General features: G+C 72.8%; 90 protein-coding genes and 5 pseudogenes. 63 read left to right on the plus strand and 32 right to left on the minus strand.

Annotated elements, in window-relative coordinates; genetic code table 11:
- Positions 1-340 (minus strand): helix-turn-helix domain-containing protein (locus tag ACZ6IM_RS14830; RefSeq protein WP_469556815.1); only part of this gene is annotated, 340 nt, incomplete at its 3' end.
- A gap of 282 nt (positions 341-622) precedes the next feature.
- On the opposite strand from ACZ6IM_RS14830, the gene ACZ6IM_RS14835 reads away from it, so the two are divergent.
- From ACZ6IM_RS14835 to ACZ6IM_RS14885, 11 genes are all read left to right on the plus strand, one after another.
- Complete coding sequence (locus tag ACZ6IM_RS14835) at positions 623-1033, plus strand: hypothetical protein (RefSeq protein ID WP_469556817.1); 411 nt, start codon at positions 623-625, stop codon at positions 1031-1033.
- Between the two features lie 248 nt (positions 1034-1281).
- A complete protein-coding gene (locus tag ACZ6IM_RS14840; protein WP_469556819.1) occupies positions 1282-2532 on the plus strand; it encodes a mandelate racemase/muconate lactonizing enzyme family protein in 1251 nt (416 codons plus the stop codon).
- Entirely contained in the window at positions 2529-3548 is a 1020-nt protein-coding gene (locus ACZ6IM_RS14845; RefSeq protein ID WP_469556821.1) for a hydroxyacid dehydrogenase, read from the plus strand. Before ACZ6IM_RS14840 ends, ACZ6IM_RS14845 begins: the two co-directional genes overlap by 4 nt.
- Before the next feature lie 5 nt (positions 3549-3553).
- Positions 3554-4558 (plus strand): aldo/keto reductase, encoded by a 1005-nt coding sequence (locus tag ACZ6IM_RS14850; RefSeq protein ID WP_469556823.1) that lies wholly within the window; start codon positions 3554-3556, stop codon positions 4556-4558.
- Positions 4555-5439: an amidohydrolase family protein gene (locus ACZ6IM_RS14855; protein WP_469556825.1), complete on the plus strand. Its 885-nt coding sequence runs from the start codon at positions 4555-4557 to the stop codon at positions 5437-5439. The genes ACZ6IM_RS14850 and ACZ6IM_RS14855 overlap by 4 nt, the downstream gene beginning before the upstream one ends.
- 26 nt (positions 5440-5465) lie before the next feature.
- Positions 5466-6911, plus strand: a complete 1446-nt coding sequence (locus tag ACZ6IM_RS14860; RefSeq protein ID WP_469556827.1) for a hypothetical protein — start codon at positions 5466-5468, stop codon at positions 6909-6911.
- A gap of 44 nt (positions 6912-6955) precedes the next feature.
- Positions 6956-8230, plus strand: coding sequence for an ABC transporter substrate-binding protein (locus tag ACZ6IM_RS14865; protein ID WP_469556829.1), 1275 nt, complete (start codon positions 6956-6958; stop codon positions 8228-8230).
- A 3-nt stretch (positions 8231-8233) separates the two neighbouring features.
- The gene (locus ACZ6IM_RS14870; RefSeq protein ID WP_052841032.1) at positions 8234-9145 is read left to right on the plus strand and encodes a carbohydrate ABC transporter permease; all 912 of its coding nucleotides are present in this window, start codon (positions 8234-8236) and stop codon (positions 9143-9145) included.
- Entirely contained in the window at positions 9142-9984 is an 843-nt protein-coding gene (locus tag ACZ6IM_RS14875; RefSeq protein ID WP_052841033.1) for a carbohydrate ABC transporter permease, read from the plus strand. The genes ACZ6IM_RS14870 and ACZ6IM_RS14875 overlap by 4 nt, the downstream gene beginning before the upstream one ends.
- A gap of 65 nt (positions 9985-10049) precedes the next feature.
- Complete coding sequence (locus ACZ6IM_RS14880; RefSeq protein ID WP_052841034.1) at positions 10050-10391, plus strand: L-rhamnose mutarotase; 342 nt, start codon at positions 10050-10052, stop codon at positions 10389-10391.
- A 27-nt stretch (positions 10392-10418) separates the two neighbouring features.
- Complete coding sequence (locus ACZ6IM_RS14885) at positions 10419-11210, plus strand: SDR family NAD(P)-dependent oxidoreductase (protein ID WP_469556831.1); 792 nt, start codon at positions 10419-10421, stop codon at positions 11208-11210.
- 177 nt (positions 11211-11387) lie between these two features.
- On the opposite strand, the gene ACZ6IM_RS14890 is transcribed toward ACZ6IM_RS14885, so the two are convergent.
- Positions 11388-12137 carry a FadR/GntR family transcriptional regulator gene (locus tag ACZ6IM_RS14890; protein ID WP_052841036.1) on the minus strand — a complete coding sequence of 250 codons (750 nt, stop codon included), beginning with the start codon at positions 12135-12137 and terminating at the stop codon, positions 11388-11390.
- Positions 12138-12293: 156 nt separating this feature from the next.
- On the opposite strand from ACZ6IM_RS14890, the gene ACZ6IM_RS14895 reads away from it, so the two are divergent.
- A complete protein-coding gene (locus ACZ6IM_RS14895; RefSeq protein ID WP_469556834.1) occupies positions 12294-12956 on the plus strand; it encodes a ThuA domain-containing protein in 663 nt (220 codons plus the stop codon).
- Between the two features lie 62 nt (positions 12957-13018).
- Here the strand turns inward: ACZ6IM_RS14895 and ACZ6IM_RS14900 are convergent, their stop codons facing one another.
- Both ACZ6IM_RS14900 and ACZ6IM_RS14905 read right to left on the minus strand, forming a co-directional pair.
- Positions 13019-14062, minus strand: coding sequence for a LacI family DNA-binding transcriptional regulator (locus ACZ6IM_RS14900; protein ID WP_469556836.1), 1044 nt, complete (start codon positions 14060-14062; stop codon positions 13019-13021).
- Positions 14063-14082: 20 nt separating this feature from the next.
- Positions 14083-15255, minus strand: a complete 1173-nt coding sequence (locus ACZ6IM_RS14905; protein WP_052841039.1) for a fumarylacetoacetate hydrolase family protein — start codon at positions 15253-15255, stop codon at positions 14083-14085.
- Between the two features lie 284 nt (positions 15256-15539).
- On the opposite strand from ACZ6IM_RS14905, the gene ACZ6IM_RS14910 reads away from it, so the two are divergent.
- Genes ACZ6IM_RS14910 through ACZ6IM_RS14930 form a run of 5 tightly spaced genes read left to right on the plus strand, consistent with a single transcriptional unit; the run spans position 15540 to position 20520 of the window.
- Complete coding sequence (locus ACZ6IM_RS14910; protein WP_469556838.1) at positions 15540-16751, plus strand: CaiB/BaiF CoA transferase family protein; 1212 nt, start codon at positions 15540-15542, stop codon at positions 16749-16751.
- Positions 16748-17872 carry an extracellular solute-binding protein gene (locus ACZ6IM_RS14915; RefSeq protein ID WP_469556840.1) on the plus strand — a complete coding sequence of 375 codons (1125 nt, stop codon included), beginning with the start codon at positions 16748-16750 and terminating at the stop codon, positions 17870-17872. Before ACZ6IM_RS14910 ends, ACZ6IM_RS14915 begins: the two co-directional genes overlap by 4 nt.
- Positions 17869-18699, plus strand: coding sequence for an enoyl-CoA hydratase/isomerase family protein (locus tag ACZ6IM_RS14920; RefSeq protein WP_052841042.1), 831 nt, complete (start codon positions 17869-17871; stop codon positions 18697-18699). Before ACZ6IM_RS14915 ends, ACZ6IM_RS14920 begins: the two co-directional genes overlap by 4 nt.
- A gap of 10 nt (positions 18700-18709) precedes the next feature.
- On the plus strand, positions 18710-19456 hold the full coding sequence (locus ACZ6IM_RS14925; protein WP_052841043.1) for an SDR family NAD(P)-dependent oxidoreductase: 747 nt from the start codon (positions 18710-18712) through the stop codon (positions 19454-19456).
- Positions 19453-20520 (plus strand): aldose 1-epimerase family protein, encoded by a 1068-nt coding sequence (locus ACZ6IM_RS14930; RefSeq protein WP_052841044.1) that lies wholly within the window; start codon positions 19453-19455, stop codon positions 20518-20520. The genes ACZ6IM_RS14925 and ACZ6IM_RS14930 overlap by 4 nt, the downstream gene beginning before the upstream one ends.
- Before the next feature lie 45 nt (positions 20521-20565).
- Here ACZ6IM_RS14930 and ACZ6IM_RS14935 read toward each other — a convergent pair whose 3' ends face one another.
- The 5 genes from ACZ6IM_RS14935 to ACZ6IM_RS14955 form a co-directional block, all read right to left on the minus strand.
- Complete coding sequence (locus ACZ6IM_RS14935; RefSeq protein WP_469557213.1) at positions 20566-21192, minus strand: DUF1275 family protein; 627 nt, start codon at positions 21190-21192, stop codon at positions 20566-20568.
- A 205-nt stretch (positions 21193-21397) separates the two neighbouring features.
- Complete coding sequence (locus ACZ6IM_RS14940) at positions 21398-24655, minus strand: family 78 glycoside hydrolase catalytic domain (protein ID WP_469556843.1); 3258 nt, start codon at positions 24653-24655, stop codon at positions 21398-21400.
- Between the two features lie 44 nt (positions 24656-24699).
- Positions 24700-28104, minus strand: a complete 3405-nt coding sequence (locus tag ACZ6IM_RS14945) for a glycosylhydrolase-like jelly roll fold domain-containing protein (protein WP_469556845.1) — start codon at positions 28102-28104, stop codon at positions 24700-24702.
- 52 nt (positions 28105-28156) lie between these two features.
- On the minus strand, positions 28157-30763 hold the full coding sequence (locus tag ACZ6IM_RS14950; protein WP_469556847.1) for a glycoside hydrolase family 127 protein: 2607 nt from the start codon (positions 30761-30763) through the stop codon (positions 28157-28159).
- 218 nt (positions 30764-30981) lie between these two features.
- Positions 30982-33999 (minus strand): glycosyl hydrolase, encoded by a 3018-nt coding sequence (locus tag ACZ6IM_RS14955; RefSeq protein ID WP_469556849.1) that lies wholly within the window; start codon positions 33997-33999, stop codon positions 30982-30984.
- Between the two features lie 268 nt (positions 34000-34267).
- Here ACZ6IM_RS14955 and ACZ6IM_RS14960 point away from each other — a divergent pair, with 268 nt between their 5' ends.
- Both ACZ6IM_RS14960 and ACZ6IM_RS14965 read left to right on the plus strand, forming a co-directional pair.
- Positions 34268-34696 (plus strand): cold-shock protein, encoded by a 429-nt coding sequence (locus ACZ6IM_RS14960; RefSeq protein WP_052841050.1) that lies wholly within the window; start codon positions 34268-34270, stop codon positions 34694-34696.
- Between the two features lie 72 nt (positions 34697-34768).
- Positions 34769-34933: pseudogene (locus tag ACZ6IM_RS14965) on the plus strand (transposase); the annotation flags it as partial.
- Between the two features lie 417 nt (positions 34934-35350).
- Here ACZ6IM_RS14965 and ACZ6IM_RS14970 read toward each other — a convergent pair.
- Positions 35351-36118, minus strand: coding sequence for an IclR family transcriptional regulator (locus ACZ6IM_RS14970; RefSeq protein WP_469556851.1), 768 nt, complete (start codon positions 36116-36118; stop codon positions 35351-35353).
- Between the two features lie 154 nt (positions 36119-36272).
- Between ACZ6IM_RS14970 and ACZ6IM_RS14975 the strand changes: the two genes are divergently transcribed.
- The 3 genes and pseudogenes from ACZ6IM_RS14975 to ACZ6IM_RS14985 form a co-directional block, all read left to right on the plus strand.
- Positions 36273-37202, plus strand: a complete 930-nt coding sequence (locus ACZ6IM_RS14975; RefSeq protein ID WP_469556853.1) for an alpha/beta fold hydrolase — start codon at positions 36273-36275, stop codon at positions 37200-37202.
- A 426-nt stretch (positions 37203-37628) separates the two neighbouring features.
- On the plus strand, positions 37629-39518 hold the full coding sequence (locus ACZ6IM_RS14980; RefSeq protein ID WP_469556855.1) for an ABC transporter ATP-binding protein: 1890 nt from the start codon (positions 37629-37631) through the stop codon (positions 39516-39518).
- An 11-nt stretch (positions 39519-39529) separates the two neighbouring features.
- Positions 39530-39625 (plus strand): annotated as a pseudogene (locus tag ACZ6IM_RS14985) (XRE family transcriptional regulator); the annotation flags it as partial.
- A 27-nt stretch (positions 39626-39652) separates the two neighbouring features.
- Here the strand turns inward: ACZ6IM_RS14985 and ACZ6IM_RS14990 are convergent.
- Complete coding sequence (locus ACZ6IM_RS14990; RefSeq protein ID WP_469556857.1) at positions 39653-40243, minus strand: TetR/AcrR family transcriptional regulator; 591 nt, start codon at positions 40241-40243, stop codon at positions 39653-39655.
- 101 nt (positions 40244-40344) lie between these two features.
- On the opposite strand from ACZ6IM_RS14990, the gene ACZ6IM_RS14995 reads away from it, so the two are divergent.
- A complete protein-coding gene (locus ACZ6IM_RS14995) occupies positions 40345-41034 on the plus strand; it encodes a nitroreductase (protein ID WP_469556858.1) in 690 nt (229 codons plus the stop codon).
- 43 nt (positions 41035-41077) lie between these two features.
- Here the strand turns inward: ACZ6IM_RS14995 and ACZ6IM_RS15000 are convergent, their stop codons facing one another.
- The 3 genes from ACZ6IM_RS15000 to ACZ6IM_RS15010 all read right to left on the minus strand — a co-directional run bounded on the left by ACZ6IM_RS15000 (position 41078) and on the right by ACZ6IM_RS15010 (position 42887).
- Entirely contained in the window at positions 41078-41611 is a 534-nt protein-coding gene (locus tag ACZ6IM_RS15000; protein WP_469556860.1) for a hypothetical protein, read from the minus strand.
- A complete protein-coding gene (locus ACZ6IM_RS15005) occupies positions 41612-42340 on the minus strand; it encodes an SDR family oxidoreductase (protein WP_052841058.1) in 729 nt (242 codons plus the stop codon).
- Between the two features lie 133 nt (positions 42341-42473).
- Positions 42474-42887, minus strand: coding sequence for a Fur family transcriptional regulator (locus ACZ6IM_RS15010; RefSeq protein ID WP_052841059.1), 414 nt, complete (start codon positions 42885-42887; stop codon positions 42474-42476).
- A 123-nt stretch (positions 42888-43010) separates the two neighbouring features.
- On the opposite strand from ACZ6IM_RS15010, the gene ACZ6IM_RS15015 reads away from it, so the two are divergent.
- The 24 genes from ACZ6IM_RS15015 to ACZ6IM_RS15130 all read left to right on the plus strand — a co-directional run bounded on the left by ACZ6IM_RS15015 (position 43011) and on the right by ACZ6IM_RS15130 (position 74364).
- Positions 43011-44474, plus strand: coding sequence for a catalase (locus ACZ6IM_RS15015; protein ID WP_052841060.1), 1464 nt, complete (start codon positions 43011-43013; stop codon positions 44472-44474).
- Between the two features lie 100 nt (positions 44475-44574).
- Complete coding sequence (locus ACZ6IM_RS15020; protein WP_052841061.1) at positions 44575-44970, plus strand: ankyrin repeat domain-containing protein; 396 nt, start codon at positions 44575-44577, stop codon at positions 44968-44970.
- Positions 44971-45112: 142 nt separating this feature from the next.
- Positions 45113-46228: a MerR family transcriptional regulator gene (locus ACZ6IM_RS15025; protein WP_469556863.1), complete on the plus strand. Its 1116-nt coding sequence runs from the start codon at positions 45113-45115 to the stop codon at positions 46226-46228.
- 472 nt (positions 46229-46700) lie between these two features.
- Complete coding sequence (locus ACZ6IM_RS15030) at positions 46701-48179, plus strand: sugar transferase (RefSeq protein ID WP_052841063.1); 1479 nt, start codon at positions 46701-46703, stop codon at positions 48177-48179.
- 70 nt (positions 48180-48249) lie between these two features.
- Positions 48250-49575: a nucleotide sugar dehydrogenase gene (locus ACZ6IM_RS15035; protein ID WP_469556865.1), complete on the plus strand. Its 1326-nt coding sequence runs from the start codon at positions 48250-48252 to the stop codon at positions 49573-49575.
- Positions 49565-50905 carry a glycosyltransferase family 4 protein gene (locus ACZ6IM_RS15040; RefSeq protein ID WP_469556867.1) on the plus strand — a complete coding sequence of 447 codons (1341 nt, stop codon included), beginning with the start codon at positions 49565-49567 and terminating at the stop codon, positions 50903-50905. Before ACZ6IM_RS15035 ends, ACZ6IM_RS15040 begins: the two co-directional genes overlap by 11 nt.
- The gene (locus ACZ6IM_RS15045) at positions 50902-52269 is read left to right on the plus strand and encodes a Wzz/FepE/Etk N-terminal domain-containing protein (protein ID WP_052841066.1); all 1368 of its coding nucleotides are present in this window, start codon (positions 50902-50904) and stop codon (positions 52267-52269) included. The genes ACZ6IM_RS15040 and ACZ6IM_RS15045 overlap by 4 nt, the downstream gene beginning before the upstream one ends.
- Positions 52266-53828 carry a Wzz/FepE/Etk N-terminal domain-containing protein gene (locus ACZ6IM_RS15050; RefSeq protein ID WP_052841067.1) on the plus strand — a complete coding sequence of 521 codons (1563 nt, stop codon included), beginning with the start codon at positions 52266-52268 and terminating at the stop codon, positions 53826-53828. The genes ACZ6IM_RS15045 and ACZ6IM_RS15050 overlap by 4 nt, the downstream gene beginning before the upstream one ends.
- A 3-nt stretch (positions 53829-53831) precedes the next feature.
- Complete coding sequence (asnB, locus tag ACZ6IM_RS15055) at positions 53832-55766, plus strand: asparagine synthase (glutamine-hydrolyzing) (protein WP_469556870.1); 1935 nt, start codon at positions 53832-53834, stop codon at positions 55764-55766.
- 53 nt (positions 55767-55819) lie between these two features.
- Positions 55820-58015, plus strand: coding sequence for a bi-domain-containing oxidoreductase (locus tag ACZ6IM_RS15060; protein WP_469556871.1), 2196 nt, complete (start codon positions 55820-55822; stop codon positions 58013-58015).
- Positions 58012-59979, plus strand: a complete 1968-nt coding sequence (locus tag ACZ6IM_RS15065; protein ID WP_469556873.1) for a heparinase II/III family protein — start codon at positions 58012-58014, stop codon at positions 59977-59979. The genes ACZ6IM_RS15060 and ACZ6IM_RS15065 overlap by 4 nt, the downstream gene beginning before the upstream one ends.
- 22 nt (positions 59980-60001) lie before the next feature.
- The gene (locus ACZ6IM_RS15070; protein WP_469556875.1) at positions 60002-61543 is read left to right on the plus strand and encodes a right-handed parallel beta-helix repeat-containing protein; all 1542 of its coding nucleotides are present in this window, start codon (positions 60002-60004) and stop codon (positions 61541-61543) included.
- Between the two features lies 1 nt (position 61544).
- The gene (locus ACZ6IM_RS15075) at positions 61545-62777 is read left to right on the plus strand and encodes an O-antigen ligase domain-containing protein (RefSeq protein WP_469556877.1); all 1233 of its coding nucleotides are present in this window, start codon (positions 61545-61547) and stop codon (positions 62775-62777) included.
- A 2-nt stretch (positions 62778-62779) separates the two neighbouring features.
- Entirely contained in the window at positions 62780-64021 is a 1242-nt protein-coding gene (locus tag ACZ6IM_RS15080; RefSeq protein WP_469556878.1) for a glycosyltransferase, read from the plus strand.
- Positions 64018-65268 (plus strand): class I SAM-dependent methyltransferase, encoded by a 1251-nt coding sequence (locus ACZ6IM_RS15085; protein WP_052841074.1) that lies wholly within the window; start codon positions 64018-64020, stop codon positions 65266-65268. Before ACZ6IM_RS15080 ends, ACZ6IM_RS15085 begins: the two co-directional genes overlap by 4 nt.
- Positions 65265-66071, plus strand: a complete 807-nt coding sequence (locus tag ACZ6IM_RS15090; protein WP_052841075.1) for a glycosyltransferase family protein — start codon at positions 65265-65267, stop codon at positions 66069-66071. Before ACZ6IM_RS15085 ends, ACZ6IM_RS15090 begins: the two co-directional genes overlap by 4 nt.
- Positions 66068-66715 (plus strand): PIG-L deacetylase family protein, encoded by a 648-nt coding sequence (locus tag ACZ6IM_RS15095; protein ID WP_052841076.1) that lies wholly within the window; start codon positions 66068-66070, stop codon positions 66713-66715. Before ACZ6IM_RS15090 ends, ACZ6IM_RS15095 begins: the two co-directional genes overlap by 4 nt.
- 3 nt (positions 66716-66718) lie before the next feature.
- Complete coding sequence (locus ACZ6IM_RS15100; protein WP_052841077.1) at positions 66719-67744, plus strand: NAD-dependent epimerase/dehydratase family protein; 1026 nt, start codon at positions 66719-66721, stop codon at positions 67742-67744.
- Positions 67732-69015, plus strand: coding sequence for a DUF4910 domain-containing protein (locus ACZ6IM_RS15105; protein ID WP_469556881.1), 1284 nt, complete (start codon positions 67732-67734; stop codon positions 69013-69015). Before ACZ6IM_RS15100 ends, ACZ6IM_RS15105 begins: the two co-directional genes overlap by 13 nt.
- Positions 69016-69020: 5 nt before the next feature.
- A complete protein-coding gene (locus tag ACZ6IM_RS15110) occupies positions 69021-70310 on the plus strand; it encodes an MATE family efflux transporter (protein ID WP_052841110.1) in 1290 nt (429 codons plus the stop codon).
- Complete coding sequence (locus tag ACZ6IM_RS15115; RefSeq protein ID WP_052841079.1) at positions 70307-71254, plus strand: glycosyltransferase family 2 protein; 948 nt, start codon at positions 70307-70309, stop codon at positions 71252-71254. Before ACZ6IM_RS15110 ends, ACZ6IM_RS15115 begins: the two co-directional genes overlap by 4 nt.
- Complete coding sequence (locus tag ACZ6IM_RS15120) at positions 71251-72483, plus strand: polysaccharide pyruvyl transferase family protein (RefSeq protein ID WP_052841080.1); 1233 nt, start codon at positions 71251-71253, stop codon at positions 72481-72483. Before ACZ6IM_RS15115 ends, ACZ6IM_RS15120 begins: the two co-directional genes overlap by 4 nt.
- On the plus strand, positions 72480-73031 hold the full coding sequence (locus ACZ6IM_RS15125) for a dTDP-4-dehydrorhamnose 3,5-epimerase family protein (protein WP_052841081.1): 552 nt from the start codon (positions 72480-72482) through the stop codon (positions 73029-73031). Before ACZ6IM_RS15120 ends, ACZ6IM_RS15125 begins: the two co-directional genes overlap by 4 nt.
- A gap of 7 nt (positions 73032-73038) precedes the next feature.
- Positions 73039-74364 (plus strand): glutamate-1-semialdehyde 2,1-aminomutase, encoded by a 1326-nt coding sequence (locus tag ACZ6IM_RS15130; RefSeq protein ID WP_052841082.1) that lies wholly within the window; start codon positions 73039-73041, stop codon positions 74362-74364.
- 54 nt (positions 74365-74418) lie between these two features.
- Here ACZ6IM_RS15130 and ACZ6IM_RS15135 read toward each other — a convergent pair whose 3' ends face one another.
- Both ACZ6IM_RS15135 and ACZ6IM_RS15140 read right to left on the minus strand, forming a co-directional pair.
- Complete coding sequence (locus tag ACZ6IM_RS15135; RefSeq protein WP_469556884.1) at positions 74419-75216, minus strand: phosphatase PAP2 family protein; 798 nt, start codon at positions 75214-75216, stop codon at positions 74419-74421.
- Positions 75217-75338: 122 nt separating this feature from the next.
- Positions 75339-76157 (minus strand): SAM-dependent methyltransferase, encoded by an 819-nt coding sequence (locus ACZ6IM_RS15140; protein WP_469556886.1) that lies wholly within the window; start codon positions 76155-76157, stop codon positions 75339-75341.
- A 97-nt stretch (positions 76158-76254) separates the two neighbouring features.
- Between ACZ6IM_RS15140 and ACZ6IM_RS15145 the strand changes: the two genes are divergently transcribed.
- The 3 genes from ACZ6IM_RS15145 to ACZ6IM_RS15155 are packed head-to-tail and all read left to right on the plus strand — an operon-like array spanning position 76255 to position 78738.
- A complete protein-coding gene (locus ACZ6IM_RS15145; protein WP_469556889.1) occupies positions 76255-76926 on the plus strand; it encodes a HEAT repeat domain-containing protein in 672 nt (223 codons plus the stop codon).
- Between the two features lie 3 nt (positions 76927-76929).
- Positions 76930-77934 (plus strand): MerR family transcriptional regulator, encoded by a 1005-nt coding sequence (locus ACZ6IM_RS15150; protein WP_052841085.1) that lies wholly within the window; start codon positions 76930-76932, stop codon positions 77932-77934.
- Between the two features lie 57 nt (positions 77935-77991).
- On the plus strand, positions 77992-78738 hold the full coding sequence (locus ACZ6IM_RS15155; protein WP_052841086.1) for a class I SAM-dependent DNA methyltransferase: 747 nt from the start codon (positions 77992-77994) through the stop codon (positions 78736-78738).
- Between the two features lie 82 nt (positions 78739-78820).
- Here the strand turns inward: ACZ6IM_RS15155 and ACZ6IM_RS15160 are convergent.
- Positions 78821-78926: pseudogene (locus tag ACZ6IM_RS15160) on the minus strand (spore-associated protein A); the annotation flags it as partial.
- Between the two features lie 3 nt (positions 78927-78929).
- On the minus strand, positions 78930-79991 hold the full coding sequence (locus tag ACZ6IM_RS15165; protein ID WP_469556891.1) for an NAD(+)/NADH kinase: 1062 nt from the start codon (positions 79989-79991) through the stop codon (positions 78930-78932).
- 149 nt (positions 79992-80140) lie between these two features.
- On the opposite strand from ACZ6IM_RS15165, the gene ACZ6IM_RS15170 reads away from it, so the two are divergent.
- On the plus strand, positions 80141-80380 hold the full coding sequence (locus ACZ6IM_RS15170; RefSeq protein ID WP_030183180.1) for a hypothetical protein: 240 nt from the start codon (positions 80141-80143) through the stop codon (positions 80378-80380).
- Positions 80380-80763, plus strand: a complete 384-nt coding sequence (locus ACZ6IM_RS15175; protein ID WP_003978453.1) for a hypothetical protein — start codon at positions 80380-80382, stop codon at positions 80761-80763. The genes ACZ6IM_RS15170 and ACZ6IM_RS15175 overlap by 1 nt, the downstream gene beginning before the upstream one ends.
- 27 nt (positions 80764-80790) lie before the next feature.
- Here ACZ6IM_RS15175 and ACZ6IM_RS15180 read toward each other — a convergent pair whose 3' ends face one another.
- Together ACZ6IM_RS15180 and sigJ are read right to left on the minus strand one after the other, a co-directional pair.
- Positions 80791-81393 (minus strand): GPP34 family phosphoprotein, encoded by a 603-nt coding sequence (locus ACZ6IM_RS15180; RefSeq protein WP_052841088.1) that lies wholly within the window; start codon positions 81391-81393, stop codon positions 80791-80793.
- A 53-nt stretch (positions 81394-81446) separates the two neighbouring features.
- Entirely contained in the window at positions 81447-82352 is a 906-nt protein-coding gene (gene sigJ, locus ACZ6IM_RS15185; protein WP_052841089.1) for an RNA polymerase sigma factor SigJ, read from the minus strand.
- Positions 82353-82452: 100 nt separating this feature from the next.
- Between sigJ and ACZ6IM_RS15190 the strand changes: the two genes are divergently transcribed.
- Positions 82453-82815: a hypothetical protein gene (locus ACZ6IM_RS15190; RefSeq protein ID WP_052841090.1), complete on the plus strand. Its 363-nt coding sequence runs from the start codon at positions 82453-82455 to the stop codon at positions 82813-82815.
- A gap of 20 nt (positions 82816-82835) precedes the next feature.
- Here ACZ6IM_RS15190 and ACZ6IM_RS15195 read toward each other — a convergent pair whose 3' ends face one another.
- Both ACZ6IM_RS15195 and ACZ6IM_RS15200 read right to left on the minus strand, forming a co-directional pair.
- Complete coding sequence (locus tag ACZ6IM_RS15195) at positions 82836-83426, minus strand: DUF998 domain-containing protein (RefSeq protein WP_052841091.1); 591 nt, start codon at positions 83424-83426, stop codon at positions 82836-82838.
- A 47-nt stretch (positions 83427-83473) separates the two neighbouring features.
- Positions 83474-84220 (minus strand): DUF1838 family protein, encoded by a 747-nt coding sequence (locus tag ACZ6IM_RS15200; RefSeq protein ID WP_052841092.1) that lies wholly within the window; start codon positions 84218-84220, stop codon positions 83474-83476.
- Between the two features lie 355 nt (positions 84221-84575).
- Between ACZ6IM_RS15200 and ACZ6IM_RS15205 the strand changes: the two genes are divergently transcribed.
- The gene (locus tag ACZ6IM_RS15205) at positions 84576-85457 is read left to right on the plus strand and encodes a GNAT family N-acetyltransferase (protein WP_469556894.1); all 882 of its coding nucleotides are present in this window, start codon (positions 84576-84578) and stop codon (positions 85455-85457) included.
- A 121-nt stretch (positions 85458-85578) separates the two neighbouring features.
- On the plus strand, positions 85579-86568 hold the full coding sequence (locus ACZ6IM_RS15210) for an NAD(P)-dependent alcohol dehydrogenase (RefSeq protein ID WP_469556896.1): 990 nt from the start codon (positions 85579-85581) through the stop codon (positions 86566-86568).
- Positions 86569-86601: 33 nt separating this feature from the next.
- Here ACZ6IM_RS15210 and ACZ6IM_RS15215 read toward each other — a convergent pair whose 3' ends face one another.
- The 8 genes from ACZ6IM_RS15215 to ACZ6IM_RS15250 form a co-directional block, all read right to left on the minus strand.
- Positions 86602-87627, minus strand: coding sequence for a homoserine dehydrogenase (locus tag ACZ6IM_RS15215; RefSeq protein WP_469556898.1), 1026 nt, complete (start codon positions 87625-87627; stop codon positions 86602-86604).
- A 202-nt stretch (positions 87628-87829) separates the two neighbouring features.
- A complete protein-coding gene (locus tag ACZ6IM_RS15220; protein ID WP_469556900.1) occupies positions 87830-88759 on the minus strand; it encodes a hypothetical protein in 930 nt (309 codons plus the stop codon).
- 5 nt (positions 88760-88764) lie between these two features.
- The gene (locus ACZ6IM_RS15225; RefSeq protein ID WP_052841096.1) at positions 88765-89601 is read right to left on the minus strand and encodes a carbohydrate ABC transporter permease; all 837 of its coding nucleotides are present in this window, start codon (positions 89599-89601) and stop codon (positions 88765-88767) included.
- Positions 89598-90566 (minus strand): carbohydrate ABC transporter permease, encoded by a 969-nt coding sequence (locus ACZ6IM_RS15230; RefSeq protein WP_052841097.1) that lies wholly within the window; start codon positions 90564-90566, stop codon positions 89598-89600. The genes ACZ6IM_RS15225 and ACZ6IM_RS15230 overlap by 4 nt, the downstream gene beginning before the upstream one ends.
- Positions 90563-91900, minus strand: coding sequence for an ABC transporter substrate-binding protein (locus tag ACZ6IM_RS15235; protein ID WP_469556902.1), 1338 nt, complete (start codon positions 91898-91900; stop codon positions 90563-90565). The genes ACZ6IM_RS15230 and ACZ6IM_RS15235 overlap by 4 nt, the downstream gene beginning before the upstream one ends.
- A gap of 109 nt (positions 91901-92009) precedes the next feature.
- Positions 92010-92738, minus strand: coding sequence for a cupin domain-containing protein (locus tag ACZ6IM_RS15240; protein ID WP_469556904.1), 729 nt, complete (start codon positions 92736-92738; stop codon positions 92010-92012).
- The gene (locus ACZ6IM_RS15245) at positions 92732-93700 is read right to left on the minus strand and encodes a DUF6807 domain-containing protein (protein WP_052841100.1); all 969 of its coding nucleotides are present in this window, start codon (positions 93698-93700) and stop codon (positions 92732-92734) included. Before ACZ6IM_RS15245 ends, ACZ6IM_RS15240 begins: the two co-directional genes overlap by 7 nt.
- Complete coding sequence (locus ACZ6IM_RS15250; protein ID WP_469556906.1) at positions 93697-94845, minus strand: Gfo/Idh/MocA family protein; 1149 nt, start codon at positions 94843-94845, stop codon at positions 93697-93699. The genes ACZ6IM_RS15245 and ACZ6IM_RS15250 overlap by 4 nt, the downstream gene beginning before the upstream one ends.
- Before the next feature lie 253 nt (positions 94846-95098).
- Here ACZ6IM_RS15250 and ACZ6IM_RS15255 point away from each other — a divergent pair, with 253 nt between their 5' ends.
- Complete coding sequence (locus ACZ6IM_RS15255; protein WP_469556908.1) at positions 95099-96142, plus strand: LacI family DNA-binding transcriptional regulator; 1044 nt, start codon at positions 95099-95101, stop codon at positions 96140-96142.
- Between the two features lie 104 nt (positions 96143-96246).
- A complete protein-coding gene (locus tag ACZ6IM_RS15260) occupies positions 96247-96477 on the plus strand; it encodes a hypothetical protein (protein ID WP_052841103.1) in 231 nt (76 codons plus the stop codon).
- A gap of 126 nt (positions 96478-96603) precedes the next feature.
- On the opposite strand, the pseudogene ACZ6IM_RS15265 reads toward ACZ6IM_RS15260, so the two are convergent.
- Positions 96604-96768: pseudogene (locus tag ACZ6IM_RS15265) on the minus strand (MarR family transcriptional regulator); the annotation flags it as partial.
- Positions 96769-96935: 167 nt separating this feature from the next.
- Here ACZ6IM_RS15265 and ACZ6IM_RS15270 point away from each other — a divergent pair.
- The gene (locus ACZ6IM_RS15270) at positions 96936-97772 is read left to right on the plus strand and encodes an alpha/beta fold hydrolase (protein ID WP_052841104.1); all 837 of its coding nucleotides are present in this window, start codon (positions 96936-96938) and stop codon (positions 97770-97772) included.
- A gap of 22 nt (positions 97773-97794) precedes the next feature.
- On the plus strand, positions 97795-98328 hold the full coding sequence (locus tag ACZ6IM_RS15275) for a TetR/AcrR family transcriptional regulator (protein WP_469557215.1): 534 nt from the start codon (positions 97795-97797) through the stop codon (positions 98326-98328).
- Between the two features lie 9 nt (positions 98329-98337).
- On the opposite strand, the gene ACZ6IM_RS15280 is transcribed toward ACZ6IM_RS15275, so the two are convergent.
- Positions 98338-99282 (minus strand): aldo/keto reductase, encoded by a 945-nt coding sequence (locus ACZ6IM_RS15280; protein WP_052841105.1) that lies wholly within the window; start codon positions 99280-99282, stop codon positions 98338-98340.
- 84 nt (positions 99283-99366) lie between these two features.
- Here ACZ6IM_RS15280 and ACZ6IM_RS15285 point away from each other — a divergent pair, with 84 nt between their 5' ends.
- The 4 genes and pseudogenes from ACZ6IM_RS15285 to ACZ6IM_RS15300 all read left to right on the plus strand — a co-directional run.
- Positions 99367-99990 (plus strand): TetR/AcrR family transcriptional regulator, encoded by a 624-nt coding sequence (locus tag ACZ6IM_RS15285; protein WP_469556911.1) that lies wholly within the window; start codon positions 99367-99369, stop codon positions 99988-99990.
- Between the two features lie 410 nt (positions 99991-100400).
- Entirely contained in the window at positions 100401-102038 is a 1638-nt protein-coding gene (gene malX / locus ACZ6IM_RS15290; RefSeq protein WP_469556913.1) for a maltose/glucose-specific PTS transporter subunit IIBC, read from the plus strand.
- A 2-nt stretch (positions 102039-102040) separates the two neighbouring features.
- Positions 102041-103252, plus strand: a complete 1212-nt coding sequence (locus ACZ6IM_RS15295; protein ID WP_469556915.1) for a MalY/PatB family protein — start codon at positions 102041-102043, stop codon at positions 103250-103252.
- 21 nt (positions 103253-103273) lie between these two features.
- Positions 103274-103364, plus strand: a pseudogene (locus ACZ6IM_RS15300) (hypothetical protein); the annotation flags it as partial.

A 103364-nucleotide genomic window follows, 5' to 3' on the forward strand; every position in this document is an offset into this window, starting at 1 on the left:
GCCAGTTGCAGCGTCTCCTCCCGGTCGCCCAGACGGCGCACCTGCTCCCGGAAGGCGTGTACCGGATCGAGGGCGTCCAGGTAGGACTGGGCGAGAGCCGCAGCAGGCCCGGGCCCTGGGCGAAGCCGCCGTCCACGGCCCGGACCAGTTCCCTTTCGTGCAGGGCCGCGCAGATGTTGACGACGGAAGCGCGCGGTATGCCGCCCGCGGCGGCGGCCAGTTGGGCGGGCGACAGCGCACGGCCGCGGGCGTCCGCCAGCGCGTCGAGGATCGCGCCCGCCCGCAGCACGGCCGGTGCCGGTGCGGCACTGGGCCATACGGATCCGTCCCGAGTACTCATGCCGACACACCCTAGTTGTCAGCCTGTTGACAGTAAACCAGTCCATTGACAACAAGTGGTGTCGCACACCGATACTGGGCCCGCAAGCCCCGGAGCGGCGGCGCCACGACGGCGCCGGTCATCGCGGACACCCGCGCACGCCCGGGAACCGGCACCCGTCCCGCCCTGGTGACGACCACCTCCGCCATCCCCGCACCCGGCCGCCGGGACAGACCTGTTCGGCGCGGCGGACGCCACGGCCGGACCGGACCGGACCCGGCCCTCGACCAAGGAAAGCGGCACATGAAACTCGTACGGCTCGGAGACCCCGGGCGGGAACGCCCCGCCGTCATCGACGACCGGGGCGTCACCCGGGACCTCTCCCCCCTCACCCCCGACATCGACGGCGCCTTCCTCGCCGCGGACGGCATCACCCGCACCCGCCGGGCGCTGACCGAGGGCACGCTGCCCGTGCTGGAGGCCGAGGGGCTGCGCTTCGGGCCGCCCGTCGCCCGGCCCGGCGCCGTGGTCTGCATCGGGCAGAACTACGCGGCCCACGCGGCGGAGTCCGGCAGCGAGCCGCTCAACACCGGCACTCCGGAGGGCGTCGCCCTGTCCGGCCGCTTCCCCTATCTGCGGCCCGGTGAGGTGATGGAGATCGAGATCGAGGGCCTGGGGCGCCAGCGCCAGCGCCAGACACTCGGCGCCGCCTGACCGCCGTCCGGGCCCTCGAGGAACTCCCTTGAAACGATGGCGCAGACCTCTTCTCAGTCATCACTTGTATGATACGTTACGACTCAATGAGGGCACGGTTACGGGACTGATCCCGACGGCCGCACGACGCCCGTTCCCCTGGCCCGACGGCACGCTCCCCCACCTCCCGCGCCCCTCGGTCCTTCCCTGGCGCGGGACTGGCCGGACGGCGGGCGGGACGGCGAGGAGAGCTCGAAGAGGGGGAGCAGTTGAAGATCACCGGATTCCGGAGCCTGACTACGGCGCACCACTGGGGGCGTCCCGTCGGGGACGCGAACGGCTTCGTCGCCCAAGGCGTCACCGAGGTCCCGGTCCTGCTGGTCGAGACCGACGGCGGCCTCACCGGAGTGGGCCTCGGCGCACACGGCGAGGCCCGGCGGGTCTTCCCCGCCCTCGACGGGCAGGACCCACGCGCCGTCACCACGCTCTACGACCGGATGCTGGCCCACACCTTCAAGAGCGGTCACGCCGGCACCGCCTTCGGCACCATCGGCGCCTTCGACATGGCGCTGTGGGACCTCAAGGCGAAGATGGCCGGCGAGCCGCTGTGGCGCACCCTCGGCGCCGCCGACCGATTCGTGCCCGGTTACGCGTCCGGCCTCGACATCGCGCTGGACGAGGAGGAGTTGGTCGAGCTGTACGCCGGCTGGGCCGCACGCGGCTTCACCGGCGCCAAGCTCAAGGGCGGCCTCGACACCGAACACGACATCGGCAGGCTGCTCGCGGTCGCCGAGGTGCTGCGCGCCAACACCGCCTCCCCCGCCCTGATGCTCGACGTCAACGAGTCCTGGGGCAGGCACCAGGCCGTACGGCTGCTCGCCCGGATCGAGGACCGCGTCGAACTCGCCTGGATCGAGGAGCCGGTGCGTCGCTGGGACGCGCGGGGACACCGGGCCGTGGGCCGGGCGGCCCGCACGGCCGTCGCCAGCGGCGAGAACCTGACGGGCCTGGAGCAGTTCCGTCCCCTGCTGGCGGCCGACGCGCTCCAGGTCGTGCAGGCCGCCTGTGTCTGGGGCATCACCCACTTCCTGCGGGTCGCGACCCTCGCCCACGGCCACGACCTCCCGGTCAGCCCGGTCGGCTACCACGCCAACCCGCTGGCGCACGCGGCCGCCGCCACGCCCAACCACCTGGTCACCGAGGTGCAGGACACCGGCACGCCGGCCGGACTGACCGTGGACCAGACGATCGAGGACGGCGGCATCGTCCTCGGCGACACGCCTGGGCTCGGCATCACGGTCGACGAGGCCGCGCTCACCGGCCCGCAGGAGAACACCGGCTGGGCCCGCCCCGACGGCCCGCACGTACGCCCCCGCGACGCCGGACTGCGGCTGGTGCCCGAGTCCGGTCCCCCGGGCCGGGCCGGCCGCGCCTCCGCGGGAACCGCCTCCCCCGCCGTGCCCGGCCCCGTCCACCATCCCGCGCGCAGAGAGCACACCGAGAGGGAGAACACGCCGTGACGCGACCCCGTGCCGTCCTCGCCATGAACCCCCGGCTGGTCCGCGCCGTCTTCGACGAGGACGCCCTGGCCCGGCTGCGCCGCGCGGCCGACATCGACACCGAACTGGTCCTCGGCGAACTGGACTCCGCCCGCTCCCGCGACGCGCTGGCCGGTGCCGAGATCCTCGTCGCGGGCTGGGACGCGCCCGTCGTCCGGGCCGAGCACCTGCCCCGTACCAAGCGCCTGCGGGCCGTGGTCTACGCGGGCGGGGTCGCCGCGACCTGTCTGGAGGACCCGGCCGCCTTCGCCGCGCGCGGCGTGGTCGCCGCCAACGCCCGCGCCGCCAACTCGGGACCCGTGGCCGAGTACACCCTCGCCATGATCCTGCTCGCCAACAAGCGCGTCCTCGCCGAGGAGCGCCGCTACCGCGCCACGCGGACCCCGCCCGACCACTTCGGCGCGTACGCCGGGCGCGGCAACTACCGGCAGACGGTCGGCATCGTCGGCGCCTCCACCGTGGGCCGCGCGGTACTCGGCCTGTTGCGCCCATTCGACCTGGACGTCCTGCTTTACGACCCGACGCTCACGGCGGAACAGGCGCTGGCGCTCGGTGCGCGCCTGGTGCCGCTCGACGAACTGATGGCGGGCAGCCGGGTGGTGTCGCTGCACCAGCCCCTGACTCCCGCGACCCGCGGTCAGATCGACGCGGGGCTGCTGGCCCTGATGCCGGACGGCGCGACGCTCGTCAACACCGCCCGGGGCGCCGTGGTCGACCAGGACGCCCTGCTCGCCGAGGTGCGCACCGGCCGCATCGACACCGTGCTCGACGTCACCGACCCCGAACCTCCGGACCCCGACAGCGAGCTGTGGACGCTGGACAACGTCGTGCTCACCCCGCATCTGGCGGGTTCGCTCGGCGGGGAGCTGCACCGCATCGGTGACGCGGTCGCCGACGAGGTGGAGCGGTTCGCCGCGGGTCGCCCCTTCGCCCATCCGGAGGACCTCGCGGCCTGCGCGCGTACGAGGGTGTGGTGAGGCGAATGCGTTCCCGTACCCTCGCACGCGGGCCGCGACTGACCGAACTCGGTCTGGGTGCCGCTCAGTTGGGCAATCTGGCCAGGGAGACCAGCGACACCGACGCCCGGGGTGCCGTCGACGCGGCCTGGGACAGTGGCGTGCGCTACTTCGACACCGCTCCGCACTACGGGCTCGGGCTGTCGGAACGGCGCCTCGGTGCCGCCCTCGCCCGCCGCCCGCGGGCCGAGTACACCGTGTCCACCAAGGTGGGCCGGCTTCTGGTGCCCAGCCCGAAGACCGCGCACCGGCGGGACGACGGCGGCTTCGCGGTGCCCGCCGCCTTCCGGCGCGACTGGGACTTCTCCCGGGACGGCATCCTGCGCTCCCTGGAGGGCAGCCTGACCCGGCTCGGGCTCGACCACGTCGACATCGTCTACCTGCACGACCCCGACGACCACTGGCAGCAGGCCTCCACCACCGGCGTCGACACCCTCGTCGACCTGCGCGACCAGGGGGTGGTGAAGGCGGTGGGCGTGGGCATGAACCAGGCCGCGATGCTGACCGAGTTCGTCCGCCGCTCGGACGTCGACCTGGTCATGGTGGCCGGCCGCCACACCCTGCTCGACCAGTCGGCGCGGGACGAACTGCTGCCGCTCGCCCGGGAGCGCGGGGTCGGCGTCGTCGCGGCCGCCGTCTACAACTCCGGCCTGCTCGCGGCCGACCGCCCTCCGTCCGACGCGACCTACGACTACCGGCCCGCGCCCCGCGAGCTGATCACCCGGGCCGGCGCACTCGCGGACGTCTGCGAGCGCCACGGCGTCACGCTGCCCGAGGCCGCGATCGCCTACCCGCTGCGGCACCCGGCGGTGGTGTCGGTGGTGCTGGGCGCCCGCGACGCGCGGCAGTCCCGCACGAACGCGCAGCGGCTCGCGACCCGGGTGCCCGACGCGCTCTGGGCCGAGCTGGCCGGCCTCGGACTGCTTCCGGACGTCCCTGGCACGTCGTCCGACAGGAGGGAGCGGTCGTGACCGTCGTCGACGCCCATCTGCACGTCTGGGACCCCGGCCGGGCCGCCTACGACTGGCTGGGCCCCGCGATGTCGCCCGTCGACCGCGCCATGCGGTTCCGCGAGGCCCGTCCGGCGCTGCGCCGGGCCGGGGTCACCGCGGCCGTCCTGGTCCAGGCCGCCGACCACGACGCGGACACCGACCACATGCTGGCGACCGCCGCCGCGCACCCCGAGGTCGCCGGTGTGGTCGCCTGGCTTCCGCTGGACGACCCCGGCCGGGCCCGGGCCCGTCTGACCGCGCTGCGCCGAGACCCGCACGTGGTGGGTGTACGCACCCTGCTCCACGAACGGCCCGACCGGGACTGGATCCTCGGTCCCGCGGTGGGCGCGGGCCTCGCGCTGCTCGCCGAGAGCGGCCTCTGCTTCGACTACGCGACCTCCTCCCCCGCCGAGCTGCGCCACCTGCCCGAGCTGGCGGTCCGGCACCCCACCCTGCGCCTGGTCGTCGACCACCTCGGCAAGCCGCCGGTCGGCGGCGGCCGCGAGGACCGGGCCGAGTGGCGCCGCCTGATCGCCGCCGCCGCGAAGCACCCGGGCGTCCACGCCAAGGTCTCCGGGCTCTACTCGCCCTCGGGCCCACTCGACGCGTGGACCACCGACGAGGTCCGGCCGTTCGTCGAGGACGCGCTGGAGCTGTTCGGACCCGAGCGGCTGATGTACGGCGGGGACTGGCCGATCTCCCTGCTGGCCGGGGGCTACGCCCGCACCTGGGAGTCCGTGTGCGAACTCCTGGCGCCGCTGGCCCCCGGCGACCGCGCCGCCGTGCTCGGCGGCACCGCCGCCCGCTGCTACCGCCTCGACCCCGCCCTGCTGGACGCCGCGCGCGACGCGGCCGTGTGATCCGCTCCGGAAGGAACGCCAACGCCATGGAACACAAGACCACGACGCCGGACACGGCCGCGCTGGCCGGCTGGCTGCACAGCTGGGTGACGGACGAAGGGGCGGTCAACGGCTTCCACAACCACAGCGTGTGGGGCACCAACCCGGCCACCTTCCTGGACTTCACCAGCGGGCACACCACGTTCGCGGGACCGGCCGTCGGCGCCTTTGCCCAGGCCCTGGCCGCACGGCCCGACGAGCGGGGTACCGCCCTCCTGCGCCGGCTGCTGCGCTACCAGTGCGCCGAGGTGCAGCCCGACGGGCAGTACGCGCACATCGGCTTCCAGGTCGGCGAGTCGGCGACCAGCGGCCTCATCCACAACGCCGTCGGCAGCCTCGGCATGCTGCTTGCCGTGCGCCACGCCGGCCACCTGCTGCCGGCCGACGAGGTGGCCGCCGTACTGTCCGCCGTACGGCGCAACCTGGACGCCTGCGAGATCTACGGCGGCGGGCGCCCCGGCGCGGACGGCACCTGCAACCAGGAGTACGCCCGGGTCTGGGTCAAGCAGCTCTACACGGAGCTGAGCGACGACAAGACCTACGCCGACGAGATCCCGGCGGACCTGGCCGAGCTGGTCCGGCTCTTCCACCACCGGGGAGTGCCCGACTCGGACAGCGCCGGGACGTTCCGCACCGTGCGCGACCGCACCGAGGGCGGCATCCTGGAGCCCGCCGAGTACTACGGGCTCATGATCGTGCCGCTGGTGCTGGGGTACCGCGCCCAGGGCGATCCGGAACTGCTCGCCGAGGCACGGCGGTTGTGCCGGCACGTGGCCCGTTCCGCCTGGACGGACGAGACCGGCGCCACCCGCTACCACCGCTACTGGTACGTGCGGGGCGACCGGGCCCTGAAGACGGACACGCCGATGCTGATCGCGGGCATGGGACTGACCCTGTACGGCATCCACGAGGTGCTGGCGGAAGGCCCGGACGCGGAGCTGGAGGCGTTCACCGGCGCCTGCCTGGCCACCTACGCCCGCTACCAGACTCCGGCCGGGTACTTCGCGTCCGCGAGCGGCTGGCACAACGAGGCCGACATCGCGCCCAGCACCGCCTGGCACGCGCACGACCTGCTGTTCCTGATGGCCCGTTACGGTCCGGACGAGGACTTCTGGGACCGGGTGACCGCGCCCCGCGAACGGCAGTCGGTGCTGGTCAGCGATCGCGCCCACTGGGCCGAGTCGGGTGTCCACTGGTCGGTGCGCAGCCCGCTGACCGCGGGCGACCTGCATCTGTACGGCCGCAAGGACCGGGCCGTCTTCGCCCGGGAGTTCTTCGCCTGGACGGACCGTGAGCCGCTGCCCGAGGAACTGCGCTACCCGGACGTCCCCGAGTTCTTCGTCGCCGACGACGGCATCTACCGCGTCGACCGCGGCGTGGCCCCCACCGACATCACGGCCGTCGGGCCCCTGCCCTACCGGGGGCGGCTGTGACCAGCGAACGACACCGCCGGCTTTCCCCACCGAGGAAAAGAGAGATGACAATGACGTCAGCCAGAAGAGGGAGCAAGGCGCGCGGCGCCGCGCTCGCCGCCGTGGTTCCCCTGCTCCTCGTCGCGGCCTGCTCGTCGGGCTCCGGCTCGGCGGGGGGCGAGGACGGCGAGATACGGATGATGGTGAACCTGACGGACAACCTCGACCAGGCCTACTGGGAGAAGCTGGTCGGGCCGTTCGAGGACGAGACCGGTCTGAAGGTGAAGATAGAGGGCCCGACCGGCAAGTCCGTCGCCGAGTCCTTCCCGCAGCAACTGGCGGCCGGCACCGCGCCCGACGTCATCCAGTCGATCTTCCCGGACGACGACACGGCGCCGGAACTGATCGACCTCGGCGGCGAGGCCTGGGCCAAGGACACGCCGATGTTCGACGAGTACGCCATGGGCGACGCGCACTACGCGGTCGGTGTCGGCACCCAGACCCAGTCGCTGGTCTACTACAACAAGAGTGCCTTCGAGAAGGCCGGGATCAGCGAGCCGCCCACCACGTGGGAGGAGCTGACCAAGGATCTCGGCGACCTGAAGAAGGCCGGGTACACGCCGATGCAGACGGCCGGGGACTTCCAGACCGGTCTCCAGCTCCAGCAGATCTACCACCCCACGCTGAACCAGCTCCACCCCGAGTGGCAGACCGCGGTCTCCGACGAGAAGCTCTCCGTCGGTGACGCGTACAAGCCCGCGTTCCAGTTGTACGCGGACTGGATCAAGGCCGGTTACCTCGCCAAGAGCGATGTCGGGCTCAGCCCCTCCCAGGCGGACGGCAACTTCACCGCGGGGAAGGTGGGCCTGTACACCAACGGCAGCTGGTTCGCCGCCACGCTGAACAAGGCAGGGGACCTGCCCTTCGAGGTGGGGGTGTTCTCCCCGCCGGCCGCGGACGGCAAGCAGTACCCGGGTCCGCAGGGCGCCACCATGGCCAACCCGTACATGATCCGCAAGGGCATCGGCGACGAGGACGGGGCCAAGCAACTGGTGGAGTACCTGGTCACCGACGCCAAGGCCATCGAGGCGCAGCTGGGCTCCGACGGGGTGTTCCGCAAGGGCTCGCAGGTGAAGCAGTCGGCGGTCGACGCGCAGATCCAGGGCATCCTCGACGACGCCCCCGCACTGGTCGCCGTGGGCGAGGGCCAGGGCAACGTCCGGCTGCCCGTCACCGGGTTCAACCCCAAGTTCACCGAGGTCGCGCAGAGCCTGTACACCGGGGCGAGCCCGGCAGACGCGGCCAAGAGCATCGACCAGTGGGTCGACGAGAACCGCTGACCCATGGAACGGACATCGGGCTCGAAGCCGCGGGGATGGCGCGACCTGGGCGCCCGCGTCAGCATGGTCGTCCCCGCGGTGCTCATCTACGCCGCGCTGCTGGTCGTACCGGTGATCTACGCGTTCTACTACAGCTTCACCGAGTACAACGGATTCCCCCACCGCGTCCCCGAGTTCGTCGGGCTGGACAACTACAGGTCCATCTTCGAGTCCGACGACATGACCGGCACCATGGTGGTCACCGCCGTGGTGGCCGTGGTGGGCGCGGTCGCGGTCAATCTGGCCGCGCTGGGTCTCGCGCTGCTGTTGCAGCGCACCAACCGGTTCAACACCTTCGGCCGGGTCGTCATGTTCTACCCGCATGTGCTCAGCGCGCTGGTCGTGGGCTTCCTGTGGCAGGCCATCCTCGGCCCGCAGGGCGTGGTCAACACCATGCTGGAGAAGGTCGGCACCGACAGCCTGCCCTTCCTCAGCGACCCGGACTGGGCCCTGTGGTCGATGATCCTCGTCATCGTCTGGTCGCTCTTCGGCGTCCAGCTGATCCTCTACCTGGCGGGACTGCAGGCGGTGCCGGCGGATCTGCTGGAGGCGGCGCGGATCGACGGCGCGAACAGGTGGCAGACCTTCCGTGCCGTCACCTGGCCCTCGCTGGCGTCCACCGTGACGGTCGCCGTCATCACCTCGGGCATCTCGCTGCTGAAGACGTACGACGTGGTCGTGTCACTGACCGGAGGCGGCCCGGCGGGATCCACCAAGACCCTCGCCTACTCGATCCTCGCGGTCTCCTTCCCGCAGCGGGACATCGGCGTCGCCTCGGCCCAGGCCGTGCTGCTGATCGTCGCCGCCGCGGTCCTGGCCATCACAGTCCTCGTCCTGCGCAGGCGCGCCGAGGACGACGCGGAGTCCATCGGATGAAGAAATCACTCACCTCGGCCGCGACCGTCCGGGTCGCGTTCGTCTCCCTGGTGTCCCTCGGCATGCTCGTGCCGATGTACCTCCTGGTGGTCAACGCCTTCAAGAGCCAGCAGGAGATCCTTGCCAACCCGTTCTCGCCCGGCTTCGGCTCGGCGACCTTCCGGTACCTCGCGGACGCCTGGAACAATCCCGACTTCAGCATCCCGAAGGGCTACGGAGTCACCATCGCGCTGGTGCTGTGCGTGAACGCGCTCGCCATGGCGGTGTGCGCGCCCGCGGCGTACGTGCTGGCCCGCACGCCGAAGCCGGTCGCGCGGCTGCTGCTGTTCTTCTTCATCGCGGGCATGTTCATCCCCACGCAGGTGATCCTGGTGCCGGTCATCTTCGTGCTGCGCGCGATCGGGCTGATGGGGACTCTGCCGGGGCTCATCCTGTTCATGACGGCGACCACCATCCCGTTCACGCTGTTCGTGTTCTTCGGCTACATCCGGGTGCTGCCCAGGTCGCTGGACGAGGCCGCGGCGATCGACGGGGCCGGCCGGTACCGCACGCTGTGGCGGATCATCCTGCCGCTGATGCGGCCGATCATCGCCACGGTGTTCATCCTCAACTCGCTCAGCGTCTGGAACGACTTCGCCAGCCCGCAGATGATCCTCGGTCCCGGCAGCGGCGTCTACACCGTCACCACGGGTGTGTACGCGGCGGTCGGCCAGTACTCCACGGACTACACCAAGGTGTTCCCGACCCTGCTGCTCGCGGTGATCCCGATCCTGGTGACCTTCATCGTGATGCAGCGGCACATCATGAGCGGACTCGCGGCGGGGGCGGTCAAGGGCTAGTCCCCTGCCCCGCGCCGGGGCCCACCGCAACCAGAAGTGACCGGCTCTCGAAGGAGTGACCAGCCATGCCCGCACCCCGCGCACCACGCCGGGTCGCGTCCGTGATCCGGCTGCGCCCCGAACATGCCCAGAGGTACCGGGAGTTGCACCGTGCCGTGCCGCGGCCGGTGCTGGACACGCTCTCGCGCGCCCATGTCACCAACTACTCCGTCTTCCTGCGCGAGGACACGCTCTTCGCCTACTACGAGTACACCGGCGACGACTACGACGCCGACATGGCCGCCATCGCCGCCGACCCGCGGACCCAGCACTGGTGGACCCTCACCGACCCCTGCCAGCGACCCCTGGACTCGGCGCAGCCAGGAGAGCGATGGGTGACCGGTGAGGAACTCTTCCACCTGGACTGACCACCACCCCATGCGAAGGACACCGTCATGCCGCACACCCCCTCTCCCCCGTCCCCCGAACTCGGCGGTCTCGCGGCCGTCGTCACGGGCGGCGCCTCGGGGATCGGGCTCGCCACCGCCCTGCTCCTGGCGCGCCGCGGCGCCCGGGTCGCCGTCCTCGACCTCGACCCGGACGCCCTGCCGGCCGCCGGCCGCGAGGGCCTGTTCCCCATCCGCTGCGACGTCACCGACGACGCTTCGGTCGTGGCCGCTGTCGCCCGGGCGGTGGACCGGCTGGGCGGCCTGGACATCCTGGTGAACAACGCGGGCATCGGCGCCCAGGGGACGGTGGCGGACAACGACGACGCCGAGTGGCGGCACGTCCTGGACGTCAACGTCCTCGGCATCGTGCGGACCACCCGGGCCGCCCTGCCCCACCTGCGCGCCTCCCGGCACGCAGCGGTGGTCAACACCTGCTCGGTGGCGGCGACCGCGGGGCTGCCCCAGCGGGCGCTGTACAGCGCGAGCAAGGGCGCCGTGCAGTCCCTGACCCTCGCCATGGCCGCCGACCACATCCGCGAGGGGATCCGGGTGAACTGCGTCAACCCCGGTACGGCGGACACCCCGTGGATAGACCGGCTGCTGTCGCGCGCCGACGACCCGGCGGCCGAGCGCACCGCGCTCAACGCCCGCCAGCCGACCGGGCGCCTGGTGAGCGCCGAGGAGGTCGCCGCGGCCGTCGTCTACCTGGCGTCCCCGGCGGCGGCGTCCGTCACCGGCACGGCCCTCGCCGTGGACGGTGGCATGCAGGGTCTGCGGCTGCGCCCCGAGGGCGACTGACCGGGACCCCCACACCGCACCCTCCACGGCCCGGACCCTGCCGGCCGCGGTCGCCCTGTCGCTGACGCGGCACCTCGGCGCGGAGGGGACCGGACGGCCGTGACCGGCTGCGTGCCGTCGGCCGCCCGGCCGGGGACCCGTCGGACGACGCCCCCGGCCGCTTCGTCGTGCCCTCCCCTACGCGTCCGGCAGGTCGGCCGGGCGGCGGCGGGCCCACGACGACGTGATGTGCTCGCGCATCGCCTCCGCGGCCGCGTCGCCGTCCCCGGCGAGCACCGCGGCGGCGACCCGGGCGTGCGCCTCGTGGGTGAGCTCGATGTCCTCGCGCGTCGGGTCCCCGCTGTACTGCGGCGAGCGCACGGCCTTGCCCTGGATGCTGGAGACGATGGCCCGTCCGAAGGCGTCCCGGGATGCCTGGTGGATGATCTCGTGGAACTCGATGTCGGCGCGCGAGTAGGCCTCGGGATCGTCGATCAGGCCCGCGAGTTCGTCGAGCTTGGCGGCCAGGGCCGCCGACTGTTCCTCGTCGATCCGACCGGCGGCACGGGCGGCCATCGCGCACTCCAGGGTGGTCCTGATCTCGATCAGGTTGTCCAGGTAGACGAGGCGGTCCTTGCGCTGGAACAGCGCGTCGAGGACCAGCGGGTCGAGCAGGCTCCACTGGTCCTGGCCCAGGACGACGGTCCCCCAGCCCTGACGGGTCGCCACCAGCCCCTTCTCGGCGAGCGTCGTCGTCGCCTCCCGGATCACGGTCCGGCTCACCTCGTACTCCTCGCAGAGCTCACCCGCCGAGGGCAGCGCCGTGCCCGGCGGGTACTCACCGAGCACGATGGCCGTGGCGAGGCTCTGGACGACGGCCGCAGCGAGCGGCGGCCGACGCCGCTGAGGTCGGGACACGGCGGTGGTGTCCGCGGATGGCTTGATCATCTGGTCAGAGACTCCCAATGTTCGTGCAGGTTCGCCCGGCCCCCGCTGTCCAATGACCCCAGGTTAGCCGAACATGCTAAGGTCATCACTCGTATCACAAGTTATGACTCACGGGCCTCGGCAGGTCTTCCCCGCCCTGCGAGGAGGGAGCTGGACATGAGGACGCGAAGGGCCCTGATGGTCCGCGGTGGGTGGGAGGGCCACGACCCGGTCGGCTGCACCGAGTCGGTCATGCCCGCGCTGGAGCGCTCCGGGTTCGAGGTGGAGGTCGCCGAGGACCTGTCGGTGTACGAGGACACGGGGCTGCTCGCCGCCACCGACCTCGTCGTGCACTGCTGGTCGGCGGGCGCCCTGACGGCGGCTCAGGAGGCGAACCTCGTCGACGCGGTGGAGGCGGGCACCGGCTTCGCCGGCTGGCACGGAGGCGTGGTCGCCACGAACGTCGCCAACCCGCGCTACCTGCGGATGGCCGGGGGCCGCTTCCTGTGGCATCCGGACGGCTTCCAGGAGTTCACCGTGCGGATCGCCGCACCGGACCGGGACGGCGAGATCGTCGAGGGCGTCACGGACTACGACGTGGAGACCGAGCACTACTGGGTGCTCACGGACTCCCTCAACACCGTCCTGGCCACGTCGGTGCTCACCCCGGGCACGGCCGACCCCTGGGAGGGGCCCGTGGAGTTCCCGGTGGTGTGGACCCGCCGCTGGGGAGCGGGGCGGGTCTTCGTCTGCACCCTCGGGCACCGTGCCGCGGACCTGCAGGTGCCGCAGACGGCGGCGATCGTGGGCCGCGGGCTCGTGTGGGCGGCGCGGGCGTGACGCACGGGGGTGCCCGGATCCTCGGGTGCTTTCGCCTCCGGCGGCCCGCTACCCCACCGGTGTCAGGTGCTCTCGCGTGCGACGACCCGGTACCCGACGTCCCGGTGCGGCACCTCGACCGGGGCGCCGCGCATCCGGGTCAGCAGCAGCTCGGCGCTCAACTCCCCGATCCGCGCGCTGGGTACGGCCACCGTGGTCAGCGCGGGGACCAGGTGCCGGGCCAGTTCGAAGTCGCCGAAACCGGCCAGGGCGAGCGTGCCCGGCACGTCGACGCCGCGCCGTACGCACGCCTGGAGGGCACCGGCGGCGAAGACGTCGCTGGAGAACATCACGGCGTCGGAGTCCGGATACCTCTCCAGCGCCAGGTCCAGCAGGGCCACGCCGGTGTCCATGGTGACCGGCACCGGACCGGCGTCCACGGTGCGCGGCGCGCTGCCCAGCAGGCCGCGGACGGCGCCGGTGTAGCCGTCGAGGCGTTCCGCGGCCCGCGGGTCGCCCGAGGTGTGCCTGCCGGCGAAGGTGATCCGCCGCCGGCCGCGCTCGACGAGGTGGGCCACCATCGCCGCCGCTGCCGCCGCGTTGGAGAAGCCGACCAGCAGGTCCACCGGGTCCTCGGACCAGCCCCAGGTCTCGACGACCGGCACCCCGGCCGTCCCGAGCAGTGCCAGGGTGCCCGGGGTGTGACGGGTCCCCACCATGAGCAGTCCGTCGGGACGCCGGCCCAGGAAGCTGCGCATCACCTCCTCCTCGTGCTCGGGCCGGTAGTCGGTGGTCCCGACGAAGATCTGGTAGCCGTGGGCCGCCAGTGCCGTGGAGAAGGCGTGCACGGTGTCGGCGAAGACCGACGCGTTGATCTGCGGCACCAGGGCGGCGACGGTGCGGCTGCGGTTCGAGGCCAGGTTGCTGGCGGCCAGGTTGGGCACGTAGCCGGTGGCGGTGAGAGCAGCCTGGACCCGGGCGCGGGTCTCGTCGGACACCGACAGGGGGTCGCGGACGACCCGGGAGACCGTCTGGGCCGACACCCCGGCGGCCGCCGCGACGTCCGTCAGGGTCACCGAACGGGTCGCGGATCGCTTGCGGGGACGGCGGGGCGGCGGCTGGGTCACGCCGGAAACGATATCGGGCGTCACAGGGCTCCCCGTGCCACCAGCGCCCGCATCAGGTCCGCGATGCCGAACGTCCACGGCAGGCACACGTCGCTCGGCCGGACCCGGTTCACCAGCGTGCCGAGCGTCGGCGTGGCGATGGCGACGAGGTCGCCGTCGTGATGGGTGAAGCCCTGCCCCGGCGCGTCGCGGTCCTCGACGGGCGCGAACATCGTGCCGAGGTAGAGCACCGCGCCGTCCGGGTACTGGTGGTGCGGCCCCAGCAGTTGGGCCACGAGGTCCAGGGGGTCGCGGCTGATGGCGGCCATCGAGGACTCGGCGTCGAGCCGGTACCCGTCGGCGCCCTCGACGGTCAGGGTGAGCGTGGCCCGCCGTACGTCGTCCATGCGGAAGCCCGGTTCGAACAGCCGCAGGAACGGTCCGAGGGCGGCCGAGGCGTTGTTGTCCTTGGCCTGGGGCAGCAGCAGAGCGGAACGGCCCTCCACGTCACGGAGGTTGACGTCGTTGCCGAGTGTCGCGCCGACCACCGCCCCGGTGGAGGAGACGGCCAGCACCACCTCCGGCTCCGGGTTGTTCCAGCGCGAGGCGGGGTGCACCCCGGCGTCGGCGCCGCTGCCCACGGCGGCCAGCACGGGCGCCTTGGTGAAGATCTCGGCGTCGGGGCCGATGCCGACCTCCAGGTACTGGCTCCACGCCCCCTGCGCGACCAGGATGTCCTTGAGCGCGGCGGCCTCCTCGGAGCCGGGCCGCAGGGAGGCGACGTCGTCGCCGACCAGTCGGCGGATCCGCTCCCGGGCCTCGGCGGCGCCGGCGGCGTCCCCGCGGACGCGTTCCTCGATCACCCGCTCCAGCATCGAGACCACGAAGGTGACCCCGGCGGCCTTGACGGCCTGCAGGTCCACCGGCGCGAGCAGCCACGGCCTGCGCGGGTCCCGGGCGTCCACCGGCGTGTTGGCCAGCACCTCGTCGAGCCCGGCGATCCGCTGGCCGCGGGCGGTACGCAGACGTGCGGCGGGGTCCGGCGTCTCGCACAGGTCGCGCACGGTCGGGAAGGCCGCGGTGATGTCGTGCAGGCCGTCCTCGCGGACGGCCACCACGGACGGCCCGAGACCGGGACGCCAGACCCGGCCGACGAGCGCGCCCCCGGTGCCGTCGGCGGGCAGGGTGGTCGCGGCGTCGGGCCACTGGTTCATCGGAATCCTCTCGTGGTTGCCCCGGCCCCTTCCGGAAGGGTGCGACGCGGTCGGGACAAGGGCGTTGACACTGCGAGCGGCGCCCGCTTAGCGTGCATGTTAGCGCTATCGCTAGCGCTAACAACAGTGTCTGGATGACGATCGCACCGCGATCGCCGCGCACCGCCGACGGAAACGGTGGGTCCACCTGTCGGCCCGTCCTCCGCCCGGTCCCTCCCGCCCGTCCGACGCCCGCCGTCCGTGCCGGTGCCGCCGCCCGCCGCCCGCCGCCTCCAAGGAGTCCCATGACCTCGCGCGACAAACCCGGCGTCCTCGCCGGATACCGGGTCCTCGACTGTTCCATCGCCATGGCCGGCCCGTTCGCCGCCCAGCGCCTCGGCGACCTCGGCGCCGACGTCGTCAAGGTCGAACCGGTCACCGGGGAGTGGCAGCGCCACGCCGCGGCCGGCGGGGCGGCCGGCCACCGGATCAACGTCTCCTTCCTCTCCCTCAACCGCAACAAGCGCTCCCTCGCCGTCGACCTCAAGGACTCGGCGGGCAAGCAGGTCCTGCGCCGCCTCGTCGCGGGCGCCGACGTCTTCCTCCAGAACTACCGGCCCGGCGTCGCCGACCGCCTCGGCGTCGACTACGCCTCCCTCGCCGCGATCAACCCCTCCCTCGTCTACGTCTCCATCTCCGGGTACGGCGAGGACGGCCCCTACGCCCAGCGCCCCGGCCAGGACCTGCTGCTCCAGGCGATGTCGGGGGCGATGCTGTCGAGCGGCCGGTCGGGCGAGGCACCGCGGGCGGCGGGGCAGTACCTCGTGGACGCCGTCACCGCCTCCACCGCCTTCGAAGGTGTGCTCGCCGCGCTGCTGCACCGCGAACGCACCGGTGAGGGCCAACTCGTGACGGTGAACATGCTGGACGCCGTCACCACCCTCCAGATGCAGGAGCTCTCGGTCCACACCGTGGGCGGCCTGCCCCAGACCCGCTCCGCCGAACCGCACGCCCACGTGTACATTCGCTCGCCGTACGGCGCCTTCCAGACCGCCGACGGCTATCTCGTCCTCGCCTTCCCGCCGTTGAAGAAGCTGGGCGAGATCCTCGGGGAGGACGGCTTCCTGTCCATGGAGGACGAGGAGCACGGCTGGACCCACCGGGACGAGATCTTCGCCCGCACCGCCGCCCGGCTGCTCACCCGGCCCTCGCGGCACTGGCTCGACGCCTTCGCCGCCGCCGGCATCTGGGCGGGCCCCGTCTACGGCTACGCCGACCTGGTCGAGGACCCCCAGATCCGCCACAACGGCACCTTCGTCACCTACGACCACCCCACCGAGGGCCGTGTGACGGTGCCCGGCTTCCCCTACAGGTTCTCCGCGACCCCGCCCCGCATCGACCGCGGCGCCCCGCTCGTCGGGGAGCACACCCGCGAGGTGCTGACCGAGGCGGGCCTCGCGGAAGCGGAGATCGAGGAACTGTTCGCCGCCGGCGCCGTGACGGAGACCACCTCATGAAGCGGAGCCGGCCGACGCACACCGGGCCGCCCTACCGCGGACTGACGTGGGACCACCCCCGCGGTCACGACGCCCTCGCCGCCTCCGCGGGCGGCCTCGTCCACTGGGACGTCCAGCCGCTGGAGGGCTTCGAGTCCCACCCGATCGACGCGTTGTGCGCCCGCTACGACCTCGTCGTCCTCGATCACCCGCACCTCGGCGAGGCCCTGGACACGGGGTGCCTGCGGCCGCTCGACGACCTGTTCACCCCGGAGGAACTGGCCCGTTGGGACGCCGAATCCATCGGCACCACCATGCGGTCGTACGCCATGGACGGCCGTCAGTGGGCGCTCCCGCTGGACGCCGCCACCCAGGTCGCGGCCACCCGGACCGACCTCGCCGGCGAGCCGCCCCGCACCTGGGACGAGGTACGCCGCCTGGCCCGCCGGGCCCCCGTGGCGCTGTCCCTCGCCGGACCGCACGCCTTCCTCACCTTCGCCTCCGTCGCGGTCGCCTTCGGCGATGAACCGGCCGCCCAGCCGGACGAACTGATCGGCGACGACACGGGACTCGCGGTGCTCGATCTGATGGCCGACCTCGACGCCCTCGCCCCGCCCGAGACCCGCACCCTCAACCCGATCGGGCTGCTGGAACTCATGGCCGGCACGGACCGGCCGGCCCACTGCCCGCTGGTGTACGGCTATGTCACCTACGCCGACCGCGTGACCTTCACCGACGCCCCCACCGTGACGGCGGGCGGACGTCCGGGCTCCACGCTCGGCGGCACCGGAATCGCGTTCAGCACCCGCTGCGCGCCGTCCGCCGAACTCCTCGCCCACGTGCGCTGGCTGATGTCACCCGGGGCCCAGGGCGACTTCCTGCCCCGGCACGGTGGACAGCCCAGCGCCCGCACCGCCTGGACGTGCCCCGGAACCGTCGCCGCCGACTTCTACCGACGCACCACCGCCACCTGCGAGCAGGCCTGGGTCCGCCCCCGGCACGCCGGTTACATCGGCTTCCAGACCGCCGCGTCGGCCACCGTACGCGCCGCGCTCGCCGGAGAGATCACCCACCGTGCGGCACTCGACCGGATGCGCGCCCTGTACCGGACGAGCCGGACACCGAAGGAGCGACAGACATGAGCGCCACCGACACCGGCCCAGGCACCGACCCGGGCGCCCTCCCGCCCCCCGGCCTCGGCACCGACCACGTCCTGCTGGACGTCGCGGACCGCGTCGCCACCCTCACCCTGAACCGCCCCGCCAAACTCAACGCCGTCACCCCCGACATGTCCCGCGCCCTGGTCCGGGCGATCGAGTGGTGCGACACGACCGACGACGTCCGGGCCGTTGTCGTCACCGGGGCAGGCGAGCGCTCCTTCAGCGTCGGCTCGGACATCGGCGCCCTCGACCGGTACGCCACCCCGTGGGACTTCCGCAACCGCGTCGACTACTGCGACGCCATCCGCGCCGCCCGTACCCCGACCGTCGCCGCGGTCGGCGGCTACGCCCTGGGCGGTGGACTGGAGACCGCCCTGTCCTGCGACATCCGCCTCGCCGCGGACACCGCGTCCTTCGGGGCGCCGGAGATCGCGCTGGGCTGGATCGGCGGCGGCGGCATGGCCGCCTTCCTCAGCCGCGCGGCCGGGCCGGGCAACGCGGCGCTGATGCTGCTCACCGGCGAACGCATCGACGCGAGGCGGGCGTTGGACTGGCACCTGGTGAGCGAGGTGGTGCCCCGCGCCGGGCTGCTCGACCGGGCCCGCGCTCTCGCCACCGTGATCGCCTCCCGCGCTCCCGTGGCGGCCGAGACCGCGAAGATCAACCTGCGGGCCGCCGGGAACCTGCCCGAGGACCAGGCGCTCGCCTACGAGCGTGACCTGCAGACCGTCTGCTTCGCCACCGAGGACGCCGCCGAGGGCCGCCGTGCCTTCGCCGAGAAGCGCACCCCCGTCTTCCGCAAGCGCTGAGAGGAACGTCATGAAGCAACCCCGAGCCGCCCTGGTCACCGGTGCCGGTGGCGCCCTCGGCCGGGCCACCGCCGTCCGGCTGGCCGCCGACGGGCACGACGTCGCCGTGCTCGACCGGGACGCCGAGTCCCTGCGGAGCACCGCGGCGCTGGTCGAGAAGGCCGGCGCGCGTGTACTCGCCCTCACCACCGACCTGCGCGACGCCGAGGCGGTCGAGGCGTCCGTCGAGCGGACCGTGACCGAACTGGGCGCGCTGCGCGTGCTGGTCAACAACGCGGCCGTGTACCCGAGCCGGGCCTTCCTCGACGTGCCGCTCGCCGAGTACGAGGAGGTCGTGGCGGTGAACCAGCGTGCGTACTGGGTCGCCGCGCAGGCCGCTGCCCGGCACATGACGGGGACGGGCGGCGGGGCGATCGTCAACGTCGCGTCGATCACCCTGCACGGCGGCTGGGACTCGCTGGCCGCCTACGTCTCCACCAAGGGGGCCGCCGTCGCGCTGACCCGCGCGCTCGCCCGGGAGCTGGGCCCCGCCGAGATCCGCGTCAACTGCGTGTCCCCCGGTGCATTTCCCACCGCGGCCGAGGACATCCACGAGGACCCCGGGGCCTACCGGCGGCACGTGCTCGACCACCAGGCCCTCAAGCGGCGCGGGCGGCCCGAGGAACTGGCCTCGGTGGTGTCCTTCCTCACCGGACCCGACGCCTCGTTCGTCACGGGCCAGTGCGTCGAGGTCAACGGAGGGTGGGTGATGGCGTGAAGCTGTACGGACGTTCCCACGACCGGCAGTCCCTGGCCCGGCACACGGGCGACCTGAGCGCGGCGGGCGGGGTGCGGTCCGTCGTCCTGGACGACGGCTCCGAACGCGGCATCCGCACGCTGGAGTTCCGGACCGGCGCCGGACTCTCCTTCGACGTGCTCGTGGACCGGGCGATGGACCTGGGCGGGGCCGAGTTCGAGGGCCGGGGCTTCGGCTGGCGCTCGGCGACGGGCTTCAGGCATCCGGGACTGCACGAGTACCGCGACGACGACGGCCTGTCCATGATGCGCAGCTTCTCGGGGCTGCTGCTCACCGCCGGCCTGGACCACACGCTCTTCGGCGCCGAGGTGGACGCCTCGCAGTACCGTTATCCGCCGCGGCGCACGGCCGTGCACGCGCTGCACGGGCGGGTCGCCAACATCCCGGCCCGGCTCACCGGGTACGGCGAGCGGTGGCAGGACGACGGCCGCTGCGTGCTCTGGGCCCAGGGCGAGGTGCGCCAGGCCGCGATCTTCGGCGAGCACCTGCGGCTCACCCGCCGCATCGAGGCGGATCTCGGCGGCAGCGAGATCCGCCTGACCGACCGGGTGCGCAACGCCGGCTTCGACCCGACACCGCACATGTACCTCTACCACGTGAACGTAGGCTGGCCCTTCCTGGACGAGGGGGCCCGCTACGAGTTGCCGCCGCACCGCACCCTGTGGCGCAGCGACAGCGTCGCCGAGCAGGGCGTGTCCCACACCGAGATGCCCGCCCCGCTGCCGGGCTTCGTCGAGCAGGTCTACGAGCACGCGCTGGAGCCCGACGCGGCGGGCCTGGTCCGGCCGCGCCTGGTCAACGAGCGCCTCGGTGTCTACTTCGAGTTGGAGTTCGACACGGCCTGCTTCCCGTCCTTCTTCCAGTGGCTGCACCTGCGCGAGGGCGCCTACGCGGTCGGGTTCGAACCGTCCACGCACCATGTGCAGGGCGAGGCCGCCGCCCGGGAGGACGGGACCATGACGTTCCTCGCCCCCGGCGAGGAACGGGAGTACACGACCACGTTCCGCGTGGGACACCTGGACTGACCACCGGATCCACCGCCGGGGCGGGCAGGAGGGGCGCGCGGCACGTCACGGCCCGTGCCGCGCCCCCGGCCGCGCGTGCGCGGTCAGCCACGCCGCCGTCACCAGCAGCGCGGGGAGCAGCGGTGCGGCGCCGGGCAGCAGGCGCTCCAGCAGCGTGGCGGCGGCCGCGCCGAGGATCAGCAGGGTCGTCGTGAGCAGGGCGCGCCACTGGACGCGCCGGGCCGTCACCGCTTCGGTGACGGCCCCGGTCAGCAGGCCCGTCAGGTACGCGGTCGGCGCCTGCGCGCCCATCGCGACACGGATGCCTGCGTTCTGACAGCCCATCGCGGCCGCCAGGGCGCCCAGCATCACCGTGCGCTCCCCGCCCGACGGAGCCGCGTCCACGACGAGCCACCACGCCACGACGGCCCACAGCACGAGGAGTTCGAGCAGCAGGAAGCCGGCCGGGCGCGGGCGTCCGCTCCGTGGGGCGCGGCCGGCCGACCGGGCTGCCGCCGCCGCGCCGAGGACGTAGCAGAGCACCGCCACGGCGGCCAGACCGCCGAGCCTTGGGTCCGCACCGCCCAGACCGACCCCGATCAGCGCCGAGTTGGCGGTGACCACGCTGGTGAAGACGCCGCCGAGGGAGAGGAAACCCCAGGCGTTGACGGCGCCCGCGGAGAAGGTCAGCAGCCGCGCGGCCCACGTGCCCGCGTGCTGCCGTGACCCCGGCGGGTGGTCCCGGTGCCGATCGTCCTCCGTGGTCCTCTCCTCGCCTCGTCCGGGCCCCGGACGAGATCCTCGCCGACCGCCCTGGTGGCACGCGCCGCGACATGCCGGGCGGGCAGTCCGCGACGGCCCGGTCGGCCGTCCCGCCCCGCCCGCCCGGCTGCGCGGTCTAGCGGCCGCGTGCCAGGGTCGACCGGAAGGTCCAGTGGCCCGAACCGACCTCGTACACGGCCTCTCCTCCGGTCGGACGCAGCAGCCGTGCCCCCTCGGGCGCCTCGGCGTGCCGGGTGGAGACCGGCACGTGCACCTCGGCGGTGCTGCCCGCGGGGACGTCCACGGTGAGGCGGAAGCGGTCGTCCGAACGCTCCCATTCGGTGCGTGCGACGCCGTACGGGGTGCGGTAGGAGCCCGCCGCGGAGGTCATGTCGCCCTCCACCGCCGGGTCGACGAGGAGCCTCGCGTAGCCGACGGAGTCCTCGGTCTGGGCGAGGCCGACGACGCGGGTGGTGAACCAGGAGTCGATGGCGCCGAGCATGAAGTGGTTCTGGGACTGGCCGGGACCGCCGTCCCAGGACTCGCCCAGGGTGGTGTTGCCCGCGAGCACCTGGTGGCCATAGCTGGGGCTGGTCGTCTGCGTGGCGATGGCGTGCACCAGGTCGTCGCGGTCCGCCGCGCCGAGCACGCGGAAGGCGGCGGGCAGCGAGATCTCGCCCAGGAGCAGGTGGTTTCCGGCGTCCTGGACGGCACCGGTGAAGTGGGCGAGCAGGCGCCCCCGCTCCCCGTCCGGGTAGGCGCCCATGTCGAGGGCGAGTGCCTCCGCGCCGTGTCCACCGCCGCCGAAGGTGCCGGTGGTGGCGTCGTAGTACTTCGCGGTCAGCGCCTCGACGCTCACGGCGGCCTTGTGGCGGTACTCGTCGGCCGCGGCGGTGTCGCCGAGGAGCGCGGCGATGCGGCCGAGTGTGTCGGCCACCCGCCAGTACCCGTAGGTGCCCGCCACCGCGCGCGGGAAGGTCCGGTCGGGGGTGAACCAGTCGCCCAGGCCGTAGTCGAGGATGCCGTCGGCGACCTGGGTCTCCAGGAACGCGGCGTAGCGCCGCATGTCCGGGTAGTACGTCTCCAGGGTCTGCCGGTCTCCGTAGGTGCGGTAGAGCTGCCAGGGGACGAGGACGAAGGCGCCGCCCCAGTTGGAGTCGTTGCGGTAGGCGCCCGGGAGGCTGGTGTACTCGGGGACGGTGCTGGGGATCAGCCCGTCGGTGGTCTGCGCGTCGGCCATGTCCCGGACGATCTTGCGGAGGTAGGCGCGCATGTCGTAGTTGCCCGCGAGGGCGGGGAAGACGAGCTGGTTCTGTTCCAGCCAGCCGAGCTTCTCGCGGCTCGGGCAGTCGGTGAGCACGCTCATCATGTTGCCCTCGATGGAGCGGCGGATCAGCGAGTGGATGCCGTTGATCAGCGGGTCGGAGCTGGTGAAGTCGCCGGCCGAGGCGTTGTCGGCGCGCAGGACGTGTCCGCGGACGCTCACCGTGGCGTTCTCGGGCACACCGCGCAGTTCCAGGTAGCGGAAGCCGTGATAGCCGAACCGGGGGTGCCAGGTCTTGGCGTCCCCGCCGCCCGCGCTGGTGTAGCTGTCCCACAGGGGGGCGCCGACGTTGCTGATGGACTGGAAGGCGTGGCCGTCCTTCAGGCTCTCCGCCGGGTAGACGCGGATGGCGGTGCCCTTCGGCGCGCGGACGGTGATCTCGGGCCAGCCCGCGATGTTGCGGCCCAGGTCGAAGACGCGGCTGCCCTCGGCTCCGTCGACCTCGCGCCCGTTCAGTGTCTCGACGACGCGGACGGGCTCGGTCTCCCGGGCGCTGAGCAGGGCGGGCCGGTCGGCGGTGCCGGGGCCCGCCACCGCGACCGCGTGCCGCCAGCCGCGCCGGTCGCCCGAGGGCTCGTCCCACCGGGGGATCTCGCGCCGGGCGTCGTAGTCCTCACCGCCGTACCAGTTCGATGCGGTGGTCGGGCCCAGGGTGGTGCGCCAGTCGTCGCCGCTGGTGATCGTGCGCACCCGGCCGTCGGCCAGCGTCACCTCCAGCCGGGCGATCAGTTTGGGGTCGCTGAGGTTGCCGTAGAGCTTGCGGTAGCGGTCGGCGGTGCTGACGACGTTGGACATGCCGTTGCCGAGGGCGACGCCGAGCGTGTTGGCGCCGGTGCGCAGCCGGTCGGTGACGTCGTACGTGGCGTACTGGACACGTTCGGCGTAGTCCGTGTTGGCCGGTTCGAGAACCGCGTCACCCACGGGTTTGCCGTTGACGGTCGCCTCGTAGACGCCCAGCCCCGCGATGTAGAGGCGGGCGCTGCGGACCCGCTTCGGCAGGGTGAAGTCATCGGCGAGCAGGGGCAGCCCGGCGGGCAGGTAGGGGGTGGGCTGCCGTTGGCCGGTGACGTGGGCGAGCCGTGTGGCGGGTCCTTCGGCGCTGTCGGCGGCGGAGACGGTGTAGTCGACGGGGAGGCCGGGGATCCGGCCGTCGTCGGTGAGGACGTCGGCGCGTGGGTAGAGCGCCACCTCGTCGAAGGTCTTCGCGGACTTGAGGTCGAGGGTGAGGGTGATCGGGGCGGCGGAGACGTCCGGTCCGGTGTGCGCCGCGCTCGCGTAGCCGGCCGCGGTCTGCAGGGCGCTGTTGGGCAGGCCGTCGACGGCGAGGGCCGGTTCCCAGGTCTTGCGCACGGTGTTGCTCTCGGACGCGGTGACCGCGGCGCCCCGGGCGAGTCCGGTGGTGGAGGTACCGGAGTCGCGGACGTCGATCTCGCCGAGCTGGAGGCGCCAGGTGCGCTCGGGGAAGGACTCGGCGAGCGGCAGGCCGAGCCGGGTGACGTCCAGCCGTACGTAGCGGGCGGTGGTGCGGGGCAGGCGGACGACGACCGGTTCGATCGTCCGGTCGCTCAGCCGCCAGTCAGGGTGGGTGATCCACTGCGCGTCCCAGTCCGACTGCCGGGTCAGGCCGGTCTCGAACACGGCGGTGGTGCTCCAGCCGCTGTGCCGGTTCCCGGTCCCGGACCAGAGCATGACGCGCCAGTAGACCTTCGCCCGGGAACCCGGGTCCTTCCCCGCGTACGTCGTCCCGGGCACGGACGACTCCACCTTGCCGGAGTCCCACAGGTCGGGGCGGGAGGCACGGAGCCGCTGGAGGGAGGTCGCGGCCTGGACGCGGTAGGCGGCCTGGCGCGTGTTCGGGGCGTCGGCGGTGGTCTGCCAGCTGAGTTCGGGAGTGGTGTCGTCGATGCCGAGGGCCTCGCTCAGGTGCTGGGTGCGCGGCGCGGTCGGGGCGATGGTGCCGGTGGTCGCGGCGTCGGCGGTGACCGCGCCGGCCAGCAGGGTGACGAAGGCGGTGACGCCGGCGAGGGCGGCGGCGGTTCGGTGTCTGCCGAGCGGGTTCGTTCTGGGCATGGCGGCTCCTTGCCGGGCGGGCTGGTGCGGACGGGGCGGGGGCTTCAGGCGCGGCGCAGTTCGACGGTGGTCCGGCGCCGGAAGCGCAGGGTCACGGGGCCGAGCAGGCCGGACGGGAGCGGCTTCTTGCGCTCGTTGGACAGCGTGTTGGCGACCCGGACCCGCAGCGTGTTGCGCCCGGCGGCGAGGTGACCGGTGACGTCGGCCACGAACGGGGCCCACAGCAGCGGCGGCAGCGCGGTGCCGTTGACGGACACCTCCGCGACGTCGCGGACGTCCCCGAGGTCCAGCAGGACACGGCGGCCGTGCAGCCGGGCGGCGTCGACATCGATGTCGGTGGTGTACGTGCCGCTGCCGGAGAACAGCTCGTCGTGCTCCGTCCAGCTGCCCAGGGGCGCGGTGACGGGTTCGGCGCCCTCGCGTTCGAAGGTGAGGGTCCAGTCGCCGTGCACCGGGAGCGGGGCGAGCGGGTCGTCGACGCGTACGGTGCCGTGGTAGCGGTGGCCGCCGTCGGCGCCGACGAGCCGGTGGGTTCCCGGTGCCGCGGCCTCCACCGTGGCGCGGAGTACGTGTCCGTGGCGTTCCACGGACAGCACGGGCACGGTCGATTCGGTGAGGTGGGGCCGGTCGCCGTGGCCACCGCGGACCACGACGACGGCGGTCCGGTAGGGCTCCAGGTCCAGCGGCACCCGAACGCCGTCCTTGGTGGCCCGGTAGAGGGGGGCGGGGCCGCCGGTGCCGGTCGCGGGGTGCCAGGTCTCGGGCAGGCCGGTGGCCGGGAGGGCGGCGACGGTGCGCACGTGGGCGTCGCTCTCGTTGTTGATCAGGAAGACGGTGTCGGGGCCCCGGCGCACCCGCAGCACCCGGACGGCGTCCTGTGCCGGGTCCAAGACGGCGGCCGCCGTGCCGGCGTCCACGGCGGCGGTTGAGAGCGCACCGGTGTCCGCGACCCGCACGGCGTGTCCGCGGCCCAGGGACCTGCGGGCGGGCACCCGGTCGCCGAACAGGTCGGAGAGACCGTGGGCGAGGGTGCGGTCGCCGCCGTCGGCCTCCTCGGTGTCCAGCGCGCCCACGGCGACGACGGTGCCGCCCGTCCGGACGAACTCGCGCAGCACGCGTACGCCGTCGGCGTCCAGGACCGGTGTCCGAGGGATCACGACGAGGTCGTAGGCGGCCGCGCCGACGACCAGGCGTCCCTTGCGGACTTCGGCGTGGGCCAGCAGCGCGGGGTCCCGGGTCAGGGCGCCCTCGTGCAGCAGGTCGAAGTCCACCTGGGCGCGCTCCAGGGCGTAGGCCGCCTCGCTGAGCGGTGCGTCCACGTCCTGCTGCCGGTCCGTGCCGGCCCACTGTTCGGCGGCGCGCTGCGGCTGGAGCAGCGCGGTGCGGGCGGCGGAGGTCCCGCGGCCGGCCTCCATGACCCGGCCGATCCACTCGGCGAGCGGCCGCATGGCCCACCACCAGGGGGCGCGCGGGCCGAAGGGGGGCGGGAAGTAGACGCGGCTCTCGTCGGTCCACAGGGCGTGCAGCGCGGTCAGGTTGATGCCGCGGGCGGCCTGCGCGCCGACGGTGGCGTGCACGAAGCCGGGGGTGACCTGCCAGCCCATGTTGCCGAACATCTCCAGCAGGGCCCGCTCGCGGCCCATCTGGTGGGCCACGGACACCGGGTTGCGCGGGATCATGGTGGGCTCACCGGCGACGTACTCGGCGGTGATGATGTCGCCGCCGGGCACCTGGGCCCACTGGTGGACCTTGTGCAGGTCGCCGGTGGAGGCGATGCGCTTGGCGGGGGCGGTCTCGTCGTAGAGCGGGTTGGTGATCAGCGCGACGCCGCGCTTCTCGTACCACTGGGCCTGCTTGCGGAAGGCGGTGGCGAAGCGGTCGGACACGGCCTTCCAGTAGTTTCCGCGGGCGATGCGGCCGGAGCGGCCGAGGTCGTCGAAGGCGGCGGCGTAGGCGGTGCCGGGTGCGACGCCGACGGCGCGCAGGGCGCGGTCGAGGGCCGGGGACCACGGCAGGCGCTTGAAGTGGGCCTCGGCCGAGGCGAAGAACGGCTCGTCGTCCCAGAAGCCGGGGACGACCGTGCCGAAGTAGCGCCCGAACCGCCGGTGGTACTCGCCGGGCACGATGTCCAGGAACAGCTCGACGGGTTCGTCGTCGAGCAGGTCGACGTAGCTGCGGCTGTAGCCCTGGGTGTCGTCGGCGAGGAGCACGCCGCCGAAGAGATCGACCTGCCACTCCCCCGCCGGGACCTGCCAGGCGTGGTCGCCGGTGAGCCGGTCGGTCAGGTCCACGACGTCGGTGGCGGCGGTGGCCGCCGTGGGCCGGGCGGCGGCGGCCGCGACGGTGAACCCCTCGGCCGGCAGCGCGCGTTCGGGGAAGTCGCCCGCGGCGGCGGAGCGGTCGAAGGAGCCGGCGTACAGGGTGGTGCCGTCGGCCGCCTCGACGGTGAGGCTCTGCCACACCGCGCGCTGGTCGCCGACGGCGCGCACCCCGACCCCGCCGGACTGCTCGGTCAGGTCCTCCAGGGTGCCCTTGTCCTTGCCGTCGAGGGTGACGGAGAGGCCGCCGCTGCTCAGGGCGATCCGGAGGGTGTGGAACTTGGTCTTGTTGAAACCGTCGGTGCGGCTGCTGCGCAGCAGTTCGGCCGGTTCGGCACCGTCGCTCAGCCGCTCCACGGTGACCACGCCGGTCTGGTCGAAGGCGACGGCGTATCCGGTGCGCCCGTCGGCGGAGCCCCGTACGAGGAGACCGGCCGCGCCGTGCTCGGCCTTCGCGCTGCCGGTGACGGTGACCTCGCCCCACCCCGAGCTGTCCCTCAGGACGGTGGCGCCGCCGAGTACCGCCGCGTCCGCGACCAGCCGCCCCGCGTCCACGCCGACGCCGGTGCTGTGCCGGAGGTCGATCGACGCGGGCCCGCGCACCACGGTGGTCGAGCGGGCGAGTGCCTTCAGACGCAGCTCGGGCCGGGGGGCGTAGGTGCGGGTGCCGACCCGTCCGCCCTTCACGATGAACTCGCCGGCGCGGCCGCTCGGGAAATGGTCGTCGTTGAACAGCCAGACGCGCATACCGGTGCGTTCGGCGGTGCGCAGGACGTGGCCCACGATGTCGAACCACTCCTCGGTGAAGAACACCGGCGTCATCTCGGCGTTGTCGAAGGAGAAGAGGATCACCTCGTACATGCCCTTGGACCTCAGGTCCGCGAGCTGGCGGTCCACGAGTTCGGGCGTGACGGGGCCGTTCCAGTACCAGTAGACGGTGGGACGGCTGTCGTGGCGCGGGTCGGCGAAGTGCCGGGCGGACCAGGCGTCCTGCTCCCGACCGGCCGCTCCGGCCGGTGGACCGGCGGCGTGCGCGGCGGGGGCGGTGTCGGGAAGGCCTACGGCGACCAGGGCGCCGGTGGCTCCGGCCGCGGCCACGAAGCGGCGCCTGGACAGGGGGTGTTCGGGCATGGCTGTGCTCCCGGGTGGTGGTGGGGTGCGGAGGGGGCCGCGGTGGTGGTGATCAGCCCTGGGCGAGGTGCCGTACCTGGTCGGCGGTGAGGGCGCGGTTGTGCAGCCGGAAGTCGCGGACGGCGCCGTGCAGGAAGGGGTGGGTGCTGTTCTGGGACCGGCCGAGGTAGTTCCGGCTGGTCCGGCCGAGCAGGAGCGGCCCTGCGACCATGGCCGTGTTCCGTCCGGCTTCGGCGCCGTCGACGTAGAGCACACCGGTGCCGCCGGCGAGGGTGAGCGCCACGTGGGTCCATCGGCCCAGGGGCAGCGGTCCGGTGGCGTCGACGAAGTCCTCGGCCTCCATGCCCGCGATCTTCAGGGCTGCGCGGGCCCGGCCGGCGCCCGTGGTCGCCGTGAGGAAGAGGTACGTGTCCTTGCTGTAGCCCAGGTCGAAGACGCGGGCGGAGGGGGCGAGGGTGTCGACGCGGACGCGGGCTGAGACGGTCAACTCCGTCAGTCCGCTGGGCAGTCCGGCGGGGAGTACGACGTGGCCGTCGCGTCCGTCGAGTACCACCGCCGTCGCGTCGCCGTCGGTGCTCCAGGTCGCGCCGGCGGCCAGGGAGCCGTCGGCGAACGTCCCGGTGCGGTCGGTCACCGAGGTGCCGTGTCCTTCGTCGAGGGGGTAGCGGGCCACGTCACCGGGGGGCGTGCGCCGGGGCTCGACCGACCAGTACACGTTGTAGCGCTGGTGGTGGATCTCGTGGAAGGGGCGCAGGGGGACCTGCCGGCCGTCCGCCAGGACCGTGAACCGGGTGGGCTCGCCGGGCGTGCGGCGCAGCGTGCCGGGGCGGACGGTCGGCGGCGTCGCGAGCGGCGTGTCGCCGTAGCCGCCGGCCAGGACGAGCGGCCCGTACGACAGCGCCCGCACCTGCGGGTTGTCGGGCGCCGGGCGCCAGACGGGGACGCGGGGCAGGACGAGTTCGACGTGGTCCCCGGTCCGCCAGTGACGTGTCACCGTCGTGCGGGTGCCGGGTTCGAGGCGGCCACCGGTGCGCCGGCCGTTCACCCTCAGCTCGGCGCGGGTGTCGCCCGACGCCAGCCAGCCGGGCACGCGGATCCGCAGCGAGAACCGGGCCTCGCCCGCCGTGACGGTCACGCGGGTGCGGTCGCCGGTGGGGATGTCGGTCTCCTGGCGGAGTGCCACACCCAGCTCGTCCCAGCGCACTTCGGACGGAACGAACAGGTTGACGTGGAGTGCGGGTCGGCGGGTGCCGGGCGTGCGGAAGTAGACGGTGTCGGCGAATTTGGTGTGCGTCTCCAGGCCCGTGCCGTGGTCGCAGGAGAAGTTGTCGTAGTCCCCGCTGTAGCTGCCGGGGGCCGAGCCGAGGCCGCCCTTCGGTTCACGCCGCGAGCCCGCCCACAGGCCGGTGTAGTAGGTGACGAAGCCGTGCGCCGAGTCGGGGTCCTGCTCGGCGAGCATCTGGTTGTACAGCGTCCACTCGTAGTGGTCCAGGTACTCGGTGCGCTCCGGATCGTGGCGGAAGAGGTCCCGGCCCAGCTTGAGCATGTTGTAGCTGTTGCAGTTCTCGCAGGTGACCTCCGAGAGGCGGCTCGCGATCTCGTCCGGCGGGCCGAAGAGTTCCTGGTTGGAGTTGCCGCCGATGGCATAGGAGTGGTGGCGTACGACGGTGGTCCAGAAGGTGTCGGCGATCTCCAGGTAGCGCGGGTCGCCGGTGGCCTCGTAGGCCGGTACGGCTCCGACCACCTTGGCGATCTCCGTGTTGGCGTGCCGCCCGGCGAGTTCGTCGCGGCCGGCGGCGAGCGGCGCGTAGAGCTCGTCGTGGTCGAAGCGGCGCGCGGTGCGCAGATGCGCCGGGTCGCCGGTCTCCAGGTGGAGTCGGGCGAGGACGTCGTTCATGCCGCCGAACTCGACCTTGAGCACGCTCTGCATCCGCTCGCGCGACAGCGGGGCCGTACGCGCCTCGGTCCAGGCGGCCATCTCCAGCAGGACGTCGAACGCCTCCCGGTTCCCGCTGAGCCGGTACTGGTCGAGGAGCCCTGCCATGATCTTGTGCAGTGTGTAGTAGGGCGCCCAGGGCTTGCCCCCGGCTTCCAGTTGGTCGAAGACCGACTCCGGGAACGCGGAGAGGTAGCCGCGGTGGAACCCGGCCGCCGGTGCCGCCCGCTGGCACTCGGCCAGCGCCGAGACGAGCAGCCGGCCCTTGTCCGCGTAGGCGCGCTCGCCGGTGCCGGCGTGGGCCTGGGCCAGGGCGCTGAGGAGGTGTCCGGTGGTGTGGCCGCGCAGTTGGACGTCCGGGGCCTCCCAGCCGCCGCAGGGCTCGGCGGAGGAGGGCAGGCCGACGTTGAGCCGGAAGGTGTGCAGCAGCCGGTCGGCGTCCACGAAGAGGAGGTACGCGCAGGTGCGCCGCATGTTGGCGAGGAAGGGGCTGTCGAGGAGGCGAACGGCCGAGAGCGGGAAGGCCTCCAGCGCGGGGCGTGGGCGGTGCGCGCCGTTCGTCCGCCGGGGTGTCGTCGCGTCGGGGACCGCCGGGGTCGCGGTGGGAGCGGTGGGTGCCGCCGCGGCGGGGACGGCCGGTATCGCGGCGGTGGCCGTGGCGGCCGACGCGGTGAACAGGACCTGGCGTCGGGAGGGGGCGGGTCTGCTGTGCGGTGCGGGCATGGGGCGGGGCTCAGCTCCCTTCGATTGAATCGTTTTACTCGATTCGACGGAGACGCTAAGTGGCGCCACCAGGGGCGTCAAGGGTTCCCACAAGAACCGGTTGACGCGTCAGAAGTCCCTTCGAACCGCGAGCCGGTGAAGGTGGAAAGGGCACGACTCGGCGCGGACGGGCCTGCGCACCGTCCGCGCTGTTTTGAATCGTTCAATTCAACTGGATGTCAGATCGACTGCTGCGCGTACGAAACCAGCCGCACCGGTCCCACCAGCCCGTACTCCTGGCGCGCGACCCCTCCGAAGACCTCCGGGCGGCTCACCCGGAGCCGGTTGACGAGGGGCGTCGCGACCTCGATCTCGATCGTGTTGGTGCCCCGGCGCAGCAGCGGGCCCACGTCGACGACGGGGTTGAGCCGGTCGACCGGTTCCGCGTCGGCACCGTTGACGCTCACCCGGAACGTGTCGCTGACCTGCCCCAGCTCCAGGAGAGCGCCATGGGCGGGACTCCAGGTGCCGGGGAGGGTGACCGTGGTGCGGTAACGGCCGATGCCCGCGCAGTCCTCCAGTTCCGGAATGCTCGACCAGGGCAGGAGGGTGTCGAGCGTCAGGGTGCGGCGCACCCGTTCGGTCCGGGTCGGGCGGTCACCGGGGCGCCAGTCCTCCACCTCGACGTGCCACCGGTCCGGTTCGATCGGGCCGGGAACCGCGGGGAGGGTGGTGGTGACGGTCCGGCCCTGGGACAGCCGCGTGCGGTAGGTGCCGGCGGCTCCGGCCCGTACGGTGAGGCCGCGTGCGGTGAACAGCACCTCGTCCGCGTCCGACGAGAGGGCGTGCGGGCGGTTGCCGTGCCGGTCGCCCAACAGGCCCGGCCGCCCCAGCGCGACGACGAGCGTCTGGCCCGGCCGCAGGGCGACGCGGAAGGTCACGTCCTGACCGTCCTGGGTGTACCGGCCCACCCGTACGGCCTTGCCCGTCCAGGGGTCGAGGAGGTAGGGCACCGCGTCGCGGCCGTGCGTGCGGCGCAGGGTGACGTCGTGGTCGATCGCGGCCACGGGCGGCTTGACGGTCTCCGCGTGCTTGCCGTTGACCAGGTAGTAGTAGTCCGCTTCCGCGGTGACGCGGTGGGCGTTCAGGAGCGTCGACGCGGCGGCGTACCGCACGTCCGGAGTGACGCCGAGCGCGGCGAGGGCGTCGCCGACCGCGGTCTTGTCGGTGACACGGACGACGCCCGGCAGCGCGAGCAGGCGGCTGAGGACGTCGCGCAGGCGCTCGGTCTCACCGGCCGCCGGCACGCCCGGGGTAAGCGCCTGGTCGAAGCCGCCCAGGAGCACCACGGGCAGTCCGGCCCGCGCGAATCCGAGGATCCTTCGGGCGTCGGCGAGGGCGAGGGTCGGGGTGGAGCCGTGGAAGAAGTCGCCCTCGACGAAGAGCGCCTTGTAGGCGGGTCCGTCCGGGGCGAGCCGCCCGCCGGAGACGGTGGCGTTCGGCAGGTCGAGGAGCGGACCGCTGAGGAACTGGTGCGTCCACCCGAGCGGGACGCCGGTCGAGGTGAACCAGGATGCGCCGATGCCCGTGGCCGTGTAGCCGGTCTGCCGGAAGACGGCGACGTCCGCGCGGGCCGTGCCCGACTGCAGCACGGCGTGGACGCGGCCGAGGTAGCCGGAGATGTCCCCGGCGTGCCGCCAGGTCGGCTGCCGAGGCCCCCACGACTCGCCGTACCCCGGCGCGCCGTTGTAGGGGCTGAACGCGGCGAAGCCGGGCCACTGGGCCTCCGGAGCGCTCGCGTACGAGAAGCCGTGCATCACCGTCTGGTTGACGCCCGCCGCGTAGGCCCCGCCCATGGTGCGCAGCACGCGGTCCCATGTGGTGCTGTAGGCCGAGCCGTTGTAGGCACCGGCCTCGCAGGACAGAACGGTGTGCCCCGCCATGTCCCGGCCGCCGGCCAGGCACCGGTAGTCGTCCAGGTTCTTGAAGCCGAGGGACTCCCCCTCCGCGATGTCGAGAATCGCCGCGGTGGCGATGGCGTCGGTCTGCAGGCCGTACGGCTGGGCGCGCAGGGCCATGCCGAGGGAGTGCGCCCAGTCCCGGAGCGCGCCCACGTGGTGCCGGTTGAACAGGTCGGAGACCGTGGCCCAGAAGTCGTGCCGGATCTGCCGGGTCAGCTGGGCCTCGAAGGCGAACACCTGGTTGCTGTCGTCGAGGACGAGGGCGGGCAGGCAGGGCAGCAGCGGTCGGCCCGTGCGCTGCTCGAAGGCCTCGGGCAGACGTGCCGTCCAGACCAGTGCCTCGGACTCCAGTTCCACCGAGTCCTCGAAGAAGGCACCGCCCGCGGCCTTCAGCAGGCGTCGCAGTGGGCCGGTGAGGACATGGCGCTCCCAGTAGTCGGTGACGGCGGTGGTGCCCGCGGCGCTCAGGTGGTCGACGACGAAGGCGGCGGGAGTGGAGTGCGGCCCGGATTCCGGCTGCTGTCCCGAGCCCCGCTGCCAGTAGGAGATCAGCATCCACTCGCCGTCCGCGGGTGCCGTCCAGGTAAGAGCGCCGTCGGCGACGGTGTCCGTGAGGTCGCGGACGCTGCCCGGGTCGAGGCCGGTCTCCTTGCGGGTGGAGTTGGCGGGGTCGACGCGGGCGGCCTGGACGGCGAGGAGGTGCTGGGCGCGGACGCCGGACGCCGCCTCGTGGACGGGCGCGGGTACGGGCCCTCGGTACGTGGCCCCGGCGGCCAGCGAGGTGTGCCCGTGGGCGAGTTCCTTGGCGGCCGCCTCGTCGTCGGGGGTGACTCCGGGGACGGCCACGGGCCAGCTGGGGCCGAGGGTGAGGTCGACGGTGAGGCCGCGTCGCACGGCGCGGCGCAGGGCGGCCTCGACGCCGTCGCGCCAGGGGCTGCTGCCCCAGCCGTGGTGGGCGGTGTCCAGGAGCGACTTGTCCCGGATGCTGTGGTGGACGGCGGCGATCTCGGCTCCGCCGAATCCGGCGTCCGCGATCTGGTCGATCTCGCGGGCCACCTCGTCCGGGTCGACCAGACCGTCCGGCCACCACCAGCGGAATTTCGGGCGCACCGACCGGGCGGGGTCGGTGAACCACCGGGCCGAGCCGGGCGCCCGGTCGGCGGCGGCCGGTCCGGCGGGGAGGGCGGCGGCGCCGGGAGAGGCGGTGACCGCGGTGGCGGTCACCCCCGCGGTCACCGCGGCGGCCAGCACCGCGCGCCGGGACATCCCGCCACGCTGCGAGACGAGTTCGTGCATGAGTGCGCCCCAGGGTTTCGGAGGAGATTCCGTGCATCAGAAGGATTGAATCGTTTCAATCCCATGTGAACGCGGGAACGGTAAGCCGAGGCGATCATGGGGGTCAAGACATGTCGCGCCGGTAACTTCCGCGCAGGCGTGGCGTCGGCACCCCCTCACCGGCGCGGCGCGTTCACCCGGAACCCGGCCGGACGACACCGGATAGCATGCACACGGCTCCGGGGACGGGCCCCGGAGGGGTGTGGTTCTTCAGAGGTTGGGGGTCCGCATGGTCGCGGGTCGTGTGGTGCGTTTCGACAGTACGCGGGGCTACGGGTTCATCGCGCCCAAGGACGGCGGCGAGGACATCTTCCTGCACGTGAACGATCTGCTCATGCCCGAGGAGTACGTGCGCGCCGGTCTGGTCGTGGAGTTCGAGGTGGAGAGCGGTGAGCGAGGTCTCAAGGCCTCGGACATCCGGCTCCCCGAGGGCGAACGGCACAAGCCCGCGCGCCGCCACCAGGACGCCGCACCCAGGGCCGTGCCGTCCGACGAGAGCGGCCAGCCGCTGTGCGATGTGCTGAGCACCGACGAGTACCGGCGTGACGTGACGGAACTGCTGCTGACCGCGAGTCCGCAGTTGACCGCGGAGCAGATCCTCACCATCCGCGGCGCACTCCTGAAGTTCGGCGAGGGCCACGGCTGGATCGAGGACTGAGCCAGCGCGCGTCTCTTTGATGGGTTGGTCAGTTGATCGGATGTGTCCGTCCGATGAGTGATCACCGATGCGATGTGGGACCGGATCGAGCCGCTGATGCCGGTCGATCCGGTCCGCGGTCAGCGGTGGGCAGATCACCGCCGAACCTTGCAGGCCATCGCGTGGAAGTACCGCACCTGCTCGCCCTGGCGGGACCTGCCGGACGAGTTCGGCCCGTCACGCCGTCCTCGTCGCCGGCCTCGCTGAAGGCGTACTCGAGCATGCGGTTGTCCGACGGAACTTTGGTGAGGGTCCTCACCGCCGTGCTGTGGCAAGCATGTCGAGCGAGATCTGCCACAGGCGGGCGGCCGCCTCGGGGTCGAGGGCATGTGCGGCGACACCCTGCGTGGGCTTGTCCGGGGCGAACGGCAAGGCCTCGTTGCAGTACTCGAAGTAGCGGGGTGATTCGTCGCGAAACGCAGCTCCCGTCCCTCCGGGGGCCGCGCCTCCGGAACCGCCGCGACACCGGCGGCTGCACGGCCGAGCCGGGCGGAGGGCGGTGCGTCGTCCCGGCCGTCGACGGCGGCGATGCCGTGGTCTGCCTTCCTGGTGACGGGCACCGGGGCGACGAGTTCCTGCCGACGGCCCAGGCCTGCTGCCCGGCGCAGGCGTGATTCACGGCCCCGCGGCCCGGGAGATCGCCAGACTCGCCCTGCGCAGCGCCGTCACGGCCGCGGTACGGGGTCCGCCCTCGTCGGGTGCGACCAGCGACAAAGCGCCCAGTGCGTCGCCGCGACGGTTCAGGATCGGGGCGGCGACGGTCGACATGGCGGTGGGCCCGGAGCGCAGTGGGTTGGGCACCGTCACGGCGCAGACGCCGTCTCTGCGGACGGTGGCCAGGAGCCGGCGGACGCAGGCCGCGTCGTCCGCGTCGGCCAGTGCTTCCTTCCGAATCCGCCCGGGGGCGTGCGCCAGCAGGGCGATGCCGATGCCGGTCCCGATGAGCGGGAGGCGTCCACCGACCCGGTACTTGACCGCCGCCGCGCCCCTTGCAGACAGCCGCTCCACCAGAACAGCCTCGTCGCCGTCGCGCACGGCGAGGAGGATGTGCTGGCCGGTGACCCGGTGCAGGTCCTGCATGAACGGCAGCGCGGTGGCGCGCAGTCCGTGGCCGCGGGGTGCCAGCGAGGCGATCTCGAGAAGTTGCAGGCCGACGACGAAGTCGCCGTTGTCGAGGCGTTCGAGGGCTCCGACGTCCGTCAGCTGGGCCGCAATCCGGGACGTGGTGCTCTTCGGAAGGCCCGCCCGGGCCGCGAGTGTGTGCAGTGCCAGGCCCTCGCCGGCCTCGGAGAAGGCACCCAGGACCCGGAAGGCCCGCTCCAGGACCGGCTCGCCGCGCAACGGCCTGCCCGAGCGGGGGACTTGTACCGGCGTTCCACTCATCGGAATCGGCGGTGCGCGTCGTCGGCCACGGTTCGAATAATAGCTCGTGACGTGCCACCCGGTGAGGGCGGCCGCCGGCTCTGATCACCGGCGCCGGGCCGGGGGAAGCGCCGTCCGCCCGTAACGACGGGCAGCACAGACCGAGGAGACCACAATGGTGACCAGCCCCGCGCTGCGCGACGTCCACGTCCCGCACGCCTACCCCGAACAGCAGGTCGATCTCGGCGAGATCACCATGAACTACGCCGAGGCCGGTGACCCGGACCGGCCCGCCGTGCTGCTGATCCCCGAGCAGACGGGATCCTGGTGGTCGTACGAAGAGGCCATGGGCCTCCTCGCCGAGCACTTCCACGTCTACGCCGTCGACCTGCGGGGCCAGGGGCGCAGCAGTTGGACCCCGAAGCGCTACAGCCTGGACAACTTCGGCAACGACCTGGTCCGGTTCATCGCCCTGGTGGTGAAGCGGCCCGTCGTCGTCGCGGGCAATTCCTCCGGCGGCGTCCTCGCGGCGTGGCTGTCGGCGTACTCCATGCCCGGTCAGCTCCGGGGCGTCCTGTGCGAGGACCCTCCACTCTTCGCGTCCGAACTCGTCCCCGCGCGCGGTCACTCGGTCCGGCAAGCGGCGGGTCCGGTGTTCGAGCTCTTCCGCACCTACCTCGGCGACCAGTGGAGTGTGGGTGACTGGGAGGGGTTCTGCCGCGCGGCCGACACCTCGTCGTCGCCGATGGCGCGGTCCTTCGTGGCGGACGTGATCCCGCAGCACCTCAAGGAGTACGACCCGGAATGGGCCCGGGCCTTCTACGAGGGGACCGTCGGGCTGAACTGCCCGCACGAGCGCATGCTGGGCCAGGTCAGAACGCCGGTGCTCCTCACGCACCACATGCGCGGCGCCGACCCGGAGACGGGGAATCTGCTCGGGGCCCTCTCCGACGAACAGGCCGTGCACGCCAGGCGGTTGATGGAGTCGGCGGGGGTGAAGGTCGACTACGAGTCGGTGCCGGAGGCGTCACACATGATGCACCAGTCCGAGCCGGCACGGTACGCCGAGATCTTCACGCGGTGGGCGGCCACACTGGCCCCGTGACCGGGCGCCGCGCGGGCAGGCACGGCCGGGCCCGGAGCGCAGGAGCTCCACGGCCGGCCGGGGGGCGGGTGCGCGTGACCGATCGGGCCGCCGTTCTGCCGGGCCTCGGGCCCACGGCCTCCTGGCGTTCCCCTCCCCCTGCGAGGTCTGCCCGCTCGGCATCGTGCGCGCACGAGCGAAGTCGGCCAGCGCGCGGAGTCGCCCCCGCTCGTCGCCCGCTTCTCCGTACACGGGCGGCACGGTGTCGGCGATTCGGCCAACCTCCGTACTCTCCGCCCTGTTGTCCCGCACGGGTCCGTGCATCCGGCACGGACCGACACGCGCCGCGGTTCGGGTTCCCGACCGCGACCGAAACACATGTGTTCGATACCCCGGCCCGGTCGTTGAGCTTCCCGACCACGCTCGACGACCGTCAAGGGGGACCCATTGACCTCGACCGCCGCCAACGGACAGCAGACCCCCACGCCGCCTCCACCGCCGCCGGCGGAGATCACGTACAGCGGGCGGTACTCCGTCAATCCACTCGCCGAGGCCTCCTTCCGGCGGATGTGCGCGCAGATCCCCGCCGTCCTGAGCCGGATCGCACGGCTGTCGTGGCGGACCGACCGGCGGGCCGTGCAGCTGCTGCTCGGCTGCCAGGTGGTCACCGGTGTCTCCGCCGCCGTGCTGCTGACCGCCACCGCCCGCGCCATGAAGCCCGTCCTCGGCGACGGCTCCGCCGCCGACCGGCTGCACGGCGCGGTGCCGGCGCTGTTGGTGGTGGCGCTCGCCGCCGCCCTGGGCCGCGGTGCGGCAGCGGTGGCCACCTACGCCGAGCGGCGGATCACCCCCCGGCTGACGACGGAGACGGACAGCGCGCTGGTCGAGGCCGTGTGCCGGGTGGAAGCGTCCGCGTACGCGCAGGAGGGTTTCTCGGACCGGCACGAGGCCGCCGAGATGGGGGTGATCCGCACCCAGGTGATGGTCACCGACGCCCAGCGGTTCCTGTCCGCGCTGATCCGGATGGTCACGGCCGGCGGCGTGCTGTCGGCGCTCAACCCGCTGATGCTGCCGCTGCTCCTGCTCGCCGTGCTGCCGGCCGGTGTGGGTGCGGTCCTCACCGCCCGGGTCGACTACGAGGTCCACTACGCCAACATCGCCGACCGCAACGTACGCGGCATGATGCGCTGGTGGGCGACCACGTCGAAGTACGGCGACGAGGTGCGCGCCAACTCCATGACCGACTACCTCGTCCACTGGTACCGGGCCCTGTCCGACCGGTGCGACCGGCGCACCCTGGCCGCCGCGCCCCGTACCCTGCGGATCGCGGTGCTGTCCGCGTCGGCCGGCGGCGTCTTCCTCGTCGCGACCTGGGGTGCCCTCGCCTGGCTGGCGGTCTCGGGCCGGATCGAACTCGCGGTCGCGGCCACGGCCGTCATCGCCGTGCAGACCACGCTCGCCGCACTCTCCCAAGTCGTCGTCAACGGGGCCGCGGTCTTCCACACCAGCCTCTACCTGAGCGACATGCAGGCGTTCCTCGACGACGCCGCGGCCCGTGTCCCGCGACGCGGACCCGGCAGGCACCGAGCGCCGACCGAGCGGATCCGGCTCGAGGAAGTCGTCTACCAGTACCCGGGCAAGGACAAGCCCGCCGTCGACGGCGTCTCCCTCACCCTGGAGCGCGGTCAGATCCTCGCGATCGTCGGGGCGAACGGCTCGGGCAAGTCCACCCTGACCCGGCTGCTGACCGGCATCTACCTGCCGGACAAGGGACGGGTCACCTGGAACGGCACCGACCTCGCCGAGATGGACCCCGCGACCGTATGGGCGCACATCGGTCTGGTGCCGCAGATCTTCGCCCAGTGGCCGATGCCGGTCCGCGAGAACGTCACCCTCGGCCAGCCGCGCAGCCACGACGACGCCCCGGTGTGGGAGGCCCTGGAGGCGGTCGGCCTGCGCGAAACGGTCGACGGCCTCCCGGCCGGCCTGGACACCCTGCTGTCCCGTGACGTCTTCGGAGGCACCGAACTCTCGGGCGGCCAGTGGCAGCGCGTGGCGTGCTCCAGGGCCCTGTACCGCCGCCCCGGGCTGCTGATCCTGGACGAACCCACGTCCCAGATGGACCCCCGCGGTGAGCACCAGATCTTCGAGCAGATCAAGACGATCGCCGCCGAGCGCATCACCATCGTGGTCACCCACCGCCTGGAGAACACGAAGATCGCGGATCACATCGTCGTCATGGAGCACGGCCGGATCACCGAGCAGGGCCGCTACGACGACCTCGTCCACGCCGGTGGCACCTTCGCCGAACTCCTCAGACTCTCCCAGGACCGCTGACTCGCCCGTGGTCACGGGCCGCCGGGTTCCCCACCCTGACGCCGCACGCGATCGGCACCGCGGGCGGACCCTGCGAGATCCTGGGCACCTTGGACCGCGACGCCCAGGACATGGCCGGGTGACGGTGAGGGGCGTCAGGCCCCGGCAGGCAGGGCGTGCGCGAGGAGGGTCTCCGCCGCGGCGCGCGCGTGCCGGCCGTAGTCGGCATCGCCCAGCACCATGGCACGGCTGGCCGCCCCGTCCGCGAGGGTGACCAGTTGCTCGGCGAGCACGGCGGGCCGGTCGCAGCCCAGCTCCGTCACCAGTGCCGTGACCAGCCGCACCATCCGCAGTTTCTGGTCTCGGGCGTAGGAGTGGACCGTGCTGTCCGGGTCGGGGAACTCGGCCGCGGCGTCGATGAACGGGCACCCGCGCACGGGTGTTCCGTCGGGCGCGGGCAGGTCGAACAGCCCGAGGATCCGCTCCCGCGGCGCAACGTCGTCGCGGGACAGCACGCTTTCGAGCGTGGCGCCCGAGGAGGCGAGGTCCTGGAGGTACGCGATCACCAGGTCTCCCTTGGTCCGGAAGTGCGCGTAGAGCGTGCGCTTGGACACCGGCGCCGCTTCCGCGACCTGTTCCATACCGGTCGCGTTGATCCCCTGGGTCGCGAAGAGGTGGGCGGCGGCCGCGAGGATGCGTTCCCGCCCGCCGCGCCCACGCGCCGGGGATGTGGTGGTCGCACTCATACGACGAGTATACGCCTGCGTTTACTTCCGTCCGAAACGCCTGATAGGGTCCGCCAGGTAAACGGTTGCGTTTACTTGGGGCAACTACCGAGGAGGACTCCATGACCCTGCTGGTCCCCACCGAGCTGAGCGGTGCCGCGGAGAAGCTGATACGCGGCCGGCACGCGACCCGCGCGTTCCGTCCGCAAGCCGTGCCCGAGGACACGATGCGTGCGATCTTCTCGCTGGCGGGCGCCGCACCGTCCAACTCCAACGCACAGCCGTGGCGCGTGGAGGTGGTGAGCGGCGCCACGCGCGACCGTCTGGCGGACGCCCTGCGGGCGGCGCACGCCGCGAACCGCACCTCGGTCGACTTCCCGTACTCCGACGAGATGTACTGCGAGGCGCAGCAGGCGCGCCGGGCGGCGTTCGGCGCCGGACTGTACGGGGCGCTGGGCATCGCCGCGGACGACCAGGCGTCGCGGGCGGCCTACAACACGGAGAGCCTGCGCTTCTACGGCGCGCCGCACGCCGCCTTCCTGTTCGTCGCCGGGGACGGCGGACCGCGGCTCGCCGCGGACGTCGGCGCCTATCTGCAGACCCTCCTGCTGGCGATGACCGCCTACGGCGTGGCGAGTTGCCCGCAGGGGCTGCTCAGCTTCTACGCCGACACGGTCCGCGCCGAACTCGGCGTCGACGAGGGGCGGCTCCTCGTGGGCGTCTCCTTCGGCTACGCCGACGAGACCGCTCCGGTGAACCGGGTCACGGCCGGGCGGGCCGCGCTCGACGAGGTCACGACCTTCCACGGCTGAGGGAGCCCGATCCGACAGCGTCCCGCGAGCGGGGCGGGCCCCGCTACTCGATCAGCGCGTCCGCGGCGATGATCACCAGGCCGATCAGCATGTCCAGGAGTCCCGCGCGGCACGAGGACAGCCGGCCGAGCCCGGCGGTGCGGGCCGCGGAGGTGCCCAGGGTGAAGAGCAGGACGGTGTTCAGCACCAGGGCCGTGTCGGCGGCCGTGTCCTCCGCCCACCACCCGGCCGTCGCGGCGAGCAGCATCGCCACCGTCGGCAGCACGGCGGCGGTCAGCGGCCACTCGGCGAGCACCGCGCGCAGTCTGCTCGCCGAGGCCGTTCCGTCGCCGGACGCACGCCGGGCGATGACATGCGCGTATCCGTGGGCGGCGCCCGACGACAGCGCCGTGAGCAGAACCCACAGCGCGTCCTGGCCGGGGTTGGCCTCCCCGCCCGGAACGTCCAGCGCCGCCACCAGTGCGCTGGCCAGCACCAGGCCGTAGATTCCCTTGAACAGCCACCCCTCCGGCCGGCGCCGCAGGATTCCCCTCGACGTGACACCGCCGGCAGTGCCGTGGCCGGCGCGCTCGGACATTCAGGAGAGCCAGTCGGTGTACCGGGTGGGGGCCAGGCGGGCGTCCAGGTCGGTGAGGACGTCCCCCTCGACCGCCGCGAACATGCCCGCGGTCGGGTCGGTGACGACCGTGCGCCCGTCACCCCTGCGGGAGAGGGTCAGGCGGCCCAGGTCGTCCAGCGGGAACACATCCGGTCCACCGACGTTCCGGATGCCGTTCAGCGGGGTTCCCACGGCAACCTCCGCCACCGCGGTCGCCACGTCCTTCGCGGCGATCGGCTGGATGGGCGTGGCGGGCAGCCGGACGCGGTCACCGTCCGCGGTCCAGGACAGGACGGCCTCCATGAACTCCATGAACTGGGTGGCGCGCACGATCGAGTACGGCACGGGGCCGCCCCTGAGGAGCTCCTCCTGGAGGAGTTTGGCGCGATAGTAGGCCAGTTCCGGCACCCGGTCGACGCCGACGATCGACAGAATCACGAAGTGACCCGTTCCGGCCCGCCGCGCCGCGGTCAGGAGGTTGTCCATCGAGGCCCGGAAGAAGCCGGGCGAGGCGTCGTCGAAGGTCGGCGAGTTCGTCAGGTTGACGACGACGTCGGTGCCCTCCAGCGCCCGGTCCACTCCCTCGCCGCTGACGACGTCGACTCCGGTGGACAGCGAGTGGGGCACCGCCCGGTGCCCGGCCGCGTTCAGGTTCTCGACGACCCGGGAGCCGATCAGTCCCGTGCCGCCGATGACCGCGATCTCCATGACGCGCCTCGCTCCCTGCCGATCCACGTGGTCCAGGAACCACTGTGTCGGTGCGCGCGGAGTACGGCGCTCTGGATGCCCCGAAGGGATGAGAGCGAGCCCCGTCGCCCGTCGGACCGGCCCGCCGACGGCGTCAGGCGGCGCAGTCCGGGCAGATGCCGCGGTAGGTCACTTCGGCCTCATGGACGGTGAAGCCGAAGGACTGGGAGGCCGGGAGGTCCGAGAGGGGGTCGCCCGTCGGGTGCACGTCGCGGATCGAGCCGCAGCGATCGCAGAGCAGGTGGTGGTGGGGGTGACGCGCGTTCGGGTCGTAGCGCTTGGCGCGGCCGTCGGTCGACACCTCGAGGACCTCGCCCCGGTGCACCAGTTCACGCAGCGTGTTGTAGACCGTCGCCCGGGAGATCTCGGGCAGTCGCTCCGCGGCACGGGTGTGCACCTCGTCGGCGGTCAGGTGCACGTGGTCCCCGTCGAGGACCTCGGCCACCACGCGCCGCTGCGCGGTCAGGCGCCAGCCGCGTTCGCGAAGCCGCCCCAGGAGATCACTCATGCGCAGCACCCTAGCAGGGTGCGGCATCAATTCAAGAGCGGATATGGCTCTAGATGGCGCCTTGCCTTAGATCCTGTCCAATGTAGGGTGGGGCCTGCGAAGAACCACACCGAGGAGCAAGCCTTGCCTGAGAACAACCAGAAGCCGCTGACCACGGTTGCCGGTGCACCGGTTCCCGACAACCAGAACTCCCTGACGTCCGGCCCGCGCGGTCCGATGCTGCTGCAGGATGTGTGGTTCCTGGAGAAGCTCGCCCACTTCGACCGCGAGGTCATCCCGGAGCGCCGGATGCACGCCAAGGGCTCGGGCGCGTTCGGCACCTTCACGGTGACCCACGACATCACGCGGTACACGAGCGCCAAGATCTTCTCCGAGATCGGCAAGAAGACCGAGCTGTTCACCCGCTTCTCCACGGTCGCCGGTGAGCGCGGCGCCGCCGACGCCGAGCGCGACATCCGCGGCTTCGCCGTGAAGTTCTACACGGAGGAGGGCAACTGGGACCTGGTCGGCAACAACACCCCCGTCTTCTTCTTCCGTGACCCGCTGAAGTTCCCGGACCTCAACCACGCGGTGAAGCGCGACCCGCGCACCAACCTCCGCAACGCGGAGAACAACTGGGACTTCTGGACCAACCTCCCCGAGGCCCTGCACCAGGTCACCATCGTGATGTCGGACCGCGGCATCCCGGCCTCCTACCGGCACATGCACGGGTTCGGCTCGCACACCTACAGCCTGATCAACGCCGAGGGCGAGCGGTTCTGGGTCAAGTTCCACCACCGCACCCAGCAGGGCATCAAGAACCTCACCGACGCCGAGGCCGAGGCCCTGGTCGGCAAGGACCGCGAGTCCCACCAGCGCGACCTCTTCGACGCGATCGAGAACGGCGACTTCCCGAAGTGGAAGCTGTTCATCCAGGTCATGCCGGAGGCCGACGCGGAGAACTACCGCTTCCACCCCTTCGACCTCACCAAGGTCTGGTCGAAGAAGGACTACCCGCTGATCGAGGTCGGCGAGTGGGAGCTCAACCGCAACCCCGACAACTACTTCGCGGACGTCGAGCAGGCCGCCTTCAGCCCGGCCAACGTGGTCCCGGGCATCAGCTTCTCCCCCGACCGGATGCTGCAGGGCCGGCTGTTCTCCTACGGCGACGCCCAGCGCTACCGCCTCGGTGTCAACCACCACCAGATCCCCGTCAACGCGCCGAAGAGCCCGGTGAACTCCTACCACCGCGACGGCGGCATGCGCGTCGACGGCAACCAGGGAGCCACTCCGGGCATCGAGCCCAACTCCTACGGGCGCTGGCAGGAGCAGCCGGCCTACCGCGAGCCCGCCCAGGCCGTGGGTGCCGTCGCGGACCGGTTCAACTACCGCGAGGACGACGACAACTACTTCGAGCAGCCCGGCAACCTGTTCCGGCAGATGAGCCCGGAGCAGCAGCAGGTCCTCTTCGAGAACACGGCGCGCGCGATCGACGGCGCCTCCGAGCAGACCGTCGCGCGGCACATCGCCAACTGCACCAAGGCCGACCCGGCCTACGGCGAGGGCGTCCGCAAGGCGATCGAGGCCCTGGCCGCCGGCAACCTCTGATCCGGCCGGTCCAAAGGACAAGCGGTACACACACGCGCCGTGCCGGCGCGGGCGCACCCGAGGTGCCCGCGCCGGCACGGCGTACCGCCATGGAGACATCATGGACATGAACAACAGCGGTGGTCTGACTCCGGAGCAGACGGAACGCGTCGTGGCGATCGCCATGGACCTGGCCCGGGAGGGCGGCACCGAGCAGCTGGTGGAGTTCGTGGCGCACGGGCTGCCGGTGGACGTGCGGGATCCGGCGGGCAACACCCTCCTCATGCTCGCCGCGTACCACGGTCACGCCGACACCGTGGAGACCCTGATCCGGTACGGCGCCGACCCGGACCTCCGCAACGACAGGGACCAGTCCCCCGTCGCCGGTGCCCTGTTCAAGGGAGCCGACGACGTGGTGGCCGTACTGCTCCGGGCGGGTGCGGACCTGGACTCCGGTACACCGACCGCGCGAGCCGCAGCGGCGATGTTCGGCCGCGCCCACCTGCTCGCGAGCTGATCGGGTGACGCCGCCGGGCGCCCGGCACCGCCCGCCTCCGCACCGGGCCCGCCCCGCACACGCAAGCCGGAACCCGGACGCGCCCGGTGTCGGGAGCGGGGTGCTTGACCCTCACGCGGCGTGATGCCGCATTGTCGGTGGCGTGGAGGAGCACCTGACCGTGGGACGCGTGGCCGAGTCGGCCGGAGTGAGCGTCCGCACGCTGCATCACTATGACGACATCGGCCTCGTGCGGCCGTCCGCGCGGACCGCGGCCGGCTACCGGGCCTACTCGGCGGACGACGTGGAGCGGCTGCGGAAGGTCCTGGCCTACCGGCGGCTCGGTTTCGGACTGCGCGACATCGCGGACCTCGTCGACGACCCGGCCACCGACGCGGTCGCCCACCTGCGCCGGCTGCGCGGCCTGCTGGCGCAACGGCGCGACCGCGCCGCCTCCATGGTGACGGCGATCGACCGGGAACTGGGGGCGCGGGCGATGGGGATCAGGACGACACCGGAGGACCAACTCAGGGCGTTCGGCGCGCAGTTGTACGAGAACATCGGGGCCGCCTACCCTGCGACACGGCGCACCGAACCGCGGATCGCCGCGCAGGTGTGGGAGGCGCTCGGCGACGCGCGGACGGTGCTGAACGTGGGCGCCGGCACCGGCTCCTACGAGCCCCCGGACCGGGAGGTGACCGCGGTGGAGCCGTCGGCGGTCATGCGCGCGCAGCGCCCCGCGGGCGCGGCTCGGTGCGTGGCCGCCGCCGCGGAGAGCCTGCCGTTCGAGGACCGGTCCTTCGACGCCGCGATGGCCTTCAGCACCGTGCACCACTGGCACGACCCGATCGCCGGACTGCGGGAGATGCGCCGGGTCGCCCGTCGCGTGGTGGTGTTCACGCACGACGCCGGTGACACCGGCTGGCGGCACCGGTTCTGGCTGACCCGTGACTACCTGCCCGAGGTCGCGGACCTGGTCGCGGACCGGCCCCCGGTGGACCGGCTGGCCCGCGCGATCGGGGCCCGCCTGGAGCCGGTGCTCATCCCCTGGGACTGCGCGGACGGCTTCCTGGAAGCCTACTGGCGCCGGCCGGAGGCGTATCTGGAGGAGCCTGTGCGCCGCGCGGTCTCCGTGTGGACCAGGGTCGGGCCGGCGGACGAGCGACGGGCGGTGGCCGCCCTCCGCGACGACCTCTCCTCGGGCCGCTGGACCGAGCGCAACCGCGACCTCCTGGGTCTCGACGCGGCGGAGCTCGGCCTCCGACTGCTCGTGGCCTGAACCAACGCTGCGCGGGTGCGCAGGCGACGGGAGAATCACGTGACGCCCGGCAGCCCGGACTGCGCGATGGCGGGCTGGCGGGATGGGGGATCGAGGCGGATGGCGGGAATCGGATTACGCGGTGGCGGGAAGAGATCCCTGGGGTTTCACCGGTCCGTTGATCAACTCTCAAAGCTTGAGCACGAATTACACACATCCCCTCTACACGGTGGCCCCGATGGTCTAGATTGACCGTGCTTCAGCTGTTCAGGCACGAGGCGACCGGTAATGATCTTTAGGTCCGGAGCAGGGGGGTCTGCTGTTGTCAGTGCGCATTGCTCGTATTGCTGTGCCATAGCCGGAACGTTGTGCGCGGGCAGGCCGGGGGGCCGTCCGTGGGGAGGAACAGCGCGGCGCGGGAGGCGGGGGTCTCCCGAGGGGGAGGAACAGTGCTAGGCGAATACGTCGAACCACTGGGAACCTGGGGGGTTCTGTGCGGCAAGGGGGATTGGTCAGCCCGTTTCCGTCTGCGAGCGGGCAGCTGGCGGACGGAGCAACCAGCCGGCCCGCGAGCGACTGGGAGCAGCGATATCGCCGTACCGTGATCACCAGCGATGCCGTGACCACCGCTTTCGTGGTGGCGGGCATCGGCAATTTCTTCGGGGTCCGGGACGCGGCCAACTGGCACGAGAAATGGGGAATTCTCGCGTTCGGCACCTGGCTGCTGGTTCTGGGCGCGCTCGCGGTGAGCCGGTCGTGGGCACCGGCCGTACTCGGTCAGGGCGCCGAGGAATTCCGCCGGCTCGGACGCTCGCTGTTCGTGGCGACCGTCGTGCTGGCGCTCGGCGGAATCGCCCTCACCTCGCGCAACATCAAACTCTGGATCTTCGTCGCCGTTCCCGCGATCGCGATCGTCACCATGATCTCGCGCTATGCGCTGCGCGTCCGGCTGCACCGGCAGCGCAAGGAGGGGCGCTGCCTGCGACCGGTGCTCGCCGCGGGCAGCCCGGCCACCGTGCGCGATCTGATCGCCCGGACCCGGAGGTTCCCGCACCTCGGCTGGCGCGTGGACGCGGTCTGCACGACGCTCGGCGCCGGGGTCGAGCGTGACGAACTGGACGGAGTGCCGGTCGTCGGCCCGCTGGAGCACGTCGCGCATCACGTCCGCCGCGACGGCTACCGGGTGGTCGCGGTCACCCCGGACCCGCACTGGTCACCGCACCGGCTGCAGCGGCTGGCCTGGAACCTGGAGGGCAGCGACGCCGAGATGGTCGTGGCCCCCGTGCTGATGGAGGTGGCCGGTCCGCGGCTGCACGTCGACGCGGTGCTCGGGATACCGCTGCTGCGGGTCAGCATGCCGACTTTCACCGGGGGCCGCCGGGTCGTCAAGGCGGTGGTCGACCGGCTGGGCGCGGCGGTCCTGCTGGCGCTCTTCGCACCGCTGATGGTGTTCGTCGCACTGCTCGTCCTGGCGGACAGCCGGGGCGGGGCGTTCTACCGCCAGCGCAGGGTCGGCAAGAACGGTCGCGAGTTCACCATACTCAAGTTCCGCACCATGGTCGCCGGCGCCGACCGGGCACGTGCCGCGCTGGCCGACCGCAACGAGGGCGCGGGCCTGCTGTTCAAGCTCCGCCGGGACCCCCGGGTGACCCGGGTGGGAGCCGTACTGCGCCGTTACTCGATCGACGAGCTGCCGCAGCTGTTCAACGTACTCACCGGATCGATGTCGCTCGTGGGTCCGCGGCCTCCGCTGCCCGAGGAGTCCGCGGCGTACGGGCCGGACATCCGAAGACGGCTGCTGGTCAAGCCCGGACTCACCGGCCTGTGGCAGATCAGCGGACGCAGCGACCTGCCGTGGGACGAGGCGGTCCGGCTGGACCTGCGGTACGTGGAGGACTGGTCGCTCGCGCTGGACACAGTGATCTTGTGGAAGACGCTGCGCGCGGTGGTCCATGGGCACGGGGCGTACTGATGCGCGAGGGCCGCCGGGCCGACGCGTGGATCGCAGACCGTCGGGGTCTGCCTGGGGGGAGGAACGTGTCATGAGGGTCAGCGTTTTCGGCCTCGGTTATGTGGGCTGTGTGTCGGCCGCGTGCCTGGCCGGCATGGGGCACGAGGTCATCGGGGTGGATGTGAACCAGGTGAAGGTCGACCTGGTCAACGACGGCAAGGCCCCGGTGGTGGAGGAACGGATCGGCGAACTGATCGCCGAGGTCGTGGGCAGCGGAGCGTTGCGGGCCACCCGTGACGTCCGCGAGGCGATCATGGACAGCGAGATATCCCTCGTCTGCGTGGGCACGCCGTCGGAGCCCAACGGCAGCCTGTGCACCACGTACCTGGAACGGGTCACCGAGGAGATCGGCGCCGCGCTGGCGGACCGTGGTGGACGCGGCGGGCGGCACACCGTGGTGTTCCGCAGCACCATGCTCCCGGGCACCTGTGTGAACCTGCTGGTGCCGATCCTGGAGAAGTACGTCGGCGGCACCGCCGGGGTGGACTTCGGGGTCGCGGTCAACCCGGAGTTCCTGCGCGAGGGCACGAGCGTGCGGGACTTCTTCGACCCGCCCAAGACCGTCATCGGTGAACTCGACCCGGCCAGCGGTGACGCGGTGCTGGCCCTGTACGAGAGCCTTCCCGGCGAGGTGTTCCGCGTGCCGGTCGCGACGGCCGAGGCGATCAAGTACGCGGACAACGCCTTCCACGGCCTCAAGATCGGCTTCGCGAACGAACTGGGCGCGGTGTGCCAGGCGCTCGGGGTGGACTCGCACCAGGTCATGGACGTCTTCCTGGCCGACCGCAAGCTGAACATCAGCCCCGCCTATCTGCGGCCCGGCTTCGCCTTCGGCGGCTCCTGCCTGCCCAAGGACCTGCGCAGCCTGGTCCACGCCGCGCAGCGGGCCGACGTGTCGGTGCCCATCCTGTCCCATGTGCTGCCCTCCAACTCCGCGCACCTGGAGCGCGCGGTGGAGCTGGTGGAGCGCACCGGGAAGCGCCGGGTCGGGCTGTTCGGGCTGTCCTTCAAGCCCGGCACCGACGACCTCCGGGAGAGCCCGCTCGTCGAACTGGCGGAGCGGCTCTTCGGCAAGGGCTACGCCCTGAAGATCCACGACGCCAACGTGAGCCTGTCCCGACTGCTCGGCGCGAACCGCGAGTACGTCGAGACCCGGCTGCCGCACCTCGCCCAGCTGCTCGCGGACTCGGTCGACGAGGTCCTGGAACACGCCGAGGTGTGCCTGGTCGGCACCAGGGACCCGGCCGTGCTGGCGGCGCTGCCCCATGGCGGCGGACCGCTGCTGATCGACCTCGTCCACCTTCCGGACGCCGACACGCGCCGGACCGAACCGGGGTACGTGGGCCTTGCTTGGTGACTCGACGTCCGGTGACACGCCGCTCGGCGGCAGCACCGGCGACCGGCCGGGGCGGCGCGCGCTGATCCTGGTGGAGAACCTGTCGGTGCCCTTCGACCGGCGGGTGTGGCAGGAGTGCACGACCCTGCGCGACGCGGGCTGGGAGGTGCACGTCATCTGCCCCCGGGGCACCAAGCGGGACACGGAGGCCGAAGCGGTCGTCGAGGGGGTGCGCATCCACCGCTACCCGTTGCGCGCGGCCACCGGAGGACCGGCCGGCTACCTGCGGGAGTACGGCGCGGCGCTCTGGCACACCGCCCGGCTGGCCCGCAGGGTCGGCCCGGTCGACGTGGTCCACGCCTGCAACCCGCCCGACCTGCTGTTCCTTCCGGCCCTGTGGCTCAAGCGGCGCGGCGCGCGGTTCGTCTTCGACCAGCACGACCTGATACCCGAGCTGTACCTCTCCCGGTTCGGCCGCGGCAAGGACTTCCTCTACCGCGCCGTGTGCGCCCTGGAGCGGATGACCTACCGGGCCGCGGACATCGTGCTCGCCACGAACGAGAGCTACAAGGACGTCGCGGTGCACCGGGGCGGCCGGCGCCCGGACGACGTCTTCGTGGTGCGCAGCGCGCCCGCGACCGACCGCTTTCAACCGGTCCCGCCCGACCCCGAGTTGAAGCGCGGCAAGCCTCATCTGCTGTGCTACCTGGGCGTCATGGGTCCTCAGGACGGCGTCGACTACGCCCTGCGGGCCCTGGCGAAACTGCGCGACGAGGTCGGACGGACCGACTGGCACGCGGTGTTCGTCGGCTCCGGTGACGCCTTCGACGCCATGGTGGAGCTGTCCCGGTCACTGGGGCTCGGTGAGCAGGTGCAGTTCACCGGGCGCATTCCGGACGCCGACCTGGTGCGTTACCTGTCCACGGCGGACGTGTGCCTCTCCCCCGACCCGCGCAATCCGCTCAACGACGTGTCGACCATGAACAAGGTCCTGGAGTACATGGCGATGGGCCGGCCGATCGTCTCGTTCGACCTCCGGGAGGCGCGCGTCTCCGCCGGTGACGCCGCCCTGTACGCGGCCGCCAACGACGAGGCGGAGTTCGCCGGGCTGGTCGCGCGGTTGCTTGACGACCCGGACGAGCGCGCCCGGATGGGCAAGATCGGCCAGGAACGCGTCAACGGGCAGCTCTCCTGGCGCAACTCGCAGACGGCGCTGCTCGCCGCGTACGCCGCCGCCTGCCGCAACCACATTCCGGTGCCGGCGGGCGTCCCGGTCGGAGCGGGGATCACGGCCGGGATCAGAGCGGGGATCAGGGCAAGGATCAAAGCAGGGGGAAGGTCGCGCCGTTGAGCGATGACACGATACGCCTGGTCACGGTCGGGCGAATTCTCCGTCGGCGCCGGCGGCTGCTCGCCGTCCTCGTCGTGGTGGGCGCACTCGTCGGCTACGGCGTCTCGGTGCTGTTCCCGCCGCGCTACACGGCGTCCGCCTCGGTCCTGCTGCCGGGACCGTGGGAGGAGCGCGAGCTGGTCACCCAGGTCGAGATCGCGACCAGTTCGTCGGTGGTCGACCGGGCGGGCGAGGAGCTCGGCTGGAGCGGGGTGAGCGACAGCGAGCTGCGTGACCGGGTGAGCGCCGAGACCGCCGACGGGAACGTCGTCAAGATCTCCGGCACGGCCGAGAGCCCGGAGCGTGCGCAGCGGCTCTCGGACGAAGTGGCCAAGCAGTTCGTGACGTTCGCGGCGCGGATCGCGAGCGGCAGCACCGATCCCGACGAGGCGGCGGGGCCGGAGGCACTGCGGGAGCAGGTCAAGCGGACCAACCAGCGCATCACCGACCTGGCCAACGCGGCAGATCCGGGGCAGACCGTGGAGAGCGTGCAGGCCCGCACCGAGCTGGAGAAGCTGCGCACCACGCTGCAGGAGGCCATGCAGAAGCTCGAGGAGGCCGACCCGGCCAACAACAGGGCCGGCCTGGTCGTCATGGGGCCGGCGGCCCGGCCGACCGGCGAGGCTCCGCCGACGAGGGCGCAGCTCATCGGCGGCGGCGCGCTGCTGTTCTTCGTACTCGCGATCGTCGGTCATCTCGCCGCGGCGCGGGTGAACCGGCGGCTGCGCTCCGAACGCGAGATCGCTGCCGCGCTGCGCTCGGCGCTGCTGGGCACCGTCGACGTACCCCGTGACCGGCGCGCCCACCGGCCGAAGGCGCGCGGCGCGCGGGCCCGGCTCCGGTGGCTGCTGGGCACCGACGTCCGGTGGGACCTGCCGGTCCCGCAGTCCTCCGGCGACGAGGCCGGGCGGCGGCTCCGCTACCGGCGGGTGTGCGCGCGCCTGCGGGAACGGCTGCCGGACGCCCGGCGGCTGCTGGTCGTCGTAACGGACGACGACGAGGTCGCCCGACGGGCCGCGGAGCGGCTCGCCGCCGAGGCCGAGGGCGAACCGCTGCTGCGGCTGGTGGAGGTCCCGGTCGCCCGGCCGATGGTGCCGGACCGTGACACCGAGTCCGGTGTCCTGCTCGTGCTGGGCGCGGGCAGCCGCACCGCGGAGGAACTCGCCGGCCTCGCCGAGGCGTGCGCGGACGGCGGGCACGCGGTCGTCGGCGTCGTCGTCGCCGGCGCGGTCCGGGCCCGTCCGGCGGGACCGGCCGGCCGCCCTCCGGAGAACGCCACCGCGGTGGCTCCGGTGCACGAGAACGCGACGGGAGGTGCCGCGTGACGACGAGTACGGCTTCGCAGTCGTCCGCCTCCGCTCCGCTGCTGGACCTGCAGGCACTGGTCGTGGCGGTGCGCAGGCGGCGGCGCCTGTGGGCCTCGCTGGCCCTGCTGGGCCTGCTGGCCGGCGCGGCCGTGGCGGTCCTGCTGCCGCCCAGGCCGGCCGCGGTGGCCAAGGTGCTGGTCGCGCACAAGGACGACCAGCCGAACGACACCGGAACGCTGATCCGCACCGATGTCGAACTGCTGGACACCACACGGATCGCCGCCGAGGCCCTGCGGTCCCTCGGCTCCCGGGAGGACCCGGAAGACTTCATGCAGGACTACCGGGGCACCGGGCTGACCAACAACCTGCTGCGGATCGACGTGACGGGTGACAGCGACGCGGACGCGGTGGCCCGGGCCAAGGCGCTGGCCGAGACGTTCGTCGCGGACCACGTACGGCGGATGCGGGAGGGCGCCGAGGCCGAGTCGGAGTCCCTGCTGGACCAGCGTGACCGCATGCGCAAGGAGCTGGCCGAGGTCAACAGGTCGATCGGGGACCGCTCGCCGGACGACGAGCCGAAGGCGTCGGCGAGCATCGAGTCGCTCTTCGCCCGCCGGGCCGAACTCGACTCGCGGATCGCCGAGTTCGACCAGCGGGCCGCGGAGGCGCTCACCGGCACGCCCGAGGTGGTCGCCGGCACGAAGATCGTGGACGCCCCGCACGCGGTGCGGCACTCCTTGCCGAGGGCCGTGGCCACCGATGCCGCGATCGGGCTGGTCCTCGGGCTCGTTCTCGGGCTCGCGCTGGCCGCGGTCGGCGCGGTGGTCGCGGACCGCCCCGTGCTGCGCCGGGAGATCGCCGCGCACCTGGGCGCCTCGGTCCTCGCGGAGCTGCGCCGCGGGCCGCGCCGGTCGGCCCGGTCGTGGCAGCGCCGGCGGACCCGGGCGGCACGCGAACGGCTCGCCACCACGCTGGCCCGCGTCGTGCGCGGTTCCGTGGAACCGGTGTCGCTGCTGGAACTGGGCTGTGCGCGCGGCACCGCCGTGATCGCCCTGGACGTCGCCGGAGCGCTTCAGGCGGACGGGCCCGTGGTCGTCGTGGACGGTCTGCCCGGCACGGAACTCGCCGCCGGCCGGGGGAAACCGGGCGGCCCCACCGTGCTGAGCGGCGAGCGCGCCGCGGCCGAGCCGCTCCATGTGCGCCGGCTCGGCGTCGGCTCGGTGGCGCCCGGTACGGCGTGGACCGACCTCCATTACCTCGGCAGCCGGACGGTGCTCGTCGTGCGGGTGGGGCACGCCAGCACCGCCTGGCTGCACACCGTGGCGCGGCAGCTCGCGGACCAGCGCATCGCCGTGATCGGGGTGGTCCTGATCGACCCCGATCCGCGCGACCGGACCGACGGCACCCTGTGGGACGGTCCGCACCTCGCGCGGCGTGGCCACGACGAACGGCCGAAGCGGCACAACGGCGGGGGAACCTCCCACGCCGTCCAGGCGGTGGGGGACGGCCGGCTCCGGGCGGAACGGCCCTCGATGCCGGCCGCGACGGTCCCGGACAGCGATCAGGAGGCGCGGTAGCACATGTGCGGCATCGCAGGCACGTACCACTGGCCGGACGGCAAGGCCGTGACCGACCGGCTCACCGACGTCCTCGCCCACCGCGGTCCGGACGGTGCGGGCCGCTACGGCCATCCCGCCGGGGACGGCGAGGTGCAGCTCGGGCACCGCCGGCTGGCCATCATCGACCTGTCCGGGACGGGCGCCCAGCCGATGGTCTCGGACGGCCTCGCCCTGACCTACAACGGCGAGCTGTACAACGCGCCCGAACTGCGCGGCGAGCTGGAGTCCGCGGGGGTGCGCTTCCGGGGCACCTCCGACACCGAGGTGGTGCTGGAGGCCTGGCGGCGCTGGGGCACCGACTGCCTGGCCCGGCTGCGCGGCATGTTCGCGTTCGCGGTCTTCGACGAGCGCACCGGTGAACTGGTGCTCGCCCGCGACCAGCTCGGCATCAAGCCGCTGTTCCTGCTGCGGCGCGGCGGGGGTCTGGTGTTCGCCTCCGAACTCAAGGCGCTCGCCGCCGTGACCGGCGGGAAGCTGGAGGTGGACCACGCGGCGCTGGTGGCCTCGCTGCTGTACTACTGGGTGCCTGACTCGCGCTGCGCGTTCCGCGAGGCGGAGAAGCTGCCGCCGGGGAGCTGGCTGCGGTGCCGGCCCGACGGCCGGGTGGAGCGCGGCAGGTTCTGGAACCTGAGGGACGTCGCCGCCGAGGGCCGGGAGCGGGCCCTGAGCGGCGAGCAGCCGGACCTGGCCGCCGTGGTCGAGGAGTCGACCCGGCGCCACCTGCTCTCGGACGTGCCGGTGGCGACGTTCCTCTCCGGCGGGCTGGACTCCAGCTACCTCACCGCGCTGGCCGCCCGCGACCGGCCCGGCATCTCCGCCTACACGATCGGCTTCCGCGCCGAGGACGCCAGGTTCGAGGCGATGCCCGACGACCTGCGCTACGCCCGGCAGGTGGCCGAGCGGTTCGGCGTCGACCTGCACGAGATCGAGATCGCCCCGAACGTGCTCGACCTGCTGCCGCGGATGACGTACCACCTGGACGAGCCGATCGGCGACCCCGCCGCGATCAACACCTTCCTGATCTGCTCGGCCGCCCGGGAGGCCGGGGTCAAGGTGATGCTCTCGGGGATGGGTGCCGACGAGCTGTTCGCCGGGTACCGCAAGCACCTGGCCAACGTGCTGGCGCTGCGCTACCAGCGCGTGCCGCGGCCGCTGCGGCGCGGGCTGTCCGCGGCCGTGGACCGGCTCCCGGTCGCGACGAGCCGCCGGGGCTACCGGTCGGTGCGCTTCGCGAAGCGGTTCCTCTCCTTCGCCGACCTGTCGGAGGAGACCGCCTTCCGGCGCAGCTACACGATGTACGACCGGGCGGAGCTGCTCGCCCTGATCGATCCGGATCTGGCCGGGACGGTCGACGACGTGCTGACCGAGCACGCGGACGTCTACCAGGACAACGACCTCGACGACTTCGTGAACCGCATGTGCCTGGGCGATGCCCGGATGTTCCTGCCGGGCCTGAACCTCGCCTACACGGACCGCTCCAGCATGGCCGCGTCGACCGAGGTACGGGTGCCGTACGTGGACGTCGAGGTGGTGAAGGCGGCGTTCGCCGTCCCCGGTGACCGCAAGATCGTCAAACGGCAGGGCAAGGCCGTCCTGAAGGAGGCGGCGGCCTCGGTCCTGCCCCGGGAGATCGTGTACCGGCCCAAGGGTCTGTTCAGCGCCCCGCTGCGGGCCTGGATGAGCCGGGACCTGGCGCCGCTGGTGCGCGAGGTGGTGAACGACGGCGAGCTGGTGCGCTCCGGTTTCCTGCGCCGCGACGCGCTTCAGCGGCTCGTCGCCGAGGACGCCTCCGGGCAGCGGGACTTCTCCAAGCACCTGTGGCACGTGCTGACCCTCGAGTACTGGTACCGCGGCGCCACCTCGGGGGCCGGCCACGACTCCCCGTCGACGGCGTAGCACCCCGGCACCTCCCCCGCACCAAGACCGGCAGAGAGACAAGAGGACCTTCGGTGAAACAGGTTGTGCAGAACTACAAGAGCGGCGAGCTGGCGCTGCTCGACGTGCCGGTGCCGGGCTGCAAGCCGGGCGGTGTGCTGGTGCGGACCGCCTACTCGCTGATCTCCACCGGCACCGAGCTGATGAAGGTGTCCGAGGCCGGCATGTCGATGCTCGGCAAGGCCCGTTCCCGGCCGGACCAGGTGGCCAAGGTCGTGCAGAGCGTCGCCACCAACGGGGTGCCCGCCACCTACCGCAAGGTGATGGGCAAGCTGGACTCCTACACGCCGCTCGGCTACTCGCTGTGCGGGGTGGTCGAGCAGGTCGGCGCCGGGATCGACGACGTGAAGGCCGGCGACCTCGTCGCCTGCGCCGGCAACGAGCACGCCCTGCACGCCGAGCTGAACTGGGTCCCGAAGAACCTCTACGCCCCGGTGCCGGACGGACTCGCACCCCGGCACGCGGCCTTCGGCACCGTCGGGTCGATCGCCCTGCAGGGGGTCCGCCAGGGCGAGTCGCGGCTCGGCGAGACGGCCCTGGTCATCGGCCTCGGGCTGATCGGGCAGCTGGTGGCGCAGTTGCTCACCGCCTCGGGCGTCCGGGTCGTCGGCGTCGACCCCGACCCGGCGCGCTGCGAGCTGGCCGAGCGGCTGGGCGCGGCGGCCTGCGGCGACCCCGCGTCCCCGGCCGTGGAGAGTGCCGTGGCCGAACTCACCGACGGCCACGGGGTGGACCAGGTGTATCTGGCCGCCGGAGGTGGCAGCAACCAGCCCGTCGAGCTGGCCGCCCGGCTGTGCCGTGACCGGGGCCGGGTCGTCGACATCGGCAAGTGCCGCCTGGACCTGCCGTGGAACGCGTACTACGAGAAGGAGCTCGACGTCCGGTTCTCCCGCTCCTACGGTCCCGGGCGCTACGACCCGGAGTACGAGATCGAGGGGCGGGACTACCCGATCGGCTACGTGCGCTGGACCGAGCGGCGCAACCTGGCGTGCTTCCTCGATCTCGCCGCCAGGGGCCGCGTCGACGTGGAGCCGCTGATCACCCGTACCGCCGCCTTCGACGACGCCGTGGAGACGTATCAGCACCTCAAGGACGGCGATCTGAAGGCCGTGGCCGTGCTGTTCCGGTACCCCGAACAGGACGCGGAGGAAGGGCCGTCGGACGGTGCGCCGGTGATGACCGTGCCCGCGGTGCGCGGCGGCGGCAGGTCCTCCGCCCCGGCGCGGGCGGCGAAGACGCCGGTGCGCCTCGCCTTCGTCGGCGCGGGGAACTACGCGACGTCGATGCTGTTGCCGCACCTGGCACAGCGCGACGGTGTCGAGCTGTCGACGGTCGTCACCACGACCGCGCTGTCCGCGGCGAACGCGCAGCGGAAGTTCGGCTTCCGGGAGGCGACCACCGATCTGGACGCCGTGCTCGGCGACGCGTCCGTCGACGCGGTGTTCGTGGTCACCCGGCACAGCTCGCACGCCGAACTGACCCGCAGGGCGCTGCTGGCCGGCAAGGCCGTGTTCGTGGAGAAGCCCTTGGCGCTCACCGAGGAGGAGCTGACCGGTGTGCTCGCCGCGGTGGAGGAGTCCGGCAACGACCGGTTGCAGGTGGGCTTCAACCGCCGGTTCGCGCCGCTGCTCCAGGAGGCCAGGAAGCGGTTCGGCGCCCGCACCGGTCCGGCGAGCCTGCGCTACCTGGTCAACGCGGGGCGGCTCGACCACGGCAGCTGGTACCTCCATCAGGGCACCGAGGGCTCGCGGTTCGCCGGTGAGGGCGGGCACTTCGTGGACACGGCGAGCTGGCTGCTGGGCGCCGACCCGGTCTCGGTGTACGCCCTCGCCCCGTCCGGAAACGAGGACCTCCAGGTGGTGCTGGGCTACCCGGACGGTTCCACCGCCACCATCAGCTATGTCACCACCGGCGCGGCGGGCTTCCCGAAGGAGACGCTGGACCTGGTCGCGGACGGCAAGGTGCTGCAGCTCGACGACTTCGTCCGCAGCTCCGTCTACGACGGCCGCAAGCGGTGGGTCAGTTCCCGGCTGCCCAAGGCCCGGGACAAGGGCCAGCCGGCCGAACTGGCCGCGTTCGTCCGGGCGGTGCGGACCGGCGGGCCGATGCCGGTGCCGCTGCCCTCGCTGGTCGCGACGACGGCGGCCACCCTGGCCGTGCGGGCCGCCTTGACCGGCGGCGCTCCGGTGACCCTGGCGGAGGCGCGATGACGGCGGCACCGGGGAGTGCGGGCTGGTACCTGCGGCGGCTGTCCCGGATGGGGCCGCGCGAGGTGGGCGGCCGGGTGGGCGACACCGTGCGCAGGCGGCGGTGGCGGTCGGTGCGGCCGGACGCCCCGAGTGTGACCGGGGCCCGGTTCACCGCGGTCCTGCCCGCCGGGACGATCGCCGCGGTGCCGCCGGACGCCGCGAAGCGCCTCGTCGCCGAGGCCGACCGCCTGATGGCCGGGCACGCCGAGTACTTCGGCGTGGTCCGCGACGACCTGGCCGACCCCGACTGGACGTACGACCCGAAGACCGGGCGCCGGGCGCCGTGGGGTTACGCCTTCGACGTGCCGTACCGCGACGAGGACGCGGTCGGGGACATCAAGCAGATCTGGGAGCCGTCCCGGCACCAGTACCTCACGGTGCTCGCGGCCGCCTACGCGGTGACCGGCGACGAGCGGTACGCCGAGCGGGTGGCCGGGCACCTGCGGTCCTGGTGGGCGGCCAACGCGCCGCTGCGCGGAGTGCACTGGGTCAGCGGCATCGAGCTGGGGATCCGGCTGCTGTCGTGGGTGTGGATCCGCCGGCTGCTCGACGGCTGGCCGGGCGCGGCCGCCCTGTTCGAGGACAACCCGGCGGCCCTGGAGCAGATCTGGCACCACCAGCGCTGGCTCGCCGCCTTCCCCAGCCGGGGGTCGTCGGCGAACAACCATGTCGTGGCGGAGGCCGCCGGGCAGTTGGCCGCGTCCTGCGCCTTCGGCTGGTTCCCCGACTCGGCCAGGTGGCGGGACAAGGCGCTGCGGTCGCTGGAGCGGCACCTGCGCGCCAACACGTTCCTCTCCGGCCTCAACCGGGAGCTGGCCACCGAGTACCACGGGCTGGTGCTGGAACTGGGCCTGGCCGCGGTGGCGGAGGCGGACGCCGCCGGTGTGCCGGTTCCCGCGACGGTCCGGCTGGTGCTGCTGCGGATGACCGACGCGCTGGCCGCCGTCGTGGACGGCCGGCTGCGCCCGCCGCGCCAGGGGGACGCCGACGACGGCCACGGCCTGGTGGTGGACGGCGCGGGCACCGACCGCTGGGCCTCGCTGCTGGCCACCGGGGACGCCGTGTTCGGCTCCCTGCCCTGGTGGCCGACGGTGACCGGCACCGACGTGCGCACACCGCTGCTGGCCGCGCTGATCCGGCCGTACGGCAAGGAGGAAGCCGGCCCGGCGGTGACCCGTCCGGCGCGCAGGCCGGCCCACTTCGCGGACGCGGGGCTCACGGTCCTGCCCGGCCCGGCGGGGATCTGGTGCCGCTGCGACGGCGGTCCGCATGGCTTCCTGTCCATCGCCGCGCACGCCCACGCGGACGCGCTCTCGCTGGAGGTGCGGCACGACGGGGTCGACGTGCTGGCCGACCCGGGCACGTACTGCTACCACGGGCAGCCCGCCTGGCGGCGGTACTTCCGGTCGACCCTCGGCCACAACACCCTGGAGCTGGACGGCACCGACCAGTCCCTCTCCGGCGGCCCGTTCCTGTGGACCCGGCACGCCCGCACCCGGGTGCTGGCCGTGGACACCTCCGACGAGGGTGTGTCCCGCTGGTGCGCCGAGCACGACGGGTACGGGCCGTCCGTGCACCGCCGCCGGGTTGAGCTGACGGCCGCGAGCCGTGAGCTGCGGGTGGTGGACGAGGTGCGCGGCCCGCGCCGGGCCGTGCGCCTCGCGTTCCACCTCGGCCCGGCGGTCTCGGCCGAGCTGGCCGGGAGCCGCGCCCTGCTCAGCTGGGCCCGGGACGGCGAGGAGCGCTCGGCGGTGCTCGACCTGCCGGGCGAGCTGTCCTGGCGGGCCCATCGCGGGGAGAGCGACCCGCCGCTCGGCTGGTACTCCCCCGGCTTCGGGCGCAAGGAACCGGCCACCACGCTGGTCGGGACCGGTTTCACCGACGACGCGCAGGGCTTCACGACCGTACTCGGGTTCCGCGACTAGGCACAGGAAGGGGGGAGGACGCATGGCGATCACCTGGCGGAGCCGGGCGGTGTCGGCCGCGGCGCCACTGGCGCTGGCGCTGCTGGCGGCCGGCTGTGTCGGCACGTCGCAGGCGCCGTCGCCGGGGCCGTCCGCCTCCGCCTCGCCCTCCCCGTCCGGTGGGCCCCCCGCGGCCCGGGTGTGCGCCGAGCCGGCGGCCGGACCGGCGAAGGCACCGGCCGGCGCGGTGACCGTCGATCCGGCTGTCGTCGGCGACCTGGCCGCCAAGACCCGCAACAGCCCCGCGCACACCACCTTCTGGCTGCGGCCGGGCAAGCACCGGCTCGCACCCGACCGGTACGCGCAGGTCGTCCCCAAGGAAGGAAACCGGTACCTCGGCGCGCCGGGCGCGGTGCTCGACGGGCGCAAGACCAACCGGTACGCGTTCGGCGGCACCGCACCCGACGTCACCATCGGCCATCTCACCGTGCAGGGTTTCGCCGCGCCGCACGACGAGGGCGTGGTCAACCACGACTCGGCCGACGGGTGGGTGATCGAGCACGCCACGGTCCGGGACAACTCCGGCGCCGGGCTGATGGCCGGTGACCGCCAGCAGGTGCGTGCCAGTTGTCTGCGCGACAACGGCCAGTACGGCCTGAACGCGTACAAGGGCGACGGCACCATCAACGACCTGGTGGTCGAGGGCAACGAGATCACCGGCAACAACACCGGCGACTGGGAGCGCAAGCGGCCGGGCTGCGGCTGCACCGGCGGCGTCAAGTTCTGGGCCGTCGAGGGCGCCGACATCCGTGGCAACTGGGTGCACGACAACCGCGGGACCGGCCTGTGGGCGGACACCAACAACAACGACTTCCTCATCGAGTCCAACCTCATCGAGTCCAACGACGGTGCCGCGCTGATCTACGAGACCAGCTACAACGCGGTCGTCCGGAAGAACACGATCCGCCGGAACAACTGGGTCGAGGGCCGCGCGAACACCGACGGCGGCGACAACTTCCCCTTCGCCACGGTCTACATCTCCGAGTCCGGCGGTGAACCGCGCGTCGAGGCCCGCACGGACAAGATCGAGATCTACGGGAACGTACTGGAGGACAACTGGTCCGGCATCACCCTGTGGGAGAACGCCGACCGGTTCTGCAACAGTCCCGCCAACACATCGTCGGGCGACTGCACCCTGCTGGTGAAGGACATCGAGCGCTGCGCCCGCCCGGCGATCGCCGAGGCACCGCTGTACGCCGACTGCCGCTGGAAGACCCAGCGGGTGGACGTCCACGACAACCGCTTCCTCCTGGACAAGACCGTCGTGGAGTGCACGTCGAACTGCGACCGCATGGCGCTGCTGGCCAACTACGGCACCTACCCGGACTGGTCTCCGTACCAGGGCGAGCGGGTGGCCGAGGCCATCACCCACCGGCAGCACAACCGCTGGCACGACAACGTCTACGTCGGACCGTGGAAGTTCGTCGCCCAGGACCCGAGCCGGGTCCTCGACTTCGGACAGTGGCAGGGCGCCCCCTACCGCCAGGACGCGGGCAGCACCCTGCGGGCTCGGGACGGTGGTTGAGATGGACGCGGAGCGCACACCGAAGCTGGTCGGGACGGTCTGGGGGCTGCTGGTCCTCAACACGCTGGGCTCCACGGGGGCGGAGACGGTCGTCCCGCTGCCCCGTTCGCTGATCCAGATGGTCACCATGGGCGCGCTGGTCCTCGCGTTCTCGCTGGCGCTCGCGCTCAATCACCGGCTGAGCGTGCGCGCCAGTGCCTTCCTGTTACTGCTCACCCTGCTGCTGGTGCCGAGCGTGATATCCAGCGCGGACCTGCAGTCCGGGCTCGGCGCCCTGTTCCGCTGCGCCCGGCTGGCCCTCTTCGTCGGCACCCTGTGGCTGCTCAGCCGCTGGTGGGACGGCGGCACGACGTTCGTCCGGCACCACATCCGGATGTACTTCGTCGTCCTGTGCTCGGTGGCCGCCGGTGCGCTCGTCTCGCCGGGCGCGGCCATGCCGGACCTCTACGGCGGGCGGCTGGTCGGCGCGCTGTGGCCGCTCACCCCGCCGCAGATCGCACAGTACGCCGCGGTGATCATCGGGCTCGCCGTGCTGCTCGTCCTGGGCCGCCGGACCGACCGGCGCAGCGCGGCGCTGGTCATCCTGCCCTCACTCGTGCTGCTCGTGCTCACCCATACCCGTACGGCCACGCTCGGCCTGCTCGTCGGGCTGACGCTCGCGATCGGCTCGCTCACCCTGACCAGCGCCGCCGCCCGCCGCTTCTTCTCCTGGGCGGTGCTGTGCGCCGCGGTGGCCGCCGTGGTGTTCGCCTCCGCGCTGCAGGCGTGGTTCCTGCGCGGGCAGAGCGAGGAGAACTTCAGCAATCTCACCGGCCGGGCCAAGGTCTGGGACGCGCTGCTGGCGGCGCCCCGGACGACCGGGGAGAAGGTCTTCGGCATGGGCCTGGGCGACAAGTCGTTCGACGGGCTGCCGATCGACAACAGCTGGCTGGCCGTCTACCACGAGCAGGGGCTGACCGGCGTCGCCCTGGTGGCGGCGGTCTTCGTGGTGCTGGGCGGTGTCGCGCTGCTGCGGCCGCCGTCACTGGCCCGGGCCTGCGCGATCTTCCTGATCGGCTACTGCGCCCTCGCCTCGTACACCGAGGCGGGCCTCGGCGACGCCTCGCCGTACCTGCTGCACCTCGCGGTGGCCGCCTCGCTGCTGGCGGAGCCCGCCCCGGCCGGCCCCCTGCCGATGCCCGACCCCCCTCGACGTCGCGTCCCGCGCTGGGCGCGGACCTCGGAGGTGACCTGAGCATGCACGTCCTCGTGGTGCACAACCGGTACAACTCGGCCCAGCCGAGCGGCGAGAACAACGTCGTCGACCAGGAGGTGGAGCTGCTGCGCGCGGCCGGCCACCGGGTCGGGGTGTTCGAGCGGCGCAGCGACGACATCGCCGCCAAGTCCCTGCCCGGCAAGGCCGCGGTGCCGCTGCTCGTGCCGTGGAACCCGGCCGTCCGCAGGGAGCTGGCCGCCCGGCTGCGTGCCGAGCGGCCGGACGTCGTGCACGTCCACAACGTCTTCCCGCTCCTGTCCCCGGCGGTGCTGGCCGCCTGCGCCGACGCCGGGGTGCCCGCCGTCGCCACGCTGCACAACTACACACAGGTCTGCCCGCCCGGCACGCTGCAGCGCGAGGGGCGGCCCTGCACCGAGTGCGTGGGGTCGACGCCGCTGCCCGCCGTCCGGCACGGCTGCTACCGCGGCTCCCGGCTGGCGACCGTGCCGCTCGCGGTCAGCCTGTCGGCCAACCGGCGGCGCTGGTGGTCCGGCGTGGAGCGGTTCTTCTGCATCTCCGCCGCGCAGCGCGACGTATTGGTGGCGGCCGGCATGCCGCCGCAACGGCTGGCGGTGAAGCACAACTTCGTGCCCGAGCCCGGGACGCGCCGTACGGGGGCCGGTGAGCACCTGCTGTATCTCGGCAGGCTCGCCGAGGCCAAGGGCGTACGGCTGCTCATGACCGCGTGGGACGAGCTCGCCGCGGCCGGCGGTGTGGGGGTCCCGCTCGTCATCGCCGGCACGGGACCGCTGGAACGCGAGGTGACCGCCTGGGCGGCCGGCCGGGACGACGTGCGGTACGTCGGCCTGTACGACCCGGAGCAGTGCAGGCAGGCCCTGGCGCGGTCGGTGGCCGTGGTGGCTCCCTCGACGTGGCTGGAGGCGTTCGGCCTGGTGGTCGTGGAGGCGATGGCGGCGGGGGTTCCGGCCGTAGCCGCCGGGCACGGCGCCTTCGTCGAGCTCGTCGAGGACCAGGTGACCGGGCTGCTGCACCGGCCGGGCGAGCCCGCCTCGCTCGCGGCGTGCCTGCGCCGGATCACGGCGGAGCCGGACCGGAACCGGGAGCTGGGCCGGGCGGCCCGGCGCCGTTACGAGCAGGGGTTCAGCCCGGCCGTCGGGCTGGAGCGCCTGCTGGAGGGGTACCGCACCGCGATCGCGGGGCGGTCGGCACAGGCTCGTGGCGGGGACACCCGCGCGGGCAGGGGGGATGGGGGCAGTAGATGACACGATGCCGACTCTGCGGTTCGGCGGCGATGGAGAGCGTCGTCGATCTCGGAGCGACTCCGCCGTGCGAGAGCTTCCTCGCCGCGGACCAACTGGACCGGCCGGAGCCGGCGTACCCGCTGCACCTGCGGGTCTGCACCGACTGCTGGCTCGCGCAGATACCCGCGCTGATCACACCGGAGGAGACGTTCACGCAGTACGCGTATTTCTCCTCCTACTCGACCTCCTGGGTGGAGCACGCGCGGACCTTCGTCACGGACGCCGTGGAGCGGCTGGGTCTCGGCCCGGACGCCTTCGTGGTCGAGGTGGCGAGCAACGACGGGTACCTGCTGCGGCACATGGTGGACCGGGGGATCCGCTGCCTGGGCGTGGAGCCGTCGGTGAACGTCGGGGCGACGGCGCGGGAGGCGGGGGTGCCCACGCTCACCGAGTTCCTGAGTCCGGACACCGGCGCGGCCGTCCGTGCCGAGCACGGTCCGGCGGACCTGGTCGTGGCCAACAACGTGTACGCGCACATCCCCGACGTGGTCGGCTTCACCCAGGGGCTGCGGGCCCTGGTCGCCGACGACGGCTGGGTCTCCATCGAGGTGCAGCACCTGCTGACGCTGATCGAGGAGAACCAGTACGACACGATCTACCACGAGCACTTCCAGTACTACACGGTCGCGTCCGCGATCCGGGCGCTGGCGAGCGGCGGACTCGCCCTCGTGGACGTCGAGCTGCTGCCCACGCACGGCGGTTCCGTCCGGCTGTGGGCCCGCCCGGCCGAAGTGGCCGGTGAGCCGGGCAGGCGGGTGGCCGAGGTGCTGGACCGGGAGAAGGCGGCCGGGCTGCGGGAGCTGTCCGGGTACACCGAGTTCTCCGCCCGGGTGGCCAAGGTGCGCCGGGACCTGCTGCGGTTCCTGATCGAGGCGGCCGAGCGCGGTGAGACGGTGGTCGGCTACGGAGCCCCCGGCAAGGGCAACACCCTGCTCAACCATTGCGGCATCCGGCCCGACCTGCTCGCGTACACGGTCGACCGCAACCCCTACAAGCACGGCAGGTTCACCCCTGGCACCCGCATCCCGATCCTGCCGCCCGAGCGGATCGCCGCCGACCGGCCGGACTATGTCCTCGTCCTGCCGTGGAACCTGCGGGCCGAGCTGGTCGAGCAGCTCTCGTTCGTGCACGAGTGGGGCGGCCGGCTGGTGTTTCCCATTCCGGAGCTGAGCATCGTCGAGGCCGCGTCCCGAAAGGTCACAGCATGAAGGTCGTACTGTTCTGCGGCGGTTACGGCATGCGGATGCGCGAGGGCGCGTTGGACGACGTGCCCAAGCCGATGGCGATGGTCGGACCGCGGCCGCTGATCTGGCACGTCATGCGCTACTACGCGCACTTCGGGCACAAGGAGTTCATCCTGTGCCTCGGCTACGGGGCCCACCACATCAAGGACTTCTTCCTCAAGTACGAGGAGACGACGTCCAACGACTTCGTGCTGCGGGGCGGGCGGACCGAGCTGCTGTCCGCCGACATAGCCGACTGGACCATCACCTTCGCGCAGACCGGAATCGAGTCGCCGATCGGGGAACGTCTGCGGCGGGTGCGGCACCATCTGGACGGCGACGAGATGTTCCTCGCCAACTACGCCGACGTGCTCACCGACGCGCCCCTGCCGCAGATGATCGACTCCTTCGCGCGCCGGGACGCCGGGGCATCGATGATGGTGGTGCCGCCGCAGTCCTCGTTCCACTGCGTGGACCTGGGCGAGGACGGTCTGGTGGGCGGCATCACGCCGGTGAGCGACCTGCCGCTGTGGGAGAACGGCGGCTACTTCGTGCTCCGTCAGGAGGTCTTCGACCACATCCCGGAGAACGGGGACCTGGTGGCCGACGGATGCACCCAACTGGCCAAGCGCGGAAGGCTGGTGGCGCACCAGCACCGCGGCTTCTGGAAGCCGACGGACACCGTGAAGGAGCGGGCCGCGCTCGATACCGCCTACGCCCGGGGCGAGCGTCCGTGGGCCGTGTGGGAGCGGGACGAAGCGGGCGCGACCGCTGGGGTGACCGCGTGATCCGGCTCAGTGCCGGGCGCCCGGACCGGATCGTCGCGGTGGGCGCGCACTGCGACGACATCGCCATCGGCGCCGGCGGCACCCTGCTGACGCTGTGCCGGGCGCGGCCGGGCGTCCGCGTGGACGCACTGGTGCTCTCGGGCGGCGGCGGCGAACGCGAGCAGGAGGAGCGGGCCGCGCTCGCCGCCTTCTGCCCGGACGCCGACCTGCGGCTGACGGTGCTCAAACTGCCGGACGGCCGTATGCCTGCCCACTGGGAGGAGGCCAAGGCCGCGGTCGAGGAACTGCGGGAGCGGACCGAACCGGACCTCGTCCTGTCCCCGCGCACCGACGACGCCCACCAGGACCACCGCGGCCTGGCGAAGCTGATGACCACCGCGTTCCGCGACCACCTCGTACTGCGCTACGAGATCGTCAAGTGGGACGGCGACCTGGGCCGCCCGTCGGCCTACCAGCCCTTGACGCCGGAGGCCGCCGAAGAGAAGGTGCGGCTGCTGCAGGAGCACTACCCCTCGCAGCGGCACCGCCCCTGGTACGACCGGGAGGCCTTCCTGGGCCTCGCCCGGATCCGCGGCATCGAATGCCACGCCCGCTACGCCGAGGCGTTCGACGTCGCCAAACTCACTCTCAACCTGGGGGGTTGAACCTTGCGCGTACTGCTCACCGGACACCAGGGCTACCTGGGCACCGTGATGGCACCGGTCCTCACGGCCGCCGGACACGAGGTCGTCGGGCTGGACGCCGGCCTGTTCGCCGACTGCGTCCTGGGACCGGCACCCGCCGACCCCCCGGGGCGGCGGGTCGACCTGCGCGACCTCACGGCCGAGCACGTGGCCGGGGTGGACGCGGTCATCCACCTGGCCGCGCTCTCCAACGACCCGCTGGGATCGCTGGCGCCCGAGCTGACCTACGACATCAACCACCACGCGTCGGTGCGGCTGGCCCGGCTGGCCCGCGACGCCGGGGTGCAGCGCTTCCTGTACGCGTCGACGTGCTCGGTCTACGGCGCCGCGGGCGGTGGCGACCTGGTGACCGAGGACGCCCCGCTGCGCCCGGTGACGCCGTACGCGGAGTCCAAGGTGCGGGTGGAGGACGATCTGCACGCGCTGTCCGACGGCGACTTCAGCCCGGTGTACATGCGCAACGCCACCGCGTTCGGCTACTCGCCCCGGCTGCGCGCGGACATCGTGCTCAACAACCTGGTGGGCCACGCGCTCCTGTCCGGCGAGGTGCTCGTGCTCTCCGACGGCACCCCGTGGCGCCCCCTGGTGCACGCCGCCGACATCGCCCGGGCCTTCACGGCCGCCCTGGAGGCGCCGCGCGAGGCGGTGCACGACCGGGCGTTCAACATCGGCAGCGAGGTCAACAACGTCACGGTCGCCGAGATCGCCGAGGAGGTCGCCGCGGCGGTGTCCGGATCCAAGGTGGTGATCACCGGGGAGACGGGTGCCGATCCGCGCTCCTACCGGGTGGACTTCTCCCGGTTCCGGGCCGCGATCCCCGGCTTCGACTGCGAGTGGACGGTGAAGCAGGGCGCGCTCGAACTCGCCGACGCCTACCGCGAGCACGGGCTGACCCGGGAGGCCTTCGAGCAGCGCTTCACCCGCCTGGCCGTGCTGCGCGCGGCCTCCGGGACCGGCGCCGTCGACGACACCCTGCGGTGGCGCCGATGACCGAGCCCGGAGAGGAGATGTACGCCCTGGTGGAGCGGATGTACCCGCTGTGCCGGAGCATCACCGGCGACGGGGTGCGCGCGACCCTGCGGATCGTCGACGAGTACATCCCTCTGCACGTGCACGAGGTACCGACCGGGACGCAGGTGCTCGACTGGACGGTGCCGCAGGAGTGGAACATCCGGGACGCGTACGTCGCCGACGCGGCAGGGCGCCGGGTCGTCGACTTCGCCGCGTCGAGCCTCCACGTGCTCGGCTACAGCGTGCCGGTGTCGGCGACCATGCCGCTGGCCGAGCTGCGCCCGCACCTGCACACCCTGCCGGAGCAGCCGTCCTGGGTGCCGTACCGCACGAGTTACTACCGGCCGGAGTGGGGCTTCTGCCTGGCCCAGGAGACCCTCGACGCACTGCCGGAGGGCGACTACGAGGTCCGCATCGACTCCACCCTGGCGGACGGCCACCTCACCTACGCCGAGCACGTGGTCCCCGGGCAGGTGACCGACGAGGTGATCGTCTCCTGCCACACGTGCCACCCGTCGCTGGCCAACGACAACCTGGCCGGCATCGCGGTGGCGGTGTTCCTGGCCCGGGAGCTGGCGGAGCGGAACCCGTACTACACGTACCGGTTCGTCTTCGCGCCCGGCACCATCGGGGCGATCACCTGGCTGGCCCGCAACCGGGAGCGGGTGGAGCGGGTCAAGCACGGTCTGGTGCTGGCCTGCGCGGGAGACCCGGGCCGGCTCACGTACAAGCAGAGCAGGCGCGGCGACGCGGAGATCGACCGGGTGCTGCGGCATGTGCTGACCGCGTCCGAACGACCGCACCACGTCACCGAGTTCACGCCCTACGGCTACGACGAACGGCAGTACTGTTCGCCCGGGTTCGACCTCGGGGTGGGCTCGCTCACCCGGACCCCGTACGCGGGCTATCCGGAGTACCACACGTCGGCGGACAACCTGGACTTCGTCTCCCCGGCGGCGATGGCGGACACGCTCGCCGTCTGCCGCGAGGCGTTCGCCGTCCTCGACCGCAACCGGCGCTACGTCAACCTCAGTCCTTACGGGGAACCGCAGTTGGGGCGGCGCGGGTTGTACAACTCGCTGGGCGGCCGCAGCGACGCGAAGCAGGCCCAGATGGCCATGCTCTGGGTGCTCAGCCTCTCCGACGGCGAGCACAGTCTGCTGGACGTGGCCGAGCGGTCGGGGCTGCCGTTCGGCACCGTCGTCACGGCGGCCGACGCCCTGCACGGCGCCGGACTGATCAAGGCATGACGCCGATGGCCGTCGAGGGGGAGAAGACGACGACACCGTCGGGGGCCGCCCGGCGGGGCGTCGTCGGCAGGCTGTCCTGGGGGCTGGCCGACCAGGCGGCCTCCAGCCTGTCCAACTTCGTGGTGGGCATCTACGTGGCACGCTCGCTCGGACTGACCGCGTTCGGGGTGTTCAGCCTGGCCTGGGTGACGTACGGCGTGGTCCTCAACGTCTCCCGCGGGCTGGCCACCGACCCGCTCGTGGTGCGCTTCAGCGGCGTGCCGGAATCCTCCTGGCGGGGGGCGGTGACCCGGTCGTCCGGTTCCGCTCTCCTGGTCGGCACCGGTATCGGCACCGTGAGCCTGGCCGCCGGGCTGAGCATCGGCGGCCAGGTGGGGGCCGCGTTCGCCGCCCTCGGCATCGTGCTGCCGGGGCTGCTGTTGCAGGACGCCTGGCGGTACTCGTTCTTCGCCGCCGGTGCCGGCCGGAAGGCGTTCGTCAACGACGTCGTGTGGGCCGTCGCGCTCGTCCCGGCCATGGTGGTGGCGGCCGGGGTGGGCACGGTGCCGGCCTTCCTGCTCGCCTGGGGCGGGTCCGCCGCGGTGGCGGGGGCCTACGGCTGCTTCCAGTCCGGCATCCGGCCGAGGCCCACCGGGGCGCGCGAGTGGCATCGCGACCACCGCGACCTCGGCTACCGGTACCTGGTCGAGAACGTCGGTGTCAGCGGCGCGGGTCAGATCCGGGCGTACGGACTCGGCGCGATCGTCGGAGTCGGTGCGGTGGGTGTGATCCGCGGCGCGGAGCTCCTGCTCGGCCCGTTCCTCGCCGTGCTGATGGGGCTGTCGCTGGTCACCGTGGCCGAGGCGGCGCGGGTGCTGCGGCAGGAACCTCGGCGGCTCGGGAAGTTCTGCTTCCTGCTCGGCGGCGGGCAGACCGTCGCCGCCCTGCTGTGGGGCGCGGCGCTGCTGCTGGTGCCGGACCGGGTCGGCGAGCTGGTCCTCGGCGACGTCTGGAGCGGTGCCTCGGAACTCATCGTGCCGGTCACCCTCAGCGTCGCGGGCGCCGGACTCGGCACCGGCGCGGCGGCCGGGCTGCGCGCGCTCGCCGCGGCCCGGCGCAGCCTGCGCTGCCAGCTGTTCGCCTCCGCCGTCTACGTGGCCGGCGGACTCGGCGGGGCCGTCGCCGGCGGCACGGTCGGCTCGGCGTGGGGCGCCGCCGCCGCGTCCGTCTGCGGCTCGGCCGCGTGGTGGCTGCAGCTGCGTGCCGCCCTGCGGGAGCGCCACGACCATCCCCTTCCCGAAGTGAGGAACACATGACCCCCCACCCCCGGCTGAGCATCGGCCTGCCCGTCTACAACGGCGAGGAATACCTGGCCGAGGCGCTGGAGGCCCTGCTCGGCCAGACCTACGAGGACTTCGAACTGGTGATATCGGACAACGCGTCGACCGACGGCACCCAGGACATCTGCCGCCGGTACGCCGCACAGGACTCGCGCATCCGGTACATCCGGCTGCCCCGGAACATCGGCGCCGCGCCGAACCACAACTACGTGTTCACCGAGTGCCGCGGCGAGCTGTTCAAGTGGGCCTCGCACGACGACCTCTACGCCCGGGACCTGCTGCGCAGCTGCGTGGCGGCGCTGGACGAGCGGCCGGACGTGGTCCTCGCGCACAGCGGACAGGCGGTCATCGACGGCGACGGCAAGGTGAAGGTCCCCTACGAGTACGGGCTCGCCACCGACTCCCCGCGCGCTCCGGAGCGCTTCCGCAGCCTGCTGTTCGAGCCCGGGGGCGACGACTTCTACGGCGTGATGCGGGCCGACATGCTGCGCCGGGTGAAGCCGCACGACAGCTACCACCACGCGGACCGCACGTTCGTCGCCGAGATCACCCTGCACGGGCCCTTCCACCAGGTGCCGGAGCTGCTCTACTTCCGCCGCGACCACCCGACCCGGGCCGAACGGGCGAACCCCTCCAAGCGCGCCAGGTGCGTCAACCTCGACCCGCGCCGGGCGGGCCCGCTGCACCCGACGCCACGGTTGCTCGCCGAGTACGTCTGGGGCTTCGCCTCGGCGATCGGACGGGCGCCGCTGTCCTCGGCCGACCGGCGCGCCTGCCACCGGCATCTGGCCGCGTGGCTGACCAGCCGCGTCCGGCCGGGCGCCGGCGAGCGGGTCGAGGACCGCGCCCCCGTCGACCCGGACCGGCTCACCGTCTGCGTCGACGCCCTGGTCGCCGGCCGTGAGGGGAGGCAGGTATGACCTCCATGCGCGAGAAGCCTTTACACGTCGGCGTGTTCGGCCTGTTCGGCGCCGGCAACAGCGGCAACGACGGGTCGCTGGAGGCCGTGCTCGACCACCTCCGGACCGCTCGTCCCGATGCGGTCCTGGACGCGATGTGCGGCGGACCCGAAGTCGTGGCGACCCGGTACGGGATCCCCGCGACCCGGCTGAACTGGTACGGCGGGGAGTACCGGACGGCCTCCCGTGCGAGCGCGGTCGCGGCCAAGGCACTGGGCAAGCTCGTCGACGTCCTCAGGACCGCCGCCTGGGTGCGCCGGCACGACGCGGTGATCGTGCCGGGCACGGGGGTGCTGGAGACCACGCTGCCGCTCAGGCCGTGGGGCTTCCCGTACTCGCTGTTCCTGCTCTGCCTGGCGGGCCGGCTGTTCGGCACCCGGGTCGCGCTGGTCAGCGTCGGCGCGGGTCCGATCGGCAACCGGCCGACCAGGGTCCTGACGCGCTGGTCGACACGGCTGGCCGCCTACCGGTCGTACCGGGACACCCAGTCGCGCGACGCGATGCGGGTGATGGGCGTGGACACCGCGCGGGACGAGGTCTACGCGGACCTCGTGTTCGCCCTGCCCGCGCCGTCTGCGGGCGAGCCCGCGGGCACGCGGGGCCCGGTCTGCGTCGGCGTCATGGACTTCCACGGGAGCAACGACGAGCGGGACCGCGCCGAGCAGATCCACCGGCGCTACCTCGACGGGACGACGCGGTTCGTCCGCGCGCTGGCCGAGGAGGGCAGGCCGGTCCGGCTGCTCACCGGCGACGAACTCGACCGGCCGGTGGCCGCCGCGATCGTCGACGCGGTGGGATCGCCGTTGGTCACCGTCGCCGAGGCGGCCTCGCTGGCCGACCTGATGAAGGAGACGGCGTGTGCCGACAGCGTGGTGGCGACCCGGTACCACAACCTGGTCTGCGCCCTGAAGGTCGGCACGCCGACCCTCGCGCTCAGCTACTCGGCCAAGAGCGACGCGCTGATGGCCGAGATGGGAATGGGCGCGTACTGCCACCCGGCCCGCGAGGCCGACGCCGACCGGCTGCTGGAGCAGTTCCGCGAGCTGGAGCGGCGGTCGGCCGAGGTGCGGCGGGACCTCTTCGAGCGGAACCTGGCCGTCGCCCGGCGCGTCGAGCAGCAGTTCGCCGACCTGGCCGCGGCGGTGCTCCCCGCGGACGATCACACCCACGCCCTGCGGGAGACACCATGAAGGCGACCGAAGTGCCTCAGATCGCCGGCGCTTACCTGTTCGAACCGACGCCGCACGCCGACGAACGCGGCTTCTTCTGCCGCACCTTCGACGCCGACGTGGTCCGCTCGGTGGGCCTCGACCCGGCCTCCTTCGTCCAGGACAGCGTGTCCCGCTCGGTCCGGGGCGTGCTGCGCGGCCTGCACCTGCGCTCCGGCGCGGGCGAGGCCAAGCTGGTGCGGTGCTCGTCCGGGAGGATCTTCGACGTCGTCGTGGACCTGCGGGCGGACTCGCCGACCTACCTGAGCCGGGCCTTCTTCGAGCTGTCCGGGGAGACACAGGCGACCGTGTACGTCCCGGCGGGGTGCGCGCACGGCTTCCAGTCGCTGACGGAGACCTCCGACGTGTCGTACCGGATCGACCGCCCGCACGATCCGGCCGAGGACGTGACGATCGCCTTCGACGACCCCGACCTGGCCGTGCCCTGGCCGCTGCCGGTCACCTCGATGTCCGCGCGGGACCGCGAGGCGCCGAGCCTCGCCGAGGTCCTGAAGCGCCGGGAAGGGTGAAGCCGCGGTGAACACCGAAGAGTTCGGCCTGCCCCGGTCGCGAGCGGCGAACGAACGGCTGCACGCCATGATCCCCGGGGGTGCGCACACCTACGCCAAGGGCGACGACCAGTATCCGGAGAACCTGGCCCCGGTGATCAGCCACGGCCGGGGCGCCCATGTGTGGGACGTCGACGGCAACCGCTACATCGAGTACGGCTCCGGCCTGCGGTCGGTCAGTCTCGGCCACGCCCATCCGCGCGTCACGGAGGCCGTGCGGCGGGAGCTCGACCGGGGCAGCAACTTCGTCCGGCCGTCCATCGTGGAGGTGGAGGCGGCCGAGCGGTTCCTGGCCACGGTGCCGACCGCGGAGATGGTGAAGTTCGCGAAGAACGGCTCCGACGCCACCACCGCCGCGGTGCGTCTGGCCCGCGCCGCCACCGGGCGCCCGCGGGTGGCCGTCTGCGCCGACCACCCGTTCTTCTCCGTCGACGACTGGTTCATCGGCACCACGCCGATGTCCGCCGGTGTCCCCGCGGCGACCGACGAACTCACGGTGGCGTTCCCCTACGGCGACCTGGCCGCCACGGAGGACCTGCTCACCCGGTACCGGGACGAGGTCGCCTGCCTGATCCTCGAACCGGCCACCCACGCCGAGCCGCCGCCGGGGTACCTCGCCGGTCTGCGCGAACTGGCCGACCGGCATGGCTGCGTGCTGGTCTTCGACGAGATGATCACCGGCTTCCGCTGGTCGGAGGCGGGCGCCCAGGGTCTGTACGGCGTCGTCCCCGACCTCTCCACGTTCGGCAAGGCGCTGGGCAACGGGTTCGCCGTCTCCGCGCTCGCCGGGCGCCGCGAACTGATGGAACGGGGCGGGTTGCGTCACTCGGGGGACCGGGTGTTCCTGCTGTCCACCACCCACGGTGCGGAGACGCACGCGCTGGCCGCCGCGATGGCCGTGCAGGCCACCTACACCGAGGAGGGCGTCACCGCGCGGCTGCACGCCCTCGGCGAGCGGCTGGCCGCCGGTGTCCGCGATGCCGCGGCGAGCATGGGGGTCGGCGACCACGTCGTCGTCCGGGGGCGAGCCAGCAACCTGGTGTTCGCCACCCTCGACGAGAACCGGCAGCCCTCGCAGCCGTACCGCACCCTGTTCCTGCGCCGGCTCCTCGCGGGCGGGGTGCTGGCCCCGTCGTTCGTGGTGAGCAGCGCGCTCGACGACGCCGACATCGCTCGGACCGTCGACGTGGTGGCCGACGCCTGTGCGGTGTACCGGAAGGCGCTGGACACCGCCGATCCCACGCCCTGGATGGCCGGACGAGCGGTGAAGCCGGTGTTCCGCCGCCTGGCGTGAGGTGAGGCGCACGGCCTGCGGGCGGAGCGACGGCGCAGGTGAACCGGCGCCGTGTCAGCGGCACTCCTGCCGGCCGGCGTCGGCTCTCCGGCCGACGTCGGCTCTCCGGCCGGCGTCGGCTTTCCGGCGGGCGGGTTCGTCCGTCGGCCGGCCCGCCGTCGCGCGGCCGGTCAGACGGTCGGCCGTCCGGTCGACCAGCCAGGCGGTCACCGGCAGCACGGCCAGCGCGGTGCACCAGCCACCGAGGGTGTCGGTCGCGTAGTGCGAGCCCAGGGCCACCTGCGCCCAGCCCATCGCGGCCCCGGCCACCAGCCCCGCGGCGAAGACGAACGCGGTGCAGGCCGCCCTGCCGAGGCCGAGACGGCCGGCCGCCAGCAGCGACACCATGAGGGCGATCGCGGTGAGGAACGCGGTGTGCCCGCTCGGATAGGACAGGTTCCCCTCGCCGTGGATGGTGCGCCCCACGATGGGCTTGAGCAGCGCCGTCGTCCCCACGGTCAGACCGGCGCCGGTCACCACGAACACCGCCGCGCGCGGGTGCCGGAGCAGCAGGCAGCCCGTCACTACGGCCGTGACCAGCAGCACCGCTCCGACGGGCTCCCCCAGGAAGTCCGTGACCAGGGCGACGTGCCGCCACGGCGGGCCCGCCCCGTCCACCACCGCCCAGGTCCGCGCGTCCACCGCGCCCGGCTCGCCGTCGTCGGCGTACGTGACCCCGAGGACGAGGACCACCAGCGCGGCGAGCGCGGCGATCAGCCCGAGCCACACGCGCAGCGACGCCGGCAGCACCGCGGGCCCCGGCCGACCGGTCCCCCGCCCACCGGCCCCGGGCGACCTGCCGTACTCTGCCACGTCCTCGCCCACTCCCCCGCCTCGCCCCGGCGCGCCGGCGATCGCGCCGGTCAGCCTCGGGTCCAGCCCACCGTAGTCGTTCCGGCGGGCCGGATAACAGCCGATTCGGGCCATTGCGTGGCCTACGGCTTACGGGCCATCCCGGCGGCGATGAGACGCTCCCAGACGGTCAACTCCCGCTCACCGCCGCCGATGTGCGGATCGCCGGCCGCCTCGGGACGCCACAGGGACGCCGGCACTATCCCCGGGTCGAGGATCTCCAGTCCGTCCAGCAGGGCCCCGATCTCCGCGTCCGTGCGCCACCGGCCGCGGCCGAACGTCCCCTGGAGGACCTTCTCGGCCTCCTCCGTCTCCGGGTTGTTCCCGGAACGGAAGTGACTGACGAAGAAGTAACTCCCGGAGGGCACCCGGTCACGCCAGTGCCGGACGATCCCGGCGGGGTCCTCCTCGTCGTTGACGTGGTGGAGGATGGCGCTGAACATGACGGCGACGGGGCGGTCGAAGTCGATCAGCTCCTGCGTGTCCGGGTGACCGCGGATGCCCTCGGGGTCGCGTACGTCGACCGGCACGACGCGCGTCCGGTCGTTCTCCTCCAGCAGCGCCCGCCCGTGGACCAGTACTTGGGGATCGGTGTCGACGTACACCACCCGGGTCTCGGGCGCCGTACGCTGCGCGACCTGGTGCACGTTGTCCGCGGTGGGAAGGCCGCTGCCCAGGTCGATGAACTGGCGCACGCCGGTGGTCGTCACGATCTCCCGCACCGCCCGGGTCAGCGCCGCACGGTTGGCGAAGGCGATCGCCACCGAACCGGGAAGGTCACGTTTGAACACGTCACCGATCTCCCGGTCCACCGCGTAGTTGTCCTTGCCACCGAGCAGGTAGTCGTAGACGCGGGCGATACTGGGCCTGGTGCTGTCGATGGAGGAAAGCTCTCCCGTCATGGCACCCATCTTCCCCCGCGGCGACGGGCCCCGGCCACCACTTGGTTGACCTTGACACGGTGACAAGGTCTTCACTGCCGACGAGGAGGTGGTCCCGATGACCATGACGAATCAGGACGCGGATACGGTGCGGGCGCTCAGGGGTCTGGAGGACGTGCGGGCGTCCGTACGGCTGCGCGCGGCCCTCGCGGCCGGTTCGGCGCCGGACCCGCGTTTCGTGGACAAGCTCGTCGAACGGTCCGCGATCGAGCCGGAGTTCTTCGTCCGCGACATGCTGACCTGGGCACTCACCCGCCATCCGGTGTCCCTGACGCTTGCCCGGCTGCTCCGTGAAGTCGACTCGGACCGTCCACAGGCACGCAGTCAGGCGCTGCACACGCTGTCCAAGATCGGGGATCGGCGGGCTTGGCCGGCGTTCACACGGGCGGTGCTCTGCGACGCCGACGACGAGGTGGCGCGCAGTGCCTGGCGGGCCGCGGTCGTCCTCGTGCCCGAGGGCGAGGAGCCCGCCCTGGCCGCGGTGCTGGCGACGCAGTTGGGCCGGGGCGAAGAGGAGACGCAGCTGAGTCTCAGCCGGGCGCTGACCGCGCTGGGCGAGGCGGTCGCGGAGGTTCTCGACGCCGCGACGAACGCTCCTGCCCCGCATGTGCGGGCGCACGCCCTCGCCACGCGGCGGCTGCTGCGCGACCCGGACACCGGGTTCGCGTCGGCGATCGAGGAGGCGAAGCGCGTCGTGGCCCTCGCCGGGTCCGGACACGAGGGACGATAGAGCGTGTTGATCGGTGAGGTGGCGCGACGGTCGGGCGTCAGTGCCCGCATGCTCAGGCACTACGAGTCGCTCGGCCTGGTGCGGCCCTCGGGCCGCACCGGCTCCGGCTACCGGGAGTACTCCCGTCAGGACATCCGGCGGATCTTCCACGTGGAGAGCCTGCGGTCGCTGGGGCTGACGCTGCGCGAGATCGGGCGTGCGCTCGACGAACCCGGTTTCGCGCCCTCGGCACTCGTGGACGACCTCATCCGCCGGACGCGCGAACGCATCGCGGCCGAGACCGAGTTGCTCACCCGGCTGCGCCGGATCGACGCCGCGGGGCCCGCCGGCTGGGAGGACGTCCTCCAGGCCGTCGCGCTCCTCCAGGCGCTGGGGTCGAAGAGCGCGGACGCCCGCCAGCGCGCGGCCCTCTCCTCGGTCCACGAGGCGGCGATGCCGGTGGAGGCCCTGGTCGAGGCGGCGCTGAGCGAGACGGACACCAACGTCGCCGGAGCCCTTCGATGGGCGCTGGCACGGTCGGGCGACGACGCCGCGGCACTGCTGGCGGAGGGCCTCGGCTCACCGGTGGCCGCGGTACGGGAGCGTGCCGTCCAGGCCCTCACCGAGCTGCCGGGCGACGAGGCCACGGCGCAGCTGCGGCACGCCCTCGCGAGCCCCGACGCCGTGGTCCGCGGGTACGCGGCACTGGCGCTCGGGACGCACGGAGTAGCCGACGCGGTCCCGACGCTGATCGACATGATCGCGGCGGGCCGGAACGACACCGACGCGGCCGACGCGCTGAGCGTGCTTGCGGACGACACCGCGACGGCGGACCGGATCGCGACCGGGCTCGTCGGCCGTCTCGCCCACGACAGCACCGAAGCGCCGGCGCGCGGCCGGCTGACCCAGGCCCTGGCGGGCATCCCGGGCACGAGGGCGTCCCGTGCGCTGGCGGAGCTGTCGCGGGACGCGGACCGCGCCGTCGCGCTGACCGCGGCGTACCTGCTTCGGCTGCGCGAGGAGCGATGACGTCACGGGCGTAAATGCGTCGACAACGCGCCGTCGCGCCCGGCAGGATGTCCGCCCGTGACGAGCAGCGCAGTGTGGACCCGTGAGACCGCCGACCGCTACGACGCGGAAGAGACCGAGAGCGGGATGGCCTCCGCCGCCGTCCTCGGACCGACCCTGGACTTCCTCGCCGGACTCGCCGGGGACGGCCGGGCGCTGGAGTTCGCCATCGGCACCGGACGCGTGGGCGTCCCGCTGCGGGAGCGCGGCGTACCCGTGGCGGGCATCGAGCTGTCCGAACACATGGCGGCGGTCCTGCGCCGCAAGGCCGACGAGGCGACGCTGCCGGTGGTCCTCGGGGACATGGCCACGACCGTCGTCCCCGGCGAGTTCACCCTGGTCTACCTCGTCTACAACACCATCACGAACCTGCTCACCCAGGAGGAGCAGGTCGAGTGCTTCCGCAACGCGGCACGCCATCTGAGCCCCGGTGGCCGGTTCGTCATCGAGCTGGGCGTGCCACCGCTGCGGTTCCTGCCGCCGGGACAGGTCGCGGTGCCGTTCGACGTCTCCGAGCGGCATCTCGGCTTCGACACCTTCGACCTGGTCGAGCAGATCCTCGTCTCGAACCACTTCACCCGCGACCCGGTCGACGGCACCTACCGCCGCGACAACTCCCGCCATCGGTACGCCTGGCCGGCGGAGCTGGACCTGATGGCCCGGATCGCCGGGCTCGAGCTGGAGCGCCGGGTCGGGGACTGGGACGGGACCCCGTTCACGCAGGACTCCGCGAAACATGTCTCCGTGTGGCGCAAGCCGGCCTGAAGCCTGAGGACGTCCCGGTCGAGGGGACTCCGCCGTACGGTGGAGCCCCCTGGTCGGTCACCGACGCCGCATCAGCGCTCGCGTCCTCACTGCTGTCGACGTTGCGCACGTAGGCCACCATGTACGTGGGTGTGCCCGTCCTGTTGCGGATGGTCACGGTGCAGGTTCTTGCCCGTGGACGAGTTGTGGCGTCAGCGTTCGTCCGCCGGCTCCGGCATCGCCAGATGGGCGAGGTCCCCTGGTGGGGGCGTGCTGACCGGCCACAGCGGGGCGGGCGTCCCGTCGGCGACCGCCGCCGGGGCGTCGGTCAGCCGCAGGCGGTCGCGCAGGCGGCCGTAGAAGTCCATGGGTCCCAGCCGCACCGCCCGCAGCCGCCGGGGAGCGGCGTAGACGCCGAGCCAGTCGCCCGGGTCGAGCACGCCGCGCAACTGTCCGTCGATGCTCACGGCGGCCCGGCCGGACCGTTCGAGGATCCGCATGCCGACGGGCTCGTCCGGTGCGGTGACCACGGAGCGGTCGAACGTCATGTGCGGGGCCACGGCGGTGAAGACGAGCGCTTCCGCGCGGGGCGAGACGACCGGGCCGCCCGCGGCGAAACTGTAGGCGGTGGAGCCCGTCGGGGTCGCGACGAGCAGCGCGTCGGCGGAGTACGAGGCCAGCAGCCGGCCCGCGATGTAGACGCCGACGGAGATCTGCCGGTCCCGCGACAGCTTCTCGAGCACCACGTCGTTGAGTGCGGTGACGTTCAGGGCGATGCCCCACTCGTCGCCGCTCTCGCAGTCGGTCCGCACTCTGGGGGGCGGCAGCAGCGGCCCTCGCCCGTACCGCAGGAGCGCCTCCATCTCCGACGGGATCTCCAGGAGGCGGGAGGCACGCAGAGTGAGCAGCATGCGGCTCTCCGGCTCCAGGTGACCCCCGTGGACGGCGTCGAGGGCGGAGCGCACCGCGGGTGCGGGGACCTCGGTCAGGAACCCGACCCGCCCCAGGTCCACGCCCAGGATCAGGGCGTCGTTCTCCGCGGCCAGCCGTGCGCCGCGCAGGAAGGTGCCGTCACCGCCCAGGGTGACGACGAGGTCCGGGTCGCCGGCCGCGTCCACCTCCTCCCGGGCACTGTGCCGCCCCTCGTCGCTCCACACGTCGATGTCCGTGCACGCCACGGCGTTGCGGTCGCACCACTCCCGGACTTCCCGTGCGGCTTCCGCGGCGCCCTCGCGCCCCCCGTGGACCACGAGTCCGACCCGCTCGATCGTCACCACTGCCTCCCTGCTACGGGGCCGCGCTCCGGGGGCCGCGACCGACGGAATCCTCGCCGACCCTCGTGGCGGGGCGGGCCGCGACATGCCGGGGCGCCTTCTGCGTCCGGTGAGTCGCACATCAGGTACCGAGTAGGTACCATGCCGGTATGCCATCACTCAACGTGACCTTCACCGAGGAAGAAATGGAAGGCGTCCGCGCTGCCGCCGCAGCCGAGGGCAAGAGCCTCAAGCAGTACATGCACGACCTCGGTGTCCGCGAGATGCAGCGCAAGCGGTTCGTCGCCGGCGCCGCCTCGTGGGCGGACCGGCTGCGCGCCGAGTTCGACGAGGCGTTCCCGGACGAGATCCCCCCGTCCCAGCGCGGCGAGGGAGTCAGCGCCGCCTGATGAGCGAACCCCTGTACATAGACGTCCCCTGGCTCCTGGACGTCCAGGACGCCGCTCTGGACAACGAGGACGTGTCGGTCACGGACTACTCGGCCCTCGTCGCGGCGGTCGCGCGCCACAAGACGCGCATGCCGACCCTGGCCGCGTCGAACCCGGACAGCGCCTGGCGCGCGGCCGCCCTCCTGCACACCGTGGTGCGGCTCGAACCGCTCCCCCACCGCAACAGCCTCTTCGCGGCCTTCGTCACCGGTCAGTACATGGACCAGTCCGGGGAGGGCATCGACCCGCCCTACGGTGCCCTGTCTGACCTGATCAGAAAGGTCCGCGAGACCCGGCTGAGCATCTACGACATCGCCGACGTGCTCCGCTCCTGGCGCATCTGACCGGCGGGGCCGGTCACTCCGCGGCCGTCACATCCCCCGCCAGATGTTGTCGAACGCCGCTTCCTCGATGCTGCGGCGCTGCCGGGTGGCGGCCAGTTCCACCACGGCGTCGTGCACCGCGGCGACGACCGTGGCGACCTTGTCGTCCTCGGGATCCGCCAGCGGGTCGGCCGACTCGTGCCGGACGCCCACCGCGGCCGCGAGACCGACCAGCACCGGATCGCCGGCGGCCCAGCGGTCGGTGGCGCGCCGGCGGGCCGCCGGATCGGCCGGGGCCGGCCGGTCGGCTCCGCGCCGTGCGTTCCGTCGCGGGCGGCCGCGGCCACCGTCGTCCGCCCCCGCGGCGGCGAGGTACCGAGCCGCCAGGCCGTCTCCTCGGCGCCACAGCCAGTCCGTCACGGACTCGTCCGCCTCCTGCCCGGCCAGGGCCGCCGCGTCGTCGAGCAGCCGGTCACCGGACCCGCTCGGCGACCCCGGCCGCAGGAGGAGGCCGTCCAGCGTGACCGTCCCGGCTTCCAGCAGGTCGATCAGTTCCGCTCCGGCCAGGGCCAGCGACAGGTCGCCCCGCTCGACCGGGTAGTCGGAGGGAACCTCGAGAGAGACGATCGTCAGGTCGTGCGCTGTGGTCATGGCGGAGCTCCCGATCTGTCACATCTGCTGCGACACGCCTGCCGCGATCCTTTTCAGCCTACCCACGGGCGCAGCTTCTCGGGGTTGCGGACCGCGTAGATGCGGCTGACGCGGCCTTCGGCGACGTCGAAGGCGGCCACGGTCATGACGGCGCCGTCGCGCCGGGCCACCAGGCCCGGCGCCCCGTTGACCGAGCGCTCCAGGAGTTCGAGTCCCGGGGCCTTGTCGGCGATGGCGACCATGTACTGGGCGATGCGGGCACCGCCCTCGACCGGACGCAGGGCGGCGCCCACCATGCCGCCGCCGTCGGCCGTCATGACGGCGGCCGGGTCGAGGAGGTCGACCAGCGCCGCGATGTCCTTCGTCTCCCATGCCGCCTTGACCTGCCGCACCAGGTCGGCCTGCACGGCGGGGACCGCCTGGGCCCGCGCGTCGCGCACCCGGCGCCGGCCCGAGGCGGCGAGCTGCTTGCAGGCGGCGGGAGTCCGGCGGAGGATGCCCGCGATCTCGGCGAAGGGGTAGCGGAAGACGTCGTGGAGCACGAAGGCCACCCGCTCCGCCGGGGTCATCGACTCCAGGACCACCAGGAAGGCCATGGTCACCGACTCGTCCAGGACCATCTGATCGGCGGGGTCGGCGCCGTGTCCGGGATCCCGCTCGGCGTGGGCGGGCAGCGGGTCCGGCAGCCAGGCGCCCACATAGCGTTCGCGCCGGGCCCGCGCCGAGCCGAGCACGTCCAGGCAGACGCGGCCGGTCACGGTCGTCAGCCAGGCGCCCGGGGACGCTATCTCCTCCCGCCTGCCGGGCGGCAGCGCGTACCAGCGCGCGTAGGCCTCCTGCACGGCGTCCTCGGCCTCGGCCAGCGAGCCGAGCAACCGGTAGGCGACGTTGATCAGTTGGCGTCGTTCCCCGACCGTCGCGTCGGCCCTCGTCCCCGTCGTCCCACTGCCCGCCCCCATGCCCGACCGCCCCCTCGCCTTACCTTTCGCCGACCCGTTTCGTCGGGCTGGTGAGACCTTACCGATCTACTGCCCCCGGGGCGGAAAAGGGGACCGCGGCATGGCTACCCAGGCGACGGCGCAGCGCCACATCTCGTTCCTGCGGATCGCGATCGCCCTGCAGACACTGACCATCTTCCTCCAGGCGGTCTCCGCCGGTCTGTTGCTGACCGCCTCCTACGGCGAGACGCTGCACAGTGTCGGAGCCCGGGTGATGTACGGGGCGTCGATGCTGTACGTGCTCGCGGCGGTGCTGGCGTGGAAGCCGGGCGGCGGCCCGCTCCGGCCCGTCTGGCACGCCTGCGGTTTCCTCGTCCTCGCCTCGGTCCAGGTCGTGCTCGGCATCGCGCACGTCCCGTCGGTCCATCTCCCCCTGGGCGTCCTGATGTTCGGGCTGAGCCTGCTGGCGCTGGCGCGGCGCTGAGCACCCCCGCGCCGAGGCGCTCAGGCCCGCTGCCGGGCGTGGCGGAGACAGGAGGCGGCCACCACGAAGGGCCACAGCGACTGGAGCGAGGTCACGACGCGTTCCGCGACGCCGGCGTCGCCGTGCCGTTGCATCTCGATCAGGAACCACACTCCGCCGGCCGCCATCAGGGTCGTCACCGCGATCGAGGGCGCGAGGCGCAGCGCCCAGGGTGCCGCCGGGCCTCCGTCGACGGCCAGCACCGGCCACACCGCCAGGAGCGTGAACCCGACCACCACCACCGCGCCGTGGTGCAGGGAGCCCCCGCTGCTCGGCGCGGGGAGAGCCACCAGGACCAGCGCGGCGAGTCCGCCACCGCCCAGCGCGACGCGTCCGGCGGTGGCGGCGGCCCGCAGCCCCCAGGCGGTCAGCAGGTGGCAGACGCCCAGGGCCAGGAAGGCCGCCGTCATCACCCAGAACCCATCGGCTCCGTAGGACCCGAGAACGCTGATCGTCTGCGTGACGGGGTCGTAGGAAGACCCTTCGACGTACGCGGCGCCGCTCCAGCCTGCGACCAGCAGCACGGGTGCGCACCCCGACGACAGCAGGACCCATCTGGGGACAAATCGCATCAGGCAACCATAGGGCGGACACCCGGGTGAAGCGGTACTCCCGGCTCTCACACGGGCGGGTCGAGTGAGCGGAAGTACGTCCAGCTCGTCTCGTTCGGCTCGCTCCACCGCTCCGGTGCCCGCGCGAACCGCGGGTGGTGGTCTGCGACGTAGGCGCGGGTGCGCTCGGGCACCTCGGCGTACGAGCCGAGCTTGCGGCCCCGGCAGTGGAAGGTGAGGCCTCCGGGCCGTTGCCCCCGGGCCATCCACGGGACCCACGGGGACATCCGGGTCCACGACATGGTCGCCGGGACGCTGGGGGCCGGGCCCTCCAGGTCCGCGCGGTGGGCGAAGAACTGGAAGAGCTCCAGGGCCCGGTACGTGTCGCCGGCCGAGTGGCGGGGGTACTGGGCCACCGGCAGGGGGGAGGGATAGGCGAGCGGGATCTCCAGGCTGAAGCAGACCTGGGCGCCGAGGTCGGTGGTCGGGACCGGGAAGGGCCGCCACTTCTGGTTGGCCGGGTCGTTCCAGACATGCACCACCGGCAGGTCCCGCCAGGTCTCCAGGATCTCGCGGGTGACGGGGTCCAGGTAGAAGGCGGCTTCACGGGTGAGCAGCCGGTAGGCGTCCGGACCGTCCTCTGGGTCCTGGACCAGGCGGGCGACGTTGACCCCCTCGAAGCCGAAGACATGCTCGTAGGGCTCGTCGGGAGCCCACGCGTACACGTTTCCGGACCACCAGTACGTGACCTCCTCACCGTCGAGACAGGCCCGGGTGCGGGCGAGGGAGCGGAGCGACTGTGCGGGTGTCGTCATGGGAGGTACTCTGCGCGACCGCCACCCGCGCCGGGCGGGAAACGACACGCCCTGCCCCGGAAACGGCCGGAAGCAACTGGCCGTACGTCACAACCGGACTGCGCGACGCCGTCCCAGCCGGCGCGCGAGCGGGCCGAGGCGGCTTCGGCGGACCACGGCACGGACCCCGACGTCGTCCCTGGCACCCGTCGTGCTGGGCTCCGGGGCACAGCCGTCCACCGGCGGGACACCGCGCCCCCTGGTCCGCCGGAGCGCGAACCCCTCCCCGAACGCCACCCATCTCCGCCCCGCAGTCCTCTGACGTGCTTCCGCACGAACATCCCCCCGGCTCCCGGCGGTTGGGGGACCATGAGGCATGCGAACGGACCGCTGGCACCTCACCGAAGATCTCGACGACTTCCTGGCCGGGGCCTGGGACTTCCTGTGCTCGCGCCCCGCCCCGAACACCACTCACCTGTCGGCGATCGAGAAGCTGCGCACGCGCGGCGGGGGCGCTGCCGCGTCCGGGGCGGGAGCCACCGGCTTCGGGTGGCTGGAGGAGGGCGGCGAGGTCCGCGCCGCGTTCCTGCGCCCGCCGGCCGGCCGGCTGACCCTCACCGCCCTCTCCCCCGGGCAGGCCGACCGCTTCGCCACCCATCTGCTCGGCCTCGGCCTGCGCCCCTCCGGCGTCCTGTCGGACGACGCGACCGCCACCGCGTTCGCCGAGGCCTGGCGACGGCACACCGGCGCCGCATCCGTGCGCTGTTGGGGAGCCCGTCTCCACCGGCTCGGCACGCTCACCCCGCCGCAGCCCCTTCCGGCGGGCCGGGGCCGGCCCGTGGGCGAGCGGGAGCACGGGCACCTCATGCGCTGGTGCCGTGAGTTCGCCACGGACGTCGGCGAGGAAGTGACCATCGACGCCGCGTCCTGGGACGGCACCCGCTTCGCCGAGAAGCGCTACACCTTCTGGGAGACCCCGGACGGCACACCCGTCTCCATGGCGGGCGCGAACCCTCTGGTCGGCGGGCAGGTCCGGATCGACCCCGTCTACACCCCGGCCCGGCATCGCGGTCGCGGCTACGCGGGCGCCGTGACGGTCGAGGTCAGCCGTGCCGCACTGGCCGCCGGCGCGACGGAGGTGGTGCTGTACACGGATCCCGCCAACCGCACCAGCAACGCCCTGTACCGGCGCATCGGTTACGTCCCGCTCGCCGACTTCTGCGCCTACGACTTCGCCCACACCGTCCGGCATCCGTAGACGCACCGGTGAACCGGGCCGCCCCGTACGGCCGTTGACGGCGGTGGGCCGCGCCCCTACGGTGCCCTCACCGCGCGGCCCGGAGCGGTCCCGAGGGCTCCGAGAGGATGGTGAAAGGCCGATGAAGGCAGTGGTCCAGGAGCGGTTCGGCCCGCCGGACAGTCTGCGGCTGCGGGACATCGACCAGCCTCACGCCGGGGACGGCGAGGTGCTGGTGCGGGTGCGCGCCGCCGCGGTGAACCCCTACGACTGGCACATGCTGCGCGGAGACCCGTACGCCGCGCGGCTGACGGGCGGCATGGGGCTGACCCGGCCGAAGTCCCGGGTGGCCGGCATCGACGCGGCCGGGGTGGTGGAGCGGGTCGGCGCGGGCGTGCGGGGGCTCGGCCCCGGCGATCCGGTACTGGGCTTCTGCCCCGGTGCCTTCGCCGAGTACGCGCGCACCTCTGCACCGCTGCTGGTGCCCGTGCCCGGCGGCCTGACCTTCGCACAGGCCGCGGCGCTGCCGATGGGCGCGGTGACCGCACTGCGCGGCATCCGGACCGTCGGCCGCGTACGTCCCGGGCAGCGGGTCCTGGTCAACGGCGCGGGCGGCGGAGTGGGCACCTTCGCGGTGCAGATCGCGGCGGTCCTGGACGCCGAGGTCACCGGGGTGTGCAGCGCCGGCAACGCCGGCCTGGTGCGTTCGCTGGGCGCGGCCCACGTCCTGGACTACGCCCGACAGGACTTCACCGACGGAGGCGAGCGCTACGACGTCATCCTGGACAACGTCGGCAACCACCCGCTGGGCCGGCTGCGCCGGGCGCTCGCCCCCGCGGGCGTCCTGGTGGCCAACGGCGGCGGCTCGCCCGGCCGCGTGTTCGGAGCGATCGGCGCCATGCTGCAGCTGGCGGCGGTCAACGCGGTCACGCGGCAGCGGCTGCGTCCGATCCTCCCCGCGACACCGGACGGGCCGGCCCACAAGGACCTGCTCGCCCTCGCCGCCCTCGTCGAGGCCGGGCAGCTCACGCCCGTGGTCGGCCGGACCTTCGCCCTGGCCGACACGGCGCAGGCGGTACGGCACGTCGAGAAGGGGCACGCCCGCGGCAAGACGGTGATCACCGTGTCGTGAGCGTCCCGCGAAGGGAGTCGTCGTGGCCGCGCTTCAGCAGAAACCCGCGCGCGGGGCCGTGACCTCGACGGTGTCCCTCACCAGGGCCAGCGCCGCGCCCACCGGGCTCGACCGGCCACCGCTCACGGTCACGTCGCCCGCGTCCGGACAGCCGAAGACGACGGCCTTCTCGGGCCCGGTCAGTGCATGCAGCGGGTCCCCCGGCTCCGTCTCCTCCAGCCGTACGCGCACGATGCCGGGCTCGGCCACCGACGCACCGGCGACCGCCCGCAGCCGACGGGACCGGGCCGCCGCGTCCAGGGCCCGGCCGGCGGTGCTCGTGTCGACGGGCTGCGCCCGCACGCGCACCTCGGCCGGGTCCCAGCCCCAGGCCAGCGCGGCCAGCAGCCGCACCTTGGTGGCCGCGTCCTCGCCCGACAGGTCCGCCGAGGGGTCCGCCTCCGCGATGCCCCGCAGCCGCGCGGCGCGGATCGCGTCGTCCAGCGTGTCGCCTTCGGCGAGGCGGTCGAGGACGAAGGTGACGGTGCCGTTGGGGCAGGCGCGGATCGTCCGGCAGTCCAGGCCGCGCAGGGAGGTCCGCGACAGGTCGCCCGCCGGGAGGGCCGCCCCGGTGGCCCCGGAGATCCTGATCATGCTGCCGCCCGCCCGTGCGGCCGCGTCGAGTTCCCGCCAGTGGGTGAGCAGGTGGCTCTTGGTGGCCGTCACCACGTGGACGCCCCGGCGCAGTGCGGTCACCGCCTCCTGTGCGGCGCGCTCCCGCGGTCCGGGCGAGGACGGGACGGCCTGGACGAACACCCGCGCGCCGGTGCGGTCGAGGGTCTCCTCCAGCGGGCGCACGGGACCCCACTGCGAGCGCGGCGGCAGCGCCCCGTCCGCGCCCGGCCGGCCCTGGGCCGCGCTCGCGCGTACGGCGGCCACCCGCGGCCGTACGCCGTGCCGGCGTGCGAGCGTGTCGCCGTCCCGGACCAGCCGGTCGGCGAAGGCCCGCCCGACCGGGCCGTACCCGGCGAGGACCACATCGGCCCGTGTCGCTTCCGTCGCTCGTGTCGCTTCACCCATGGGTCCGGGATCTTCTCACATCACCGCCCGTACCGCGGACCGTCGGCGGGGCGGCCGTACGAGCCCGGAGCGGTAGGCGTGGGCGGCCAGTTGGGCGCGGTCCCGGGCGCCGAGCTCGGTCTTGGCGCGCTGGACGCGGGTGCGTACGGTCAGCGGGTCGTGATCAGCGGCAGTCCGGCGGCCGCCAGTGAGCCGAAGGTGATCAGCAGCACCACCGGTGGCGTACGCCGTGGGACCCGTCCTCGCTGACCGTCGACGGGTCGAGGGGATCGGAGACCGCGGCGACCTGCGGTCCGTCGGCCACCTCGGCGACCAGGGTGTCGATCGCCGCCCGGTACTCGGTCGCCGTGACCTTCCGTCCGTCCGGTGCGACGAGCACGATCCGGGCGCTCGCGGAGAGGTCTCCGCATCTGATCTGGGGAACCTCTCCAGCTTCACCGGGCGGTCCGCCCCGCCCCGCCCCGTCGTCGTCGGCGGCGACCGTTGTATGTACTCGGTTTCGAGTACCGGGGCCCGCGGCCGGGCGCGCCTCCTCCCCCGTGGGACGCAGGTCCACCACGGTGGCCGCGAAGGCCAGCGGGCCGGGCAGGAGGGGGATCAGTACCGGGATCGACCAGGCGAGCAGCGCGGCCAGAACGACCGCGCCGGCCAGCAGGAAGGTGCCGCGGAGATCTACGAGGGAGCGCAGGAGACCCTCGCGCGGGGACAGCGCGTGCGGTGCCGGCAGCGCGGTCGTGCGCAGGGCCACTGTCGCGATGCCGAGGGTGAGCAGCGCCAGCGCGGGTGCCACGAGGTCCGCGCCGGGCAGGGCGGCGCGGGTCAGCGCGGAGTCCACCAGCAGGACGCCGGCGAGGAGCGGTACGGCCAGCCCGCCGGCGAGTGAGCCGCGGGTCAGCCGGGCGCGCAGGTGCCCGGCGTACGTGCCGGTGTCGACGGGCACCGCGTCCTCGGCGGCCCGGCGCAGGGTGGCCGAGGCGGCGGCGAACGCGGCCGGTGCGGTGACGACGGGCAGGCAGGCCACGGCGGTGAGCAGGCCCACCAGCAGCATGTCGGCGAAGAGGGTGAAGCCGGCCGAGAAGACCTCTCGGGGCTCCCTGCGGCCGTTCGGCGGGAGTGCGGGCGTCTGGGTCATGGGGGTCAGCCCTTCAGTCCGGAAGTGGCCATGCCCTGCACCAGGTAGCGCTGGAACACGAAGAAGAACAGCACGATCGGCAGTACGGAGAGCACCGACATGGCGAACATGGGGCCGTAGGCGGAGGTGCTGGACTGGTCGACGAAGCTGCGCAGGGCCAGGGTGATGGTGAACTTCTCCGGCGCGAACAGGTAGATCATCTGCGTGAAGAAGTCGTTCCAGGTCCAGATGAACGTGAAGATCGCCGTGGTGATCAGCGACGGCCGGCTCAGCGGCAGCGTGAGCGACCAGTACGTGCGGAAGGCGCCGCAGCCGTCGATGCGGGCCGACTCCTCCAGCTCGCGGGGAAGTCCGCGCATGAACTGGACGATGAGGAAGACGAAGAACGCCTCGGTGGCCAGGAACTTCGGCAGGATCAGCGGCCAGTAGGTGTCCACCATGCCGAGCCGGTTGAAGATGATGTACTGCGGGATCAGCACGACGTGGTGCGGCAGCATGAGGGTGGCGACCATGAAGGCGAACATCGCCTTGCGCATCCGGAAGCGCAGCCGGGCGAAGGCGTAGGCGGCCAGGGAGCAGGAGAGCACGTTGCCGACGACGGCGCCGCCCGCGATCAGCAGGGAGTTCCACAGCAGCCGGCTCACCGGGACACCGGAGACCCCGTCCAGGGCGGTCGTGTAGTTCGACCACTCCAGGTGGCTGGGCCACAGGTCCAGGCTGGTCACCACCTCGTCGGCCGGTTTGAGGGAGGTGGCGAGCAGCCAGGCCAGGGGGTACAGCAGGACGAGCAGTCCCGCGAGGGCGAGCGTGTGCGGCAGCCATCGCCTGGTGGTGGGGTTCATCGTCCCTCCTCGTCCGCGTAGAAGACCCAGGACCTGGAGGTCCGGAACAGGATCAGGGTGATGACGGCGACGGCGATCAGCAGCAGCCATGCCATGGCCGCCGCGTAGCCCATGTGGGAGGCGGTGAAGCCGCGTTCGTAGAGGTAGAGCGTGTAGAACATCGTCGAGTCGGCCGGGCCGCCGCTGCCGCCGCTGACCGCGAAGGCCGGGGTGAACACCTGGAAGGACTGGATCATCTCCAGGACCAGGTTGAAGAAGACGACCGGGGACAGCATCGGCACGGTGACCGAGACGAACTGCCGCAGGCGGCCCGCGCCGTCCAGCGCCGCCGCCTCGTACAGCTCGGGCGAGATCTGCTGGAGTCCGGCGAGGAAGATCACCATGGGCGCGCCGAACTGCCACACCGTCAGCAGGACGATGACGAACACCGCCAGGTCCGGGTCGCCCACCCAGCCGCCCGTGTCGATGCCGACCGCGCCCAGGACGTGGGCGACGGAGCCGCCGTCGTTGAACAGCGCCCGCCACACCAGCGCGATCGTCATGCTCGCCCCGAGCAGCGAGGGCGCGTAGAAGGCGGAGCGGTAGAAGGCGCGCCCGCGGCCGAGGCTCTTGAGGAGCAGGGCCGCCCCGAGTGCGAGGGCCAGTTTGAGCGGCACGGCGACGACGACGTACAGCAGGGTGGTGCCGACCGAGCGCCAGAAGCGGGGGTCCTCGGTGAGCATCTCCGTGTAGTTGCGCAGGCCCACCCAGTGCGGTGGGTCGAAGAGGTTGTAGTCCGTGAAGGACAGGTACAGCGACACGGCCATGGGCACCAGCGTCAGCACGGCCGCGCCCAGCATCCACGGCGTGAGGAACACGTAGGCGGGCCACTGCTGTTCGCGGCGCCCGCGCCGGCGTCCGGCCGGCGGCCGTGGTGGCGCCGTGCGGTCGGCGCGCGCGGGCGCCCTGGTCGATATCGTGCTCATGACCGCAGCTCCCGGTTGGCCTCGTCGATGAGTTCGCGCGCCGCCTCGCGCGGGGAGGTCAGTTCGTACATGACCCGCTGGTAGGCGCGTTTGAAGGCGGTCTGGATGGCGACGTCGCCCCGGGGCGGCGCGGTGGGCGGGGCGTCCAGTCCGTACTTCTCCATCTTCTGCGCGTAGTCGTAGATCTCCCGCTCTGCTCCTTCGAGGGTCTTGGCCACGCGCGCGGCGATCTTGCGGTTCGGGGGCGTCGACCGGGTGAAGCCGAGGATGTCGCCGGCCCGCTCGTCGTTGAGGAGGAAGTCGACGAGCGCGGTCGCCTCCTCGGGGTGATCGGTGTGCGCCCCGACGCCGAGGAGCATGGAGGGCTTGAAGTACGCGCCCTGGCGACCGTCGGTGGTGGGGACCGGGGCGAAGTGGACGTGGTCGCCGAGCAGCGCGGTGTATCCGGGGAACGGCGCGTCCCAGGTGAAGTCGGCGGCGGCGAGACCGCGGCCCATGGGCGACGTCTCGGTGGTGTCGGCCTGCGCGGTGTCCGGGGCCTCGGCGACGCTGCCTTCCTCGCGCAGCCTGTCGCAGAAGGTCCAGAACTCGGTGAGGTCGTCCTCGGTGAAGCCGAGCTTCGTCTGGCTCGCGTACAGTTTCCCGCCGCGGCCGCGCAGCCAGTCCTCGAAGACGTCCTCGTTGACACCGTTGTCGTTGGCGCCCACCACGGTGCGTCCGTCGGGGGCCTCCAGACCCAGGGCGGCGATCTTCCGGTTGGCGTCGGCCCATTGCTCCCAGGTCCAGTCGGGCCGGGGGGCGGGGATGCCGGCCTGTGCGTAGATCCTGGAGTCGTAGGCGTAGCCGGTGATGCCGCGGCCCATGGGCACGGCGTACTGCTGACCCTCGTAGGTGCCCGTGCGCAGGAACTCCTCGTCCATCTCGGAGGTGCGGATCGTGCCGCCCTCGACGGCGTCGTCGAGCGGCAGGAGCGCGCCGCCGCCCGAGTACTGGGAGATCTGGCGGTAGTCGAGCTGCGCCACGTCGGGGATGCCGCCGCCGGCCGCCTGGGTGGCCAGTTTCTGCATGTAGGAACCGAAGTCGGCGTTCGAGGTGCGGACGGTGATGCCGGGGTGTTCCCGCTCGAAGAGTTCCACGGCCTTCTTGGTGCGTTCGGCGCGGTCGTCGTTGCCCCACCAGGAGAAGGTGAGGGTGACTCCTTCGGACGACGCCTCGCCGGAGGAGGAGCACGCGCTGAGCGATGCCGTCAGCGCGGTGCTGAGGGCGACGGCGGCCGTGGCCAGGACGGCCCGGCGGTTGGGGAGTCGGCGCCGACCGCTTCGGGGTTCGGGCATGGGGGCCTTCCCGGGGTGCGGGGATGGGTGGGGGGAGGTGCGCGGCTCGGTCGGAGCGCGCTGTTCCGGACACGGGAGAGTGCGGGTGGGCGAGCCGGTGGGGGCGGGCTCAGATGCCCGGGTAGACGGCCAGCCTGCCGCACATTCCGAAGCGTCCGCGGGCCGCGGGCCCCGTCGCCGACACCCGGGCGGCGGTGAGGTGTCCGTCGTCCTTGCCGCGCAGGGCGTCGAGTTGGGCCCGGGTCGCCTCGGCGGCCGCGTGCGCGCCCTCGCGCCAGCGCCGTTCCCACTCGTCCAGCCGGGGCCGCACCAGCTCGGCGGCGGCCCGCTGGAACGCCGCCAGCGGTTCCGGGTCGCCGCTCTCGGTGGCCTCGCGGAGTTCGAGGAAGCGCCGGGTCGCCAGGTCGCGGCGGGCGCGGGCGGCCTCCGCCTGCTCCGCCTCGGGCCGGTCCGCCGGGATGCGGATCGCGTCGGCGTAGGTGTCGGGGTCGGCGAGGCGGTCCTGGGGCAGGGTGAGGACGGCGTCGCCCGCCTCGGGCAGGCCGCTGTTCTGCATCACGACGGTGATCTCCAGTCCCCCGTCGTTGACGAGGCGGTGGATCGTGCCGGGCGTGAACCAGGCCACCCTGCCCGGCTCCAGGGGCGTCTGCTCGAAGCCGGAGGTGGTCAGGGTCTGCACCGCGCCCCGGCCCGCCGTGACGACGTAGCCCTCGCTGCACGTCAGGTGCAGGTGCGGGGTGCCGCCGCCGGGCAGCCCTTCCACGGTCGGCCAGTCGTACACCGTCAGGCGGGACACGCCGACCGCCGCCGGGAAGCCGTCGTACGCCGGGCTCACCACGCGAGTCCCGCCAGGTGCGCGGCGATCCGCGCGCGGTCCCAGGCGCCGTCGGCGACGACGACGCGGTAGGTCCGGGAGAGGGTTTCGCCGGGCGGCAGGACCAGTTCCTCGTGGAAGGCCCAGGACGGGGCGACCGCGGCGAAGGGGTCGCTGCGCACGAACCAGTGCGCCGGGTGGGTGCCCTTCTGGCCCGAGTGGTCGTTGGAGGGGGCGTGTTCGAAGACGAGCGTGGCGTGGCCGTCCCGTCCGTCGTGCTCCCCGACGTAGGCCAGCCAGGGGGCCTGGGAGCCCATCGGGTCGGTCTCGGAGGACTCGCCCGGACCGGTGGAGCCGACCGGGTCCGCCGAGTTGGCCGGCTCCGCCGTGAAGACCCGGCCGCCGCGGAAGGCGCGTGGCCCGCGCCAGAACAGCCCGGTGTATCCGGCGGCGGGACGTCCGTGGGTGGTGGGGCTGCCGAACCGCAGTGCTTCGGCACGCCGGTTGGTCACCGCCGAGGTCCAGGTGAGCGTCCAGCTGCCGGTGTCGGGATCGACGTCGCGGACCTCGATACGGCGCTCCTCCTCGGCCCACAGCTCACCGTCGTGCGGGTGCCAGGTCAGCCGCTCGGCGATGACGGCGCGGTCCCCCTCGGCGCCGACCTCCTCGAAGGCCACGTGGGCCATCGAGCCGACCCGCTCCGGCAGCGCGAGGTAACCCTCGCCGTGCACATAGGTGTTGCCGCCCCACAGGTTCTGTCCGGACAGGTGGGAGGCGGTCAGCTGGAGCCCCTTGTGCCAGCGGTGGTCGTTGGGCCGGTAGTCCGTGACCAGTCCGCCGGACAGGGTCCTGATCGGGTGGAGGTACGGCTTGGGCGCCTCCCAGTCGGCCTCCGGGCGGTACACGTAGGAGAACAGCTCGGTTCCGGCCGCCTCGTGGGCCACGGTGATGCGGTCTCCGTGGACGTGGGTCAGGGCGAGCGTCATGCGTGGTCCTCTTCCTCGTGGGTGACGGCCGGCGCCCAGCCCCGGGCTCCGCCGTGCAGTTCGGTGTAGTACGGGTCGCCGGGACCGATGTCGCCCGCGCGGACGGTCGTGCCGGTGAACGCGGACTTGTACAGGGCGGTGATGAACTCCATGGTCCGGCGGCCTCCCGCACCGCTGGTCGGGTGGCGGCGGCCGTGCCGGATGTCGTCGACCAGTACGCGCAGTTGGGCCTGGTGCGAGCTGGGTTCGTCGACGCCGAAGTCGCGCCAGGCGGCGGCGGTCTCCTCGGGGACGCCGGGCGCCGGGGTGATGCGCCAGTCCCCGTTGCGGTAGCCGTACAGGTGGGTCAGCTCCACCGTGGCCAGCTCGCAGTCGATGCGGATCCGGCTCACCTCGTCCGGACTCAGCACGCTGTTGACGAGGGTGGCGACGGCTCCGTCGGCGAAGCGGACCAGTGCGGTGGAGACGTCCTCGGTCTCCACGTCGTGCACGAGCCGGGCGGCCATGCCGCGCACCTCGGACCACGGGCCCATCAGGTCCAGCAGCAGGTCTGTCTGGTGGATGCCGTGTCCCATGGCCGGTCCGCCGCCCTCGGTGGCCCAGCGGCCGCGCCAGGGCACCGCGTAGTACGCCTGGTTCCGGTACCACGTGGTCTGGCAATGGGCCACCAGCGGCCGGCCCAGCGCGCCGCCGCGCAGCAGCGCGCGGACGTGACGGGCGCCGGATCCGAAGCGGTGCTGGAAGACGACGGAGGCGTACGGCCCCGCATCGTCGCCCTGCTCGGCCGCCTCGACGGCGTCGTAGTCGGCCAGTGAGGGGCAGGGCGGCTTCTCGCACCACACCCAGGCCCCGGCAGTGAGCGCGGCCACGGCCTGCTCGCGGTGCACGGCGGGCGGGGTGCACAGCACGACGAGATCCGGGCGCGCCTCGGTCAGCACGGCGTCGAGGTCGGTGGACGCCTGCGGGATCCCGAACTCGTCGGCGAAGGCACGCACCGCCGGGCCGTCCACGTCGACCGCGGCGACGACCTCCACCTCGCCCTCGGCGGCCAGTTTCCTCAGAGCGGGCAGGTGACTGGACCGGGCGATGGCTCCCGTGCCGACCACTGCTGTGCGCAGCGGCGCGTTCGGTGCGTGCGAAGACATGCGGACCCTCTCGTGAGCCGGACGGGGGCTGGGCGCTGCGCGACACGCGGTGGTTGGGCGATGCGCGGGCAGGCGGAGGACGTCGGCGCCGCCTCGCAGCAACCGCTTGCTATCGTGGTGTTCCAACGTTGTAACCGGCGTGCGTCCGCAAGGTCAACCCTCTGTCCGCAAAAGAGTCGGCGCCCGGTTCACGGACTGACAGGGGCGGCACGCAGGGGCATGATCTGCGCAGACTTCGGCAAGGGGGCGGGCTGTGGCCGCGGTGAGACTGAAGGACGTGGCGGAGCGCGCGGGGGTGTCGATCAAGACGGTGTCCAACGTTGTACGCGGCGCCCCGCACGTGTCCGACGCCACGCGCTCGCGGGTGATGCGGGCGGTGGACGAGCTCGGCTACCGGCCGAACCCCTCGGCGCGCAGGCTGCGTACGGGGCGCAGTGGCCTCATCGCCCTCGTCGTCCCGGAGCTGGCGACGCCCTACTTCGCCGAACTCGCCCACCATGTGCGCGGCGAGGCCACCCGGCTCGGCCTGACCGTCCTCATCGAGGAGTCACTGGGCGACGCCGCCGAGGAGTTGCGTCTGGCGGGCGGGGTCGGCGCCTCGCTGCTGGACGGGGTGATCCTCTCCCCGCTGCGCGTCACGCCCGACGAACTCGCCTCCGCCACCGACGAGTTCCCGTTGGTCCTGCTCGGCGAGCGCACCTACGGACGCAACGGTGTCGTCGCCGACCACGTGCTGATCGACAACGTGGCGGCGGCCCGTGAGCTCACGGCCCACCTCATCGGCCTGGGACGTACCCGGATCGCCGCGATCGGCGTGGACCGCCAGGGCTCCGCGACCAGCCGCCAGCGTCTGGAGGGATACCAACGCGCCCTGCACGAGGCCGGGTTGCCCTTCGACCCCCGGCTCGCACCCCGGATCGAGGAGTTCGACCGCCGCAACGGACTGCTGGCGATGCGCCGACTCGTCGCACTGCCCGCCGGCGACCGGCCCGACGCCGTCTTCTGCTTCAGCGACCTGCTGGCCGTGGGCGCCCAACGCGCCCTGCACGAGGCGGGGCTGGCCATTCCCGGCGATGTCGCCGTCGCCGGCATCGACGGCTCCGAGGAGGCGCTGTACTGCACGCCCTCCCTGACGACCGTGGTCCCCGACAAGGCCGCCATCGCCTCACTCGCCGTGAAGTGCCTGGCGGCCCGGATCCGGTCCCGGTCACCCCTGCCGTTCGAGGTGCACGTGGCGCCGCACTGGCTGGCGGAGCGGGAGTCCACGTCGGGTGGGCGACGCGCGCTGGACGCCTGAGATCCGACGGGCAACGGCGAGGGCAAGAACGACTGCCCCCACTGGGGGCGACCACGTTCGACCGGCCACTGAAATCCATGATCATCGCTCCTAGGCTCGTCACCATGGACATCCCGAGACGCCTGATCGAACTCCAGCGAGCCGTCGAGGCGGCGGACAACCGCTACCGCGACAACGCCGGTGAGAACGCCACGGTCGCCCTGGCGGTCTGGTCGGACGCCACCGCCGCCCTGGTCCAGGGCATCACCGCCTACGCGGAGGAACAGGGCGTGCCGCGCCGCGAGGTGGAACGGGCCCTGGAGCGAGCGATACGGCCGCCGCTCTCCCTGGACTGAACGGCCGCCCGCCTCGCACCGTCCGCCCGACAGCCGCTCGCCGTCCGGCACACGGGAGCCGCCCGGGTCACTCGTTGTGAGCGCCAGGAGGCCCGTTGGCCAGCCCGACGGACGGGCCGGGCCCAGGGGAGTGAGCTGCCGGGCGGCCGGGCCCGCCGCGATCGGACGATCGACGGTCCGCATCGCCGTGGACACCGCGACCTGCGGCTGTTCGGCGAGCGTGACCAGCTTGGTGGTCGCCTCGGCGAGAGAGCGTGCGGACACCGCGACCAGCAACCGCGAGGCGCTCAGCTCCCGTCTTCGGCCGCGCGCGGGTCGCTGAACCGGTCGGCCCGCGGACCGAGGCCGGACGCGACCGCCCGGGCCCGGGAACCAAGTCGGCCCCGCGGACGCATTGACAGGTTCGGCTAACAGGAATAGCTTTTAGCTAACTTCATTAGCCGCATCTGGGGGTTGCCATGACCGAGTACCTTGCCGTCGACGGTGGAACGATCGCCTACGAGGTGACGGGGACGGGCCCGCTGGTCGTGCTCGCGCACGGCATGGGCGACAGCCGGGACGCCTACCGCGCCATGGTTCCCCAGCTGGTGACGGCCGGTTACCGGGTGGCCGCGGTCGACCTGCGCGGCTGCGGCGAGTCCAGCGTCGACTGGCCGGCCTGGAGCCGCAGTGACATCGCCGGCGACCTGCTCGCCCTGATCCGCCACCTCGGCGGCCCGGCCGTGCTCGTCGGCCACTCGGTCTCCGGCGGCGCGGCCACCATCGCGGCGGCGCGGGAGCCCTCGCTCGTCACCTCGGTGGTCGAACTGGCGCCGTTCACCCGCAAGCAGTCGGTCCGGCTCGGCGACCTGCGGGTGCGGCGGTTCCGGCGCGGCATGGTGCGGCTGCTCGGCGCGGGCCTCTTCGGCAGTCTGCCGCTCTGGCGCTCGTACCTCGACGTCGCCTACCCCGGGGTGAAACCGGCCGACTGGGCCGAGCGGCTGGCCCTCGTCGAGACCCGGCTGCGTGAGCCGGGCCGGATGAAGGCCATGCAGGCCATGGGCCGCAGCGCGCCGACCGACGCCGGCGCCCGGCTCGGCGACGTGCGCTGCCCGGTCCTGGTGGTGATGGGCACGCTCGACCCCGACTGGGCCGACCCGCACGCCGAGGGCTCGGCCGTCGTCGACGCACTGCCGTCCGGCCTCGGCCGCCTGGAGATGATCGAGGGCGCCGGCCACTACCCGCACCACCAGTTCCCCGACCGGGTGGTGGCGCTCCTGCTCGCCTTCCTGCGCTCGGACGCCGCCCGTGCCTAGGGCGGGCCTGGACCGGGTGGCCGTGGTCGGCGCGGGTGCGGCCCTCGCCGACGAGGTGGGCCTCGGCAAACTGACGATGGGACTGCTGGCCGACCGGCTCGGCGTGCGCACCCCGTCCCTGTACAAGCACGTGGCGGGTCAGGACGACCTGATCCGGCGGATCGCGACGCTGGCCCTCGACGAGACCGCCGACGCCGTCGGCAGTGCGGTGCAGGGCCGGGCGGGCAGCGACGCCCTGGCGGCCGCGGCACGCGCCTTCCGCGCCTTCGTCGTGGAGCACCCCGGCCGGTACGCGGCGACGATCGGCCAGGAACCGTCCGGCCCGGACGATCCCCTGGCCGCGGCGGGAGGGCGGCTGCTCGACGCGTTCACCGCCGTCCTGCGCGGCTACGAGATCGACGGCTCGGCCGTGAACCACGCCCTGCGCATGCTGCGCAGTCTCTGCCACGGCTTCGCCACCTTGGAGGCGGCACACGCCTTCCAGTGGAGCACGGACGTCAACGAGAGCTTCGACTGGCTCGTCGCCTTCGCCGACCGGGGCCTGCGCGCCATGTGAGGCCCTCGCTCAGCCGAGCCGGACGTGGTCCGCGGAGCGGCTGGGCACGGCGTCGAGCGCGGCGACGCCCGCCCCGTCCAGGACGAGCCGTCCGACGGCGATGTTCGCCTCCAGGTGGCCGGGGTCCGCCGTGCCGGGGATGAGCAGGACGTTCGCGGCGTGATGGAGCAGCCAGGCGAGCCCCACCTGGGCCGGCGTGGCACCGAGCGCCCGTGCCGCGGTCTGGACGGCGGGCTCGTCGGCGACCTTGGGCATGCCCGGGAAGGCGCCGCCGAGCGGGAAGTAGGGCACCCAGGCGATGCCTTCGGCGGCGCACAGCCGGAGCATGTCCTCGTCCGCGCGGCTGACCAGGCTGTAGGAGTTCTGCACGCAGACGACGCCCGCCGGCAGGGCGCGGCGCAGTCCGTCCAGGGTGACGGCACTGAGCCCGATGGCGCCGATCTTGCCCTCGTCCCGCAGCTCCGTCAGCACCGCGAGCTGGTCGTCGATGTCGACCAGCTGATCGCCCTCCGCACGGAGTCCGGGACCGGTGTCGGCGCGGCGCAGGTTGACGACCGCGAGGCGGTCGGTGCCCAGGCTCCGGAGGTTGTCCTCGATGTCGGCCCGCAGTTCCTCGGGCCGTTGGGCGAGCCGCAGGGGAAGCGGACCGCCGGAGTCGGGAGTCGCGCCGACCTTGGTCACCACCACGGCGTCGTCCGTGGCGCCCAGCGCCTCCCGGAGGACCTCGTTGACGAAGCCGTTGCCGTAGAACTGGGCGGTGTCGAAGTGGTCGACGCCGAGTTCCACCGCGCGGCGCACCAGTGCGACCGCGGCGCCACGGTCGGCGTGCAGACGCTCCAGCTGCATCGCGCCGTACCCGATCCGGGAGACGGTGCGGCCCGCGAGCGTCCCCGCGCCGCCGGGACGGGGAGTGCCCTCGGCCGTGACCGGGAGAGAAGTGCCGTTTGACGTCATGGGAAGTCCGCCCTCATGAGAAGATGGCAAAAACGGAGGAGCCTCCGTCAAGCCGAATGTAGCACTACCGGAGGGTCCTCCGTTTTGAGTCCGGACCAGGAACCGACGCCCGCCGCCGACCAGCCCCGGCAGCCGACGAACGCGGACCGCCCGCTGCGCGCACACGCGCGGCGGAACCGCGAGAACCTCCTCGCCGCCGCACGCGCCGCCTTCACCGCCGCGGACGACACCGTTCCGCTCGAAGGCATCGCCCGCGACGCGGGGGTCGGCATCGGCACCCTCTACCGCCACTTCCCCACCCGGGAGGCACTGGTCGAGGCCGTCTACGCCGCCGAACTGGACGGTGTCACCGACAGCGCCCCGGCCCTGCTGGACGAACTCCCGCCCGAGCAGGCCCTGCGCGCCTGGATGGAGCGCTACGCCACGTTCGTCGCGACGAAACGCGCCATGCTCAACACCCTCCACAGCGGCTGGGCGTCCGGACGCCTGGCGACAGTCGCCACCCGGGAGCGCATCACGGCCGCGATCGGCGTCCTCCTCGCCGAAGGAGCACGGACGGGCTCCCTGCGCGCGGACGTCGAAGCCGACGACGTCACCGCGATGCTCCTCGGCGTGTTCCTCTCGACGGCGGCCGACGACGAGCCGGAGCGGACGGGTCGCCTGCTCGACCTCGTCGTCGACGCCCTGCGCCCGCACGCGCTTTCCTGAGACGGGACGGGGGCCCGGCAAGGGCCGGGGTCACCGGCGGGCGTCGAGACCGCCCCCCGCTCGGGCGACCCGGGCAAGGAGGCCGCTCGCTCCGGTGTCCCGCATCGCAGGCACGGCCACCGTTCCTCCGGGAGCACACCGGGAGGCCGGCCGGACCCGTCCGGCCGGCGTGCCGCTCAACAGGGTGCGGGGCCGCCGTTGGTGGTGGGGAGTCGGCCGCGCCGTCGGCGAGCGCCCCCCGGCACCGGGAGAACACTGTCCGGCGGGACGCCGTGGACAGTCGCCGACCGGCTGTGATGTGATCCCTGCGGCGGCATGTCCTCAGCCGCTCGTACCGCCCGCCGGCCCGCCCCCGCGTCCTCACGACGGCCGGACGGGTCCGTCCCCCCAGGCTCGAAAGTTCCGTACACATGCAGAAGACCAAGGCCGCACTCTGGGAATTCCTCCAAGGGCTCGGCAAGACGTTCATGCTCCCGGTGGCCCTGCTCGCGTTCTGCGGCATCATGCTCGGCATCGGCTCCTCGCTGTCCAGTGACGCGGTCACTGACAACGTTGCCTTCCTGAAGGGCGAGGGCTTCCACCTCGTCTTCACCTGGATGGCCAACACGGGTCTGGTCGCCTTCACGTTCCTGCCCGTGCTCTTCGCGATGGCCATTCCGCTCGGCCTCGCCCGGGAGGACAAGGGCGTCGCCGCGTTCTCCGGCTTCGTCGGCTTCGTCGCCATGAACCTCGCGGTGAACTTCTACCTCACCGCAAAGGGCGTGGACTTCGAGGACGAGAAGGCGATCGAGCACTACGGCATAGCCGACGTGCTGGGTGTGCAGTCCATCGACACGGGACTGCTCGGCGCCGTGGCCGTTGGCATCGTTGTCAGCCTGCTCCACCGGCGCTTCCGCACCCAGCGGATGCCCGACGCGCTGGCCTTCTTCGGCGGGCTGCGCTTCGTCCCGATCGTCTCGGCGCTGGTGCTGAGCGTGCTCGGTCTGCTCATTCCGCTGGTGTGGCCGACCTTCAACGGCTGGATCAACGCGGTGGGCCGGGGCATCGGGCACACCGGGGTCTTCGGGCCGTTCTTCTTCGGCATGGGCGAGGTCCTGCTGCGCCCGATCGGCCTGCACCACATCCTCGTCGCCATGTTCCGCTTCACCGACGTCGGCGGTTCGGGAACGGTGTGCGGCGACCACGTCTCCGGCGCGCTGAACCTGTTCTACGCTCAGCTGGACTGCTCGGCGGCGCCGAACGCGGCCGTCACCGACGCCACGCACTTCCTCTCCCAGGGCAAGATGGCCGCCTACCTGGGCGGCCTGCCCGGCGCCGCGCTCGCGATGTACCACTGCGCGAGGCGCCGGATGCGGCCGGAGATCAAGGCCCTGCTGGTGTCCGGCGTGGTCGCCTGCGTGGTCGGCGGCATCACGGAGCCGCTGGAGTTCCTGTTCCTCTTCGTCGCCCCGTGGCTTTACGTCATCCACGCGGTCCTCGTGGGTCTGGGCTTCCTCACCGCCGCCGTGCTCGGCGTCTTCATCGGCAACACCGACGGCAACGTCATCGACTGGCTCGTCTTCGGTGTGCTCCAGGGCTCGACGACCAAGTGGTACCTGGTACCGGTGATCGCGGCGGTCTGGTTCGCCGCGTACTACTTCCTGTTCCGCTGGGCCATCACCCGCTTCGACCTCAAGACGCCCGGCCGGGAGGACCCGCCGGCGGACGGCGAGCGCGGAGAGGCAGATGACCTGGAAGACGGCGAGGAGCACGACGAGGACGGGGGCGGCCGCGCTCCGGAGCGGGCGCGCGAACTGGTCGCGGGGAAGTACGACGCCGCCGCCATGCTCGACGCGATCGGCGGCGCCGGCAACATCCGGTCCCTGGACAACTGCATCACCCGCCTGCGCATGACGGTGGCCGACGCCGAACGGGTCGACGAGGCCCGGCTGAAGAAGCTGGGCGCCGTGGGCGTCATCAAGCTCGACGGGCACAACGTACAGGTCGTCATCGGCCCGCAGGTCCAGTCCGTGAAGGACGCCATCGCGACGATGATCCCGGTGGGCTGACCATGACCCCGCACTCGTCACCGGCCACGTGGACGCCGGAGCCCGCCTCCGCGCCGTACGACTTCGACACGCCGGTGGACCGGCGCGGCACCTGGTGCACGCAGTGGGACTACGTGCAGGACCGTTTCGGCGTACCGGACCTGCTGCCGTTCACGATCTCCGACATGGACTTCGAGACCGCCCCCGAGGTGCTGGCGGCGCTGCGCGGCCGTCTGGAGCACGGGGTGCTCGGCTACTCGCGCTGGCGCCAGGACGACTTCCTGTCCGCGGTCGTCCACTGGTACGCGTCGCGGCACGGCACGGACGTGGACCCCGGGTCGGTCGTCTACGCGCCCTCCGTCGTCTACCAGGTCTCCCAGCTGCTGCGCCTGTGGTCGCGGCCGGGTGACGGGGTGGTCGCCCACACCCCGATGTACGACGCGTTCCCCAAGACCGTGTCCGCGAACGGGCGGCGGCTGCTGGAGTGCCCCCTGGACGACTGGGCGGAACTGGAGCGGCTGCTGGCGCTCCCCGACACGGCCGTACTGCTGCTGTGTTCGCCGCACAATCCGACGGGCAGGGTGTGGTCGGCCGGTGAACTGGACCGGATGGCGCGGCTGTGCGCCCGGCACGGCGTCGCAGTCGTCAGCGACGAGATCCACTCCGACCTGGCGTACGCCCCGCACGTCCACCGCCCGTGGGTGCGGCACGGCGGCGACGGCCGCTGGGCCGTGGTCACTTCGGCGTCCAAGTCCTTCAACATCCCGGCGCTGACCGGCAGTTACGGGATCATCGGCGACCCGGTCTCGCGCGACGCCTACCTGCGGCAGCTCAAGGACGCCGACGGACTCTCCTCCCCCGCGGTGCTGTCGCTGGTCGGTCACATCGCCGCGTACCGCGAGGGGGCGCCCTGGCTGGACGCGCTGCGGACGTATCTCGCGGGCAACCTCGCGATGGTCTCCGACCGTCTCCACGAGGCGTTCCCCCGGCTCGACTGGCGGCCTCCGCAGGCGGGCTACCTGGCGTGGATCGACCTGCGCCCGCTGGGCGTCGACGACGCGGAACTGCAACGCGAGCTGGTGGAGGTGGAGAAGGTGGCGGTCATGCCCGGGGCGGCCTACGGCTCCCCGGGTCGGGTACGGCTCAACGTCGGCTGCCCCCGGTCGAAGGCGGAGGCGGGCGTCGGGGCGCTGGTGCGGGCACTGCGCCGGCTCGGTCCCGCGGAGCGGTCATGAGCGGCGCCGTTCGGAGGGGCGCCGTTCGGAGGGGCGCCGTTCGGAGGGGCGCCGTTCGGAGGGGCGCCGTTCGGAGGGGCGCCGTTCGGAGGGGCGCCGTTCGGAGGGGCGC

It is taken from the genome of Streptomyces sp. NPDC042336 (assembly GCF_055581985.1).

Coding starts and splice junctions, on each gene's coding strand:
- ACZ6IM_RS14835 (WP_469556817.1), top strand. CDS start 623: ATGAAACTCGTACGGCTCGGAGACCCCGGGCGGGAACGCCCCGCCGTC.
- ACZ6IM_RS14850 (WP_469556823.1), top strand. CDS start 3,554: ATGCGTTCCCGTACCCTCGCACGCGGGCCGCGACTGACCGAACTCGGT.
- ACZ6IM_RS14860 (WP_469556827.1), top strand. CDS start 5,466: ATGGAACACAAGACCACGACGCCGGACACGGCCGCGCTGGCCGGCTGG.
- ACZ6IM_RS14865 (WP_469556829.1), top strand. CDS start 6,956: ATGACAATGACGTCAGCCAGAAGAGGGAGCAAGGCGCGCGGCGCCGCG.
- ACZ6IM_RS14870 (WP_052841032.1), top strand. CDS start 8,234: ATGGAACGGACATCGGGCTCGAAGCCGCGGGGATGGCGCGACCTGGGC.
- ACZ6IM_RS14875 (WP_052841033.1), top strand. CDS start 9,142: ATGAAGAAATCACTCACCTCGGCCGCGACCGTCCGGGTCGCGTTCGTC.
- ACZ6IM_RS14880 (WP_052841034.1), top strand. CDS start 10,050: ATGCCCGCACCCCGCGCACCACGCCGGGTCGCGTCCGTGATCCGGCTG.
- ACZ6IM_RS14885 (WP_469556831.1), top strand. CDS start 10,419: ATGCCGCACACCCCCTCTCCCCCGTCCCCCGAACTCGGCGGTCTCGCG.
- ACZ6IM_RS14890 (WP_052841036.1), bottom strand. CDS start 12,137: ATGATCAAGCCATCCGCGGACACCACCGCCGTGTCCCGACCTCAGCGG.
- ACZ6IM_RS14895 (WP_469556834.1), top strand. CDS start 12,294: ATGAGGACGCGAAGGGCCCTGATGGTCCGCGGTGGGTGGGAGGGCCAC.
- ACZ6IM_RS14905 (WP_052841039.1), bottom strand. CDS start 15,255: ATGAACCAGTGGCCCGACGCCGCGACCACCCTGCCCGCCGACGGCACC.
- ACZ6IM_RS14910 (WP_469556838.1), top strand. CDS start 15,540: ATGACCTCGCGCGACAAACCCGGCGTCCTCGCCGGATACCGGGTCCTC.
- ACZ6IM_RS14915 (WP_469556840.1), top strand. CDS start 16,748: ATGAAGCGGAGCCGGCCGACGCACACCGGGCCGCCCTACCGCGGACTG.
- ACZ6IM_RS14920 (WP_052841042.1), top strand. CDS start 17,869: ATGAGCGCCACCGACACCGGCCCAGGCACCGACCCGGGCGCCCTCCCG.
- ACZ6IM_RS14925 (WP_052841043.1), top strand. CDS start 18,710: ATGAAGCAACCCCGAGCCGCCCTGGTCACCGGTGCCGGTGGCGCCCTC.
- ACZ6IM_RS14940 (WP_469556843.1), bottom strand. CDS start 24,655: ATGCCCAGAACGAACCCGCTCGGCAGACACCGAACCGCCGCCGCCCTC.
- ACZ6IM_RS14945 (WP_469556845.1), bottom strand. CDS start 28,104: ATGCCCGAACACCCCCTGTCCAGGCGCCGCTTCGTGGCCGCGGCCGGA.
- ACZ6IM_RS14950 (WP_469556847.1), bottom strand. CDS start 30,763: ATGCCCGCACCGCACAGCAGACCCGCCCCCTCCCGACGCCAGGTCCTG.
- ACZ6IM_RS14955 (WP_469556849.1), bottom strand. CDS start 33,999: ATGCACGAACTCGTCTCGCAGCGTGGCGGGATGTCCCGGCGCGCGGTG.
- ACZ6IM_RS14960 (WP_052841050.1), top strand. CDS start 34,268: ATGGTCGCGGGTCGTGTGGTGCGTTTCGACAGTACGCGGGGCTACGGG.
- ACZ6IM_RS14970 (WP_469556851.1), bottom strand. CDS start 36,118: ATGAGTGGAACGCCGGTACAAGTCCCCCGCTCGGGCAGGCCGTTGCGC.
- ACZ6IM_RS14975 (WP_469556853.1), top strand. CDS start 36,273: ATGGTGACCAGCCCCGCGCTGCGCGACGTCCACGTCCCGCACGCCTAC.
- ACZ6IM_RS14990 (WP_469556857.1), bottom strand. CDS start 40,243: ATGAGTGCGACCACCACATCCCCGGCGCGTGGGCGCGGCGGGCGGGAA.
- ACZ6IM_RS14995 (WP_469556858.1), top strand. CDS start 40,345: ATGACCCTGCTGGTCCCCACCGAGCTGAGCGGTGCCGCGGAGAAGCTG.
- ACZ6IM_RS15000 (WP_469556860.1), bottom strand. CDS start 41,611: ATGTCCGAGCGCGCCGGCCACGGCACTGCCGGCGGTGTCACGTCGAGG.
- ACZ6IM_RS15005 (WP_052841058.1), bottom strand. CDS start 42,340: ATGGAGATCGCGGTCATCGGCGGCACGGGACTGATCGGCTCCCGGGTC.
- ACZ6IM_RS15010 (WP_052841059.1), bottom strand. CDS start 42,887: ATGAGTGATCTCCTGGGGCGGCTTCGCGAACGCGGCTGGCGCCTGACC.
- ACZ6IM_RS15020 (WP_052841061.1), top strand. CDS start 44,575: ATGGACATGAACAACAGCGGTGGTCTGACTCCGGAGCAGACGGAACGC.
- ACZ6IM_RS15035 (WP_469556865.1), top strand. CDS start 48,250: ATGAGGGTCAGCGTTTTCGGCCTCGGTTATGTGGGCTGTGTGTCGGCC.
- asnB (WP_469556870.1), top strand. CDS start 53,832: ATGTGCGGCATCGCAGGCACGTACCACTGGCCGGACGGCAAGGCCGTG.
- ACZ6IM_RS15065 (WP_469556873.1), top strand. CDS start 58,012: ATGACGGCGGCACCGGGGAGTGCGGGCTGGTACCTGCGGCGGCTGTCC.
- ACZ6IM_RS15070 (WP_469556875.1), top strand. CDS start 60,002: ATGGCGATCACCTGGCGGAGCCGGGCGGTGTCGGCCGCGGCGCCACTG.
- ACZ6IM_RS15075 (WP_469556877.1), top strand. CDS start 61,545: ATGGACGCGGAGCGCACACCGAAGCTGGTCGGGACGGTCTGGGGGCTG.
- ACZ6IM_RS15080 (WP_469556878.1), top strand. CDS start 62,780: ATGCACGTCCTCGTGGTGCACAACCGGTACAACTCGGCCCAGCCGAGC.
- ACZ6IM_RS15085 (WP_052841074.1), top strand. CDS start 64,018: ATGACACGATGCCGACTCTGCGGTTCGGCGGCGATGGAGAGCGTCGTC.
- ACZ6IM_RS15090 (WP_052841075.1), top strand. CDS start 65,265: ATGAAGGTCGTACTGTTCTGCGGCGGTTACGGCATGCGGATGCGCGAG.
- ACZ6IM_RS15110 (WP_052841110.1), top strand. CDS start 69,021: ATGGCCGTCGAGGGGGAGAAGACGACGACACCGTCGGGGGCCGCCCGG.
- ACZ6IM_RS15115 (WP_052841079.1), top strand. CDS start 70,307: ATGACCCCCCACCCCCGGCTGAGCATCGGCCTGCCCGTCTACAACGGC.
- ACZ6IM_RS15120 (WP_052841080.1), top strand. CDS start 71,251: ATGACCTCCATGCGCGAGAAGCCTTTACACGTCGGCGTGTTCGGCCTG.
- ACZ6IM_RS15125 (WP_052841081.1), top strand. CDS start 72,480: ATGAAGGCGACCGAAGTGCCTCAGATCGCCGGCGCTTACCTGTTCGAA.
- ACZ6IM_RS15140 (WP_469556886.1), bottom strand. CDS start 76,157: ATGACGGGAGAGCTTTCCTCCATCGACAGCACCAGGCCCAGTATCGCC.
- ACZ6IM_RS15145 (WP_469556889.1), top strand. CDS start 76,255: ATGACCATGACGAATCAGGACGCGGATACGGTGCGGGCGCTCAGGGGT.
- ACZ6IM_RS15170 (WP_030183180.1), top strand. CDS start 80,141: ATGCCATCACTCAACGTGACCTTCACCGAGGAAGAAATGGAAGGCGTC.
- ACZ6IM_RS15175 (WP_003978453.1), top strand. CDS start 80,380: ATGAGCGAACCCCTGTACATAGACGTCCCCTGGCTCCTGGACGTCCAG.
- ACZ6IM_RS15180 (WP_052841088.1), bottom strand. CDS start 81,393: ATGACCACAGCGCACGACCTGACGATCGTCTCTCTCGAGGTTCCCTCC.
- sigJ (WP_052841089.1), bottom strand. CDS start 82,352: ATGGGGGCGGGCAGTGGGACGACGGGGACGAGGGCCGACGCGACGGTC.
- ACZ6IM_RS15190 (WP_052841090.1), top strand. CDS start 82,453: ATGGCTACCCAGGCGACGGCGCAGCGCCACATCTCGTTCCTGCGGATC.
- ACZ6IM_RS15195 (WP_052841091.1), bottom strand. CDS start 83,426: ATGCGATTTGTCCCCAGATGGGTCCTGCTGTCGTCGGGGTGCGCACCC.
- ACZ6IM_RS15200 (WP_052841092.1), bottom strand. CDS start 84,220: ATGACGACACCCGCACAGTCGCTCCGCTCCCTCGCCCGCACCCGGGCC.
- ACZ6IM_RS15205 (WP_469556894.1), top strand. CDS start 84,576: ATGCGAACGGACCGCTGGCACCTCACCGAAGATCTCGACGACTTCCTG.
- ACZ6IM_RS15210 (WP_469556896.1), top strand. CDS start 85,579: ATGAAGGCAGTGGTCCAGGAGCGGTTCGGCCCGCCGGACAGTCTGCGG.
- ACZ6IM_RS15215 (WP_469556898.1), bottom strand. CDS start 87,627: ATGGGTGAAGCGACACGAGCGACGGAAGCGACACGGGCCGATGTGGTC.
- ACZ6IM_RS15220 (WP_469556900.1), bottom strand. CDS start 88,759: ATGACCCAGACGCCCGCACTCCCGCCGAACGGCCGCAGGGAGCCCCGA.
- ACZ6IM_RS15225 (WP_052841096.1), bottom strand. CDS start 89,601: ATGAACCCCACCACCAGGCGATGGCTGCCGCACACGCTCGCCCTCGCG.
- ACZ6IM_RS15230 (WP_052841097.1), bottom strand. CDS start 90,566: ATGAGCACGATATCGACCAGGGCGCCCGCGCGCGCCGACCGCACGGCG.
- ACZ6IM_RS15235 (WP_469556902.1), bottom strand. CDS start 91,900: ATGCCCGAACCCCGAAGCGGTCGGCGCCGACTCCCCAACCGCCGGGCC.
- ACZ6IM_RS15245 (WP_052841100.1), bottom strand. CDS start 93,700: ATGACGCTCGCCCTGACCCACGTCCACGGAGACCGCATCACCGTGGCC.
- ACZ6IM_RS15250 (WP_469556906.1), bottom strand. CDS start 94,845: ATGTCTTCGCACGCACCGAACGCGCCGCTGCGCACAGCAGTGGTCGGC.
- ACZ6IM_RS15260 (WP_052841103.1), top strand. CDS start 96,247: ATGGACATCCCGAGACGCCTGATCGAACTCCAGCGAGCCGTCGAGGCG.
- ACZ6IM_RS15270 (WP_052841104.1), top strand. CDS start 96,936: ATGACCGAGTACCTTGCCGTCGACGGTGGAACGATCGCCTACGAGGTG.
- ACZ6IM_RS15280 (WP_052841105.1), bottom strand. CDS start 99,282: ATGACGTCAAACGGCACTTCTCTCCCGGTCACGGCCGAGGGCACTCCC.
- malX (WP_469556913.1), top strand. CDS start 100,401: ATGCAGAAGACCAAGGCCGCACTCTGGGAATTCCTCCAAGGGCTCGGC.
- ACZ6IM_RS15295 (WP_469556915.1), top strand. CDS start 102,041: ATGACCCCGCACTCGTCACCGGCCACGTGGACGCCGGAGCCCGCCTCC.